General features: G+C 34.8%; 80 protein-coding genes (2 of these 80 cut by a window edge). 42 read left to right on the top strand and 38 right to left on the bottom strand.

What is annotated here, in order from left to right; translation table 11 throughout:
* Together K8B81_RS02330 and gcvT are read right to left on the bottom strand one after the other, a co-directional pair.
* Positions 1 to 176 carry the start of a carboxy terminal-processing peptidase gene (locus K8B81_RS02330; RefSeq protein WP_223678606.1) on the bottom strand. 1855 nt of this gene lie to the left of the window's left edge, so 176 of the gene's 2031 nt are visible here — the first part of the coding sequence; it begins with the start codon at positions 174 to 176; the stop codon falls past the left edge of the window.
* A gap of 147 nt (positions 177 to 323) precedes the next feature.
* Positions 324 to 1406 carry a glycine cleavage system aminomethyltransferase GcvT gene (gcvT, locus tag K8B81_RS02325; protein WP_223678605.1) on the bottom strand — a complete coding sequence of 361 codons (1083 nt, stop codon included), beginning with the start codon at positions 1404 to 1406 and terminating at the stop codon, positions 324 to 326.
* Positions 1407 to 1639: 233 nt separating this feature from the next.
* Between gcvT and K8B81_RS02320 the strand changes: the two genes are divergently transcribed.
* On the top strand, positions 1640 to 2488 hold the full coding sequence (locus tag K8B81_RS02320; protein WP_223678604.1) for an NAD(P)H-hydrate dehydratase: 849 nt from the start codon (positions 1640 to 1642) through the stop codon (positions 2486 to 2488).
* Here the strand turns inward: K8B81_RS02320 and K8B81_RS02315 are convergent.
* Positions 2485 to 3504, bottom strand: coding sequence for a Fic family protein (locus tag K8B81_RS02315; RefSeq protein ID WP_223678603.1), 1020 nt, complete (start codon positions 3502 to 3504; stop codon positions 2485 to 2487). The two genes, K8B81_RS02320 and K8B81_RS02315, sit on opposite strands and share 4 nt — an antisense overlap.
* 119 nt (positions 3505 to 3623) lie before the next feature.
* Positions 3624 to 4079, bottom strand: coding sequence for an SsrA-binding protein SmpB (gene smpB, locus K8B81_RS02310; RefSeq protein WP_025571512.1), 456 nt, complete (start codon positions 4077 to 4079; stop codon positions 3624 to 3626).
* 135 nt (positions 4080 to 4214) lie between these two features.
* Between smpB and K8B81_RS02305 the strand changes: the two genes are divergently transcribed.
* The gene (locus K8B81_RS02305) at positions 4215 to 4853 is read left to right on the top strand and encodes an outer membrane beta-barrel protein (protein WP_025571511.1); all 639 of its coding nucleotides are present in this window, start codon (positions 4215 to 4217) and stop codon (positions 4851 to 4853) included.
* Between the two features lie 97 nt (positions 4854 to 4950).
* The gene (locus K8B81_RS02300) at positions 4951 to 5181 is read left to right on the top strand and encodes a VF530 family protein (protein ID WP_223678602.1); all 231 of its coding nucleotides are present in this window, start codon (positions 4951 to 4953) and stop codon (positions 5179 to 5181) included.
* On the opposite strand, the gene K8B81_RS02295 is transcribed toward K8B81_RS02300, so the two are convergent.
* The 4 genes from K8B81_RS02295 to K8B81_RS02280 form a co-directional block, all read right to left on the bottom strand.
* Complete coding sequence (locus K8B81_RS02295) at positions 5178 to 5732, bottom strand: DUF3575 domain-containing protein (protein ID WP_223678601.1); 555 nt, start codon at positions 5730 to 5732, stop codon at positions 5178 to 5180. The two genes, K8B81_RS02300 and K8B81_RS02295, sit on opposite strands and share 4 nt — an antisense overlap.
* A 78-nt stretch (positions 5733 to 5810) precedes the next feature.
* On the bottom strand, positions 5811 to 6359 hold the full coding sequence (locus K8B81_RS02290) for a GNAT family N-acetyltransferase (RefSeq protein WP_223678600.1): 549 nt from the start codon (positions 6357 to 6359) through the stop codon (positions 5811 to 5813).
* Between the two features lie 30 nt (positions 6360 to 6389).
* Entirely contained in the window at positions 6390 to 8120 is a 1731-nt protein-coding gene (locus K8B81_RS02285) for a sodium:solute symporter (protein WP_025571505.1), read from the bottom strand.
* Positions 8121 to 8236: 116 nt separating this feature from the next.
* On the bottom strand, positions 8237 to 10765 hold the full coding sequence (locus tag K8B81_RS02280) for a PIG-L family deacetylase (protein ID WP_223678599.1): 2529 nt from the start codon (positions 10763 to 10765) through the stop codon (positions 8237 to 8239).
* Between the two features lie 362 nt (positions 10766 to 11127).
* On the opposite strand from K8B81_RS02280, the gene K8B81_RS02275 reads away from it, so the two are divergent.
* From K8B81_RS02275 to K8B81_RS02255, 5 genes are all read left to right on the top strand, one after another.
* Positions 11128 to 11697, top strand: a complete 570-nt coding sequence (locus K8B81_RS02275; protein ID WP_223678598.1) for a hypothetical protein — start codon at positions 11128 to 11130, stop codon at positions 11695 to 11697.
* 164 nt (positions 11698 to 11861) lie between these two features.
* Positions 11862 to 13097 carry a hypothetical protein gene (locus tag K8B81_RS02270; RefSeq protein WP_223678597.1) on the top strand — a complete coding sequence of 412 codons (1236 nt, stop codon included), beginning with the start codon at positions 11862 to 11864 and terminating at the stop codon, positions 13095 to 13097.
* Between the two features lie 173 nt (positions 13098 to 13270).
* The gene (locus tag K8B81_RS02265; RefSeq protein WP_223678596.1) at positions 13271 to 13639 is read left to right on the top strand and encodes a hypothetical protein; all 369 of its coding nucleotides are present in this window, start codon (positions 13271 to 13273) and stop codon (positions 13637 to 13639) included.
* Positions 13640 to 13846: 207 nt separating this feature from the next.
* Positions 13847 to 14197 (top strand): hypothetical protein, encoded by a 351-nt coding sequence (locus K8B81_RS02260; RefSeq protein WP_223678595.1) that lies wholly within the window; start codon positions 13847 to 13849, stop codon positions 14195 to 14197.
* Complete coding sequence (locus K8B81_RS02255; RefSeq protein WP_223678594.1) at positions 14184 to 14534, top strand: immunity 51 family protein; 351 nt, start codon at positions 14184 to 14186, stop codon at positions 14532 to 14534. The genes K8B81_RS02260 and K8B81_RS02255 overlap by 14 nt, the downstream gene beginning before the upstream one ends.
* A gap of 27 nt (positions 14535 to 14561) precedes the next feature.
* Here K8B81_RS02255 and arsB read toward each other — a convergent pair whose 3' ends face one another.
* The 7 genes from arsB to K8B81_RS02220 all read right to left on the bottom strand — a co-directional run bounded on the left by arsB (position 14562) and on the right by K8B81_RS02220 (position 19313).
* The gene (gene arsB / locus K8B81_RS02250; protein WP_223678593.1) at positions 14562 to 15623 is read right to left on the bottom strand and encodes an ACR3 family arsenite efflux transporter; all 1062 of its coding nucleotides are present in this window, start codon (positions 15621 to 15623) and stop codon (positions 14562 to 14564) included.
* Between the two features lies 1 nt (position 15624).
* On the bottom strand, positions 15625 to 16254 hold the full coding sequence (locus K8B81_RS02245) for an arsenate-mycothiol transferase ArsC (RefSeq protein WP_223678592.1): 630 nt from the start codon (positions 16252 to 16254) through the stop codon (positions 15625 to 15627).
* A 19-nt stretch (positions 16255 to 16273) separates the two neighbouring features.
* Positions 16274 to 16750: a DUF6428 family protein gene (locus tag K8B81_RS02240; protein WP_223678591.1), complete on the bottom strand. Its 477-nt coding sequence runs from the start codon at positions 16748 to 16750 to the stop codon at positions 16274 to 16276.
* A 57-nt stretch (positions 16751 to 16807) separates the two neighbouring features.
* The gene (locus K8B81_RS02235) at positions 16808 to 17374 is read right to left on the bottom strand and encodes a hypothetical protein (RefSeq protein WP_223678590.1); all 567 of its coding nucleotides are present in this window, start codon (positions 17372 to 17374) and stop codon (positions 16808 to 16810) included.
* Between the two features lies 1 nt (position 17375).
* Positions 17376 to 17702, bottom strand: coding sequence for an ArsR/SmtB family transcription factor (locus tag K8B81_RS02230; RefSeq protein WP_223678589.1), 327 nt, complete (start codon positions 17700 to 17702; stop codon positions 17376 to 17378).
* 89 nt (positions 17703 to 17791) lie between these two features.
* On the bottom strand, positions 17792 to 18442 hold the full coding sequence (locus K8B81_RS02225) for an endonuclease III domain-containing protein (RefSeq protein ID WP_223678588.1): 651 nt from the start codon (positions 18440 to 18442) through the stop codon (positions 17792 to 17794).
* Between the two features lie 7 nt (positions 18443 to 18449).
* On the bottom strand, positions 18450 to 19313 hold the full coding sequence (locus K8B81_RS02220) for an alpha/beta fold hydrolase (RefSeq protein WP_223678587.1): 864 nt from the start codon (positions 19311 to 19313) through the stop codon (positions 18450 to 18452).
* 133 nt (positions 19314 to 19446) lie between these two features.
* Between K8B81_RS02220 and K8B81_RS02215 the strand changes: the two genes are divergently transcribed.
* The 4 genes from K8B81_RS02215 to K8B81_RS02200 all read left to right on the top strand — a co-directional run bounded on the left by K8B81_RS02215 (position 19447) and on the right by K8B81_RS02200 (position 26772).
* Complete coding sequence (locus tag K8B81_RS02215) at positions 19447 to 20874, top strand: glycogen synthase (RefSeq protein WP_223678586.1); 1428 nt, start codon at positions 19447 to 19449, stop codon at positions 20872 to 20874.
* Entirely contained in the window at positions 20864 to 22144 is a 1281-nt protein-coding gene (locus K8B81_RS02210; RefSeq protein ID WP_223678585.1) for a glucose-1-phosphate adenylyltransferase, read from the top strand. Before K8B81_RS02215 ends, K8B81_RS02210 begins: the two co-directional genes overlap by 11 nt.
* A 123-nt stretch (positions 22145 to 22267) precedes the next feature.
* Positions 22268 to 24172 (top strand): 1,4-alpha-glucan branching protein GlgB, encoded by a 1905-nt coding sequence (gene glgB / locus K8B81_RS02205; protein ID WP_223678584.1) that lies wholly within the window; start codon positions 22268 to 22270, stop codon positions 24170 to 24172.
* 200 nt (positions 24173 to 24372) lie between these two features.
* On the top strand, positions 24373 to 26772 hold the full coding sequence (locus K8B81_RS02200; protein ID WP_223678583.1) for a glycoside hydrolase family 31 protein: 2400 nt from the start codon (positions 24373 to 24375) through the stop codon (positions 26770 to 26772).
* 72 nt (positions 26773 to 26844) lie between these two features.
* Here K8B81_RS02200 and K8B81_RS02195 read toward each other — a convergent pair whose 3' ends face one another.
* From K8B81_RS02195 to K8B81_RS02140, 12 genes are all read right to left on the bottom strand, one after another.
* A complete protein-coding gene (locus K8B81_RS02195) occupies positions 26845 to 27414 on the bottom strand; it encodes a Crp/Fnr family transcriptional regulator (RefSeq protein WP_223678582.1) in 570 nt (189 codons plus the stop codon).
* Between the two features lie 48 nt (positions 27415 to 27462).
* Positions 27463 to 27708, bottom strand: a complete 246-nt coding sequence (locus K8B81_RS02190; protein ID WP_223678581.1) for a DUF2798 domain-containing protein — start codon at positions 27706 to 27708, stop codon at positions 27463 to 27465.
* A 264-nt stretch (positions 27709 to 27972) separates the two neighbouring features.
* Entirely contained in the window at positions 27973 to 28785 is an 813-nt protein-coding gene (locus K8B81_RS02185; protein WP_223678580.1) for a DUF7738 domain-containing protein, read from the bottom strand.
* Positions 28786 to 28971: 186 nt separating this feature from the next.
* Complete coding sequence (locus K8B81_RS02180) at positions 28972 to 29436, bottom strand: HET-C-related protein (RefSeq protein WP_223678579.1); 465 nt, start codon at positions 29434 to 29436, stop codon at positions 28972 to 28974.
* Positions 29437 to 29543: 107 nt separating this feature from the next.
* The gene (locus K8B81_RS02175; protein WP_223678578.1) at positions 29544 to 30254 is read right to left on the bottom strand and encodes a hypothetical protein; all 711 of its coding nucleotides are present in this window, start codon (positions 30252 to 30254) and stop codon (positions 29544 to 29546) included.
* Entirely contained in the window at positions 30244 to 31023 is a 780-nt protein-coding gene (locus tag K8B81_RS02170; RefSeq protein ID WP_223678577.1) for a hypothetical protein, read from the bottom strand. The genes K8B81_RS02175 and K8B81_RS02170 overlap by 11 nt, the downstream gene beginning before the upstream one ends.
* Positions 31024 to 31054: 31 nt before the next feature.
* The gene (locus K8B81_RS02165) at positions 31055 to 32446 is read right to left on the bottom strand and encodes a hypothetical protein (RefSeq protein ID WP_223678576.1); all 1392 of its coding nucleotides are present in this window, start codon (positions 32444 to 32446) and stop codon (positions 31055 to 31057) included.
* Positions 32447 to 32448: 2 nt separating this feature from the next.
* Positions 32449 to 34257 (bottom strand): type VI secretion system Vgr family protein, encoded by a 1809-nt coding sequence (locus K8B81_RS02160; RefSeq protein ID WP_223678575.1) that lies wholly within the window; start codon positions 34255 to 34257, stop codon positions 32449 to 32451.
* Positions 34258 to 34468: 211 nt separating this feature from the next.
* Positions 34469 to 36277, bottom strand: coding sequence for a prolyl oligopeptidase family serine peptidase (locus K8B81_RS02155; protein ID WP_223678574.1), 1809 nt, complete (start codon positions 36275 to 36277; stop codon positions 34469 to 34471).
* On the bottom strand, positions 36261 to 39227 hold the full coding sequence (locus tag K8B81_RS02150; protein WP_223678573.1) for a glycoside hydrolase family 2 protein: 2967 nt from the start codon (positions 39225 to 39227) through the stop codon (positions 36261 to 36263). The genes K8B81_RS02155 and K8B81_RS02150 overlap by 17 nt, the downstream gene beginning before the upstream one ends.
* Positions 39228 to 39338: 111 nt before the next feature.
* Positions 39339 to 40463 (bottom strand): glycoside hydrolase family 88/105 protein, encoded by a 1125-nt coding sequence (locus tag K8B81_RS02145; protein ID WP_223678572.1) that lies wholly within the window; start codon positions 40461 to 40463, stop codon positions 39339 to 39341.
* A 19-nt stretch (positions 40464 to 40482) separates the two neighbouring features.
* On the bottom strand, positions 40483 to 43284 hold the full coding sequence (locus K8B81_RS02140; RefSeq protein WP_223678571.1) for a glycosyl hydrolase: 2802 nt from the start codon (positions 43282 to 43284) through the stop codon (positions 40483 to 40485).
* 421 nt (positions 43285 to 43705) lie between these two features.
* Between K8B81_RS02140 and K8B81_RS02135 the strand changes: the two genes are divergently transcribed.
* The 12 genes from K8B81_RS02135 to K8B81_RS02080 all read left to right on the top strand — a co-directional run bounded on the left by K8B81_RS02135 (position 43706) and on the right by K8B81_RS02080 (position 67193).
* Positions 43706 to 46858, top strand: a complete 3153-nt coding sequence (locus K8B81_RS02135; RefSeq protein WP_223678570.1) for a SusC/RagA family TonB-linked outer membrane protein — start codon at positions 43706 to 43708, stop codon at positions 46856 to 46858.
* 28 nt (positions 46859 to 46886) lie between these two features.
* Positions 46887 to 48770: a RagB/SusD family nutrient uptake outer membrane protein gene (locus tag K8B81_RS02130; protein WP_223678569.1), complete on the top strand. Its 1884-nt coding sequence runs from the start codon at positions 46887 to 46889 to the stop codon at positions 48768 to 48770.
* Positions 48771 to 49191: 421 nt separating this feature from the next.
* Positions 49192 to 52314, top strand: a complete 3123-nt coding sequence (locus K8B81_RS02125) for a SusC/RagA family TonB-linked outer membrane protein (protein ID WP_223678568.1) — start codon at positions 49192 to 49194, stop codon at positions 52312 to 52314.
* Positions 52315 to 52339: 25 nt separating this feature from the next.
* Entirely contained in the window at positions 52340 to 54280 is a 1941-nt protein-coding gene (locus K8B81_RS02120) for a RagB/SusD family nutrient uptake outer membrane protein (RefSeq protein ID WP_223678567.1), read from the top strand.
* 301 nt (positions 54281 to 54581) lie between these two features.
* Complete coding sequence (locus K8B81_RS02115; RefSeq protein ID WP_223678566.1) at positions 54582 to 56084, top strand: sialate O-acetylesterase; 1503 nt, start codon at positions 54582 to 54584, stop codon at positions 56082 to 56084.
* 312 nt (positions 56085 to 56396) lie between these two features.
* A complete protein-coding gene (locus K8B81_RS02110; RefSeq protein ID WP_223678565.1) occupies positions 56397 to 60029 on the top strand; it encodes a rhamnogalacturonan lyase family protein in 3633 nt (1210 codons plus the stop codon).
* Positions 60030 to 60164: 135 nt separating this feature from the next.
* Positions 60165 to 61184, top strand: a complete 1020-nt coding sequence (locus K8B81_RS02105) for a family 43 glycosylhydrolase (RefSeq protein WP_223678564.1) — start codon at positions 60165 to 60167, stop codon at positions 61182 to 61184.
* A 137-nt stretch (positions 61185 to 61321) separates the two neighbouring features.
* Positions 61322 to 61636 (top strand): L-rhamnose mutarotase, encoded by a 315-nt coding sequence (rhaM, locus tag K8B81_RS02100; RefSeq protein WP_223678563.1) that lies wholly within the window; start codon positions 61322 to 61324, stop codon positions 61634 to 61636.
* 138 nt (positions 61637 to 61774) lie between these two features.
* The gene (locus K8B81_RS02095) at positions 61775 to 62857 is read left to right on the top strand and encodes a PKD domain-containing protein (RefSeq protein ID WP_223678562.1); all 1083 of its coding nucleotides are present in this window, start codon (positions 61775 to 61777) and stop codon (positions 62855 to 62857) included.
* A 22-nt stretch (positions 62858 to 62879) separates the two neighbouring features.
* Positions 62880 to 64163 carry a DUF4861 domain-containing protein gene (locus K8B81_RS02090; RefSeq protein WP_223678561.1) on the top strand — a complete coding sequence of 428 codons (1284 nt, stop codon included), beginning with the start codon at positions 62880 to 62882 and terminating at the stop codon, positions 64161 to 64163.
* 32 nt (positions 64164 to 64195) lie between these two features.
* A complete protein-coding gene (locus tag K8B81_RS02085) occupies positions 64196 to 65548 on the top strand; it encodes a glycoside hydrolase family 88/105 protein (protein ID WP_223678560.1) in 1353 nt (450 codons plus the stop codon).
* A gap of 298 nt (positions 65549 to 65846) precedes the next feature.
* Complete coding sequence (locus K8B81_RS02080) at positions 65847 to 67193, top strand: hypothetical protein (RefSeq protein WP_223678559.1); 1347 nt, start codon at positions 65847 to 65849, stop codon at positions 67191 to 67193.
* 136 nt (positions 67194 to 67329) lie between these two features.
* Here K8B81_RS02080 and K8B81_RS02075 read toward each other — a convergent pair whose 3' ends face one another.
* Positions 67330 to 70230 carry an exo-beta-1,4-galactosidase gene (locus tag K8B81_RS02075; RefSeq protein ID WP_223678558.1) on the bottom strand — a complete coding sequence of 967 codons (2901 nt, stop codon included), beginning with the start codon at positions 70228 to 70230 and terminating at the stop codon, positions 67330 to 67332.
* Positions 70231 to 70496: 266 nt separating this feature from the next.
* Here K8B81_RS02075 and K8B81_RS02070 point away from each other — a divergent pair, with 266 nt between their 5' ends.
* The 4 genes from K8B81_RS02070 (at position 70497) to K8B81_RS02055 (ending at position 76250) form a co-directional block, all read left to right on the top strand.
* Positions 70497 to 71825: a rhamnogalacturonidase gene (locus K8B81_RS02070; protein WP_223678557.1), complete on the top strand. Its 1329-nt coding sequence runs from the start codon at positions 70497 to 70499 to the stop codon at positions 71823 to 71825.
* A gap of 97 nt (positions 71826 to 71922) precedes the next feature.
* The gene (locus K8B81_RS02065) at positions 71923 to 74346 is read left to right on the top strand and encodes a glycosyl hydrolase 115 family protein (protein ID WP_223678556.1); all 2424 of its coding nucleotides are present in this window, start codon (positions 71923 to 71925) and stop codon (positions 74344 to 74346) included.
* Between the two features lie 149 nt (positions 74347 to 74495).
* The gene (locus tag K8B81_RS02060; RefSeq protein WP_223678555.1) at positions 74496 to 75875 is read left to right on the top strand and encodes an arylsulfatase B; all 1380 of its coding nucleotides are present in this window, start codon (positions 74496 to 74498) and stop codon (positions 75873 to 75875) included.
* 198 nt (positions 75876 to 76073) lie between these two features.
* Positions 76074 to 76250 carry a histone H1 gene (locus tag K8B81_RS02055; RefSeq protein ID WP_031453507.1) on the top strand — a complete coding sequence of 59 codons (177 nt, stop codon included), beginning with the start codon at positions 76074 to 76076 and terminating at the stop codon, positions 76248 to 76250.
* 156 nt (positions 76251 to 76406) lie between these two features.
* Here the strand turns inward: K8B81_RS02055 and K8B81_RS02050 are convergent, their stop codons facing one another.
* The 3 genes from K8B81_RS02050 to K8B81_RS02040 form a co-directional block, all read right to left on the bottom strand.
* Positions 76407 to 77915, bottom strand: coding sequence for a rhamnogalacturonan acetylesterase (locus tag K8B81_RS02050; RefSeq protein WP_223678554.1), 1509 nt, complete (start codon positions 77913 to 77915; stop codon positions 76407 to 76409).
* Positions 77916 to 78132: 217 nt separating this feature from the next.
* The gene (locus K8B81_RS02045) at positions 78133 to 80988 is read right to left on the bottom strand and encodes a glycoside hydrolase family 2 protein (RefSeq protein ID WP_223678553.1); all 2856 of its coding nucleotides are present in this window, start codon (positions 80986 to 80988) and stop codon (positions 78133 to 78135) included.
* Positions 80989 to 81010: 22 nt separating this feature from the next.
* The gene (locus tag K8B81_RS02040; protein WP_223678552.1) at positions 81011 to 82354 is read right to left on the bottom strand and encodes a rhamnogalacturonan acetylesterase; all 1344 of its coding nucleotides are present in this window, start codon (positions 82352 to 82354) and stop codon (positions 81011 to 81013) included.
* A 224-nt stretch (positions 82355 to 82578) separates the two neighbouring features.
* Between K8B81_RS02040 and K8B81_RS02035 the strand changes: the two genes are divergently transcribed.
* From K8B81_RS02035 to K8B81_RS02025, 3 genes are all read left to right on the top strand, one after another.
* Positions 82579 to 86202, top strand: a complete 3624-nt coding sequence (locus K8B81_RS02035) for a DUF4450 domain-containing protein (RefSeq protein ID WP_223678551.1) — start codon at positions 82579 to 82581, stop codon at positions 86200 to 86202.
* Positions 86203 to 86300: 98 nt separating this feature from the next.
* Entirely contained in the window at positions 86301 to 88496 is a 2196-nt protein-coding gene (locus K8B81_RS02030; RefSeq protein WP_223678550.1) for a hypothetical protein, read from the top strand.
* A gap of 316 nt (positions 88497 to 88812) precedes the next feature.
* Entirely contained in the window at positions 88813 to 90663 is a 1851-nt protein-coding gene (locus K8B81_RS02025) for a rhamnogalacturonan lyase (protein WP_262902661.1), read from the top strand.
* Between the two features lie 104 nt (positions 90664 to 90767).
* Here K8B81_RS02025 and K8B81_RS02020 read toward each other — a convergent pair whose 3' ends face one another.
* From K8B81_RS02020 to K8B81_RS01990, 7 genes are all read right to left on the bottom strand, one after another.
* The gene (locus K8B81_RS02020) at positions 90768 to 91916 is read right to left on the bottom strand and encodes a cytochrome-c peroxidase (protein ID WP_223678549.1); all 1149 of its coding nucleotides are present in this window, start codon (positions 91914 to 91916) and stop codon (positions 90768 to 90770) included.
* Positions 91917 to 91919: 3 nt separating this feature from the next.
* Positions 91920 to 93386 carry a hypothetical protein gene (locus K8B81_RS02015; RefSeq protein ID WP_223678548.1) on the bottom strand — a complete coding sequence of 489 codons (1467 nt, stop codon included), beginning with the start codon at positions 93384 to 93386 and terminating at the stop codon, positions 91920 to 91922.
* On the bottom strand, positions 93373 to 94833 hold the full coding sequence (locus K8B81_RS02010) for a RagB/SusD family nutrient uptake outer membrane protein (protein ID WP_223678547.1): 1461 nt from the start codon (positions 94831 to 94833) through the stop codon (positions 93373 to 93375). Before K8B81_RS02010 ends, K8B81_RS02015 begins: the two co-directional genes overlap by 14 nt.
* A 3-nt stretch (positions 94834 to 94836) precedes the next feature.
* Positions 94837 to 98190 carry a SusC/RagA family TonB-linked outer membrane protein gene (locus K8B81_RS02005; protein ID WP_223678546.1) on the bottom strand — a complete coding sequence of 1118 codons (3354 nt, stop codon included), beginning with the start codon at positions 98188 to 98190 and terminating at the stop codon, positions 94837 to 94839.
* 12 nt (positions 98191 to 98202) lie between these two features.
* The gene (locus tag K8B81_RS02000) at positions 98203 to 99306 is read right to left on the bottom strand and encodes a FecR family protein (RefSeq protein WP_223678537.1); all 1104 of its coding nucleotides are present in this window, start codon (positions 99304 to 99306) and stop codon (positions 98203 to 98205) included.
* Between the two features lie 66 nt (positions 99307 to 99372).
* The gene (locus tag K8B81_RS01995; RefSeq protein ID WP_223678527.1) at positions 99373 to 99972 is read right to left on the bottom strand and encodes an RNA polymerase sigma-70 factor; all 600 of its coding nucleotides are present in this window, start codon (positions 99970 to 99972) and stop codon (positions 99373 to 99375) included.
* A gap of 141 nt (positions 99973 to 100113) precedes the next feature.
* Positions 100114 to 101154: a GntR family transcriptional regulator gene (locus tag K8B81_RS01990; RefSeq protein WP_223678525.1), complete on the bottom strand. Its 1041-nt coding sequence runs from the start codon at positions 101152 to 101154 to the stop codon at positions 100114 to 100116.
* A 281-nt stretch (positions 101155 to 101435) separates the two neighbouring features.
* Here K8B81_RS01990 and rhaT point away from each other — a divergent pair, with 281 nt between their 5' ends.
* The 11 genes from rhaT to K8B81_RS01935 all read left to right on the top strand — a co-directional run.
* On the top strand, positions 101436 to 102506 hold the full coding sequence (gene rhaT, locus K8B81_RS01985) for an L-rhamnose/proton symporter RhaT (RefSeq protein ID WP_223678523.1): 1071 nt from the start codon (positions 101436 to 101438) through the stop codon (positions 102504 to 102506).
* A 20-nt stretch (positions 102507 to 102526) separates the two neighbouring features.
* Positions 102527 to 104668, top strand: a complete 2142-nt coding sequence (locus tag K8B81_RS01980) for a bifunctional aldolase/short-chain dehydrogenase (RefSeq protein ID WP_223678521.1) — start codon at positions 102527 to 102529, stop codon at positions 104666 to 104668.
* A gap of 218 nt (positions 104669 to 104886) precedes the next feature.
* Positions 104887 to 106161: a TIM barrel protein gene (locus tag K8B81_RS01975; protein ID WP_223678519.1), complete on the top strand. Its 1275-nt coding sequence runs from the start codon at positions 104887 to 104889 to the stop codon at positions 106159 to 106161.
* A 124-nt stretch (positions 106162 to 106285) separates the two neighbouring features.
* Positions 106286 to 107647, top strand: coding sequence for an FGGY-family carbohydrate kinase (locus K8B81_RS01970; protein WP_223678517.1), 1362 nt, complete (start codon positions 106286 to 106288; stop codon positions 107645 to 107647).
* 93 nt (positions 107648 to 107740) lie between these two features.
* Positions 107741 to 108487 (top strand): (Fe-S)-binding protein, encoded by a 747-nt coding sequence (locus K8B81_RS01965; RefSeq protein ID WP_223678515.1) that lies wholly within the window; start codon positions 107741 to 107743, stop codon positions 108485 to 108487.
* A 38-nt stretch (positions 108488 to 108525) separates the two neighbouring features.
* Positions 108526 to 109896, top strand: a complete 1371-nt coding sequence (locus K8B81_RS01960) for a glycoside hydrolase family 28 protein (protein ID WP_223678513.1) — start codon at positions 108526 to 108528, stop codon at positions 109894 to 109896.
* Between the two features lie 41 nt (positions 109897 to 109937).
* Entirely contained in the window at positions 109938 to 111341 is a 1404-nt protein-coding gene (locus K8B81_RS01955) for a lactate utilization protein B (RefSeq protein WP_223678511.1), read from the top strand.
* Positions 111331 to 111918: a LutC/YkgG family protein gene (locus K8B81_RS01950; protein ID WP_223678509.1), complete on the top strand. Its 588-nt coding sequence runs from the start codon at positions 111331 to 111333 to the stop codon at positions 111916 to 111918. The genes K8B81_RS01955 and K8B81_RS01950 overlap by 11 nt, the downstream gene beginning before the upstream one ends.
* A 19-nt stretch (positions 111919 to 111937) precedes the next feature.
* Positions 111938 to 112756: an SDR family oxidoreductase gene (locus tag K8B81_RS01945; protein ID WP_223678507.1), complete on the top strand. Its 819-nt coding sequence runs from the start codon at positions 111938 to 111940 to the stop codon at positions 112754 to 112756.
* A gap of 27 nt (positions 112757 to 112783) precedes the next feature.
* Positions 112784 to 113938: a mannonate dehydratase gene (gene uxuA / locus K8B81_RS01940; RefSeq protein WP_223678644.1), complete on the top strand. Its 1155-nt coding sequence runs from the start codon at positions 112784 to 112786 to the stop codon at positions 113936 to 113938.
* A gap of 213 nt (positions 113939 to 114151) precedes the next feature.
* On the top strand, positions 114152 to 115343 hold the 5' portion of the coding sequence (locus K8B81_RS01935; protein WP_223678505.1) for a type VI secretion system Vgr family protein. Its footprint extends 617 nt past the window's final position; the window shows 1192 of its 1809 coding nt (coding positions 1-1192); it begins with the start codon at positions 114152 to 114154; its stop codon lies off the right edge, out of view.

Below are 115343 nucleotides of genomic sequence, written 5' to 3'. Positions count from 1 at the left end.
TCATCCATTACATTATCAAAAACATAAATTGATAAATTATCATCCAATGGTTTTGGTCTAATGTGTTCGTTTTGAATCAGGTGATTTATTTTGGTAAGTATTTCGCATGTCTTGTCACTATTTTGAGAAAATAGAATGTTTGTAATAAGTAGAAATACTAATATTATTTTTTTCATATTTTGAAGGATTCCAGAATTAAATTTACGTTTAATTTTTTATTAATTGTTATATTTTTCCGGAATATTCTTATATCAAAATAGTGATTCAATAAAAAATGCATCACAATTAAGCAATGCATTTTTTAACTATTTTTTTTAAAATTTTTATTTTTTGTAAAAAGGTAATTTTACCACTTTAGCCGGAACGTCATTTTTTCTGATTCTAATAAAAATATTAGTATCGACTGCACTATTTGCAACTGTAACATAACCCAGACCAATCCCTTTGCCCATAGAAGGCGACATGGTTCCGGAAGTCACAATTCCGATAACATTTCCGTCAGCGTCTACAATTTCATAATCGTGTCTTGGCACTGCACGTTCCTGCATTTCAAAAGCAACCAATTTTCTAGTAACACCTGTTTCTTTTTGCTTTTTCAAGCTTTCAGAATTAGTAAAATCTTTAGTAAATTTCGTTATCCATCCTAAACCAGCTTCAAGCGGAGAAGTAGTGTCGTTAATATCGTTTCCGTAAAGACAGAATCCCATTTCAAGACGTAAAGTATCACGTGCAGCAAGACCAATCGGCTTAATTCCGAAAGATGCCCCGGCTTCAAAAACTCTATTCCAGATTTGTTCTACTTCACTGTTTTTACAGTAAATTTCAAACCCGCCAGAACCAGTATATCCTGTAGCAGAAATAATTACATGTTCGATTCCAGCAAAATCGCCTACTTCAAAATGGTAATAGGTAATCGCAGCTAAATCAACAGAAGTCAGGGACTGCATTGCTTCAACTGCTTTTGGTCCCTGAATGGCTAATAATGAATAATCGTCTGAAAGATTTCTCATTTCAACCCCTAAATCATTGTGAGATGAAATCCAGTTCCAGTCTTTTTCAATATTTGAAGCATTTACGACTAACAAATATTGTTCTTCCTTCATTTTATACACAATCAAATCATCTACGATTCCGCCTTCATTGTTTGGAAGACAAGAATATTGGGCTCTTCCAATTGTCAGAGTTGATGCATCATTTGAAGTCACTTTCTGAATCAAAGCTAAGGCGTTAGGCCCTGTCAACAAAAATTCTCCCATATGCGAAACGTCAAAAACACCCACACTGTTACGAACTGTTTCGTGTTCAGCGTTTACACCTTCGTAAGTAATTGGCATATTATAACCTGCAAAAGGAAGCATTTTTGCTCCTAAACCTTCATGTATGTGCGTAAGCGCAGTATTTTTCATTGTATTGATGTATAAAATTGTTTTGCAAATCTATTCAAAAAATGTCGAATATAAATGGCTTAAATTGTAAATTTCGCAATGATTTGGAGCTCTTTCCTGTTATTCGCTATATCTTTTTATTTTTAAAGGAAAAATAAAAAGGATGTCGCTGCTACCAGGGCTAGGGCAAATCGTTACAAGGAATATCAGTGATTCGTTTTTTTAATGTAATTTTAGAGTATAATAGCATAGCGATGAAGTCTCCATATTTAATCACAAAAGAAGAAATTTTAGAATTCTACAAGCCTTTAAATCCATTTACACACAAAGGACTTCAGGGACATGCGGTAATAATTGCAGGAAGTTATGGCAAAGTAGGAGCCGCTGTTCTGGCTTCAAAATCCTGTATTAAAACGGGTTGTGGTCTTGTAACGACTTTTGCTCCAAAATGCGGTTATCAGATTCTTCAGATTTCAATTCCTGAGGTCATGGTTGTCACTGACGAAAATACAAACTTTATAACCCATATTCAGCTTCCGTTGATTCCACAAGCAATTGGAATAGGTCCGGGAATAGGGAAGGAGTTAGGAACACAAAAAGCTCTATTTGAATTTTTAAGAACGAATAGAACTTCTTTAGTACTGGATGCAGACGCTTTAAATATTCTTTCAGAAAATCAGTCATGGCTCGAATTAATCCCTGAAAATACAATTTTGACTCCACATCCAAAAGAACTCGAACGTTTAATTGGCAAATGGGATTCTGAATCTGAGAAGTTTCAAAAAGCAATCGCTTTTTCAGAACATTATAAAGTAATTATTGTAATGAAAGGAGCCCCAACTTACATTATCAATCAGACAAAAGTTTACCAAAACACAACCGGAAATGCAGCGTTGGCAACTGCCGGAAGCGGTGATGTGCTTACAGGAATCATTACCAGTTTACTTGCACAGGATTATGTACCTGTCCAGGCAGCACAATTAGCAGTGTTTATTCACGGATTAACAGCTGATATTGCTTTACCAGAAAACGGTTATCAGTCTTTTATAGCATCTGATATCATTAAAAACCTTGGAAAAGCATTTTTGAGCCTTCAAAATTAATCTCCTTTATTCATTTTGATACACCTTTCTAATGCTTCTTTTAGTGTTTGTGCAATAAAAAATACAAATTCTTCAGAATCATTATTTTCGTTCAGTCTGGAATAGTTTTTTTTATTTTCTTCATCTCCCTTTATGTTCAAAATTGGATATCCCTTTTGTAATAAAACTAAATTCATGATCAGTCTGGATATTTTTCCGTTTCCTTCATCAAAAGGATCAATTTTTAAAAAGCGGAAATGCATTTCTGCAGCTAAAATAATAGTATGCAATTTGTTTTTATTGACTTCGAACCAAGTGAAATATTCTTCTATTTCTTTGGAAATCAAAAATGGTTTAGACTCCTTCTCACTTGTTCTGGTTTTTTTATAATTCCCACTTTCAGAATGTATTCCTCTTTGGATTAAATTGTGAATTGATAAAAGATTAGGTTCGGTAAAAGAATTGTTTTTTTCTAAATTTTTTATAAAACGTATAGCTTCCTGGTGATTTACAGCTTCCAGATGTTCCTTCATACTTTTACCCGAAATAGTCAAACCTTCGTTAATTACCATTTCTGTTTCTTTCAGGGTCATGGTATTTCCATCTATTCGATTACTTTCAAAAGTATATTCTAATTCGGATTTTTGAGAAATTTCATAAAAATTGTTTTGAACAGACGAATCTAGTTTTGCTTTCAGAAATTCAATTTCCTGCAGCATCTTTTCTAAAGTACCTGATGCTTTTATTTTTGACACCGATTTTTGATATTGAAGTTCTTGTTCGGCCGCAGCAAGCGCTTTTAAAGCAAATTCTTCATCTCCAATTTCGTATAAAATTTTTTCTTTTAACCATGCAATCATCAAAGTTTCATAATCAATTTCTAAAAGTGTGGCTAATTTTATAATCTGGTCTTTTTTTGGTTTTCGCAGGCCGCTTTCAAATTTACTGATTAAGGCCTGATCAATGCTTAATATTTGTGCTACTTCCCTGGTTTTTAGTCCCTTTTGTTCACGAGCATTTTTAAGAAGTGATTTCATTTTAAAAGAAGTTTGTCCTGACGTAATTTGTCATTAGATTTGAAATAAAAAAAGCAATACATCAATATTGCTTTTTAAAATGTCTTGTTTAAAAAAAAACACAATTCCAACAAAGGATATCAATTAAACGCTTTTTTTATACGATCTAAGTCACGTTTTGTATCCTGTTCTTTTAAGGATTCACGTTTGTCGTAATTTTTCTTTCCTTTACAAAGTCCGATTTGAAGTTTTGCGAGTCCTTTTTCATTCGTGAACAGTTTAAGAGGAACAATAGTTAATCCTTTTGCCTGAACACTTTTCTGAAGGTTTTTTAATTCTTTCCGATTTAGAAGCAATTTTCTTTCGCTTCTTGACTTGTGATTAAACTGATTTCCAAATGAATATTCTTCAATGTATGTATTAATAGCAAAAAGCTCATTATTACTAAACTCACAGAAGCTTTCCGTAATATTGGCCTTTCCTAATCGGATTGATTTAATTTCAGTTCCTGCCAAAACAATTCCGGCGGTGTAGGTATCGATTATTTCATAATCAAACCTGGCTCTTTTATTAAGTATATTGACTGATTTTAACATGATGCAAAAATAAGTAAAATTGTAAACTTTGACGTGCTTAAATATAATTAAAGTTTTTTTTAATCTATGATTTTAATCATTCCTGTCCCAAAAGGTTCCCCATAAGTTTGTCATGTAATTAATAAACATAATAACATGAAAAAAATTGTAACATTAGTGAGCATAATTTTAATTGGTTTAACCGTTAAAGCTCAGGAGGGCAGTCAGGGATTAAAAGGAACATGGTTTGCAACTTCACAATTTGGCTATCAGCAGACCAAAATGGCTGATGAAAAAAACACAAGTTTATCTGTATTGCCAATTGTTGGAACATTTGTATCTCCATCTATGGCTGTGGGAGCAGGAGTTGGATACATCAATATTAAATCCGAATCAGACGCAGGTACAGCTGCAAAAACTGATCTTATTGTTGTTCAGCCTTTGGTAAGAAAATATTGGAATGTAGCCGGTTCACTATATTTCTTTGGACAAGCTGCTTTGCCGGTAATTACGGGAAAAGAAAAGGAAAGCGAATTAAAAGTAAATCAGTTTGGACTATCTGTATCAGGAGGTTTTGATTATTTTATAACTAAAAACTTCTCAGTTGAATTTTCTTATGACTTAGCCAATTTTACAACTACAACTCTTGAGCCTAAAAATGGAGAGAAAACGACAGTTACTAATTTTGGGCTAGCACATGTTGCAAATGTTGATCCGTTTTACAATACGGCTTTGGCAGGAAGTAATCCAAACCTCACATCACCGCTTTCTTTTGGATTTAAGTTCTTATTCTAAAATTTAATGAATTGTTTTGGGTCAATTCGTTAATTTTGCACACAAGACCGTACTTTTTTTTAAGCACGGTCTTTGTTATTCATTTAAAAATATAAACATGCAAAGCAAATCTAAAGACCCGCTTCACGGAATAACGCTTCAAAAAATTGTTGAAACCCTTATTGATTATTATGGTTTTGATACTTTAGGAGAGTTAATTCCGATCAAATGTTTTACTGAAAATCCTAGTGTAAAATCTAGTCTGACATTTTTAAGAAAAACAGATTGGGCCAGAAAAAAAGTGGAAAATCTGTATATTAAATCAATTCCTAAGTTTCCTGAAAATTAATTTAGTTTATAAGAAATCATAATTCCACCTCCATAAGGCAGGTATTCACTGCTTTTATTCCAATTCTTTACATTTTCATATCTTCCAGGTGTTCCATCGTTATAATATCCTTTATAGAATCCTTGATGCCAGCCACCTCTTATAAAAATGTCTAATAAAAATTTATCATTAAGTTTTTTGTTGTATCCAATTGTTGCCCCTATTCTATATCCAATCCCCTTTTCATATGTATTAGTATCCCAATATCCCCATTTTTGGAGTTCATAATTATCAAAACCTACATGTGCGCCTGTATAAAAGCCATTATATTTTTCTTTAAAATTATATCGTATTTCAGGAGTATAAGTAACAAATTTCATAGGTTTTTTACCATCAAATGACTCCCAAAAGGAAGCCATTACATCAAAACTAAAAGTTGTTTTTTTTCCAATACTTGTTTCTACTCCAAGGTTAGGTACAAGAGCTAAAACTGAAAAAGCATTGAATTTTATATAGGTTTGGCTATGTGCGTTTATTGAGATAATAAAAAGTAATATAAGTGTTTTTTTCATGTTCTTAGGTTTAAAACAAGGAATTTTTTTGTTTTGTGCGCAAATATAGCGGAATAAAAAGAATAACTATAATAAAAATTAACGGTTTATTAAGGAGTAAATAACTTTGTCCAAAAACTTTCCATCATAAAATTCAGCTTCTTTTAAATGGGCTTCTTTTACAAAATTGCATTTTTGTAAAACTTTTTCAGAGGCAAAATTTTCAGGATCAATCACAGCTTCAATGGAGTGAAGTTTTAAGTCATCAAAGCCATAAGAAATTAATCGTTTTACTGCCTCAGTAATAATTCCTTTTCCATGAAACTGAGGAAGTAACATATAGCCAATTTCTGCACGATAATTTTCAGGCTGCAATCTGTAGAAACCTATAATACCTAAAATTTCAGGGCTGCCTTTTAATGTAATTCCCCAATTGATTCCTTCGTTTTTTACGATTTTTTCTTCAATCATTCCAATATGTTCAAGAGCATCTTCTGTAGTTTTAACTAAAGGTCTTGGAATATATTTCATTGTTTCCGGATTTGATCGCAATTCAAAAACTTCATTTAGATCATCATCTGTAATTCGTCTTAAAATTAAACGCTCAGTTTCTATAACAGGAAAAGGGGTGAAGTTAAAATTTAGCATAAAAAATTGATATAATGTTTTGATTGAAAATTATAACCCATTTAATTCCGGATTATTTCTTTTGTAGAAAGTAATTTGTATAAACAGAGATAATAAGATAGTGAGGATTGCACCAATAAAATTCAGCCATAAATAACCTAATTTTTCCTGCCCACTTGGGTAAATATAAATCATAAAATAATAAATGATAAAAATGGTCAGCTGGCTAATAATTGCACTGTAGAACATTGGTTTTGCCTGAACACGTCTCAGATAAAAACCAACTAGAAAAATACCTAAAACAGTTCCGTAAAATATTGATCCAATGATATTTACCAACTGAATTAAATTTTCAAACAATGTTCCTACACACGCAAAAAGTATGGCAACAATTCCCCAAAAAAGGGTGAAGAATTTGGTAGCATTGAGGTAATGTTTTTCAGATTTCTCTTCTTTTAGATTTCGTTTATAGATATCAATAGCAGTTGTTGATGCTAAGGCATTTAATCCGGAAGCGGTTGATGACATAGCAGCCGAAATGATTACTGCCAGTAATAATCCAATAAGTCCTTTTGGCAAATAATGTAAAATGAAATGGAAAAACACATAATCTTTATCATTGGTTTCACTATTGCTGTCGGCTTTAGAAATGATTTCTTTTGCACGGTCACGCAAATCTTTTTCTTTATTAGACAATGTTACTAATTCTTTTCGAAGAATTGGATTGTCATAATCCTGATTCAACTGTTCGATATACAAAAGATTGATTACTTTTTTATCTTCAGAAAGTTTGTTTAACTTAACTTCCAAAGCATGATATTCCTCTTTAAAAGCAGATTTTTCAATAATAATTTTATTATTTGGATTAAAATTCAAAGGAACAGGATTGAATTGAAAAAATACAAAAACCATAACCCCTGTAAGCAATATAAAAAACTGCATTGGAACTTTTAATAGTCCGTTCATAATTAATCCCATCTGGCTTTCCTTGACAGATTTTCCCGATAGATAACGGCCTACTTGTGACTGGTCTGTTCCGAAATAGGCAAGCATAAGGAAAAAACCACCTGTGATTCCGCTCCAGAAAGTATATCTTTCTTCGGGATCAAATGAAAAATCCACAATATTCATCTTGTCATTGGCACCGGCTATATGCATGGCACTTGAAAAAGTCATATCCTGTGGCAAATAATGCAGAATCAAAAAGAATGTGATAAACATCCCGGACATAATCACGAACATTTGCTGTTTCTGAGTTACATTTACTGCTTTTGTCCCTCCGGAGAATGTATAGAATATAACCAGAACACCAATAAAGATGTTCATCAAAGTTAAATTCCAGCCTAAGAGAGTCGATAATATAATTGCCGGAGCATAAATAGTCAAACCAGTTCCTAATCCTCTTTGCACCAGAAATAAAATGGCTGCCAGCGAACGTGTTTTTACATCAAATCGCTTTTCCAGAAATTCATAAGCTGTAAATACTTTGTTTTTATGGTATAAAGGGATGAAGGTCAGGCAAATGACTATCATGGCAATTGGCAGTCCAAAATAAAACTGTACAAACCCCATTCCGTCATGATAGGCCTGCCCAGGCGTAGATAAAAAAGTAATCGCACTGGCCTGCGTTGCCATTACAGAAAGCCCAACGGTATACCAGGGAGTTTCATTATTGCCTAAAATAAAATCTTCGACATTTTTGCTTCCCTTGGTTTTCCATGATCCGTAAACTACAATAAATAAAAGTGTAACAATAAGTACAATCCAGTCAAATAGCTGCATAAGTTATGAGTATAATTGCATGATTAAGAAAAAAATAATAATGTAAACGGCATTAGCTACTAACACATAAGTGTAGCTTTTTTTCCATCTTTTTTCTTTTTTCGCTTCCATTTTAATTAGTTTTTTAATTCCTGCTTTGGAGCTTCGATAGGCTGTTTTAGCGAAATAATATTCGAAAGTAACCTGTAAGCACCGGAAACACCTTCCGGCAGTTCTCTAAAAAAGCTCAGGCCGGTGTAAATATAATAGCCTTTTCCATATGGAGCCACCAACAAAGCTCCTTTTTTGTCTGATTCGCCTTTGTCATGGGATGAAATAATAGGAGTAAAAGCATCATCAAATTGATTCGGGTAATATAATCCCTGTTCCTGTGTCCATCCTTCAAAATCTTTTGTTGATATTTTGTTTGGCGTGTTTATGACAGGATGATCCGGAGCAAGAAAAGTAACTTTTGCATTTTCCTCAGTCACACGGTCATTAGAAAGTTTAAGCGGGTAAGGTGCAATTTTATCCGTAACTAATTTGCCATTTGTATTGTATTGTACAATCATCGTTTTGCCACTTTTAACGAAATCAAAAAGGATTGGCTGTTTGTTTGCCAAAGCGTTTACGGTATTGTAAGCACGTATTCCTGTAATAATCACATTAAAAGATTCCAATCTCTCAGGTGTAATTTCTTCTGGTTTTAAAATAGTTACTTTATACCCCATCTGAGTCAGGCTTTCCGGAACTTCATCACCTGCGCCCATAATATAACCAATTGCGTCATTCGTGGTTTTTAAATCAATTCGAATACATTTTGATTCGGCTGATTTTAAAACCAATTGCTTTGTGATATGAGTGAAATCAAGAATAGTCTGGTCTTTGTCAAATTTTTTGTTTTCCATCATAACTACGCTCTTTGCAATAGCTTCTTCAGGGTTGGAAGGAGGGATAACCTCAAAATAAAATGTTTGTTCCATTCCTTTTTTCTCCAGTGTAAACGGAATTTTGGTAGGAGTAACCACCCAGCTTTTAGGAAGTTCTAGTTGCAAATCTCCCTTAATTCCATCTTTTCCCGCACGGACTTTTACGGGAATCATTTTACTTTTCGTGTCTTTAAAAATTAAGACTTTTTCCAGAATCGAAGTCGTAACTTCCGGAACGATATCCAGAAAATTGTACATTTCGCCTTTTACGCCGTCATTATATTTATAGACAACAGTTCGTTCAAACGGAATATCAACACCGTTAATTCTTATATTAAAAAGCACTTTTACATCTCTTATGATGTCCGGAGTTCCGATGTTTTCCTGATTTGCAACTGTGTACATTCCAACACTTGCTTTTTCTTTCAGCCAATACGGTTGTGTGTATTCCATAGTTTCAGGAAGCTGAATATTAAGTTTAAATTTCTGGTCGTTATTGTTTTTTAAGAAAAACTTGAATTTAACAGTGGTTTTGTTATCCGGTAATGTTGTTAAGCCTGTCAATTGCATTTCTACTGAAGATCTGTTGATAGCTTCAATGTTTAGTTTTACACTACTTCCCGGTGTAGCTTCCTGCTCATCAGCAACAGCTTCCAGATATAATCCGGCACTCGATGCGATAATGTTTTTTATTGCGTCTGATTTTAAATCTTTCCAATGGGTATCTTCCAGTTCCTGAATCATCGCATACGCCTTTACCAAATCAGGAATACTTGCCGACGGATTGCTAAAATTATAATTTTTAATTATCTGCGAAATTAACTCACCAATAGGTTTACCATTTTTTACACGGTTCCATGATGTATCAATTCCGTCAAATAAATCATTGAGATTTTTGGCTTTTTCGCCTTTTATAAGTTCCAGATATTCAGTTTCTTCACCTCTTGCTCCGGTACTTCCAAATCCCTGCGACTGATGACGGCTGCGGCTTAAAGCAGCAATTTCCTGATTCGATTTGCCAATTCCAGCATAAAAAACGCCTGTTTCCAAAGAAGTATATTTGGATTTATCAGCAGCATCAAATTTTTCCTGGCTTCCAAAAAACCACCATGACGGATTAAAAAATAAACGTTTAACCTGCCAGGTGTCCACATATTTTAATTGTTCAGGATATTTTTTGGCATCGTTCGTCAAATTAAAACTTTCCACACTCAGCATTGCAGACGAGGTGTGGTGACCGTGCGTCGTTCCAGGTGAGCGATGATCAAAACGGTTGATAATCACATCGGGCTGAAATTTTCGGATTGTCCAGACTACATCGGCAAGCACTTGATCTTTATCCCAGATTTTTAAAGTTTCATCAGGGTTTTTCGAAAATCCGAAATCATTTGCACGCGAAAAAAACTGTTCCCCTCCATCTATTTTTCGGGCTTCGATCAGTTCCTGGGTTCTGATTACGCCTAATAATTCACGCAGCTGCGGACCAATTAAATTCTGACCTCCGTCGCCACGAGTCAATGATAAATAACCGGTTCTGGCATTTACTTCATTCGATAAATACGATATAAGGCGCGTGTTTTCATCATCCGGATGTGCTGCAATGTATAAAACAGAGCCCAGAAAGTTTAATTTTTGAATTTGATTATAAATTTCAACAGCATTATGTTTTTGAGGCTGCTGGGCAAAAGAAATTTGTATACTGATAAAAAAAAGTAAAAATAACTGTGTTTTTCGCATAGCGTGATTCCTATTTTTGAAAGAGTCCCAAAAATAGTAATTAAATCTTTGAACCCTAATTAAATGAAATGTTAATGTTGATTTTTTTGATCAGAAGCTATTTCCAGCTGTACGCTATATCTTTTGTGCCGAACCCCGTCACAAAAGGATGCCGCTTCCATCTGGGCTAGGGGCAGTGGTTTTTCATAAGAGGATTTTTGGGATTTATAAAATTGTATATCTCATAAAGTTGTAAGAAAAAATAAATATATTTGGAAAAAATAATACGAAACAAAACTTCGTATATACATTTAAATTTGGGTAGATATGCGAATGTTTGTTTCGCATATTAACAAGTTGCCAGTAATTATAAAAAACAGATTATGGGTTTAGACATTTCAGTAAATTTTGACAATCAAGAAAATATTTACTTGCTTGATGAGTTTGAAAAAATTCAAGAAGTAGCAAATTTAAGTAGGACATTTTGTAATTTCATGTGCAGAAAAGACGTAGTTGAAGATTGTAGACCCGAACTTGACCAAATAGGTGAATTAACTGGTGTAGACATTACTTTTCTTTACAATATGCAAGAATATACTGAAGAATGGGAAATTGAAGAAATGCTTGAATTTGAAGACGATGAAGATGAAAAAGAGAACCTAAGACAATCAAGGCTGAAGAAAAATATTGAAGTTGAAAATAACATTTCAGAAGTAAAAAATAACCTAACATTATTAATCGAAAAACTTGGAGAGACTGAAAATTTAGAACAAAAACTTGATAAAACAAGTTATGATACTATAGGAATTGAAAAATATTTCTCAAACTTTCATACTAATCCTGGTGATGGATATATTGGTAACAATTTAGGTCAAGATCTTAGAAATCTCCTTAGCCTTCTTAATTTTGGATTGAGCAATGGTTCAAAAACTATTTATTTCAATTACGGTTAAAAATAACTACTGGTAATACACGCTAAAAGCAAGCTCGGCAATTGGCTTAATTTGAAGATGGTTTTGTGTTTGAAAAAATAGTGAATAACCGAAACATAAATCTTAATTTAGTCTTCAACCTTGCCAAGCTTCAGAACGTTGACAGTGCCTAAAAAAAACTACTAATGAATCCACACCTAGAAACCTTAAAAGAAAAAAATCCATCTTTAGATTACAAGCTTGAAGACAGTTATTATGAAATCACTAAAGCTTGGAATGACGACACATTCTATTTTAAATTTAAAGATGACTCCGATTTTTCATTGATTGAAAACATAATTTTCCCACCTGAATTTTCAGCAATTTTCCATTCAGAGTTAGACGAACTTGAGGCAATTTATACTATACTCCCAGAAGAAAATAAATTAATTAACAGAGAATTTACTTTCTTTTACAAAGGTTTTGAATTCAAAGCAAATTTTCGTGAGCCTACGCCCCAATTTAAAATGTTAGCAGAAAATTTTATCGTTTCAGATACAAGTTCTGATACAGACTATCGAAACCTACGTGACTTTAGTGAATTTTATAATATAGAAAATCTTCCTGATTTTATACAAGAATATTATGCAGACAAAAGGCCTATTAATTTTTTCATAGAAGGTGACTTTGCAAGTATTGATCATTCATTCGTTTCACTTGCCAAACATTTAAATTTTTACATGTCATACTATCATCGTGATTCTCCAAATTTGGTGATTTTTGAAGAATCAGTTGAAGAAGATAACTATATTGTTCCTTGTTACTCGGTAAATGAAAAATTTCCACAAGTTTTAAATCTAAACAAAATTGACCCTGTTTTACTTGATCTTTTTCTCGTGGCCAGAAAAACTTCTAACAATCGACTAAGATTCATTTTCTATTTTCAAGTTTTAGAATATTGTGCTTACTATCATCTTAATGATGAACTAAAAAAGAGATTGATTAGAATAATAAAACGCCCAGACTTATTAAATAGCTCAGAAAAATATAGTAAACTATTGATTGAAGAATTTAAAGATAACTTTAAACAAAATGATGACAGTATTAAATTAGAAAAATTATTGGCAGACTTTTGTACATGGGAAGATATTAAAATGGAAATAGAAGCAAATAAAGATTTTTTTGCGGAAGACTTGGAATTTGATGGAGGTTTTAAAATAACTGCTTTAATAAATAAAGGTGACAAATTGGATATTGAACCTAAAGGAATAATAAAAAGTGTGAAATCAAATATCGAAAAAATTAGAAATGTATTGGTACATTTGAGAGAAAGTAGAGAAAATAAAGTAATCTTACCAACTCCTCGTAATAACAAATTAATATTACCATATTTATTTCTTATCCGAAGAATTTCAGAAAAAATTGCCGTACATCATGAGTAATGGCACTGTCACCAGTCATTATAATCGATTTGCGGATTTAGTGGTATTATCTTTTTTTTAAATACTATTTTCGTTTAGCCGAAAATACTCAGTTTCATAACCCGCAAACTGCTTGTAGAGGCAGAACGTTATAAGCGAATTTTAAGTGAAGAAAGACGACTAAAAATAAAATAATGTGGAGCGATAGATATAATTACTTTAATATTCAATTTGACGAGAACTTTAGTAAGAGGCTCGACAAATCAGTTGTGGTTAAGTGTTTATTAGAAACAGAATTCTTTAAGCAGACAAATCATCAATCGTTTACAAATACTGACAAATTCCCTTGGGTTGAAATCATATTAGTAGAAACTTATGACGGAAATTATTCATCTTCTAAGAATGTAAATCACTTTGTGACCCTGGTTGCAATTGTTTGCTCAAAAGGGCAAAATACTGATCAACAAATTTACATTAACGCTTTTAAGCAAATTGCTAATAAATTAAATTGGAAATTATATTTGGAAGAAGATGATGATGGAAATGAAAATATTGAACTATAAAAAACGGAGAATTTAGGTAATTTGTTTAATGGAAAGATGGTTTTGTATTTGGATAATTTGCTTCGCCTGTTCCTCCCGATAATTATCGGGACTCGGGTTACAAACCCGAAGAAAGGGCTTAATTTAGTCTCAAACCCGCTGTAGTACTTGAGTGGTAATTTTGACAAAAATCTACAAAATACTAAAGACAATAACACAAAATTAAGGATGAAAATATTTAGTACAGCTCCAGATGGAAATCAAATGGCTGATTTAGAACCGGCCCGTTATTTTAATCTGGCAATAGAACAAATTAAACAATCAGACGAATGGCTAAGAACATCTAATGAGATATGTCAGCCTTTACTTGTACATATAGATGCGTTTGTTCATTTCGCAAAGCACTATCCTGAAATGGCAAAAAGAAGAATTACTAAACTAAATATCATTCAAATAAAACAAAATTTCTATGATTGGTATGAACGGGTAAAGGATAAAATACCTGCAAAATTTAGAGAAGGTATAAAACAAAACGCGGACGAACTTTTTAAAGAATTAGAACAATATGAACATTCATAATTTTAAGGAATTAATTAAGCCATTCTTTTGGGTTGAATATGAAAAAAGTGTTTCGGTATGTTTGAATGTAGGGGAATACAAGACTGAAATTTTCCAAGAGAGGGAAGAAGAAGGATTTGAGGGAAACGGCTACGATTGGGCTTCTTTAGCAAAAGTATTTTTAGAGGAACGAAAGTCTGAACTAATGCAGAACGTTAAGTTTGACCCCGAAGCAGGTATGTTTTGTGCTTATTCATCAAATACGGATGCTTTAAAAATTTTTATTATTGCATTTAAAGAAGCCTGCGAAAATAAAATTTTAATACAAGATTTATTTTCAAGAGCAGAATTAGATTAATGCAATAATAAAAACCCGCAAGTAACCCTAAGAATAATATTTCTTCCTGAACCAAAAAGCAACATTCACAAGGGCAATCAAAGCTGGAACTTCGACCAAAGGGCCAATGACACCTGCAAAAGCTTGTCCGCTGTTGATTCCGAAAACACCTATTGCAACCGCAATCGCCAGTTCAAAGTTGTTTCCTGTGGCTGTAAAAGCAATTGCCGTACTTTTCGAATAATCAGCACCAAAATACTTTCCGGTAAAAAAGCTAATGACAAACATAACAGCAAAATAAAGCACCAGAGGAATCGCAATTCGAATTACATCCATGGGAATCTGAACAATCAATTTTCCTTTTAAGCTAAACATGATCACAATTGTGAATAACAAAGAAATCAAAGTAACTGGAGAGATAAACGGAACATATTTATTCTGAAACCATTCTTCTCCCTTAAGTTTTATCAGGCTATAACGACTTATAACGCCAAGAGCAAAAGGAATTCCTAAATAAACAGCCACACTTTCAGCGATTTGTCCAATACTAATATCAATATCAAATCCTGTATAACCAAAATAAGGAGGCAAAATAGTGATAAAAATATACGCATAGACACTATAAAGCAAAACCTGAAAAATACTGTTTAAGGCGATTAATCCAGCAGCATATTCGCGGTTTCCATCAGCCAGGTCATTCCAAACGACAACCATAGCAATGCAGCGTGCTAAACCAATAAGTATTAAACCAATCATATATTCCGGATAGCCTTTTAAAAACAGAAGCGCAAGTGCAAACATTAAAATTGGTCCCGCAATCCAATTCAGGAATAATGAAGCACCAAGGATTCGGGTGTTTTTAAAAACTTCTCCCATATTTTCGTATTTTACTTTTGCCAAAGGCGGATACATCATTAAAATAAGCCCAATTGCCAGCGGAATATTCGTGGTTCCGCTGGAAAAGGAGTTTATGAAATTTCCGCTTGACGGAATAAAATAGCCAATAGAAACGCCAATTATCATAGCAATAAATATCCATAATGTGAGAAATTGATCTAAAAAAGACAGCTTTTTTCTTTCTGCAATTGGCGAACAATGATTTATAGTCATTTTATTTTTTTATTTGGGAGAAAACATAAAATAGTTCAGTAGCAATTTGAAGACTACGTTCCTGATATTTAAAGTCCTGCAAAGGAGTGTTATCAAAAGCTTTTGGATCTTCATACGTAACCGCAATCCGTTTTTCAGCTCCTGCGATAAACGGACAGCCCTCGTCGGCCTGTGAACAGGTCATAATGGCTGCATAACTACTTTCAGGATTAAATTGATCATCATACTTTTTTGAAAAGCAGATATTTGGGGCATGGTTTTTAGCAAATTTAATGGCATGAACCGGATTGTTTCCTTCGGATAGTTTTTGAACTTTAAATCCGGTATTTGCTAAAGTTTGTGCCACTTTGGGAAACATTGCTGTTGCTTCTGTTCCTCCCGAATAGCAATATACATTTTTTATACCATAATAATATGAAGCAGTTTGCGCCCATATTTGCGACAAATGACTTCTTCTGGAATTGTGTGTGCAAATGAAATTCAGCCGGATATCTTCCTTATGGTTAATTTTCGATTGAATGAAATCAATAAGAGGCTGTAAAATGTCTTTCCGTTCAGTAGTAATTTTTTTAAAATTAAATTCTGATACAACTTTCTCTATAGCAGTGAATAATGTTTCTTTATTTGACATATTAATTTAACGGAATAATTTAGCAGCATCCTCCGCCTGGAGTACATGAATTAGTATTATTAGCGGTAAGCTGTATAAGGTTTGTTTTTTGTTTTTCGGCAGGAATTCCACATTGATCCTGTGCCAGACAAGCCGTTTTCTTATTGAGAAGTTGGAAATCCTTGCCATTGAAACCCAAATCATATTTTCCAATTGTAGTAGTGTCCTGATATTCGACTTCAATTTCAAAATCTTCAATTCCTAAAACTTTTTCAGAAAGTTCGATAATATGAATCAGTTTTTGTGGTTTTAAACGATGTTCAAAATCGTTGGCATTCCAAAGCTGAAAGTTTACTACAGTTTCTTTACGTACAGTTCCTCCGCAATCAATGAAGTTTTTAGTTATTAAGCCTACTTCTGTAACATGGAAATGCTCCGGTACGAAGTTTCCGTTTGGTAATTGAAAATTTACTGTTTCTACAGTTTTGAGTATTGTTTTAATTTCGGATAGTTTCATAGTTTTATTATTTAGTTGTTTATTGCAATATTGCGATTTATTGTAACAAAAAAATGGTTAACAACATTTGAGTTGGATTTTTTTTAAGTAAAAATTGAATTTAGGTATGTATACCAGAAAGTGTAGTAAAGCTATTAGAATTGAACCGGGTAAAATATTTAAAGCAATTATTTTGAAAAGGTTATAATTTTCAAATTCAAGGAAATTATTTTTTAAAGTTATACCTTCATTTGTAAGATTAATTTTGAGGACTAAAAATATAGCAATACCTGCAAAATGAAAGCCATTTATCAAAAGATGTATGATATACTCCCAGCGAGGCAGACCACCCATAAATTTTCTACTGTCTTTTTCTGTATAGGCATCAATAATCATTATGAAAATGTCGAGGAAAATAAATGCAATACCTGTGAAAAACAGATTGTTATTTTCGATCTCAATAAACAAAGTATAAAGAATTACTAAAAATAAAAGGGCTCTAATAGTATGTGTGAGGTGTTCAAATTTACTCTCCTTTTGCTCATGCAAACGATATTTGTAAAGGTGTAAATACACACCGTCAAACAATGCAAGTGATGAATATAAGACTAATAATATTGTAGTGATAATAAAAGCAGTTTCCATATTAACAACATTTTTGATTTGTAACCGTTAGGATAATTTTAGAAAAATATTCTTTTAAAATATCAAATGTTTTTTCATCAATACAGTAACAAATAGCATTTCCCTCAATATTGCCTTTAATAAGTCCTGCATTTTTTAACTCTTTCAAATGCTGGGAAACAGTAGGTTGTGCAAGAGGAAGTTCATTTACAATATCACCGCAGATACAAGTGTCAACTTTTAATAAATACTCAATGATGGCAATTCTGGCAGGATGCCCCAATGCTTTTGCAATTATAGCAATCTGATTTTGCTCATCGGTAAAATGATCTGTTTTAGTAGCTCCCATTATTTTATTTTTATATTGCAATATTACGATAAATGTTTTCTAAAAAAAAACTAATGCTGATATTTTTTATATTTAAAGAGATAGATTAATTAAATTCCATTTTTAAGATGTAGAAAATAATAACAAATATCCTTCAAAATACATTCTTCACATTTAGGTTTTGGCCTGCAGGTTTCCCTTCCGTGAAATGAGATTGCCATACCAATTTCTGACCAGATTTTTTTGGATAAAACTTCCATCAGTTGTTTCTCGACCTTATTACCATCCTTGCTTTCATTTACAATACCAAGTCTTGGAGCAACACGAATCACATGTAAATCGGTAATAATACCTTCTGGCGGCTGATCGGTTTCCCTTAAAATCACATTGGCAGATTTTCTTCCCAAACCTTTCAAAGCTGTTAATCCATTTAGGGTAAGTGGAATATCTTTATCATTTTGAATCGTTTTGGCGATTTCAAGAAGCCAGTTGGTTTTGGTAGCGTGATTCCGAACTTTGCTGACGTATGGCGTAAAACTTTCTAAATCTGCTTTTGAAAGACTTTTTAAGGTAGGGAATTCAGCAAACAGAGCAGGAGCGATGTTGTTGATATTTGCATCAGAATCCTGTGCTGATAATACAACCATGACCAGTAACTGATATGTGTTTTCATAGTCCAAAGGATGTTTTTTGCCTTTGTATTTTTTTAAAATAGGCTTTAAATCTTTTTCCCAATTTCTAGTTTCTCCAAATAAATCCATGACAGTTTTAGTTAATTGTGAATTCAATAATTTTTTTAATTACGTCATGATTTCCCAATATCTTTCGGTGACCAAGGCCTTCTGTCAAAAATAAACTCCCTTTTTGAAGGTTTTCATGAATATGAATTCCTGCTTTTACAGGAACTTCCGGATCATTTTTATCATGAATCACCAAAATAGGAATTGCTATTTTTTTAGCAGCCTGATACGCTGAGAAGTCATCCATTTTTACCTGATATTTATTTTCAAAATAATCACGCAGGCGATTACTAATTTCGGGTTTTAATCTCAATTTCGAAACAAATTCATCTAAAATATCCTGTACAATATCGCCACTGCCAATAATAACAGCCTTTTTTACATTCAAGCCGTTTTTAATTGCATTCAAAACAGACATGCCGCCTAATGAATGACCTATTGCAATTTCAAATGTCCCGTATTGTTTTTCTATTTCTAAAATCGATGTTATAAATTCAGACATTATAGTTGTGCTGCCTTTCGATTTTCCGTGAGCCGGAGCGTCAAAACTTACAATTGAATACCCGTGTTCTAAAAGTGAATCTGCAATTTTGAATAATTGTGTTCCGCGTCCTGACCAGCCATGAACAAGCAATGCTTTCTTTTCACTTTTACCATATTCATAAACCGTAATGTTTTTATCAATTGCCGGAACAGGAATTGTATTTTGGATGCTTTCAGAATCCATTTTTAATTCTCTTTTCGGAATTTTATGTTTTACAGGTGTTGTAAAAAGTTTTGCTGCATAAGCTGTTACCAGTTTAAGGGAAACAAACGCACATAATTTCGCAGAAATAATAATAAATATTGGGATTTTTAAGGATTTTACAGGATTCGGTGTTTTTTTTGGCATAATGATAATTTTTATTTTGGAGCTAAATTCTACTAAGTTTTTTCCTAAATTTAAAAAAACATAAAATTACAGAATAATAGCAATTTACGTATTAATTTGATTGAGTACCAATTTTATAAAACAGCCGTCTTAAATGAAAATATTTCATCTTAGTGCAGAATGTTACCCAATGGCAAAAGTTGGCGGATTAGCCGATGTTGTCGGGGCATTGCCGAAGTATCAGCAAAGTGCCGGGCATCAGGTAAAAGTAGTGGTTCCTGCATATGATACAAAGTTTAAACACGAAAATAATTTTGAAACCGTACATTCAGGCAATGTTATTTTAGGCCATTTTATATTTCCTTATAATGTTCTAAAAGAAACAACTGATAAACTCGGGTATGAATTATATCTGATTGAAATTAAGGAGTTATTTGACCGTTCAAATGTTTATGGATATGAAGATGATATCGAACGTTTTTTATCTTTTCAGATTGCTACTTTAGACTGGATTCTGGCTGAGAATATAATTCCCGTCGTCATAAACTGCCACGATCACCATACGGGACTGATTCCGTTTATGCTGCAGTTTAGTTATAAATATGAAGTTTTAAGTAAGGTCCGAACTGTTATCACAATTCATAACGGATTGTATCAGGGATGGTTTGGTCACGATAAAATGCATTATATCCCTGAATTTGATGTGCGTCATGCAGGTTTTCTGGAATGGGATAATTCTTTGAATTCACTGGCTGTAGCGGTTAAATGTGCCGATGCTGTGACTACAGTTTCTCCGAGTTATCTGGATGAAATTAATGTTTCGGCAAACGGACTGGAATCATTATTTAATAAAGTGCGGAGCAAATCAAAAGGAATTTTAAACGGAATAGACATTGAAGTATGGAATCCTTTGACAGATAAAATGCTGGAATCCCATTATTCAATTGATAATTTTGAATTTGGAAAACAAAAAAATAAGGAGAAGCTATGTGAACGATTTGAGTTAGATCCCTCAAAACCTTTGTTTAGTTTTATTGGAAGATTATTTGATGAAAAGGGCGGCGATCTTTTGCCTCAGGCTGCAGCAATCGGGCTGTCTGAAAATTTTAAAAAAATTAATATCCTGATTTTAGGATCCGGAAATCCTGATATTGAAATGCAATTATTGCAGTTACGGGACAATTACAAAGGGAATTACAATGTTTTCATTGGTTATAATGAAGAACTGGCCCATTTAATTTATGCAGGTTCTGATTTTATATTAATGCCTTCAAGAGTAGAACCCTGCGGATTAAACCAAATGTATGCACTGCGTTACGGAACGGTTCCGATTGTGAGAAGAACAGGAGGTTTGAAAGATACCGTAATTGATTTTGGTGATGATGGAAACGGAATTTGCCACGATCAGGCGTCGGTTGAGGATGTCTGTGATTCCATTAATCGTGCTGTAAATCTGTATGATGATAAAAGCTGGTTTGATAAAATAATACAAAAAGGAATGGCCACAGATCATTCCTGGGAAAGAGTTTGCCAAGAATACATCGAAACATATAACCAAATAATTCAGAAAAATGAAAGTTAACAAAAAAGGAGTAGTTGCAATTATTTTAGGGGGTGGTCAGGGATCGCGTTTGTATCCGTTAACAGAAACAAGGTCTAAACCTGCCGTTCCTATTGGTGGAAAATACAGATTAGTTGATATTCCAATATCAAACTGTATCAATTCTGATATTTTTAAAATATTTGTATTGACACAATTCAACTCGGCTTCTCTAAATGCGCACATTAAAAACACATTTAATTTCAGTATTTTTAGTGAATCTTTTGTAGATATTTTGGCTGCTGAACAAACCCCTGATAATCCAACCTGGTTTCAGGGTACTGCTGATGCTGTTCGTCAGTGTATGTCACATTTCGTAAAACATGATTTTGAATATGCTCTTATTTTATCCGGTGATCAGTTATATCAGATGGATTTCAACGAGATGCTGGATGCCCATATCGCATCTGGTGCACCTATTTCTATCGCTACTTTGCCGGTTAATGCAAAAGATGCACCGGATTTTGGAATTCTTAAAGCAAATAATGAAAGTTGTATTGAAGCTTTTATCGAAAAACCACATGCTTCACTTTTGCCGGAATGGGAATCTGAAGTGAGCGAACAAATGCAGGAAAAAGGTAAAAAGTACCTGGCTTCTATGGGAATATATATATTTAACCGTAAGTTACTGGAAGAATTGATGGCGGATCCGGATACCAAGGATTTTGGAAAAGAAATCATTCCGCAGGCAGTAGGCAAGCATAAGATACTTAGCTACCAATATGAAGGCTACTGGACAGATATAGGAAACATTGATTCTTTTTTCGAAGCAAATATTGGTCTTACAGACGATATTCCTGAATTTAACCTGTTTGACAACTACAGCAAAATTTTTACACGTCCGAGATTACTTCCTCCTTCAAAATACAGAAACTCGAATATAAATCAGTCTTTAATTTCTGAGGGGTGCATAATCAATGCAAACGAAATATCAAAATCTGTAATTGGAATTCGTTCCAGAATTGGAGACGGAACAGTAATCCAGCATTCCTATGTTATGGGTAACGATTTTTATCAGGATATTGATGAGATGAATCAGGATTCCCTGAACAATAAAATCCAAATCGGAATAGGAGAGAACTGTTTTATTAAAAATGCTTTAGTTGATAAAAATGTACGTATTGGTAACAATGTCCACATCAACGGAGGTACTCATCTGGAAAATTTCACAAATGAATTGTACACAATTAAAGATGGAATTGTTGTCATTAAAAAAGGAGCCATTCTTCCGGATAATTTCAGGATAGATTAATGTTTAGTCCTTAGTAATTATTAGTAAAGACTATACTTTGTAATAATCACAAAAGACTAAGAACTATTATCAAAACAAAAAAACTAAATTACTAAGTACTAGTCACTAATTACTAATTAATATATGTCCAACGTTATTACGCATTCTCTATTTACTGATTTTGATATCGACTTATTCAAAGCCGGAAAACACTTTAAGTTACATGAAAAACTCGGTGCACACTTAATCGAAGTAGATGGCGTAAAAGGTGTTTATTTTGCTGTCTGGGCACCAACTGCACAATCTGTATCTGTTGTAGGTGATTTTAATTACTGGACTCAGGGTGAACACATGCTTCAGGTACGTTGGGATTCTTCCGGTATTTGGGAAGGTTTTATTCCCAACTTATATAAAGGAGCTATTTATAAGTATAAAATCCAATCTCATATTGACGGAACTACAACTGAAAAAGCAGATCCTTTTTCTTTATATTGTGAAAAACCACCTCATACAGCTTCTGTTGTCTGGGATTTGGATTATAACTGGAAAGACGAAAAGTGGATGCAGTCACGTCACGAACATAATGCTTTAGATAAACCTTATTCGGTTTACGAAGTACATTTAGGATCCTGGAAACGGGGTAATGACAACAAGTTCTTAACCTATCGGGAACTCGCTGACGATTTGGTTGCTTATGTTAAAGAAACAGGTTTTACGCACGTAGAATTTATGCCCGTTATGGAGTATCCATATGATCCTTCATGGGGGTATCAGCTGGTAGGATATTTTGCCCCAACTTCCCGTTTTGGCAAGCCTCAGGATTTTATGGTTTTGGTTGATAAACTGCATGAGGCGGGTATTGGAGTGATTCTCGACTGGGTTCCGTCACATTTTCCTGATGATGCACATGGTTTAGGTTTTTTTGACGGCTCGCATTTATACGAACATCCGGATCGCAGAAAGGGGTATCATCCCGACTGGAAGAGCCTTGTTTTTAATTACGGGCGTAATGAAGTCAGGGCTTTTCTGATCAGTAATGCTGTTTTTTGGCTTCAAAATTATCATGTTGATGGTTTGCGTGTTGATGCTGTAGCTTCAATGCTTTATTTGGATTATTCCAGAAACGAAGGTGAATGGGAGCCTAATATTTATGGAGGAAATGAAAATTTAGAAACCATTAGTTTTCTGAAGGAATTTAATGAAGTAATTTACGCTAATTTTGAAGGAGTTCAAACGATTGCAGAAGAAAGCACTTCTTTTCCGATGGTTTCAAGACCAACATTTACCGGAGGTTTAGGTTTTGGAATGAAATGGATGATGGGATGGATGCACGATACTTTAAAATATTTTCAAAAAGAAACGGTTTACAGGAAATACCATCAAAATGATCTGACTTTTTCGATGACCTATGCTTTTACAGAAAATTTCATGCTGCCTTTTTCACATGACGAAGTGGTTTACGGAAAGCAATCTATTGTCTATAAAATGCCAGGTGACGAATGGCAGAAATTTGCCAATTTAAGACTGCTTTATGGCTATATGTTTACGCATCCCGGAACCAAATTGTTGTTTATGGGATCTGAATTTGGGCAGACTGCTGAGTGGAATTTTGAAAACAGTCTTGACTGGCATTTATTGCAATACGATTATCACTCAGGAATAAAAAAGATTATTACCGATTTGAATCAGTTGTATAAATCACAACCTGCTTTATATGAAAAACAATTTAGCGGGGAAGGTTTTGAATGGATCAACTATTCAGATCATCAAAATGCGGTTATATCGTATATCCGAAAAGGAAATAATCCTCAGGAAAATTTGATTATTGTTTGTAATCTTACTCAGGTTGTTCGTGAGAATTATAGAATTGGAATTCCTCAGAAAGGAAAATTAAAAGAAATTTTCAATACTGATTCTCCTGTTTATAGCGGAAGTGGAGTAAGTAATCCCGGAACTTTGACAATAGAATCTTATCCTTATGATGGAAGAGATTTTTCAGTGGAATTAACTTTACCTCCTTTAAGTGTTACGGTTTATTCTTTTGTATAAAAATTATAGCTGCCAGCGTGCTGTCATTTTTTTATTTTTAAGGTTCTAAATTACTGAATTGATGTTTTTTTAATATCTAAATTATCACTCAGTCAGAAAAAACGTTTTCGTTAATAAACCTTTTATTCATAGGGTATTACTAAGTTTTTTTGTAAGTTTGAAACTAAAGGCAGCAGCATTAAATTTAATCCATTAGTCATATGATTACAAATACCGCACTAGAATACAAGGGTAATTTATTTCCGTCAAAAGTAGTTTCGTATGAACATGAAGGCGATTCCATTTCTTTTAATACAGATAATAACGTAATTTTAAAAGTCACTATTCTCAGGGACAGTTTAATTCGTTTTCGTTTTACTACAAAAGGCTATTTTAGTAATGATTTTTCGTATGCTATTGATAAAAGCCAGCTGCATGGTTATAATTTTTTGACAGTTACAGAAGAAGAGAATCATTTTGAAATCAGGACCAGCAAAGTAAAATGCAAAATTAAAAAGGCAGATCTTCGTTTGTCGATTTATGACTTAAATGACTTTTTAATTCTCGAAGACGAACTTGGTTTTCATTGGGAGGAAAGCTATGAGTATGGCGGAAATATTGTAAAAATGAGTAAATCATCAAAAGATGGTGAATGTTTTTACGGCCTTGGCGATAAAGCTACTCAAATGAATTTAAAAGGAAAAAGAGTAGAAAATTTTGCTACCGACCAATATGCATATCATAAAGATCAGGAGCCTTTATATAAAGTAGTTCCTTTTTACATAGGTCTTCACAATAAACAATCTTATGGGATTTTCTTTGATAATACATTCCGTACTTTTTTTGATTTTTGTCAGGAAAGAAGAAACGTAACTAGTTTCTGGAGTGAAGGAGGGGAGATGAACTATTATTTTGTTTACGGTCCGCAAATGCAGGATGTAGTTACCACTTATACCGATTTGACCGGTAAGCCTGAATTGCCGCCGCTTTGGGTTTTAGGATATCATCAATGTAAATGGAGTTATTATCCGGAAAGCAAAGTAAAAGAAATCACTTCAAAATTCAGGGAACTTAAAATCCCTTGTGATGCCATTTATCTGGATATTGATTATATGGACGGTTTTCGATGTTTTACGTGGAATAAGGATTATTTTCCCGATCCAAAGAAAATGGTTGCTGAATTAGCCGAAGATGGCTTTAAAACGATAGTAATCATTGACCCGGGAATCAAAATAGATAAAAATTACTGGGTTTATCAGGAAGGTCTTGAAAAAGACTATTTCTGTAAAAGAGCAGACGGACCTTATATGAAAGGAAAAGTATGGCCGGGTGAATGTAATTTTCCGGATTATACCAATCCTGTAGTAAGAGAATGGTGGGCAGGATTATTTAAGGAATTGATTTCAGACATTGGGGTAAAAGGAGTGTGGAATGATATGAACGAACCTGCTGTTATGGAAGTTCCAAATAAAACTTTCCCAATGGATGTACGTCACGTTTATGACGGAAACCCTTGCAGTCACAGAAAAGCACATAATATTTACGGTACTCAAATGGCGAGAGCTACTTATCATGGTGTGAAACGATTTGTGTATCCAAAGCGTCCTTTTGTAATTACCAGATCAGCTTATTCGGGTGCTCAGCGTTACACGTCTTCATGGACTGGTGATAATGTAGCAACCTGGGAACATTTATGGATTGCTAATATTCAGGTACAACGTATGAGTATTTCCGGAATGGGTTTTACAGGTTCAGATATTGGCGGGTTTGCAGAACAGCCAACAGGCGAATTATATGCACGCTGGATTCAGTTAGGCGTTTTTCATCCTTTCTGCAGAACACACTCATCAGGAGATCACGGAAATCAGGAGCCATGGGCTTTTGATGAAGAAGTAATCAATATTACCCGAAAATTTGTGAGCCTTCGTTATCAGTTATTACCTTATTTATACACGATGTTCTGGCAGTATATCGAAGAAGGGATTCCTATGTTAAAACCTTTGGTATATTACGATCAGGATGATACGCAGACCCATTACCGAAATGATGAATTCATCTTCGGAAATCATATTTTAGTTTGCCCGATTTTAGAGCCTAATGCGGTAGGAAGACGTATGTATATTCCAAGAGGGGAGTGGTATAACTATTGGACAAATGAATTTGCAACAGGAGGCCGTGAAGTTTGGGTTGATTCTAAGTTTGATGAAATTCCGGTTTTCGTAAAGGCTGGGTCTATTATTCCGAAATATCCGGTTCAGCAATATGTTGGGGAATTAGAATTTGATGAATTGGTTCTCGATTATTATTTCAAAATAGGCAAGGAAAAATCAGAAGTTTATGAAGATGCCCAGGATGGGTATGATTACAAAAAAGGCCGCTTTAGCTTTTTATCTTTTAGAACTGTAGGAAAAGAAAAAGAAGTAATTATTCAGTTGTACAAAGAAGGGAAATATGAAACGCCTTATACTAAGTACAAGATTAATTTTATAGGATTGCCTTTTAAAGTGACCGAAATTGAAATTGACAATGAAAAAATTGATTTTAATGCCGCTGATTTTGAAGCTAACCATTTCTTAATCGTTGAAAAAGAATTTAATGAGCTTCATCTTATTGGTGAGTAATAATGTTCTTTAATAAAATCAAAAAAGCGAAACTATTCTAAAGTTTCGCTTTTTTGATTTTAGTCAGAGCCATTATTTTTTTGATTTTAATCTGCTTAATGTTTCCTGTGATATATTCAGGTAGGAAGCTACCACTTTGTTAGGAAGTCTTTTTACAATTATTGGTTTTTCTTTTAACAGATTTTTATATCGGGTTTGTGCATCCATAGTGATGAATGACATTAGACGATTCGTATTGGTAACGTATGCAAATTCTAAATAATTCCGATAGAATTTTTCCCAAACAGGATATTTTTCTAAAAGGCTGAAAAAATCACTTTGGTCAATGTAAAGCAAATGTGACTCTTCGAGAGCCTGAACATATTCTACTGAAGTTTCTTTAGTAATAAAAGATACTAATGCCGAAGCAAAATGATTTTCAAAAGCAAGAAAACGTGTAGATTCCTGTCCTTCTTCATTTATAAAAAAAATACGGATACATCCTTTTTTTACAAAATAAAGTTGTTGACCAAACTCGCCGTTACTTATCAAGAGTTCATTTTTCTTAGCAGAAATTGTCTTGAAAAAAGGCAATATAGCATCTAAATCTTCATCTGAAATGCTAATTTTTTCCCTTATAAACTGAGTCAGCTGTTCATACATAACTGCTATTTTTTACAAATTTGAATAAAATGACACACCTCTGTAAATTTAAAGCCGAATGGATTGCGTTTTATCTTTAGAAGTAGTTTTTTCTGCCAATTTTCTGGCTCTTGGAATAATTAAAAATGCAGAGAGATAAGCAACAGGAAGCATAATGCTCCAGGCATTTAAAAATTTAAAAAACCAATCTTCTCCAAAACCATAATTGCGAATCAATCCCACGAAGGCCATTATTAATGTCATTGGTAAAACTACAAATAATGTATTGATGTACTTGAAATGTTTTTTATTCATCTTTATTGTTTTTTTTATGTTCATTGCAAAGATGAAATTTGTAAAGACCTGAAAAATTGATGTAAGTCAAAAAAATATACTAATGGAGAATATTTAATATTTAGATAAGACTGTAAAAAATAATCTTTTTTCAGATCATCAGAAACATGAAAAAAGATTATTTATGAGTCGAGGAAGTTGGGGAAAATTATTCTTTTTTTTTTGGAGTGATATTGCTATAAAGAAACTATATAACAGCATTATTGAAAAAAAATCATTTACAAATTAATATTTATAATATTCCTGTCCTTTATCATGTACAATTCGGATGTATTCTATTTCGCCTTCGGTCTGCCGATACATGATATTATAAAAAACGGCTTTGGCTTGTTCTTCGGGAGTAAGGAAGCCATTAAAAGTAGTGAAATAACCATTTGATAAAGTAGTAGTTGAGCCGTCTTCATGTTTCGAATTCAGATCAGCATCATAATATTTGATGACAGGCAAATCAGCTTCTTCTCTTTTTTTATTAATGTCTGATACTTTCATTCCCGCTTTTACTTCTGCACCTTCTATATTTAAAGATTTAGAATAAATTTTAAATGGATAAATGAAATTTTTTGGTGCTTCGGATCCTGTAGTATTCCTTTTTTCCATGTCAGCGTAATCTGCATCTGAAGTAAACCATCCTGTTTTTTTATCTTTATCTTTTATATATGCTACAGATACTCTTCCTTTAGCTTCTTCTAATTTTCCCATTTGTCCCAAAGGACTATCAAGATTCATAAAGAAGATATAGAAATCTGGTACAATTTTCTTTTCTTCATCTTCACCATGTTCTTCAATAGCGATTCCTAAGCCATCCCAAATATAATTCCTGCGAATTATTCCTTTTTTATCTAAATGCGGATTAGCCCTATCATATTTGCCGAAAATTTTTACCCATTCGGCTACGGATTTGCCAAAAGGTAGTTCTTGTTTTTTATAAGTAATACTATGTTCGCTGATATAAAAATCGGTTTCTGGCATAAGTTCTTTTTTGGGGGGTTGACATTGCATGAATACAGTACTCAATAGTAAGATTGCTAATTGTTTCATTTAAAATTGTTTAAAATTTCCTGCACTTTTTGTTGCTGATCGCTCTTTGTGTTACCTTTTCAGCATGCTCATAAGGAGTAGCACTTTGAAGCCTTGGTATAATATCTTTATTTTCATTACTCCATTTATTAACTGTTTGATTCGCCCAGTCAGCAGCTTGGTAAACAGGGTGTATTGTATATTTGTTTATTTATTTGTTTTCCAGATCTCCAGAATTTTTTCGGCAACATCCTGAACTGCTATTTTCGCTAGCTCAGAAGCCAAAGGGTTAAGAGGATGGTTAAGGGCATCTTTGGCAATTTGGGTATGTGTCGGGTCGGTACCATAGTTTTTGTTACTGTGTTCGGTCTGTTCTATTTTAAGATCATCATCTGCAGAACCCAGAAATAAATTATATGCAATATTATTAAATATTGTTAAACAATCTCCCATATAGCTTAATACTCTGTCTATTACTCTTGCCGGCCAGCCAATAAATTCTACTGCCGCTGCTTTCGCATCAATTAATTTTAAATAATTTTGATACATAGTCAATAATTCAGAAGCCTTCATTCCCATATACACCGGATCTTTTTCCAGACCATCAGACTGCTGTACTTTTGATAAATCTTCTAAAAGGTGAGTATAAAAGCATCCTGAAAAGTCCGCCATCTGTATTATCACTCAATTTACTACTGTTGCGATCTGTTCTAAAACATAAGATTTTTTTACACTATATCTTATTTGAAAAATTATTATCTCTTAATTTCTCTTTTCTATTAGTTTAAAAATCGGTTTTTATATAGAGGAGAAAAATATTCTTTAATTTCATTCCCATTAAAATGAACAATGAATTCTTCATATCCACCATTTCTATGATTTTCTGTATCAAATATTGAAAAATCTATACCTTTAACATGTTTACTTTTATCAATAAGTATTTTAAAGTTTAATAAATCATTTCTTTTTACATATATCTTTGCTCCTTGATTTTTTAATTTATTCCTAATTTCTTTTACAAGTTTATCTTGTTTTAAAAATAAATCTAATCCAATTCTTTTTCCAGTGTTTAAATCAAAACAATAATATTTAATTCCTTCCCATGGTGATCCATATGACTGTATTCCAATTGATATATTAATAATATTATTTTTATCATAGTAGATTTTATAATCTTCAAATCCTACATTTGACTCACGGAGAATATTTTCTAATATATATTTTGATATCATATCTTTTTTTTCCTTAATTCTTTGTTCTGGTATAAGAACAGAAGGTTTATCGAAAATAGGATAAGTATTTTGAATGATTTTATAAATTTTATTAGTGGTTTCCTTATTCTTTGAAATAATTTTTAATTCTTGCAATGTAAAGTAAGTGTTATCTATAAAAACAGAATCTTTTAAGGTTTTTAAGCTTTGACTATTTCCATTGATCGAAATGGGTATAATGATTAACAGAATTATTTTTTTAATGCAATTAGCGTACATTTATTTTCTCCTTAAATTCATCTTTCAAAATCATTTTTAAATCATTGTACGAAAAAAAAATGTTGTTTTCAATTGCAAACATACCATTAGGAAAGCCATAATTAAAAATATATTCAATTCCTTTTTTACTAATAGAAAATGTATCCAAATTTTCTTTTCTAAATAAAATTTTTGAATGAGTTAATGATTCATATACATCCGAATTATTTAATTCGTTTTTATTTTCTTTATATGCTCTATTTAATCTATCTCTCAATATGGAGTTTATTTTTTTTAACAACTCTTGTATTTTACTTTCCTTAATAATATCATTGAATTGTAATATTTTATTATTTGGAATATCAAAATTATAATAATAAGAATCGATATTTATACTTCCTGCTATTGATTCATAGTTCATATTAATACTTAATATTTTAAAATTATTAAAAGTGACTTTATAATTTGAACCTATGAATCCACTGTAATTATTGCTATCATTACATTCTTTTTTACGCATTAGAATGGCCATATTTATAAGATCATTTGGTTTTATACTTTTTTTTTCTATGTCTAAATAATTTAAATAATCAGCACTTATAGAATTGTTGAAAAAATTAACTTCATTTTTATTTAATATATCCGGAAATTCAAAATAATATTTTTCATTATTGCATTTAACAGAATCAATCATAGAATGAATTTCTATCACTGAATTTTTACCTGCTTGACTTAAACAAGAGTTTACATTAAACAATATGAATATTAGTACATAAATTGTAAATTTCATTTTTACTTATTTTATTAACATTTAGTTTTTCTTATTTCTTGATTTCTTGATTTTTCCCTTTCTCTACATCTAACTCATCTAATAACGTTTGTGCATTACTGTCTCTAAGATTGACTATTTTTTTTGTAGCAGGATCTTTTTGATTTCGTGTTTCTAACAAAAATTTTAATCTAGTAATTATTGTTTCTTTTACTTCCTTTGTTCCATTTTCATGTTCAAGTTTGTAGTGCTTGAATACTTTTAGTCCATCATCTTGTCTAGCATTTTTAATATACTCATCTCTTTTTTCAAGACCATTATATCCTCCATTAACTGCTGCAGTAGTTTTTTTTACATCATCTAAGTCTCCATTTTTAAATACACTGCCATTTCCTTCTATCCAATACCAAATAGCTGATTGAACACCGAAGATTGTTTCATCTGCTAATTTATCAAAATTACCTTTTAAATTAACAACATCAGTTGTGATGGTAAAATCAATATCTCCATTAGTATCATCAGGAAAAGGATTGTTTTTTCTAAATTTTGCAAAATTCAAATAGTTAGTTTTAAAAGTTACTTGTTTAATTCCCTTACCTCTAAACTTCCACCCATCTCTACTTAATTCATCTCCATTTCCACCTCCATTTGCATATGCCCTTGATAAAATCGGAATACCAAATGCTGAATGAATTTTCAAATAAATTTTGTAATCTATTTTACTATCAGATTTTAAAACTTCTTTTATTAATTTATCAACTCTTAATTTTTTGTTTTTAGAGTCTTTTTCTCCAATATATTTTCCATATAATTCTTTTTCATCTATAATTACTTTTTGAGTTTTTAATAATATCTTTAATTCATCATTTGTTTTTGCAATTATTTTGTCATTTTCATCAACTAACTTAAATATAGAACTCAAATTATTTTTTAATGATTCTAAAACCGTTTCATCTATTACTTGATTATCTCTGAATCTGATAGTTTTGTCTGAATTAAAAATCGTAAGACCAGTAGATTGGTAAACACTTCCTTCATAAGTACTTTTAAATCTAGATTCAGCTCCTACTTGAGCAATGAAATGAGCCTTTCTTAAACAAGTATCTAGTTTATAATCTGCCCTATATTTATTTAAAAATTCTAATACCTTTTTTATATTAGCTTCATCTTTAATTTTTCCATCGGTTTTCCCGGTCATTACATATTTTATTTGTGCTAAGGTTATCTCTTCTTCACAATGAACACATTTATAAGTCTCTACTTTTTCTGTATCCTTTTTTATTTCAGGAGCATCTTTTGGCTCTCCAAAAAAAATCCCATTTTCTTCTCCTATTTCAGTTATTGTTTTCCCTGAATTAAAAACAATGTTTTCTTCAGAATACATATTATGTGCTCCGGCTGTAGTTTTTGTTATTGTACCGCCAACAGTTCGAATTCTACTCATATTTAATACAATTTAGATTTTTCGGCACTATTATTTTGTATTTCTTTTTTTGCATGTTTGTTTATGGTATCTTCACTATTAATTTGGATCCCTTTCACACTTGATTCTTGTCTTTCCTTTTGTGTATGAGATTCCAGATTTCCTTCAATATGTTCGATCAAATTACCTGTAACATTTAACATATGATCACCTCCAACGATGATAGTATGTAACATTCCTATAGAAGTCGATTTGTCACCCCCTGCGCTTTCTGTAATACTCATTCCTGCAGTGGTGCTAATATTTTCAGTAGCATTTATAATAATATTAGTAGCATTCATTGTTATGTTTTTTGGTGCAGTGATATTAATATTGCCATCAATCGTATCGAACTGAATTTCATTACCAATTTTATCTGTGATAATGATACTTTCGTCTTCAGTAAATTTTAGGATATGTCCACTTCTAGTATGAATTGCTTTAATAGTATTCTTACTATCTGCATAACCACTGGTAGCACTTCCATTGTATTGTGTTCCCAAAACATACGGATTCTGTGCATTGTCACCTTCAAAACCTACTAAAACTTCTTCACCAATTTCGGGAATAAAGTAAAATCCTTTTCCGGAACCTGAATGTGGCTGTATCATTCGTAGCCACTCGCTTGAATTGTTTCCGCCTGCCCAGTTGAACTGTACTTTTACACGCCCTAATCCTTCCGGATCATTGTTGTCTTTTACTTTGGCAGGCTGTGTTTCTGCTTTTGCAAATACATTTACCTCTGTATAATGAGGGGCTGCAACGTCTGCCGGAATGGCTTTGAAATTACAGGAATAATTTCCATGGACCTGAGAAATATGTGTTACTTCTGTCACAATCAGTTCATGCTCTACAGTCTGGTTTATGATGCTGAAAACCTGTCCAAGTCCTAACGGAAAATAAGAGGTTCCGCTGTAGTATACACTATTGGCGTCGCTGCCTGCTGTTTGCAGTCTGACCATTTCTTCGATTTCTTCACTGCTTTGGGCATTGGTGGTATAAGCTCCATTATTCAAATCGTTTTGGGTAACGGTTCCCTGATTGTGTCCTACAACGGCAGAGAAACTGTCTTTACTTCCTGAGGATGTTCTTGCTGCCGAATTACGAATATTGGATGCTCCATTGTAATCATACCCTCCCAAAGAAATTTTATGGGAAGCCATGTTGGTCTGGATTTTAAAACCATGCAACGAAGACCCGTTGATGAGTTTTATTTTACTGGTTTTGGTCTGTCCGAACTGCATTCGCATTCCGTCAAAATAAAACCATTGTCCGTAACGTCTGGCCAATCGTTTTAAGAAATCAAAATTGGTTTCATTATACTGGGCCATGTATTTGAACTCCTGAAGATAGGTAGATTTTATAGCATCTCTTTCATAAAACTCTCCAGGACCTTCGGCTAAAATATCCAGCACGATATCATTCATACTTCTTTGCTGGTAGGTTCTCGATTTTTTCATGTCATCCAGAACAATAGTATGGCTGATACCTTTTACATGCAATCCTTCGGCGCTGCCATGAAGATCTATAGAAGAAAGTTCTGTAATGATTCCTTTGCTCATCAACCGGATTCCGGTAAGGCTTTTAAAGGTAAAGATAACTTCATCTCCAAGATACGTTCGCAATGCCTTTGCCTGATCTGCCGGATTGATGATCGCCTTGCCTGTGTATTGCCATACAAAAGAAAAATGATGGTGATCGGCCATCTTTTGTGACAGTTCTAAATTATGATAAACTACATTTTGGGTAAAACTCCCTATGGTGATATGTACCTGTTCTGAAAAATGTGCCATAACTATTTTTACATTAATTATTAAGTAAGAATTTTTTTGTAAAAATAGAATTTAAAATTACTTTAACAAATATAATGAGTAATAATTTTGTACTCATTTTACTACTTAATAAAGTAATAATATGTTACGTTGTGGATAAAGTATAAAAATGTTTTTTAACAAATTATAATAGTAGATTTTACAACCCAGTTATGTTATTGGTATATTAAATTTATAGTTTTTTCAATTCAGTAATTACCTCAGAAGAAACTTTAATCACAGTTCCATGACGTGTGCCTTTAGGAAAACTAACCTGGTCAGAAATGTCTTCCCAGCCTTTGGAAGTTTGTTTTACGGCTCCATATTTCTTTTGCGTATATTTATCAAAATACACAATCCATTCATTATTTATTTGAATAGCAGTAGGGCCTTCAGCCCAGTAATTTCCTGTAATAGGTTCACTTGCCTTTGTGTATGGACCCTTCAGTTTTTTACTGGTGGCTACTTTTAAATTTTTCTGAACTGGTACTTTGGTTTCATCTTTTAAATACATGGTGTAACCTTTGTCTGTTTTTACAATAGAAGCATCGATGACATTAAACCCAGGTTCGTAAAGTAATTTGGTTTTGGAGAACTTTTTGAAATCTTTGGTTTTTGTGTAATAAATTCTGTGATTGTACCCTTTCTCTTCTTCCGATTTGGTTTCTAAAAATTTCCCGTCAATTGTTGAGGCCCAGTAAATCATATAAGTTTTAGATTTTTCATCATACGTAATTTCCGGAGCCCAGGTATTTCTTGCTTTGTCTTCATGTGCCATAACCGGAATAAATTCTTGTTTTGACCAATGAATCAAATCTTTTGAAGAAGCATAACCTATGCCTTTGTCTGTCCAGCTTACGGTCCAAACCATGTGATATAAGCCGTCACCGCCTTTTATTACACAAGGATCACGCATAAGTTTATCTTTGCCAACTTCAGGAGTTAAAAAAGAGGTGTCATTTTTTAAAGTATTCCATTTATAGCCGTCTTCGCTGTACGCCATATGCAGACCGTCTTCGCCATTACCCTTAAAATAAGTGAATACATAACCATCAGATTTTAAAATATAGTCGTTAACAGCCAGCCATTTTTTGCAGGTTTCAGGCCAGTAAGCATTAGTGCCTTTTACACCCAGACCAAAACCATGACCACCGTTTTCATATAAATGCATTTCTGCCAGAACTTTTTCTTTTTTTAAAGCTAAATAATAATTAATACTGTTTTCTACAGGAACAGCTTTGTCATCTGTAGCATGTACTAAAAAAGTTTTGGGAGTTGAAGCGGTTACCTGCTTTTCATTTGAATATTTATCAACTATTTCGCCCTGAACATTTTTGCCCAACAGATTATCTTTTGAACCTTGATGCGTAACACCTTCCTGCATGGATATTACAGGATAAATTAGAATTGAAAAATTAGGTTTTGCACTCGTTGTATCAGAAGGAGTATAGATCTTATCGTCATAATGTGTAGCTAAAGTAGAGGCCAAATGACCTCCGGCAGAAAATCCCATAAAACCAATTTTGTTAGGATCTAGTTTCCACTTTGCCGCATTTCTTCTAACCAGACGAACGGCTTCCTGAGCATCCTGCAGAGGTGCAACAGTTTTATTCTTCATAATGAAATCGCTTGGCAATCTGTATTTTAAAACAAAAGCATTTATGCCAAGACTATTAAACCATTCGGCAACTTTATAACCTTCTTTGTCAATGGCCAGCATTCCGTAAGCACCACCGGGGCACATTATAACGGAAGTTCCGTTTGATTTTTCCTGATCAGCAAAATAAGCTGTTAGAGTAGGTACTGTTACTTTGCGTACATCTACAGCAATGCCATCTTTATTAGTGACTATTTTTTCTGTATATTCTTTGTTTTCAATAGCATCAGGTATTTTGTCCCATAACGGAATTTCCTTTTTTTGTGAGAATACAGAAAGACTCATCCCTAAAGAAATACAAAATAAGGCTACCTTAAATCGGTTTAAATTATTTGATTTTTTCATAAAATTCTATTTCGACAATACGTAATTGTCCTTTTGCATTTACTGCTGTTGGGTCTTTAAATAAATCCAAATCTTTGTTTGCTTCCACTTCAACAATTTTAGAGAATCCATCTTTTTCTGTGTTTGATCCGATGAGTTTAATTGTGATTTTTTCAGCTAGAACTGGTTCCAAAGGAATTGTAATATATCCCAGACTCTGAGTTGTATTGCCCTTGAAAACTTCTTTATCACCTGCTAAAATACGAATTGGATAGATTTTAGACCTCCATCCTGTCAATTTAATTACACATTCATTCACCATTGAAGGTTTTGACAATGTATACGTTATGGAACCACTTTTTATATTCCCATCATTTTTCCATTCCGTCAATTCGTTATCATCATAACTTTTAAATGTCTCATTACTATTAGAAGGCGATGAAGCGCTTACTATAGCAGCAGGATTTCTTTTTATTGTATAAGATGGTGTTTTTGGAGTAGGGCCTCTTTCTAAATTCGACGCTAAATTAACACTCGGAATCGCTGTAGAAAGTCCATTTTGAGTTTTTACAGCTTTACTTTCAAAAGTTACTTCTGCTGATTTTAATCCTTTAGCTGTGGCCGAAATTTTTATTTTTCCGCCATTTATCATGGATTGTACCATAACTCTGTTAACGCCATTTTCAACCGGAATCGTTTTAGAAAGAATATAATTTTTTGGACCCTGTGCTATTCCACCTAACCAGGTCACCGGACCTTCTACAGAAAAAGTAATCATGTCATTGCTGATGGAACAGCGGTTTCCGTTTTTGTCAATCACTTCAACATCCACTAGTGCTACATCTGCACCATCTGCCAAAAGTCCCTGTTTTTGGGTAATTAATTTTAGTCTGATTGCTTCTGGATTTCCAACAGTTATTTTGGAGTCTTCACTCAAAATAGTTCCTTTTTCATCGTATCCAATCGCTTTTATAGTGCCTTCTTTAAATGCAATATTTTCAAAAGTAAAGAGGAACTGATTGCTTTGTTTTCCAAAACCCTGTGAGATTCCGTTGATAAAAAGTTCCACTTTTGAAGCTGTTGAGACTACATAAATGTTTTTGACCACTTTATTAGCATAGTTCCAGTGCCCCATAATGTACGTACGGTATTTTTCGATATCCACCCAGCCGTCCCACATCACCTGATGCGCCCAAAATCCGTCTTTTGGAATACGCATAGCATCTACCTCGCCACTGGTCCTGTAATTGGATTCGCCTCTGTGATGCGTATTCGAATCAGAAAAAATAATATTAACACCACCCGAATTTACTCTTTTTCCGGTTCCGGGTCTTTCCCTGTAATAATCATACCACCTTGTAATATTTTCGATGGCATGACGGTCCTGATTGTGATTGTAATCTTCGGCAGGTTTATCGCGGTATAGAGGACCAGCACCTTCTTTATGAAAAGGAGGAGAGAATTCGTCCCAATATTTACGCAGGCCTTCATCTCTTGAATATTCGGTTGCCCATAAAGGGATTCCTGCACTTTTATTAATGTAAAGCATTTCCCCGCCATATTCTGCTTCTTTACTGTCGAGCATTTCACGGGAGCCGATAGCGCGTCCGCCGTTGGGATCGTATAGATTTCGAATTGCTTTCATTTCTTTCATATGCTCTTCGCTGATAGATTCATTGCCGCTCTCATAAAAAATAATACTTGGGTTGTTTCGGTTGTAAATGATAGCATCGCGCATTAAGTTGACACGCTGAATCCATTGTTCGCCTTTGGCATCCTTTTCAGCATCTCCGGCGGGCATTGCCTGTAATAAGCCAACTCTGTCGCAAGATTCTACATCTTGTCTCCAGGGCGTAACGTGCATCCATCTTACTAAGTTTCCGTTACCTTCAACTATCAATTTATTGCTAAAGTCACTCAGCCATGGCGGTACCGACATTCCGATAGCGGGCCACTCGTTGCTGGTTCTTTGCGCATATCCTTTTACCTGAAGAACACGGTCATTTAGCCAGATTTCGCCATTTTTGAATGCTGTTTTGCGAAAGCCGGTTTTGGTTGAAACTTCGTCAATGATTTTTCCATCGACTTTTAAAATGGTTTTTACGGTGTATAAATAGCCGTAACCCCAGCTCCAAAAATGTAAATTATTAATGAGTTTGCGGGCTTTTAAAATTTTAGTTTCATTAGGAAGAAGGTTTGCTTTTTCACCGGTAAATGAAGCAATTGTTTTACCCTTGATATCTTCAATAACGACATTGTATTCTACCTTTTTTTCTGTATCAAATTCATTACGAATTTCAGATTCAGCATGAATAATGGCACTTTGTTCCTGAATATTTATATTAGAAGGATAGATATAAACTCCCGTAGTTTTTAGGTTAGAATAGAGGGGAAGTGTCTGGTATAATTTATTTGTAATATGAAGGAAAACGTTTTTCGGTATTCCGCCATAATTGGCATTGAAATTCATATTATTCCACTGATAGGTAGAATTCGTGGCTGTTTCCCTGTATTTCCAGTCATTGTCAATTCTTAGAGCAATGGTGTTTTCTTCTGGAAAAGGTTTGATCATTTTAGAAATATCAAACCCAAAGCCCATCACACCATTTTCATGAATGCCTGCTTTTTCTCCGTTTACATAAATAAAACCTCCCTGTCGAATCCCTTCAAGTTCGATAAAAATCTTTTTGTCTTTGACACCTTTTGGAAGTTTGAATTTCTTTCTGTACCATACAATTCCTGTCGTATGATGATCAATATCCTTTTCAAAAGCCTCTTCCTGATTGTAGGCATGTGGCAATGTAACTTTTCTCCATGAGGTATCATCAAAAACAGGAGATTCCGCATTTTGGGAATCTCCTGTTTTTATTTTCCAATCGGGATTGAAATTGTATTTTTCTCTTTTAAATTCTTGTGAAAAAAGACCTGAATTGAGGAATATCAAAAGAAGACAAAAGAATGTTTTTTTCATGGTGGTTGTTGGTTAGTTGCGTGAGGGATGGAAGTGGAGCTCTCCCGATTTTTCATCGGGAAGCGGGAGCGTACAGCCCGACCCGACCTTTTCGGGAGGGGCACGCCCACATTATTTCATCTTATAAATTTCTGATCCGGCCAGTAAAAAACAACCTAATCCGTAATCTTCAAAATCAGGTATTTTATCGTAAGATAACGGCTGCCCGTCTTTTGGCTCTTTTCCTGTAGATTGCAGGTAGCCTAAAAACCCGGTATCATGCAAAGCATCTTTGGTTATGGCGTTCCATGCTTTTTCGATTACAGGCAAATACGTTTCTTTTTTTAAAATTCCGCTGTTTATTCCGTAAGCCATTCCGTAAACAAATAAAGCAGTTCCTGAAGTTTCTTTTTCGCCAAAATTGGTAGGATCATGTAAACTCACGTTCCAGAATCCGTCAGGTCTTTGAATTGGAACTAAAGCTGCTGCCATTGCTTTTAAATCTTTTACATACTGATCTCTGTGAGGCGCATTTTTTGGAATTATAGTCAATACTTTTGCCAAAGCACCAATTACCCAGCCATTTCCGCGGCTCCAGTAACAATCTTCACCATTTGGTTCTTTGTAAGGAGGATCAAAATCGGCATCACGCCACCACAAACCGTCTTTTGGGTTAAAAAGACCGTTATCACCGTGTTTGTTTCTTGAATACATGTACATCTGATACATTTTTTCGAAGTATCGGTTGTCTTTCTCTAAAACACCCAATTTTGCAAAAACCGGCATTCCCATTTGAATAGCATCAATCCATGACCAGTCGTCCAGTTGAGGCGTGTTCAATAGCATGTTTATATTTGCTTTGGTGTTTTTTAGTTTTTTAGCATCCGGTTCTAAATTGTATAAATCAATATATGTTTGGGCTGCACAGTAATTGTCTGCATTACGGGTTACGTTTCCGCCATTAAAACCCCATTTGTGAAATTCTGACCAGTCGTATGCATATTTGTAATAGGCTTCTTTAGGGAAAATTTCATGTAACGCCATTAATCCTTCATAATAAACGCCACGTGTCCAGATATTACTTGGACGTTCTTTATTGGTAATGATTGTTTTACCAGTTTCCGGCCATTTTTGCATGAAATAATCATTCGCCAGAATCATTTGCTTTAATACTAATTTTTTATCAAATGGCTGCTGCGCGTTTGTAGTGTTCGTATATGAAAGACATAGTACAAACAATAAAAGTAATTTTCTCATTTTTCTATCTTTATAGGAATTAATTTTGTTTCTTTAAAGCTGTGATCGTAACGGGACCTAATAATCCGGAAGGCATTGGGTTCCATTTTGTGGCATCGAATTTTTTATAGTCTTTGTCTACCATATTGATTTCATAGAAAATTTTCCATTCTTCGCCTTTTAATTCTTTGTCCCGAATTCGGTTTGCAGAAAGATTTGTGACCTGAATTTTCAGAGTGTTTTTTCCGGGTTTTAATTTTCCGATATTTAATTTATAAGGGACTGACCAGGCCGTTCCAATAAATTCATCATTTAACCAGATTTTGGCGCTTTCGCGGACATCGCCTAAATTTAAACTCCATGTTTCTGTTTTAGTATTTGGATTTTCAAATTCAAGTGAGTAGGTTGCCGATCCAGAAAATGCTTCGGCTTCCGAACCAAGTTTTGTCCATGATTCCAAATTCGAAATCGTAGCACTTGGAGGTAATATTGGTCCGCCTTTATCAAAATTAATTTTCCAGTTTCCTTTTAATGCAATTGGATCAGCGGTTGGCTCGTAATAGTTCCATTTTTTTTGCGAAGCAGTATTTTCAGTTTTCAGGAAGTATGATTGTCCCGGCTCTATTTTGATTTTTACCAAAGTGTTTTTTGCTGTTTTCTGAACGACTGCATTTCCGAAGTTTCTGTTTAACGGATCCAAAATGAATACTTCTTTATTGCCAATTTCTAGTGGAATAAAACCATCGATCGTTTTTGGAGTATGATTGACCAGATAATATATTTTTTCGCCGTCAATATTTCTCCTAATGAATTTTAGACCTGTATTTACAAGTGCTTCAGGATATATCTCAGCCTTTTCTAACGTTTCAAAAATATTCGAAACAGGTTTTACAGCTTCTTTGTTTTCAGCCAGAACAGACTGAAGTTTTGTCTCCTGATTTTTATAATCATTAAAACCGGGAAGAGATTCAGGTAAGCCCTGAAAAATTACTTTACCACCGGCTTTTTGTAATTCAATCAGCTTTTGCAGAGTGGCCAGAGGCATTTTTTTGCAGGACGGAACAATTAATGATTTAAAAGTACCACCTGGAAGAACGATATTACCATTTACGACTTTAGCTTCGGCAATAAAATTATCTGAAATAAAATCGACTCCGTAGCCTTTTTGCATTAACTCCTTTGTTGTGTTGTAAAAAGCAGTTCCGTGCAGCCATTCATCTAAAGAATGTATTTTGAACTGAAAGAATAAAGTCCCTTTATGATATTGGTCCCAGATGTCAAAAATAGGCCAGTAAAGTAAAATTTCATTGTCTGATTTTCCTTGCTGCAGCATGGACTGGCAGTTTGAAATATAGGAAAACAGGGAAGGAGCGTCCTCCCAAATGTTATTATTTGAATTAAAATTTACAGAAGCATAAAATTTCCATCCTGGCCACGCAGCTCTTTCTGGCGAATAAGTAGAGCCATGAAGAAAAATATGATTGACACCATTTAGCATTAAATCTTCAGCTTCTGGTTTGCATTGTGATAAGGCGGTTTTAAAATGTTCTCTTAACCACGTGAAAGTTTCAGATGAAACCAGATTTTTCCCTGAAATATGTGCTGCTGATGAAGAGAATTTAAGCATTACCGGATCAGCATCACCTTCACGAATATCTTCTTTTTCGCGTCTGAAACCCGGAATATCAAAGGGCATTGATCCAAAAGTTTCACATTCAGGAATATCCGCAGAAGCATATAAATCAATTAAATTCCCAGGAGATCCGTGTGCCTGAAGTTTGGTCCTGAAGTTTTTTGAATTCGCCCATTGCGTCCACGGCTTATCAAAATTATTCAGTAATAAGTCGGCTATGGTTTGACGGTAATCACTTCTTATTCGGTTTGCTATTTCGTTATCAGTTTCACTCAATATTAGAGGCAATTGTTTTTTAAGATCATATCCTCTTCGTTTTTGGAATTCTTCGAAAAAATTTGGGGTAAAATCAGTTCCGTAAACTTCATAGCTGTCATTAAAAATAGCCCTGATTTTTCCCTCGCGTCCTTTCAAAGCATTGTTAAAAGGCACTACATAAGCGTTTAAAGCTTCTTTAGAATAATGATCCAGAGTATAGCCACTTCCTCCCGGAGCTGCTCTTTTTACCTTTTGGCCGGTTTTGCCGCTAAAAACAGAATAAATAGTGTAATCTGTTTTTTTGGCTTTCCATTTTAATTTGTTTGGGTCCGAATTGTTAGCTAAGGTTACAGAAGTTCCATCAATACCTTTATCATTTAGTTTTGAATTTTTATTTTTCAACTGATCTGTTAGATTAACATAACTTCCATCGCTGCCGTATGCAGCTACATATAAAAGTTCAGCCGGAGTTTTTTCCTTAGTATCTTCAAGTTTAATAGAGCGATCTATTGTTTCATTCTTTTTTAGCTGATATTTTTCGACAATCAGTTTTGTGGCTGCGTGAGGCAGGGTAACGTGAGAACCTCCGTAAGGCCATCCGGTTCCTAAAACCATATCAACCTGCATATGAAGACTGTCTGAAACATGAATAGTATAATCAAGCATTTCCATCCATTTTGGAGACAGGTAATCGATGAAATTGTTTTCTTCTCCTTTTACGCCATATATAGGGGTAATTTCGACACCGCCAATTCCGGCTTTATGAAAATCGACCAGGCTCTTTTTTAAGTTAGGTTTGTCTACGGCACTTCCCATCCACCACCAACGTGTCCAAGGCTGATTTATGCTACTAGTTTCTGGCCAGGGAGATTTATATGACTTTTGGGAAAATGAATTAAGAGCAAAACAAAAAACAGATAAAAAGGCAAGCAGGGTTTTCGTATGTTTCATTATGTATATGTAGCGTTTAAAAAAAAATATTTATGTTAAGTATATACAGACAATTGTGAAATACCAAATGAGTAAAAATAAAGAGTTATTATCAAATTGCTATCCTGTTGCATCCTGTTGTTAATTATTGATAATAAATTAAGGATAAATTAATAAAGTATATTTTTTTTGATTTATTATTTTTTTAAGTAAAAATGTATAAATACATAAAAAATAAATAGCTTAAATTTTAAATTGACTATTTGCAGGAACATACTGCGCTTTTACGTTGTTAATCAGTGGATTATCGTTTTTTTTGTTAAATAAAAATTAAATATAAAACATAATTTACTGATAACTAACAGGATACTACAGGATGCTGTCGGAAGTACTTCTGGATACATTTGGTTAAACTAATTTAAATTAACCAAAAATAATTTTTATGAAAAACAAATTTAGTCTTTTGCTGCTTTTAGCCGTGTTTGCATTACTGCATACATCTGGTTATGCGCAGAACAAAGTGGTTAAAGGAACAATCACTGATGCTTCAGGATTGCCAATACCAGGTGCGAATGTAATCATTAAAGGCACTAAGACGGGTAACAGTACTGACTTTGATGGTAAGTACTCTATAAGTGCCGCTCCGGGGCAAGTGTTGGTTTTTTCTTCTACTGGCTCAAAAACGGTAGAGGTAACAGTTGCTCAGAATTCTGAGATCAATGTAAAATTGGTAGAAGAAGCAGCCCAGCTTAATGAGATAGTTGTGGTTGGTTATGGAACCCAAAAGAAATCAGATGTTACAGGAGCAATTGGAAGTATAAATGCTGCGAAATTGAATTCAAGTCCAGTACAAAACATTTTACAGGGCGCACAAGGAAAAATTGCTGGAGTAGATATTACGTCTAATTCAAGGCCAGGCGAAGTTGGCTCAATCAGAATTAGAGGAAATAGATCCATTAGTGGACAAAATGGTCCTTTGTATGTTGTGGACGGTGTTCCATTACAATCTGGAGGTATCGAAATGTTTAATTCAAGCGATATTGAATCTATGGAAGTATTGAAAGATGCTTCTTCAACAGCTATTTATGGTTCTAGGGGATCCAATGGAGTTGTTTTGATAACAACTAAAAAAGGAAAAGCTGGAAAGGCTCAAATTAGCTTTGAATCAACTTTGACTATGGAGAAGTTAACTGATTTGGCTGATTATTATGATGCTGGTGAATACGCAGAATATAGAAGAGATGCATTGCGCTATGCAGGCTTGTATAAAGACGGTAGTGGTGTTACAATGAATTACGCTGATCCGGCGAAAGATTTTCAATATTTTGGAACAGATAAAACTGCTTGGGAAAACATTGCAGCGGGATATACCTGGGTCGATAAGGCTAATCGTGTGCCAGTTATTGAAAATGGTATTCCTGTTTATGATGGCAGTAAAATTCCAACAACAGATTGGACATCTTCTATTTTACAAACAGGAATCGTTCGTAATAATAACCTTAGTCTTAGCATGGGTACTGACAAGGTAAAAACTTATGCATCTCTTGGAATTTTGGATCAAACGGGTTCAATTGCAGGTCAGGATTTTAGACGCTACACAGCTTTATTAGGAGTGGAACTTAAAGCTTCCCAATGGTTAACTTTTGGAGCTACTGTTAATACAAACTACAGTATTCAAAATTACGGATATGCCGGTAGTGGTTCAAGAGGTTCTGCACAATTATACGGAGCTGCCCGATCTCAATATCCTTTTGCTGAGCCTTATGATGCTGATGGTAATTATATTTTTAATCCAGGAGGAAGTGTAAATGTTGTTAATCCTATTAGAGATAAAGATTTAGTAATAAATGAGCGAACTACAGCAAGAATGTTTGGAAGCTTTTTTGCAGATATTAGACTTGCTAAAGGTTTGCGATTCAAATCTATTTTTGGTCCTGATATTAGAAATTACACAGTTGGACAATATCAATATGCGACATCTAGTTTAAGAGGAGGAACTGCTACGTCTACCAATTATGCGAAATTGGATAATAGGGAAGATGTTTCTTGGACTTTTGAAAATTTATTATATTATGATAAAACATTTAATGGTAAACATACATTGGGTGTTACCTTATTGCAAAGTTCTTCCATGAACAAAACAGAAACTTCTACAATGACGGCTACCGATTTGCCTTATGATAGTCAATTGTGGCATAATTTAGGATCCACAAACAGAGGAGCTTTAGATGGTTGGGGGTCTGGCTATGTAAAGAAAACACTTGCATCCTATATGGCGAGATTTAATTATTCTTATGCAAATAAATATTTATTAACTGTTACAGGAAGATCGGATGGCGCCTCGGTTTTGAGTGATGGAAATAAGTGGGATTTCTTTCCATCTGCTTCATTAGGTTGGAAAATTAGTGAAGAAGAATTTCTTAAAGATATTAGTTGGATACAGCAGTTTAAATTTCGTGCAGGTATAGGAACAGTAGGTAATCAAACTGTTGATGCTTATGGTACAGCAGGTGCATTGGTTTCAGTGCCTTATATTTTTGGTAATGTACCTTCAAAAGGATATGTAACTGGAGATCCTAAAAATTCAGAAGATAGCAGAGGATCGATACCTAATCCGGCATTGGGATGGGAAAAAACAAAAACAATCAATTTTGGTTTGGATTTTGGATTTTTTAACAATCGTGTAACTGGATCTATTGATTATTATGTGGCAAACACTTCTGATATTTTATTAGATAAAGCTCCTAACTCTGTAACGGGATATGGTAAAATTACTATAAATGCAGGGGAAACTCAAAATAAGGGTATTGAAGTTCAACTGTCAACTGTGAATATTGAAGCAAAAGATTTTAAATGGACTTCAGATTTTACATTTAGCCAAAATAGAACAGAAATAGTTTCATTAGTAGGTAAGGCTGATGATATTGTTAATAATTGGTTTATTGGACAGCCAATATCTGTATATTATGATTATAAAAAAATCGGTATCTGGCAAAATGAGGATGCAGCAGAAATGGCAGTATTTAATAGTAATGGAGGTACATATAAGGCAGGGGATATTCGTGTTGAAGATGTAAATAATGATGGAAGAATTGATGCTAACAATGATAGACAAATCATTGGACATACAGATCCGGATTGGACTGCAGGATTTATAAATACTTTTAATTACAAAAATTTTGAATTGTCTGCTTTTATTTATTCAAGATGGGGACAAACTGTAGCGGGTGGTGCTGTAGATATGCAAGGGCAATTTGTACATAGAAAAGTAGATTATTGGACACCAAATAATCCTACTAACGAATATCCTGCAGCAAATTATAACAACGGAGGACAACCTATACATTATAGTGCTATGAACTATCAAGACGGATCATTTGTTAAACTTAGATATGTTTCATTGGGTTATAATTTGCCAAAAGATGTTATTGGAAAAATTGGGATGACCAATTTGAAATTATATACACAGCTTGTAAATCCATTTTTGTATTCTAAAACAAGTTTCTTAGATGCTGACTCTAGTTATGCTTCTGGAGGCGGTGCATCCTCTGTAACAACGAGAAGTTTTGTATTAGGTCTTAATGCTGCTTTTTAAAAAATAAATAATATTTAAATTTACTCAAATGAAAAAATCATTAATAATATTATTGTCAGTTTCTGCAGGTTTTTTATTTTCCTGTAATGACAATTTTCTTGAAGAAGACATGGTAGCTACTCTAACGCAACAGCGTTACGACTCACCGGCAGGTATCGAAGAGTTAGTGAATGGAGGTTATGAAGGATTGCGATTCCATCATAATTATGAGTGGTCATACGCAATGACGGATTACGGAACAGATTCTTTTACTAATGGAGGAGGAACTGATTTTGTGCAATGGAATACTTATAGTTCGATTTTAGCATCAACAGAAACGGCTAACTTAAAGGCTTTTTGGGACAATATGTATGCTCAAATTAATTTGGCTAATATTGGTATCACTAAAATACCGACAGTATTGCCAGATTCTAACAAAGCGTTAAAAGATACCAGATTAGGAGAGGTTTACTTTTTGCGTGCATTCAATTATTTTAAATTAGTGGAGCAATTTGGTGCTGTTCCGATTAGTTTAGTTCCTATCAGAAGTGATGTTTCAGAATTTCCAAGAGCTACTACTGCAGAAGTTTTTAAACAAATTGAATCAGATTTCTTAAAATCAGAGAGTTTATTGCCAGTTACTGCTACACAGGTCGGTCGTATTACTAAGGTTGCTGCTCAGCACTTTTTAGCAAAAATGTATCTTACAAGAGCTAGTGAGTTAAATGCTGGTATTACTGAAGCTACTGATTTAACAAATGCAGCAAAATATGCTGATTTGGTTATTGCATCCAGAACTTTGGCCCCAGATTACAAAGATATTTTTAATTATACTGCTGTTAATGGTCCTAATGAAAGATTATCAGAAATTTTGCTTTCTTCTCAATTTGATAATACTGTTGCATTACAAGGAAGATATGGTAATCAGACTCATATGTATTTTTTATCAATATATAGAAATTTTCCTGGTATGACCAGAAACTTAGAAAATGGTAGAGAATTTCAACGTTTGAGACCAACAGATTACGCTTTGGATATTTATGACAGAAAATCAGATTCAAGATTTTACAAAAGTTTCCAGACTACTTATATTGCTGCTGTAAATAGTACTAATATCCCTAAATGGACAGCAGCAAATGCACCTTCTCCCGGGTTAGTTGGGCAACCTAAATTTAAAATTGGAGAACCGGCTGTTAATATGATTGTTAACAGTAAAACAGATACTCGTTTTACTGCTGCTTACAAGAATACTTTTGCTCCTTTGATGTTAACAAGATACGGTGTTGATAATTCAGGAAATCAATCAACTGATTATAATCTTAGTACATATCCGTCTTTGTCTAAGTATAATGACCCTTTTAGAGCCAATCTTGGCGAAGCAAAGGGAACTCGCGACGGAATATTAGCACGACTTGGAGAAACCTATCTTATTGCGGCAGAAGCCTATGGAAGATTGGATAATTATCCAAAAGCATTAACTTACTTGAATGTATTAAGAAGCAGAGCAGCTTATAAAGCAGGGCAAGATAGAGGTTCAGTTTATTATATAGCAGAAAATGTTCCTACAAATGTTAATTCAAGTACTGTATCTGAAATGGTAGTAACCGAAGCTTCATTTACACCAGGAACAACAGAAGCATCTAAAGAGATGTATCCGTCTTCAGCATCAACTAAACCTTTAATGTTTATTCATTTCATTCTTAATGAAAAGGCAAGAGAATTAATGGGTGAATTTCACAGATGGGCAGACTTGTCCAGAACAAAAACTTTGGTAGAAAGAACTAAACTTTATAATCCAGAGGCGGCTCCAAATATAAAAGATTACCACAGTTTACGCCCTATCCCTCAGGCCTTTTTAGATTCGTCTACTAAGAATGGAGTGCCACTTACTCCCGACGAAAAACAAGCAATGCAAAATCCCGGTTATAATTAATTGCTTTATACTATAATTTTTTTAACCACCTCAGCTGAGGCGGTTTTTTTTGTTCTTATTTATAAGATATTATAAAAAAATCACGAAACAGAATTGTTATCGATTACATTTTTTAGTAAAAAATTTAAATTTTAGCTGCATTATGTAATGAATGACGCAATAAAATAACCTTATTTTTTATCTTTTGATTATAATTTCATAATATTTTAACTCTTTTTTTTTGGTATTAAAAAAAATAATACATTTGTGTAATCGATTGCATAATTGATTGTTTTTTCTTAGTAATTTTATTTAATAGTTTATTTATGATTAATAATTATTTGTAAGAATTTAAAAATAAACCTACATAAATAATAAGGTAAATTTCAAGAATGCAAAAAAATTAAATAACTAACTAATTAATTAACCAAATTTAACTTTTATGAAAAACAAATTTAGCCTTCTGTTGGCTATAACAGTATTTACATTACTACATGTATCCGGTTATGCGCAGAATACAACGGTAAAAGGGGTTATTAAAGACGCTACGGGGCTTCCGATACCTGGTGTGAATGTACTAATTAAGGGAACTCAAAAAGGAACGAGTTCTGACTTGGATGGTAGCTATACAATTAATGTTTCTTCAGGAACAACCCTTGTGTTTAGCTTCATAGGTTTTAAGACAGAAGAGAAGGTTATTACTCAGGCCGGAGTGTACAATATTGAAATGAAGGAGTTAGATAATTCCCTAGAAGAAGTTGTTGTAGTAGGTTATGGTGTAAAGAAGAAAAAAGATTTGACAGGATCAATTGTGAGCGTAAGTTCTGAGGTAATAAATTCCAGGCCGGTTCAAAATGCTGTTCAGGCAATGCAGGGAAAAGCTGCAGGGGTTGATATTACATCAAATGAACGTCCTGGTACAGTAGGTAAGGTAACTATACGTGGGGCACGTTCAATTTCCGCTTCAAACTCTCCTCTATACGTAGTTGACGGAGTACCAATCAATAATTCTAAACCATTGGCGGGTGCATTAGGTAAATCAGTAAATGATGTCAGTGATTCCAATGCAGGAGGAATTGACTTTTTAAATCCTACTGATATTGAGTCTATTGATGTGTTAAAAGACGCATCTGCAACAGCAATTTATGGTTCACGTGGAGCAAACGGGGTAATTATTGTAACTACTAAAAAAGGAAAAAATGGCAGATTTTCATTAAACTACAACACTGCAGTTACTACAGAAGAAATTCATGAAAATGCTCCGATGATGTCAGCAGGTGAATATATTGATTTCCGTAGATGGGCAAGATATTATTCAAATCCATCAGCTTTCCCAAAAGGTGATGCACCAACAATTGCTAATGATGAATTGATTTTCTTAAAGTCAGCAGATCCTTCTGCCTGGGCAAACATTGCGAAAGGATGGGAAGGCGGTACATGGGATGGTTCCAAAGTGGCAACAACAGACTGGGCAAAGTTTGTCACCCGCACAGGGGTTACGCAACAGCATACCTTAGCTGTTAGCGGAGGAACTGAAAAAATGAAAGCGTATGGCTCATTTGGTTATACAGGAAGTACAGGAGTGCTAAAAGGACAGGGGTATAAACGTTACAATGGGGTTGCAAATGTAGATATTACGGCAACAGATTGGTTTTCAATGGGGGCTAATCTAAATACGAGTTATAGCATAAATGAATATGGGCAATCAAACATCGGAAGATCAGCTGTAAGTTCTACTACAGGAATATATAATTCAGCACGTCTTAATCTTCCGTATGCAGTTCCTTACGACAGTAATGGTAACAGAATTGATAATCCAGGAGGAGATAATACTATTAGAACCGTTATTGATGAGGATAAATACTCTCAGGATCAACGCGTAACATTACGAGCTTTTGGTAGTTTGTATGCTCAAGTAGATTTAGGGAAACTTATTCCTGTTTTGGGAGGTTTAAAATATAGATTAAATTTTGGTCCAGATATAACCTCATATCGTAATGGGGTATTTTTAGATGCGAGATCTGCCGCACGTTCAGGAACAAGTTATGCATCGTTAATAAAGGCACAGACAATATCGTATACATTGGATAATCTTCTTTATTACAATAAGACAATTGGTAAACACGATTTGGGGCTTACTTTTTTACAAAGTAAAACAGGATATGAATATGAAGATAGTATGATGGCTGCAAACGATGTTAAAAATCCTCAAAATAAATGGAATGCTTTGAATCCCGCGAACGTAACCCTTAGTAACTATTCGAGTAACTTAATTGAATCTGGTTTGTTATCTTATATGGGAAGGATAACTTATGGTTATGACAATAAATATTTGCTAACGGCATCGGGGCGTTATGATGGTGCATCACAATTAGCAAATGGAAACAAATGGGATTTCTTTCCAAGTGCTTCATTAGCCTGGAACATGAATCAGGAGAGCTTTTTAAGTGACGTTTCATGGATAGATCAGTTAAAGCTCAGGGTAGGTTTTGGAGTTACCGGTAACGCTGCTGTTGATCCTTACTCTACACAACCACCATTAGCTGGTATTGTTTATCCTAATGGTTCTGGTATAGTAAACAATGCCACTTTAGGAAATCCAGCTTTAGGATGGGAAAAAACAAAACAGATTAACTATGGTATTGACTTTTCTTTTGTAAATAGTAGAATATCAGGGACTCTGGAATACTACACTAGTGATACTACAGATTTATTATTGAAAAGAAGTGTTCCTACACCTACAGGTTATAGAGATACATTTGAAAATGTTGGAGAGACAGAAGGTGAAGGTGTAGAGCTTACATTAAATACTATAAATGTGAAAGCAAAGGATTTTGAGTGGAGTTCAAATTTGAGTGCTTCTTATCAGCAAAGCAGAATTGTAACATTAGCGAATGGTAAATTCGATGACATCAACAATAATTTATTTATAGGTCAGCCACAAAATGTAATTTACGGATATGCTTCTAACGGAATATGGAAACCCGAAGATGCAGCAGAAATGGCTAAATTCAATGCTAATGGAGCTGCATTTTCATTTGGTAACGCACGACCGGTAGATCAAAACGGAGATTATAAAATTGATGCTAATAACGACCGTGTCATAATCGGTAGTGCAGATCCTAAATATATTGCCGGTTTAACGAATACATTTAGATATAAAAATGTCGAATTATCATTCTTTGTTTATGGCCGTATGGGATATCTTTATAATACAGGTGGTGAAAATGAAGGAGCGAAAGGCAGTCAGAGATCTATTGATTATTACACTGATAACAATATTAACGCTGAATATCAAAAACCAATTTATTCTGCAGGTACAGGAGATTCTTTCTTTCCGATTTTAGGTTATCGTGATGGTGCGTTCTTAAAAGTGCGTAATATATCCCTAGGATATAATTTTACAAACGAGATGGCTGAAAAAGCCGGAGTTTCAAAATTGAGACTTTATATTCAGGTTATGAACCCGGGAATGATCTATAATAAAGTAAAATGGATGGATTTGGATACACAGTCAACAGCTTCTAATAGAGGGTTTACTTTAGGTTTAAATGTTGAACTATAAAATTTAAAATTTAATAATGATGATTATGAAAAAATATAAAAGACTATATATTAATTTATTATTAGTAACTACATTGGGTCTTAGTAGTTCCTGCAGTGATGATTTTCTGGATGAAAAGCTGGAGACAGGCTATACTAAAGATTACTACAAAACCGAAGCAGGTATTCAGGCTTTAGCAGTCGGAACTTATTATCAGTCATTTGCATTAGAGTTTGCATTAGAGGTTCCACTAACAGCTACTCAGTCTGGTACTGATGAGTTTCATGCAGGAGGAGATCCTTCTAATCACATTTGGAATTCATATGCATCAGGATTAAACTCTTTTGTAACAGTTTCTAATGCAAATACTGTAGCAGCCAATACCAATTGGGATAATCTGTATGTTGCAATAGGAAATGCGAATCAATTAATTGAATCCGCTACAGATATTGTTTCAACCAATGCGGCTATCAAAAAAAGAGCTTTAGGTGAGGGTTATTTTTTAAGAGCTTTCAATTATTTGAAATTAGTTAGTCAGTATGGAGGTGTACCAATAAAATTAAATTTAAGTACTACTGTGGAAGTTGAGTTTACCAGAGCTACAGCTGAAGAGGTATTTACCCAAATTATTGATGATTTTACTAAAGCTTACGATTTGCTTGATAATGCAGGTGGATCAGCTAAAATTACAAAAGATGCAGTTGCACATTATTTAGCAAAGGCTTACTTGTCACGTGCCAGTGAAATAAATGATTCCTGGAATTCAGCAACAAAAACAGCTGATTTACAAAAAGTAGTTACGCTGGCAGATGAAGTTATTGCTCATCACCCTTTAGCACCCAACTATGTCGATTTATGGAATTTTACCGCACCTGATGGACCAAATGAAAAATTATCAGAAATAATCTTAGCAGGGCAGTTCAATTCAAGTCAGTTAAATACCGGATCAAACTGGCAGCATTTATATTTTCTTTCAACGTACGATCAATTACCTCAGATGAGACGTAATTTGGCAGGAGGAAGACCATTTAGCCGTCTGGCACCAACATATTACACTTATGATGTATATGATAAAGTTAATGATTCCCGTTTTTGGAAAAGCTTTCAGACAAAAAGTATTGTTAATAATCAGTCTGGAACTACTTATGTAAATGGTGATTTAGGTATTGTCTATATAATGAATGCTCCAACGGATAATCGTTTTACTAAGACTAAAAATACAGATTTTCTAATCCCAGGAGCTGTAAAAAAAGTTCCTAGCGTTTATGTGCAATATGCAGCAGATAATGTAGGTCTTATGGCCGATGTGAGATTTCCGTCTTTAAGCAAATATATGGATGGATCAAGAATCGATTTAACAAGTCAAAGAGGGTCTAGAGATATTATTTTAGCACGTTCTGCAGATACATACTTACTAGCTGCTGAAGCAAAAGTACGTTTAGCAAAACAAGGTGCTGCTTCATTTGCTGATGCTTTGCCATACATAAATGCAGTCAGAAACCGTGGTGCATATAAGGCTGGTGAAGACCGTTCAGCATATGCAGATGGATCAGCAGCATGGACAACTGCTGGTCAGGCTGGTATCCCAATTTCATATATTCCTAAAAATTCATATTATGAGTCTAATAATATTGCAGTTACAACGGCTTCAACCAGTCTCAATATTACCAGTACCAGTGCATTGCCTGCAGAAGATATGGCTGTAATTACAAAATTAGGATATGCAAGTGATTATGATAGAATGTTATGTCTAATTTTAAATGAACGCACAAGAGAACTTTGTGGGGAATTTCATCGCTGGCAGGATTTGAGCAGAACTAAAACTTTGGTGGCAAGAGCAAAAGCTTATAATATTGAAGCTAATCCAAACGTTAAAGATTATCACATCTTACGTCCTATTCCTCAAACTTTTCTTGATGGAATATATGCGAATGGAAGACCTTTAACTGCAGCAGAAAAAGATGCAATGCAGAATCCTGGTTATTAATATATCTGTTATATTTTTTCTAAACCGTCTCAATTTTGAGACGGTTTTTTATCCTTGAAAGCAGGTTACAACAGTATTTATCATTGATTGAATAAATAAATTTGAAATTTAAATCTTTCAATATAGTTTGGGAATTTAATAGTAATTAAAAATTAAGTGGTTTTAATTTTAAAGGGCATAACATTGTTGTGCTCTTTTTTTATTTGTAATCTCTAATAGACAGGAAAGTACAGGATAGCGATACTGTCTGAGTTATTTATATTTAAAAGATAAAGTTTACAATCTAGTACCTATTATTTACATGAGAAATCTGTTTTTATCTTTTATTTTTTTAACTCTGACATTTTCTATAAAAGCTCAGGTTAAACTGCCTGCTTTGGTAAGTGATAATATGGTTTTACAGCAAAATGCAAAAGTTAATTTATGGGGATGGGCATCTCCAAACGAAAAAATAAACATTCAGTTAGGATGGCAAAATGCTTCAACAGAAGTTATTGCAGATCCAGAAGGTAACTGGAAAGTTGCAGTTGATACTCCGCAAGCAAGTGAAAAAGCATATTCCATAACAATTAATGCCTCAAATAAAATTGTACTTAATAATATCCTTATTGGTGAGGTTTGGATTTGTTCCGGACAATCAAATATGTATTTTCCTGTCGGAAAAGAAGAAGGTACATGGAAAACCGGGGTTAAAAATTATGAAGAAGAAATTGTAAATGCCAATTTTCCCAATATCAGATTGTTTACAGTTTTAACGAATGCTTCTCCAAAACCGCTTGACGATGTTACAGGAAGATGGGCAGCATGTTCACCTGAAACAATAAAAACGTTTTCGGCAGTTGCTTATTTTTACGGAAGAGAGTTATATCAAAAATTAAATGTTCCAATCGGTTTAATTTCCACTTCTTGGGGCGGTACAAAAGCAGAAGCCTGGACTTCTCAAAATGTTCTGGAAGAAAATCCTGATTTTTTAACCATTTTAGAAGAAGATGCTAAAAACGAAAAAACATATCAGGAAAAACTAGAAACCTATTATCTGAATTTAAGAAATGAAAAACAGGCTAACAGCAATGTTTTAAAAACAGAACTTAAAAAACCTAAAAAAGAAGCCAATAAAACTTCGTATGTGCTTTATAATGCGATGCTGCATCCATTAATAAATTACAGAATGAAAGGTGTAATCTGGTATCAGGGAGAAAGCAATTCAGGTAAGGCAAAACTATACCAGACTTTATTTCCTGCAATGGTAAAAAACTGGAGAGAAGACTGGAAACAAGGCGATTTCCCTTTTTATTATGTACAGATCACACCTCATAAAGGACAGACACCTGAGATTAGGGAAGCACAATTATTATCACTGAAAAAAATACCAAACAGCGGAATGGCAGTTACGACTGATGTGGGGGATACCAACAATATTCACCCAATAGACAAACAAACTGTTGGACACAGATTGGCATTAATAGCTTTGGCAAAAACATATAACGAAGATAAATTGGTATATTCAGGACCTATATATAATCATATGAAAATCAAAAAAGATAAAATTCAGTTGTTTTTCAATTATGCTGATTCTGGCTTCAAAAAAACAAATGAAAATTTAAAAGAATTTGAAATTGCAGGAGATGATAAAACCTATTATCCGGCTGTTGCCAAAATAGATGGTAAAACAATTGTCGTTTCTTCTGATAAGGTAAAAAATCCTAAATCAGTTCGTTTTGCATGGAAAGCAGTTCCCGAACCTAATTTATTTAATGCTGAAAACTTACCAGCATCTCCTTTTCGTACAGACCTAAGTAATTAAAATTAGAGTAAGTATTATATTTGAAATCATTCGATTCCCGGTTTATTCTTTAGTTGAGAACAAACCGGGAATTTTTATAAAAACTCTAATTCAATTGGTAATAAATTGAGAATTAAATAATTCATTAATTGGTTTTATAACAAAATAAATGCTTAAAAATTATTTTATTGATTTTCAGGTGATTGATTCTGTTTTACTGGAGGTTATATAGGCTAAAAATCTAATTTACAGAAAATTAGCAGGGTAGTGCAGGATGGTGTTAAAGAATTAACCGGATAATTTTAGGAGTACTAACCTTTTAACCAACCAATTATGAAAAAACTAATACTTTTTGAATCTGCTCGGATTCATTTTCGGAATAATTTTTATAAAATTATTCTTTTTACAATTTATAATCTTTTAATAACTCAGAATTCCTTTTCTCAAAATTGGAATATTTTAGGTAATGAATCTCAGGTATCTGCTGCTGCATGTAGTTATACTTCTATTGCTGTTTTGAATGACGTTCCTTATGTAGTTCTAAGGGAAGGAACAGGGCCTGTTGTTAAGGTAAAAAAAAGAAATACTGTAACAGGAAACTGGGAACAAGTCGGTAATGATATTGGAGGTAATCTGAACTTTTCCAGAATTTTGCTGGATAAAACCAACCGATTTTTCGTGTCTTACGTGGATGCCGCAAATGGAAATAAATTAGCCGTAAAAATATATAATGACGCTACTGATTCCTGGGAGCCATTAAATAGTCAAGCTAATAATCTTTACGTTTCAACTGGTTCAGTTACCAATTCTGTTTCACAGTATGGTTCAACACCAGGATGTTCACTCGCTTTTGATTCGGATAACAATCCTTATATTGCTTTTGGAGAAGGAACTTCTTTAACTCCAACGGTTAAAAAATTTGACGGAACTTCATGGGTTACGGTAGGTACAATTCCCTTAAATACTACAACAAATGCAGCACAAATAGCGGTAGGAGTTAGCCTTGCAATAGATGAGGCAGATGTGCCCTGGCTTGTGTTTTGCAGTTTGACAACAGCTGCAACTTCTACGGGAACAATGGCTTTTTATAAATTTAGCGGAGGAACATGGAATTATATTACTCCAACAGTTACTGCCAGTATCAGACATACGAGTATGGCAATCAATTCGGCAGGTAACCCTGTTATAGCCTATTTTAATACAGCTGATTCAAACAGGGCAACAGCTATTGAGTACAATAAAACTACTGCAGTATGGAACTCTGCAACAAGAATAGCTTCGAGAGATTCGCCAAGTTTAAGTTTAATTAAAGACGTTTCAGGGAATCTTTATTGTTCTTTTATAGATAATGTAAGCAGTACGCCTACATATTCTGCCCGTGTATTCAAACAGACCGCTGGTACAACAGCATGGACAGAAATGAAAGATCCAACAGTAATAAGAGGAATTGATGAACCGGTTGGAAACTTAACAATTGCTGCAGGAAGTTTATATCCCTACGTTGTTTACACAAAAACAAATACAGGAGGTATTGTAACTCCTATTGTGAGAGCTTATGTTCCCGCTCCGCCACCCGCAGTTTTAACTACAAATACAGTCACAAATCTTACTTCTACAACGGCAGAATCAGGGGGGAATATTATTTCTGATGGGGGTACAGCAATTACAGAGAGAGGAATTGTTTACAGTACGAGTATCAATCCAACGGTAGCCAACACCAAAATTATCGCCGGTACATCCGGTACAGGCAATTTTTCGGTAAATATTACGGGTCTTACACCTGCTACGTTATATTATGCAAGAGCTTATGCGATTAATGGTGGTACTACTTATGGAGAAAATGTCAGATTGAATACATTGGCATTGCCTGATGCAGTTGTGAATACTCCTAAACAGGTAGAGTTTTTAAACAGAGGAGTTGTTGCGTTGCGTAAATCTGCCAATGAGGTTTTTATTAGCTGGCGATTGTTAGGAAATGATCCTTCAGGCATTGCTTTTAATGTTTACCGTGATAATGTAAAAATTAATCAAACTCCTATCACAGCTTCAACAAATTATATTGATAACATTTCGACTAATGGTAGTTATACGATAAAGCCAATTGTCAACGGTATGGAAGGAAGTGCCACAGTTCCTGTTTCAGTATGGGCGAATAACCAGTTATCGATTCCATTGCAAATTCCGCCGGGAGGTGCAATTCCGGATGGTACAGCTTATACATACACGGCAAACGATGCAAGCGTTGGAGATGTTGATGGAGACGGTGAATATGAAATTTTCTTAAAATGGGATCCTACTTTATTGAATCATAATGGAGGAGGTTTTTCGGGAGAACAAATTTTCGACTGTTATAAAATGAATGGGACTTTGCTTTGGCGTATTAATTTAGGTAAAAATGTAAATGCCGGTCCGCACTTTAATCCCTTTATGGTCTATGATTTTGATGGAGACGGAAAAGCAGAAATAATTCTAAAAACAGCAGACGGAACCATTGATGGAACTGGAGTTGTGATTGGTAATGAAACTGTAGATCATCGAAATTCAGGGGGATGGGTACAACAGGGACCTGAGTTTTTAACTGTTTTTAATGGTCTGACAGGAGCAGCTATGGCAACGGTTGCATATCAGCCGGCAAGAGCCAATACGGCAGATTGGGGTGATACTTATGGAAACCGCCAGGATCGTTTTGTGTCTGCAGTGGCTTATTTGGATGGTGCACGCCCAAGCCTGATTGTGGGTCGTGGATATTATGATAAATTAATGCGTGCCGCTTATGACTGGCGGGATGGACAGTTAACACTTCGCTGGATTTTCGATAGTAAAGACGCAAGCGATCCTGCTAATAATGCACTTTCAAGTCAGGGGAATCATCAAATGACTATTGGTGATGTAGATGGTGACGGAAAAGATGAAATCATCAACGGATCCAGTGCTATAAATGATGATGGAAAACGTTTATGGACGTACGGTCAGGGTCATGGAGATGCGCTTCATATGTCGGATATGGATCCTGATCGTCCCGGTCAGGAAATCTGGCAATGTCTGGAATCTGAAAGTCAGTATAGTCCTTACGGAATCAGGCTTAACGATGCGAAAACAGGTAAAATGATTTTTGGAGATGTTACGACAGGAGATGTAGGTCGCGCTCTGGCAGCAGATATCGATCAAAACCACAGAGGGTACGAAATGTGGAGTTCTTCAGGTAGCTTATATAATGTTCAGGATGGTCAGATTGGGACCAGTAAACCAACTAACGGGAGTCAGGCTGTAAATGCTGCTGTTTGGTGGGATGGAGATTTAGGCCGAGAATTGCTCGACGGTACTATTATGGACAAATGGAATCCTACTACACAATCATTAAACCGTTTGTTTACTATTTATCAGGCAGCTCCGGTTTCTTCCAATAATGATTCTAAAAAAAATCCGGCTCTTACGGGTGATATTTTAGGTGACTGGAGAGAAGAGATTATTCTTCGACGCACAGATAATACCGCTTTGATTCTTTTTACAACTAATATTGCTACAGATTACCGAATTCCTACTTTGATGCATGATCCTCAATATCGTACGGCAATTGCATGGCAAAACTCAGCTTACAATCAGCCTCCGCATCCAGTTTTTTTTCTGGGTTATGATATGGCTCCGGTTCCTACACCTAATATTATCATAAAAGATATTTCTAATTTAGGAGTTAAAAAATCAAAAGTTTCGGAAGCAGAAGTCTTGGTTTATCCAAATCCTTCTTCGGGACAATTTAATGTTCGATTCAATGATTTTAAATCTTCTAAAGCTACAGTTGTAATTTCTAGTATTACCGGACAGGTTGTAATGAAAAAAGAAGTTGAACTTACACGTAATGATCAAAATGTTGCTATTAGTATTCCGAATCAAAATCAGGGTGTATATCTTCTAAAAGTAATTACCGATGAAGTTACTAAAACACTTAAAATTATGATTGAAAAATAATATCGTAATGATCTCTTAAAAAGAAGGTTTACAGTTTTGTAAATCTTCTTTTTATGCCGTAAAAGTACAGTATAGCACAGGATACTATTCGAAGAATAAATAAATAAATTTGAAGCAACCACCATATTTTATTCCATGAAATTTTACCTCATTCACTTCAAAAGAATAGTTTTTTTACAACTCTTATTTTGCCTTCCCATTTTTGCCCAGAATGCTTCTCAAAAAGTAAATAATGAAATTGCAGATAAACCATTATATCGAGATCCCATATTTGATGGCGCTGCAGATCCAACTATTATCTGGAGCAAAAAAGATAAAAAATGGCTGATGTTTTATACGAACCGAAGGGCTAACATTGGCGGAAACGGAGTAAGCTGGGTACATGGAACTCCCATTGGTATTGCCGAATCATCAGACGGAGCACATTGGAAATATAAAACCAATTGCAATATTGGTTATACAATTAAGGATGTTACGTATTGGGCTCCGGAAGTCATTAAACATAAGAACAGCTACCACATGTACTTAACAATTGTTCCAGGTATTTTTGAAGATTGGAAACATCCGAGATATATTGTGCACTTGACAAGTAAAAATCTAATTGACTGGAAATTCGAATCACAACTAAAACTGGCTTCAGAACGCTGTATTGATGCTTCTGTTTTTCAATTGCCTGACGGAAACTGGCGTATGTACTACAATAATGAAAATGACGGAAAATCGATTTATTATGCCGACAGTAAAGATTTGTATCATTGGACAGACAGCGGAAAAAAAGTAGTAAAAGACAGAGGAGAGGGGCCGAAAATATTTAGCTGGAAAGGAAAAAACTGGATGATTACAGATCCGTGGAAAGGCTTAGCTGTTTTCTCTTCGGATGATTTTATAAACTGGAAAAGACAGGCGCAAAACATTCTTCAAATTCCGGGAACGGGTGAAGACGATAAAGTAATCGGCGGACATGCAGATGTTATTGTAAATGGTAATAAGGCTTATATCTTCTATTTTACACATCCGGGAAGGATCCCTGAAAATAAAGGAATCGACAATTTCGAAACCAGAAGAAGTTCGATACAGGTAGCTGAATTGGAATATAATAATGGTGAGATATTCTGTGACAGAGACAAACCGGTAAAGATTAGCCTAAAACATTAATTATTTACTATTTCAAAACGGAAAAGCAACGTATTTATTTACTGCTTCAAAAGGCGGGAAATTTGAAATGGCTTCTTCGTTTATCTTCAAAATAATGTAAATAGCGTAGAAAAATACTCTTTAAAAAATTAAAAATTATGGTAAGAAATGCTTTTAAAATGAAATTAAAACCGGGCTTTGAAGCGGAGTATAAAAAGCGACATGACGAAATCTGGTCTGAATTAGCAAGCCTCCTTTCAGAAACCGGTATACAGGATTACAGTATTTTTCTGGATGAAGAAACACTGATACTTTTTGCCGTTCAAAAAATAAGTGCTGATTTTGATTTTGATTTGTTGCCAAACCATCCCATTGTAAAAAAATGGTGGGCTTATATGGGGGATATTATGGAAACGAATCCGGATAACTCTCCTGTAGCTATTAGTTTGAAAGAAGTCTTTCATTTAGATTAATCCATTGTATCTAACTATTATTGTCAGTTTGAGTGTTTTTTTTGTGTAGAAAAACGGAATAAAAAAATGTATCGAGAACCGTTTTTGATGATTAATTTTACCCCATAGGTATGACAGGCAAAATTTAAAAATAAACTTATGAAACTTCATACAAAAAACACATTTTTAGGAGCGATACTATTTTGCATAATGTTTCAATGCTGGTCACAAGACACCAGAACTTTTAAGGTTTTTCAGTTTCCGGCTAATAAAATCCCAACTATTGATGGAAAGACTGATGACTGGAAAATGGTTCCTGAAAACTATACAGTTGGTATGGATCAGTTATGGGAAGACAGCGGAAAACATGCAAAAGCGAATCCTAAAAACTTAGATGTAAGTGTAAAAGTGGCCTGGGTAAAAGGACTGAACCAGCTATATTTTTTATATGAAGCGTATGATGACTATTGGGATTTTTCACTTCCGGGACTGCATAATGACACTTTTGAAGTTATTATTGATGCCGACCAGTCGGGAGGGCCATTTATAGACCGATTCCATCCTAATAAGGCATTAACAAATACTATGGATGCCTATTTTTCGTATCACGGCGTTCATGCGCAAAACTACCACATTTTTACTCCTGCAGAAGGCAAAGACTGGACGTTGGTCTGGGGAAGCCAGCCGTGGATCAAGGAACTGCCGTATGCAAATGCTGCTTCAAATTATAATTTTAAAGCTGGTGAATCGGGAAAACTGACATTAGAATTCTGGATTACTCCTTTTGATTATGCAGGGAATGATCCTTCCAGAGCTATTGAATCCATTTTGGAGGAAAATAAAAACATTGGACTTTGCTGGGCAATCATTGATTATGATGATGTGAATAACGAAAAAAACAACGGTTTCTGGAATTTATCGAAAGAACATACCATGTATGGAAATGCTTCTTACAGTCTTCCGTTTAAATTAATGCCTTTGGAAAAACAATTCCAAAAAGATATAAATGCAAAATGGACATTTAACGTAATTGATAAAAATAAAAGAACAGTAGCTTTTATTAATCAGTCTGAGGGTGAAATTGAATCCTACAAATGGGATTTTGGGGACGGAAGTTTTTCGTCTGAAAAAAATCCGGTGCATGAATATAAAGAGGCTGGAAAATATGTCGTAGTTTTAGACATTTCAGGACCAAAAGGAAAATCGAGATTGTCAAAAATCTGGGATGTTGCCGTAAAATAAGTAGTAAAATAAAATCACAATAATGAAAACTAAACTCTGTCTTTCAATCGCTTTATCGACTATGATTTTTATAAGTTGTAAAGCGCAAAAATCGCAATCGACTAAAATTGTTTTAACTAATAATTCTGATTTAGAATTGCCTCAAAAAGCAGTTTCAATAAAAAGAAGTACACTAAAGGTAAAGGAGAGCGAAAAATCTTTTCCAATAGTATTGCAAAATTCAGATACAATTCCGGCACAGGTAAACGATTTAGATGGTGACGGAAAATGGGATGAACTGTTTTTTGTGGCTGATTTTTCTGCAAAAGAAAAAAAAACAGTGGAACTGAAATGGTCCAATACGGATCCTAAATTTACCGTAAAAACCAGTGCGCGATTCGGAAAAAGAGAAGCAGAAAATTTGCCGGTACAGCCAGCAACGGAAGAAGTTTTACTGGCAAATCAGGTGTATAAAAAATTAGGTTTTCAAAAATACCAAACCGATGGCCCAACCTGGGAAAATGATAAAGTAGGGTTCAGGCATTATCTGGACGGAAGAAACTGTAAAGATGTTTTTGGTAAAAGAACTCCCGGAATTACACCAGAAAATGTAGGTATCAACAGCAAAGGTGCCGTAGAAGATAATTATCATCAGATGCACGACTGGGGAAGGGATATTTTTCCTGTAGGAACTTCAGCCGGATTAGGTGGTTATGGGTTAATTGTTGGAAATGAAATCAACAGACTTGGAATTCTGATTAATGATACGATCAATAATGTTGAAAAAACGACTTTTAAAATCGTAAGCGAAGGCCCGGTAAATTCCGTTTTAAGTTATAAATATCAAAACTGGCAGGCTTCGGGAAGTAACTATCAGGTACAGGAAACAGCTTCAATCTGGCCGGGAATGTACGGATACAAAAACACTGTTTCTTTAAATGGACTTAAAGGAAATGAAACTTTAGCTATTGCATTTTCGAATATCAATAACCAAAATCCATTGCAGGTAATTGATGCCGGTGATTACGTTTGTTTTATACTTCATGATAAATTAACCTATGAGCGTCAATGGATTCTGGGAACGGCTATAATTATTCCAAAGAATGTTTACAAAGGTTATATTGAAGCTCCAAAAACAGGTAAACTGACCAATTCCTATCTTATAAAAGTGAGTACAAAAAACAATCAGCCAATTAGCTATTATCCAATTGCAGGCTGGGAACTGAGCGCCGATCCAAACTTCAAAGATTCAGCTTATTTCAGCAATTATGTAACGACTCTTGCGAAACAGCTTTCGGCCAAAATAAAAGTTGAAGTAAGCAAATAATAATAAATTTTACTAACCAAAAATATCTAACCATGAACTATAAATCAACCAAATTCATTGCTTTATTTGTTTTTGGTGTCTGCAGTTTTGTAAACGCCCAAACCAATGATGCCACAACGCCTTTGCATCTAATGCAGCCTGATTATCCAACACCTTATGTTATTCCGCAAAAAGAAAACATAAAAGCGGTTTTGGACAGGGTTTACAATTTTCTGGATAAAAATTCGGCTTCTAAAATTGTAAATGCTGCTACAAAAGCAGAAATTAAAGACTACAAAAAAAACAAAGAAGATGTTATTTTCGAACGAGGAGCTTTCAGGCTGACCAGTTATGAATGGGGTGTTACCTATGCCGGAATGCTGTTAGCATCTAAGGCTACAGGAGAGAAATATTTTGCCGATTATTCCAATAAAAGAATAGAGTTAATCGCTGATGTTGCAGAAAATATTCAGGAAAAAAATATCAAAGACAAAGACATGCTCAAAACGCTTCATCCCGAAGCACTGGATTTTGCAGGCGCGCTTTGTGCAGCTTTTATTAAGGCAAAAAAAGACGGATTAAAAGCCAATATTGATCCTTTGGTTAACAATTACATCCACTTTATCAGCAATGAACAGTTTAGGTTAAAAGACGGAACTTTAGCCCGAAACAGACCTCAGGATAATACACTTTGGTTAGACGATATGTTTATGAGCGTACCAGCTTTAGCGCAAATGGGAGCTTACACAGGAGACACAAAATATTTTGATGATGCCGTAAAACAGGTTAATCAGTTTTCTAAAAGAATGTTTAACGAGCAAAAAGGAATCTACATGCACGGCTGGGTAGAGTCGATGGAAGTACATCCCCAATTTCATTGGGCAAGAGCTAATGGCTGGGCAATAATGACTATGGTTGAGTTGCTTGAAGTTTTGCCTAAAACCCACCCGGGATATCCACAGGTTTTGGCACAATTGCAAAAACATATCGCCGGTCTGGTACAGTATCAACACGGGACTGGTTTTTGGCATCAGTTATTAGATAAAAATGATTCGTATTTAGAAACTTCTGCGACAGCTATTTACACGTATTCTATTGCCCGAGCAATTAATCGTGGATATGTAGATAAGATGACTTATGGCCCTGCAGTTTTATTGGGTTGGAATGCAGTTGCCTCAAAAGTAAATGATAAAGGTCAGGTAGAAGGAACCTGCGTAGGTACAGGTATGGGATTTGATCCTGCGTTTTATTATTACCGTCCTATAAATGTTTTTGCCGCTCATGGTTATGGTCCGGTTTTGTTGGCTGGAGCCGAAGTAATTTTGTTGTTAAAAGACAATCAGTTTCAGATAAATGATAGTGCTATACAGCTAAAAGTTGAAGGGAAAAATAATCTGCATAAATAAATTAAAAGTAAAATGTTATTTGTGAGAAGTTAGAAGTTTTGAATTTTAGTCATATTAATGATTGAAGTAAATTATCTAAAATCCAAAAAATTATAGTCAACTATTTTAAAAGCCATAAGATTGAATAGCCTCCACCTTTAGCTGGAGGTTAAAATTGTCATACATTATAGGCTTAGCCAAATTCTATTACTTCGAAATAAATAAAAGTTAGCGTCTCTGTGCCTTTGCGAGATTAATCCAGACCATAAATAAAAGACTTTTTTATTCTCAGCCGTCGATTCCTAAAAATGAATATAAGATGAAATTAAAATCCACAATAAATATATTTTTTCTGCTCTTTTCCCTAATGACTTTCAGTCAGATTGGTACCCGTTTTCCATCAGAAAAAAAGATAATCAAAGATTCTGTTACAGGCCAGGAACTGATTTTTTTAACCACGAAATCAGCTGGAGATTCCAAAACCTATCCAACACATCCACAATGGACAGCTGATGGAAAATGGCTGATATTCAGAACCAAAAGAGCAAATGGCGAAGCTGTGGCGGTGAATGAAAAATCAGGTGTAATGGTTCAGGTTACCGAAGGCGGTTACAGCGGAACTTTATGCATGGCTCAAAAAAGCATGAAATTGTATTTTATGCGTAAAGGAGAAGGCGATAAAATGCAGATTATAGAGGTAAATCTGGAAGCTGTTTTTAAAGACAGCCAGGACGGAAAAATGAAACCCATTGCTGCTTACGAACGAATTTGCGGTGTAACCATTCCGGAAATGGGAGCTTCAGGTGATATGGCTCTGGATGCGGATGAAGAACGAATTTATTTCAGAATCGGAAAAGAAGAAGCAGGAAGACACTTAGATCCGAATGTAAAAATAGAGAAAAGCATTGGTCCAAGGAATATGGGAGCAGGGCCAGGCGGAATCAGCAGCATGAATTTAAAAACAGGTGAATTTAAACATGTTGTTTCTGTACCATTTCAGGTAGGGCATATCCAGTCAAATATCTTGAATCCGGGTGAATTGGTTTTTTGTTGGGAAACAGGAGGAAAGTCGCCTCAAAGAACGTGGACGGTTATGGCAGATGGAACAGGTTTACGACCATTATATCCCGAATCTGATTTTGAATGGGTAACTCATGAAGCCGTGATTTCTAAAGATGAAGTGGCAATAGCCATCATGGGACATCGAAAAATAGATATTCAGAAAGAAGCACCTGTAGAAATTGCTGAAAATGGCGGAATCAGAAATCCGGTTAATCCCGGACAGGAAAGCAATTGGGGCAATACCGGAACCCGTGAAAAACCTACTGGCTTAGGAATTGTAAATCTCAGAACCAGAGAAATGATTATTGCAGGGCAAACCAAAAGCGGCAGCGGATTGTGGCATGTACACGGTTCTGCTGATGGACGTTGGGCAGTTGGAGACGACTTTTCAAGAAGTCTATATTTAATTGACCGAAATACAAACGAAATGATGATGCTTACCACAGGACATAAAACAACTGCGGCTGATCATGTTCACCCTACTTTTAACAGGGACGGAACGAAAATTCAAATCCAGTCGGCAATGCTTTCCGAAGATAATCGAACGATGAATATCTGTATTGTGAATGTTCCTAAAGAATGGCTGAAAAGAAAAGTCAAATAATTAGAATTACTAAACAAAAGAGTACAATTCTAAGGATGATAGATACTAAAAAGCGATTGTAAAAAATATTTTATAATCGCTTTTTATTTCTTTATTAAGTTTTTAATGGTATTTATATAAAGTATAACTTAAGTACTTATTTCACTTTATTCTGATTAGAATTCGGTTTCAATTCGTCCGGGCTATCTTTGGTAAAAGTTTTAAATTGCTCTTTTGACGGACTCACGAAAATGTCTTTTAATACTTCAAAATCTAAATTTCCTTTTGGATTAAAGGCATCCGAATTCATATACTGCTGTAACGAAATGAACAATTGTTTTGCAGCAGGTTTATTCTCAATATCGGGTCCTAAATCAGCGCTGCTCACGATAATTTTTCCTTTGCCAACTTTAGCTTCAAATATCAATGCTAACCTACGGTTCATAAACCAGGTGTCAATCGGCTGAACCAATGGACGGAAATCTGCCGGAAAATCTTCAAGGTTCATCACCTGTGAACGGTTTTGAATTTCCCACCATTGTAAATCACTATGAAAACTGGTTGGGAAACTGGCAAATGCCTTACTTTTATCCTGTATCAGCATTCCGGTAACATGAGGCGGACGCATTTTAAACCAGGAAGTATTCCAGAAAACCGGAAGAAAATGCATTTCTACTTCTTTTCCTTTTACCACTTTTCCTGATGCATTCAAAAATACTTTTCCGCCATTTTGTAAAACTTCTTTTGCTTTATCATCCAAAACAGTTGTGTAATATATCGAGGAAGCAATTTCTGCATTACGGTCAGAATAAACCCAAAAGTTCCAATCGTTGATAAAAAGGGTATTATTTACTTTTACTTCAAGATTTAATTTAGATGCTTCTTTGATAGTATTCAATGGAAAGTTAAGGTTCCCAACGAAGATTCCGTTTCCATTTTCGAAAGTTTTAGCATCGAAATTTCCTTCAGAAAGAATATTTCCTTTGTCATTTTTGATAGCCCAGCTAATTACTGCATTTTGTAAAGGATTTTTACCAGAGTGAAAAAGTGCTATTTCGGCCTTAAAAGTTTCGGTATTGGTATAAACAAATTTCGGGACTTTCAGCAATGGAACTGTTTCATTACAAAATCGTTTATATTCTTGAGAACTTACATATCCTTTTTCCTGAAAAAAAGCGTCCAAAATGCCTACCAAAGCAGTTCCCTGACCAGGGAAGTCCTGTAATCCTAAAGCCTGAAATCCTGCATATCCCGGAGTTCTCAGCATTTTTTCAATTTCGCTTTTATAACATAAAACCTGTAATTTTCCGGAGGCATTCAAAAAGTCTTTTGCCTGATCAGCCATGTTGTGATCTGTGAGATCCTGACGAAACATTTCGAAATTTTTAGCCCTGTAAACGCCTTTGTATTTCGGAATTTCTTCAAAATTTGGAAAAACACAATATTGGCCAATTTCGTGTGCTACAAATGGCACTTTAAAAGGAGCAATTCCGGTACTGAAATCGGATTCTGTTTCCGGTAATTTATTCCAGTTCAGTCCTCGTACACCGCCACGTGACTGGTATTCTGCATTTGGGATCACAGGCCAGCTTCCGCCAACGGACATTCCGGTATAAACCCTTCTGCTGTCTTTGGCTTTCCAAAAATCCACAAAGGCATTCAGATACTCAACTTGTTTTCCTGCTGGCTCATTTCCTGCTGATAACATCGTAAACGAAGCATAATTGCCATACTCTTTTGCCATTCGCATGGTTTCATCATATAAGAACTTATCGATCGGCTGACCTAATCCTATTTTTGGACCGTGATTAGGCCAGCTTGGACCTTCGGGCTGCAAATACATTCCGGCCTTGTCAGCTGCAATAAAAGCTGCTTCGGGAGGACACCAGGAATGAAAACGTATATGATTCAAACCATAAGATTTAATCGTCTTAAATATTTTGTCCCAGGCTTCAACTGTCATTGCAGGATAACCTGTTAATGGAAATTCACAATTATGCACCGTTCCGCGAAGGAAAACCGGAACATCATTGATTAAAAACGTATTCTCTTTTATTTTAAATTCACGCATCCCAAACTGAATTTTTTTCTCAGATTGTATTCCTTTAGCATTAAGTTTTACGGACAGATGATAAAATGCAGGATCAAATTCGTCCCAGGTTTGCATTCCTTTTCCAAATGGAAGTTCTATTTCGATGAATTTGCTGGCAGTGCCCGAAATAGTTACCTGACTGTTAATTTCTTTTGTTTTGTCTGATTTTGGACTGTTGAAGCTTTTTGCTGATAAAGATAACTTTCCATCAAACGCATTTGGAGTGCTATTCTGAATCGTAATTTTTACACGTGCTTTTCTGTTTTTTACATCCGGATAAATCTGAACATCATCAATATACACTGGTGAAAATGACTCTAAAGCTATTTTGCCGATAATTCCATTCCAGTTTCCCTGTGTATGATCGGTAACGCTATGCGAATCAGGGCCAACATTTATTTTGGTAATCCGATTATCAATTCGGATTGAAATGCGTTGTTTGCCCGGAACGAGAAAGGCACTTAAATCGTAAATATGTGGTGCTACTAACGAATTTTGCAGTCCTACTTCCTTGTCGTTTATCCAGACTCTGGTTTCTATATGGGCTCTTTCTAAATGAAACAAAATGCGTCTGCCTTTCCAGTTTGCAGGAACATTGACTTCCTTTTGATACCATGCAGCTCCAACATAGTGTTTGGCAGGTGTCAGCCAAAACGGAATATGAATATTTCCCGGCTGACGGTATTTTTCTAATCTCGGAATAAAATAAAAAGAACTGTCATAAATAGAGCCTGTCCATTTTGTTTTGAGCGTGATATCATCTCCTTTCAGAAATTCAGCCATAGAACCGGGAAGTTTTATGACATCTGCGAGATTTCGGTTGTACCACTTTTGAGTAATTCCTTCATCGTTTCGGTCAATTTCAAAATGCCAGTTGCCTTCGAGGTTAATTTCATCATTTTTAAAACTGCTTAACGTAAATAAAACAATCATTAACAGGAAGATGTAGCGGGATTTTTGTATCATAAAAAAGATTTATAAAAGTAAAAATAACGTTATCAAGCAGCATTGTTATCCTGCAGCATCCTGTCTTTTTATTTAACAGTTATAACCGATAGTACAGGATACAAAAAGAATAAGAATAGAATAAATTTGATTAATTAAGAATTAGAATCGTAAAAATGGGCGGAAATAATTATTTTATTTTTAAATATTTAAGAAAAGAGAATTCTTAATGACTCATGAAGACTAAAAATTATACCTCATAAAATTTAAAAACCAAAAAAGATACAATGAAAAGATTATTGACACTTGCAATCTGCATTTTGGGAATTTCCCAGTCTGCATTTTCTCAAAACTATAAAAACGACGCATTTCCGGACGGAAGTGAAATAACACCATGGTTTAAGGATTATACTAAAATTCAGCTGAAGGATTTAGGGAAACAATACACGATAACCGATTTTGGGGTTGTAAAAGACAGTACCAAAATCCAGACCGTTGCAATCCAAAAAGTAATTGATAAGGCAGCTAAAAGCGGAGGAGGAGTAATTGTGATTCCAAAAGGCGTTTTCCTGAGCGGTGCTTTATTCTTTAAACCTAAAACAAGTTTATATGTTTCAGAAGGTGGAACTTTAAAAGGTTCTGATGATATTTCGAATTATCCGATTATGCCATCCAGAATGGAGGGCCAGAACCTGGATTATTTCCCGGCTTTGGTAAATGCTTATGGCGTGGATAATTTTTCGATTTCAGGTAAAGGAACCATCAACGGAAACGGTTATAAGTACTATGAAGCTTTCTGGGCAAGACGAAAAATAAATCCAAAATGTACTAATCTTGAAGTGTCAAGACCAAGATTAGTTTTTGTATGGAACTCCAACAATGTACAATTTCAGGATGTAAAACTGATCAATTCAGGTTTTTGGACGAATCATTTTTATAAATGTAATAATGTCAAATTGCTAGATGTGTATATTTTCTCTCCGCATTTAGAAATTAAGGCTCCAAGTACCGATGCTATTGATGTCGATATCTGCACCAATGTTTTGATAAAAGGCTGTTATATGTCGGTTAATGATGATGCAGTTGCTTTAAAAGGTGGAAAAGGCCCTTATGCAGATCAGGATAAAAACAACGGAGGAAATGCTAATATCATCATCGAAGATTGTACGTATGGATTTTGTCATTCTGCTTTAACTAACGGAAGCGAGTCTATCCACAACCGAAATGTCATCATGCGTAATTCTACAATTGAAGGTGCAACCAGAATGCTTTGGTTAAAAATGAGACCAGATACTCCTCAAAGATATGAGTATATCAGGGTTGAAGACATTAAAGGAACAGCAAAAAACTGTCTGGTTGTTTTGGCATGGAAACAATTTTTCGACTTAAAAGGGCGTCCTGATATTCCATTGTCTTATGGTGATCATGTAACGTTGAAAAACATCAATATGAAATCGGATACGTTTTTTAATGTAGAAAAAGACCCGAACGTTCGTTTGTCTAATTTTACATTTGAAAACCTGAATATAGAAGCGACAAAAGCAACTATCGATAAAAGCATTGTTGACGGAATTACTTTAAAAAATGTGCGTATCAATAATCAGTTAGTTGAGTAATTTTCTCTAATTAATATAAAGAAGCAAAAGTTCAAAGTTGTGACATAATGGGTTGTAAACTTTGAACTTTTGTTTTTATAGCAAAATAAATTTTAAGATGAATAAAAATATATTTATTGGATTTGTGTTGCTGTTTATTCTTTTGTGTAGCAATTCTTACTGTCAGGATAAAAATTCTGTTGATTTTTTAATTGCAGATGCCAATTATTCAGTTTCAATTTATATTGATAAAGATACGGATGCACTTATTCTTTGGGCTGTAAACGAACTGGCTGACGATGTAAAAGAGATCACAGGAAAAAGGCCAGAAATTATTCCGGTTCAGACAATTTCAAAAAAGGGAATTTATATTGGACAGGCTTCATCAAATCTTTTTAAATCAAAATCCAAAGATTTGTCTGGTCAATGGGAGAAATTTTCGATCAAAAAAGAGAAAGAAAATCTTTTGGTCACCGGAAGCGATGTAAGAGGAACGGTCTATGCCATTTTTGAAATTACAGAGCGTCTTGGAATTTCGCCATGGAAATGGTGGGCAGATGTCAATTCGATAAAAAAAGAAAAACTTGCATTGCATCTTCCTCAAAAGGGAATTATTTCATCACCATCAGTTCAATACAGAGGAATTTTTTTAAATGATGAAGACTGGGGATTGGAACCCTGGGCAGAAAAAACATTCGAACCGGAGGTCGGGAACATCGGACCCAAAACCTACGAAAAGATTTTCCAGTTGTTATTGCGTTTAAAAGCCAATACGATTTGGCCGGCGATGCATCCTTCTACAAAAGGTTTTTTTACCCTTCCGGGGAATAAGGAAATGGCTCAAAAATACCATATGGTTATTGGTTCTTCACATGCTGAACCCATGCTTCGGAATAATGTTGATGAATGGAAACCTAAAATTCATGGTGATTATAATTATTTTACGAATAAAACCAAGGTTGATAAATATTGGCAGGATCGTTTAGACGAATTAAAATTGGCTAATAACGAAACCATTATGACGTTAGGCATGCGTGGTGTTCACGACAGCAAAATGGAAGGCGCAAAAGATTTAAAAGAATCCATCGATATGGTGGAAAAAATCATTTTGAATCAGCGTGAAATGCTTTCAAACACTTTTAAAAAGCCGTTAAAAGAGATTCCTCAGGCATTTGTACCGTACAAAGAAGTGTTGGAATTATACGATAACGGACTTAAAGTTCCGGATGATATAACTTTGGTTTGGCCCGATGATAATTACGGATATATTCGCCGTCTGAGCAATGAAGAAGAACAAAAAAGAGCAGGAGGAAGCGGTGTTTATTATCATATTAGTTATTGGGGAAGACCACACGATTATCTTTGGCTGAGCACAACACAACCGGGTTTGATTTGGTACGAAATGACTAAAGCCTATGAAAATGGAGCTAAAAAAATGTGGATTGTAAACGTAGGGGATATCAAACCCGCGGAATACGATACTGAACTTTTCCTTGATTTGGCCTGGGATATTAATTCCGCGAAATCGGATGGACTAAATGATTATCTAAAGAAATGGGTATCAAGAGAATTTACAGCTAAAATTGCTTCAGAATTGAGTTTTGTCATGAAAGAACATTACCGTCTGTCATTCCTAAGAAAACCGGAATATATGGGCTGGAGCCAAACTGAACCGACAACACCAGTAAAACTTTCTGATTTTTCTGTAGAAGAATCTCAAAAAAGAATAAATGACTATGATAATCTAATGCAGAAACTTGATAATTTGTCCAGTTTTATTCCGTCAGAAAGAAAAGATGCATGGTTTCAATTAGTGGTTTATCCGGTAAAAGGAGCTGTTTATATGAATCATAAATTTTTATATTGGAAGTTAGCGGCATCTGCATCTGATTCAAATCTGAAGAAAAAATATGAGTTATTATCTTCAGAAGCCTATCAGAAAATACAAGAACTGACCGATTTTTATAACACTAAAATGAGCAACGGCAAATGGAATAACATGATGTCCATGAAACCAAGAAATCTGCCTGTTTTTGATTCAATTAAAAAGACTGAATTTTCAAAAGAAGCAGTAGTTAAGGAAACTTCGAATGTGATAAAATTCATAAATGCAAATCAGTTTATTTCTAAAAAAGAGACAAAAGAGTATCAATGGAAAACAATTAATGGTTTAGGTTACAGCGACAATTCGGTTACTTTATTTCCGTTGAAACAGCAGTATTTTAAAACTGAAAAACCTTCAGTTTCCTATGAATTTGAAGTTGAAAAAGAAGGTGATTACGAAATAGAAATTCATTTGCTTCCAACTCATACAAACAATTTCGATCATCAAATTGAAGTACAATTAGATGGAGATAAAAAGCAATTATTTTCAATTAATACAAAAGATCGTGACAAAACATGGAAAGAAAATGTACTTCGTAATAGCGCTATTGTAAAACGGCCTGTTTCAAATGCAAATAAAGGAAAACATACGATTGCAATTAACGTGAATCAAACCGGAATTGTATTGGATTATATAACTGTAAATTCTAAAATCTAAAAAGATGAACCTAAATTCAAAACGTCAGTTCAAGTGTTTTTTAGTAGAGAAACGAAACAAAAAATGCATCGAGAACCTTTTTTAATGCAAATCATCATCAAAAACTAATTGCACCAACGGGTTTAAATCGAATTAGAATCAAATTTTAAATGATAAAAAATATGAATACCAATAAGCAATTTTTAATACTATTATCGTTTTGTTTTTCAATTTCATATAGTCAAAAGAATCAAAAGAGTGCAACAGAAAAACCAAATATCATTTTAATTATGGCAGACGACGCCGGATGGAATGATGTTGGTTATCACGGTTCAGTAATCAAGACTCCCAATATCGACTTTTTAGCCAGAAATGGGGTAGAACTGGATCGGTTTTATGCCAATCCTACCTGTTCACCATCAAGGGCAAGCCTGTTTACAGGGCGACCTGCCAGCCGTATGGGAATTGTAGCTCCAATTAGTGATAAAAGTCAGTTTAAGCTTCCGGATTCCATTCCGACACTGCCAAAATTATTGCATAAAAACAATTATCAAACCGCACTTATTGGCAAATGGCATCTGGGTTTGCAGCAAAGCAGCGGACCAACAGCGTATGGATTTGACTATTCGTACGGTTTTTTGCACGGACAAATCGATCAGTATACCCATCTCTATAAAAACGGCGACAAAAGCTGGTATCGAAATGGTGAGTTTATCGAAGAACAAGGCCATGCGACTGATTTAATTACGAATGAAGCAATAAAATGGCTTTCAGAAAAAAGAGATTCTAAGAAAAGCTTCTTTTTGGAAGTGGCTTATAGCGCACCGCATTTTCCTTTACAGGAAGAACAAAAATGGAAAGATCCGTATATAAATTCCATAAAAGACAGTTCCAGAAGAGATTTTGCCGCAGCAATGAGCCACATGGACAATAGTATTGGAATATTGTTAGAAAAATTGAAACAGGAAAAACTGGATAAAAACACATTGGTTATTTTTATGAGTGATAATGGTGCTATGGAAAATTGGGACTCTAAAAATGAATATAACGGCATTCACCCATCAAATATCACACTGGGAGATAATACACCGCTCAGGGACTGGAAAACATCAAATTATGAAGGAGCAATTAGAGTTCCTTGCATATTTTACTGGAAAGGTCATTTAAATAAGTATAAAAATGAGAATTATATTTCGGTAATAGATTTATTGCCCGGTATTTTGTCTTTGGCTGGAGATAACAATTTGCCAAAAAGTATTGAAGGTAAAAATGTCTGGCCGGTAATTTCAGAAAATAAAGCAATAGCAGATCAGGAAATTTATGTCAGAGGTCATTTGCACGAATCTTTAATCAGAAAGCCGTGGAAGATAATCAGGACCAGACACGTCAATACTCCTGCAAATTTAGAACTTTATAATATTGAAAAAGATCCTGAAGAGAAGAAAAATTTGATACAGGAACAGAAGTCTGTAGCCGAAAAAATGGAGATCGCTCTGGAAAATCAATTTAAAAAAGATGCCAAAAAGGTGAATTATGATAAAATTAAGTAAGTTTTTAGGGCTGTGTCTGAAATATTATTTAGAAATGTAACTTTTTTATATTTTGTAATCATCTGGTTTTTAGGAGTGAAAAGCATAAAAAAAATAATAGTAACTCAATTGCAAAAAACTGTGATAATTTTAACACTAAACTTACGTTATCTATAGAGCAAACTTTTATTTTTGCCACTTAATTTAACATATATAAGCATGAAAGATCTATTAGTAAAAATCAACGCTGAATTAGAAGTATTCAAAACAGAATCTGAATCATTATCTGAAAAAGGTGTTAAAGCAGCAGGAGCAAGAGCACGTAAATCATCTTTAGAGATTGAAAAACTTTTAAAAGAGTTTAGAAAAGTTTCTATCGAAGAATCAAAAAAATAATACTAAAAACCTCGTTTAATTTGAACGAGGTTTTTTTTTATTAAGAAAGCGAAAAGTGAAAAGGCGAAAGTCAAAAGTGAAAAGTTTACATTCACAAATTTATATTCATCTGAGATAACATCTGACATTTTATATTTTACAGATTGCCTTTATAGCTTAGTTCGGAATTTCAATATATTCCCTAAGCCCGCAATCTTTTATCTTTTTAAGACTTTCGGCTACCGCAAGAGCATTAAAAGCAGCACCTTCAACTCCGGTGTGCGTGTGGTCTTTCGGGAAAAACGCTTTTACTTTTTCTTTGCCTAAAGCTTCATATTTCAAAGCTACAATTTCATTCAAATCAATATAAAAAGCTTTTTCTCTTTCCGCTGCAATTTTGGACCAGTTTCCGTACGTATCAGTTCTGCGTTCTACTTTGTCGTTTGGCCATTCGTTTCTTGGCGTCTGGCTTAAAACAATCGGAATAGCACCTTTTTCTTTGGCTTCCCTGATGAATTTCTGCATATACCACCCAAAAGTATGAACGGTTTCTGTTATACTGTCACGAACCACTACCTGAGTTTCATCACCATTGCCTTTTAATGAACCTCTGAATTTCTCCTTGTCAACAGCTCCTGCATCATTATGACCAAACTGAATCATGATATAATCTCCCGGTTTAAGCTGGTTTCTTACCTCAGTCCATAAACCTTCTTTCTCAAATGTTCTGGTACTTCTGCCGCCACGGGCTTTATTGATCACTTCAATTCGGGTAGTATCACAATATTGAGGAAAGGCAAATCCCCAACCTACAGCATTTTCATTCTTATTGTTCGCCATAGTTGAATCGCCAATTAAAAAGACTTTTTTCTTAACAGGCAATACAATTTTTGGGTTTTTTAAAATATATTTTTTTAAAGAATTTTTGCTTGATTTAAGTTCATTGACTATTAGAGAAGCAGCTAATACAGCTCCTTTTGCAGAAGGATGCGTATGATCTTTTTTGTAGAAATAAGTTCCGGTTACTTTTGCTTCACCTAACTTTTCCATTTCAATCGCCATCTTATCGTTTAATTCGATAAAAGTTACCTTTTCTTTTTCGGCGATTTGTTTCGCCCACAATCCATACGATTTATTGTTGCGTGGAACTTTTCCTTCTTTCCAGTCATTTCTTGGAATTGGTGAACAAATAATCGGAATAGCGCCTTTTGATTTCGCTTCCTGAACCACTTTCTGAATGTACCAGCCATAGGTGTGTACTGTTTCATGCTTTTTAGTAAGCAAGTTGTCGATTTCCTGTGTTTCGTTTCCGATCCCTTTAATTGTTCCTCGAGCACGAAGGGTATCGTTTAAAGGACCATCATCATTATGGCCAAACTGAATCAGTACATAATCGCCTTTCTTAAGTTTGTTTAAAACCGCTGTCCACAAACCTTTATCCTGAAAAGTCCTGCTGCTGGTACCGCCCAAAGCATGATTTTCGATTCGGATTTTCGTAGTATCCAAAAACTGCCCGATATAATCTCCCCAGCCCCAAAGTCCGCCGGATCCGTCACCACGACCATTTTTTACAGTGGAATCGCCTACGGTGTAAACGGTAGGTTTGTTGTTGTCTTTTTGTTTTGGAGTAAAATTGAAAAATAATAATCCTAAAAGTAGTATTGTAATTATTTTAATCGATTTCATATTGTGGGTTGTAAAATGTGAAATGTATTTTGTGAAATGTAAGATGCAAATGTAATTTTTTGTCATTTCGACCTTTTGGGAGAAATCACACTAGAAACTCTACAACAGTAAGCTGTTTTCTCTCAGCGATTTCTCCTTCGTCAAAATGACATTTACTTTGTGATAAGTATTTGTTTAATCTGAAACCTAAAACAAACCCAAACCTGAAACAAAATTTTTACTTCCTAAAATCAAACCATAAATTCATTTTGATTCCGTCATCACCGCTTTTGATACGAATATTGGTGGCCTGACTTTCTGGTCCCTGATGCTCCAAAGGTTTGAAATCTCTCATAGCCGGAATTTCATACATGAACGAAATATCTCCTTCCGGAAATGCTGGCTGCGGATAACTACCTGCGAAACCATTTTTAGGCAAATCAGGTGTGAATAATCTCAAAAACAAATTATCAGATTCACTGAAAACTTTAAAAGATGAAGCTCCTGCTTTTAAGTTTGCTCCCAATAAATTAGCGTGATATCCTTTGAATTCGGGATAGATCAGATTTTCAAAACTTTCTCCGGTTATAGTGGTGTTATAATCTTTTTCCCAGATACCGAAAGTAGTTCCTTTTAGTCTGTTTTTCCAGACATGGTAGGGGCCTTTTCCAAACCATTTGATGCCGGTTACGTCTTTTTCAGGAAAACTAAAAGTAACACCCCAGGAGTTTATTTTATCTTCAAAAAACGCACCGTCAAAACCTTCTCCGCCCGAAGCATTTTTAAGGGCAATCAATTCCATTTTAAATCTCCCGTCCGGTTCCATAATCCATTTGATTGATGATAAACCTCCAGTGTATGATATTGTACAAATCGCTTTATCGCCTTCCTGAGAAACCTGAATGTCTTTTAATTTGGCTTTCATTCCGATTGGTCTTGGACCATTTGTCAACGGAATGGTAGCTGTGCCATTTTTAACTGAAGTAATTTCTCCAGTTGTGGCATCTAAAACAACTGTAACATCATTTCCTTTTAAGGTAATTTCATTACCTGCTTTTGTTCCCGAAGCTTTTGCTTTTGTATTCTGAATTGCTAAAAATTTAGCTGCATAATATTTTGCTTTATGAATAGGCCATGTCCAGGTATAAATTTCATTGTTAAACTGATCATGAGCTGTAATGGATAAAATATCACCTTCAGCAAAATTAGAAGGAACAGCGAATTTAATTTTGCGTGTTTCGCCCGGATCAATACCCGGAATTTCAATTTTACCTGAACTGATTTCCTTTGAAGTTCCGTTAGTATATAAAACATCATTATCACATTTCAGTACTTTAAACTCCATTTTACAGGAATTCAGATTGCTGAAAAGATAGTCGTTTGTAATTAAGAAAGAGCCATCAAAATCTGGATTTACTTGTTTAGGCTGAAACTGAATCGGGGCCCAGACTTCTTTTACGGTATAATAACTGCCTTCTCTTTCACGGTGCGGTCCTAAAATTCCGTCTGCTGCCAAAGAACCTTTGGAATCAAATTTGGTATCACCTTTCCAGTCTGAACGGAAAACTGCTTCGTCTAACATTGCCCACATAAATCCTCCTGCAAAAAGCGGACTTTGTTTGTATCTGGTCCAGAAATCTTCCAGAGCTGCTCCGTGTCCGTTATCATAGGTTCCGTGCATGAATTCTGTTGGAAAAAATACATTTTCTCCGGCATTAAAACGATGCATTCCAGTTAAATAAGTAGGGTAGTGGTGCGTATCCCAGCCGTTAAAATCAGCCCAAGGGTGGATGACGATTCTTTTTTGAGGGTCATTATCTTCAAAAACTTTATCAACATTATAATTCCATCCGCCTTCGTTACCATTGTCCCAGATAATTACTGATGGATGATTAACATCGCGGACAACCATTTCTGTAACCAGCTTAGTTCCAGTTTCAGTATCGTAAGAGTTTTGCCAGCCGGCAAGTTCGTTCAAGACAAAAAGACCTAAAGAGTCACAAACTTCTAAAAAGTGAGTGTCCGGCGGATAATGTCCTCTCACGGCATTCATGTTCATGTCCTTCAGTAATTTACCGTCCATTTCGCTGATGCGTTTACTGGTGCTTCTTCCGCCTTCAGGCCAGAAAGAATGACGGTTGATGCCTTTCATCACAATTTTGGTACCATTTACATAAATTCCGTCTTGTTTTTTGAATTCTAAAGTTCTGAAACCAATTCGTTTGTCGTATTTATGAACGATGTTTCCGTTATGTTTTAAAACCAGTTCCAGATCATATAAATTCGGACTTTCCGGATTCCATGGTTTGATGTTTTTCCATTGCGCTGCTATTGATTCCTTTGTGGTTTTTGCTTTTATCGGAAAAGTAAAAGTTTGGAAATTTTCTCCGTTTAAACCTTTCAAAGTAGCTTCTAAAACAGCATTTTTGAAAACGTTTTTAAGGCTCAGATCGACTGTAATCGAACCGTCCATTTTTGGATTTACAGCAATATGCTCAATATGCGTTTTAGGGGAAACTTCTAACCAAACCGGACGATAAATTCCGCCAAAGAGCCACCAATCCGCTCTTCTTTCGGCTGCATTTACTGATTTATTGGCAGAATGTTTCCAGACATGAACTTCTAACGTATTTTTAGAACCGAATTTCAATAAAGACGAAATATCATATTTAAATTCGTAAAAACCTCCTTGATGAATAGCTCCTGCCAGCTTTCCGTTGACTTTTACTTCGGTATCCGTCATCGCTCCACCAAACACAATCTGAACCACTTTGTCTTTATAATCTGCAGGAACTTCAAATTCAAATTTATACAAACCTTCTTCCTTACTCGGTTCTTTTTGGTTCAGTTCTTTGTACCATCTTCCATAAGTATATTCACCAAAACCTTCTAATTCCCATTGGGAAGGAACGTTTATTTTAGACCATTTTTGACTGTTATTGCCTCCGGTACAAAAGAAATCCCATTGTACAGGATGTTCAAAATCTTTTCCGGAAAGGTAAACTTTATCAGTTTGCTGTGCTGTGCTGTTTTGATAAAAAAATAAAGCAAAGGCAGCAATTGTGAAGTTTTGAATAGTGTTTTTAAGTAACATAAATAGGTGTTTCTATAATGGTTTAGTTGCCATCTGGTTTAGTAACTTCATAGCGGTCACTCATCGGAAGTGTCCAGTTTGAAATGTAATTTGGTTTCTTCGGATTGTAATCTGGAACTTCTTTTTGAATTTGCTTTTTTAACGGAATATCAAGTTCGCGAATTCCTTTCAAAACACAAAGCGCTATTTCGTTTGCTCCAAAGCTATTAAAATGAGTATTATCCTCCAAAGCTTTTACTTGTCCCGGAAAAGTATTCGCAGGATATTGTACAAAAGCCTTTCTTGACGGCTCATCGCCCCAGGTTTCGTATAATTCAGTTGTTATTTTGGTAATGTCAATAAGTGCTACATTACTTTTTTCTGCAACAGTTCGCATGGCAGCAGGAAAATCACCATGTGTTTCTTTTAAAGTTCCGTTTTCATTGAAAGATCGTCTTTGTGTTGGTGTTACCAAAACCGGAATCGCCCCTTTATCTCTGGCACACTGAACAAATTCGGCTAACAAAGTAGAATATGATCCCCAGGCACCGTTTCCTTCTCCTTTAATTTTTTCGTCATTATGCCCAAATTCGACAAACAGATAATCTCCTTTTTTAATTAGTGAGAGAATCTTTTTTAAACGGTTTCCACCTTTAAAAGAACTCAGCGCTGAACCTGAAACTGCATAATTGGCTACCACAACTGTTTCGTCAAAATAATTCGTAATAAATTGCCCCCACGAAGCCCATGGTTCCACATCCTGATCGGTAACGGTTGAATCTCCGGCAAGATAAACAACTGTAAGATTGTCTTTTTTGGTAATTTTTATAGTTTGAATAGTAACATCTCCTAAAAATTCCAGTGTAAGTTTATCATCCCAGTTCAGGATATCTTTTTCCCTGTCTTTTAGTGAAACATTCTGGGTATCATTAATTTTTGGGGTTCTCACATTGACATTGAAAATTTTGGTTACAGGTTTTCCTTTTTTTATTGAAAGCTGATCCAGCATTAATCTTCTTGACTCCGCTTTTATGGTAATATTTGATGCTTTTTCAGAATTTCCCATAACCACTTCAACCTGATAATTTCCTTCTGGAAGTTTTACAGAAAAATAAGTTGGTTTAATGGCAGAAAATGTATTCGGGTTGATTTTTACATTCGATGCCGAATTAAGATCAAAACCATATCCTTTAGCAGCATCATATAGTAAAGGTGTATCTACTGTTATCCCTTTTTTATTTTTTAATGCAGTTCCAAAATTAAACAACTGACTTTCAGTATTGTCATTTGGATTAATTTCAGTTAAAGAATTAGTGTTTAATGCAAATAGATTTACCTGCATCATTAACCAAAACAATAGACAAAAGGAAGTTTTAAATTTTATCAAGTTTTTCTTTTTTAAAATTATTGTAAAATCAAAACTAACGGTTACTTATTTATATAGTATCCTGTACTATGATGTTAAAAAAATAAAAGAATATAAATTATGATATTGAAAAAATCAGGTAGGTACAGGATGCAATACCATAAAAAAACGAAGAAATTGCGTTTAAATTATCAAAACTATCAGGTGTTTGATAATGATTATGTGCCTTTTGATTCTTAAATTTTATGAAAATCCAAAACAATATTATTCACACTTTCTTTGGCTTATTACTACTATGCCCTGCGCTAATTATTGGTCAGGAAAAAGCTCCGCGTAAAATACATTATGCTCCTGAGGGAAATAGTTTTGTTTTGAAAAACGGTACCCGAAAATTCAACCGTGCGTTGTATGGCTCAAATACTGGTTTTAGGGTTGAGACCGGTGATTTACCGGAGTTTGCCATGTACATGCCGGGAATGGGTGGGAATTTGAAATTTGGCTTAATAAATGAAAAAGAGAGTAAATGGATTACAGAAGCAGCAAAAATCAGTACCAAATATGTATTGGGAACAATGCAATATGAAATTCAGGATCTCATTTTAGGTAGCGGAAAACTGTTTGTAAATGTCGTGGCTTTAAAAGAAAAAGAGGGTTTTATTGTAAAAATCAATGGTGAAAATATACCTAAAAAAGTAAACTTGGTCTGGGGGTATGGCGGTGCAACCGGTAAAAAATTTAGTCGTGACGGTGATATTGGTGCTGATCCTGAATCTGTGTTTTATCTGCAGCCTGAATATTGTACAAATAATAAATATACGCTAAAAAAACAGTCTTTCTTACTCGAATACGGTTCTGAAAGCAATAAAGAGAAAACGGGTAACAACAAAAGCCTGATGGGATATTTTCCGGGATCGGATATCAAGTTAGCCAATCCAAAAAAGCAAAAGTCACCATTAGAATTATATAGTTCCAATCCGGAGAATCTGACGCTCATTACAGGAAAAATCCCCGTTTCAAAAAAGGAAATATACTGGCTTTTTTCAAGTGAAGATTTAAAATCGGATATTTCTCAAAAAGGATTATCCGAATTGTATGATAAATCGGTTCAGGAAACACATCTTTTGGCGAATAGAGTAAAAATTACAACGCCCGATCCTTATATTAATACATTAGGTTCGGCTCTTTCTATCGCAGCTGATGGAATTTGGGAAAGTCCGGCTTATCTTCATGGAGCAATAGCCTGGCGTATGTACCTGAATGCGTGGCGTGGTGCTTACACTGCTGACCCTTTAGGCTGGCATGATCGCGCGAAAACACATTTTACAAGTTACAGCAATTCGCAAGTTACGACTCCTGAAAATGGACCAATTGTTTTGGATACCGTTCGAAATTTTGCCCGCCAGAAAGAAGTCTTGGGAACCTCAATGTTCAGCAGTGGTTACATCAGCCGAAATCCGAACAAAAATACGGTGGCGCATCATTATGATATGAATCTGGTATTTTTCGATCAGATGCTGAGACAGTTTAAGTGGACAGGAGATACTTCGTTCATGAAAGAAATGTGGCCAACGATTCAAAGACATTTAAACTGGGAAAAAAGAAACTTTGACCCTGATAATGACGGACTTTATGATGCCTATGCGACCATCTGGGCAAGTGATGCGTTGCAATACAGCGGAGGCGGCGTAATTCATTCTTCTGCTTATAATTTTTATGCGAATAAAACGGTTGCCGAAGTTGCCAAAAGAATTCAGATTGATGAAAATCCTTTTCTTAAAGAAGCAGATAAAATATTAAAAGCTTCGAAAGACCAGCTCTGGATTCCGAAAAAAGGAATTTTTGCAGAATATAAAGATGCATTGGGAAACAGATTATTGCATGATGTTCCAGGTGTCTGGAGTATTTACCATACCATCGATTCAGAATTGTCGAATCCATTTGAGAGTTATCAGATGCTGAGTTATGTTGATAAACAGATTCCGCATATCCCGATTTCGGCAGAAGGGCTTGATAAAACCGATCTTTACACCATAAGCACAACCAATTGGCAGCCGTATACCTGGTCGATCAATAATGTTGCTCTGGCAGAACAATTGCATACTTCCTTGGCTTTCTGGCAGGGCGGGCAATCTGAAAAAGCGTTTAAAATGTGGGAAAGTGCTTTGATCGAAAGTATGTACCTCGGAGCTTCTCCGGGTGGTTTTGAACAGCTTTTGTATCAGGATGCTATGAGAGGCGAATTGTACCGTGATTTTGCGGATCCAATTGGAATGGCGTCAAGGACTTTGGTAGAAGGACTTTTCGGCATCCAGCCTGATGCTCTGGCCGCAGTTTTAACCATTCAGCCTGGATTTCCTTCAAAATGGAATCATGCAGCTTTAGATATTCCGGATATTTCAATTGATTTTAAAAGAGAAAACAAAACTGATTCATATCTCATAAAAAATCAGTTCGCAGCAAAAATGGATTTGAAACTGGTTGTTAACGCACCTTTTGACGGAATTGAAAATATAACGGTTAATGGAAAATCAGTTAGCTGGAAAAATATTCCGGAAAGTATCGGTACTCCAAAAATTGCTGTTGAAATACCATATGAAGCTGATTATGATGTCAAAATTAACTGGAAAGGAGACGCTTTGGAAGACATCCAATCTGTAAAATCTTTAACAGCCGGAGAATCTTTTGGGATAACAACCACTAAAGCGGAAATTGTTTCAGTTTATGATCCGCAGTCTGTTTTGAGCGAGGTTTCAAAAAACAATAAATTGTATCAGGCAATTGCATATGGTAATCAGAATAAAACTTTTTTTATTCAGTTGAAACAAGGTGATTTAGCGTGGTGGCAGCCTGTTGATGTTAATTTGAAGCCTAAAATTGAATCTGAAATTGTTCAGTTAAAAAACAATTCTGTTGAAATCTCCCTGAAAAATAATTCGGAAAGCAAAATTGAAGGAAATGTAGTTTTTGATGCTTCCGCAAAAGATAATCAGCAGAAAATTTCTTTAAGTATAAATCAGAAAGAAACTATTGTTATTCCGTTTGAGAAATTAGTTCCGGGAACCAATAAATTCTCTGTTAAAGCAGATTCGAATACCATAAAAGAAGTAACTTTTACCAACTGGGATATTCCATTTAACCATTCAAAAAAACAGGAAGCGATTTTACTTTCTTCATTTTTTAATTCGAAAGTGACTGATGTTTTTAACGAGAAGTATTTGTCTCCAAGACCGCAAACAGTGACTTTGCAGCTTCCTATTAACGGAATCGGAAATTGGTGTTACCCAAATGTTTCTGTGAAACTGGACGACTCAGGATTGCGTCAAAAAGCAAAATCAACTGGAGAAATTATAACTCCCGAAGGAATTGTTTTCAAAACGCCTTCTGATGCAAATCAAAAAAATATCGTTTTCACATCACAGTGGGATAATTTTCCAAAAAGTGTCAATATTCCATTAAGCGGAAAAGCCTCCCACATTTATTTTATGCTTGCCGGAACAACTAACCCAATGCAAAGCCGTATCGTAAATGGCGAAATTGAAGTAAATTACACAGACGGAACTTCAGAAATTTTACAATTTAAAAACCCTGAAAACTGGTGGCCGATAGAACAGGATTATTTTGTTGACGGACTCGCTTTTACAACTGATGCACCAAAACCGCCAAGAGTCTATTTGAAATCGGGAGAAGTTTCCAGAACTTTCAAAGATTTCACGACTATAAAAGGATTTTCGAATTTTGGAATTGATGGCGGAGCAGGAACGATTCTGGATTTGCCTTTAAATAAAGATAAAACCTTAAAAAGTCTTACTCTCAAAGCTATTGCCAATGATGTGGTGATTGGTTTGATGAGTACAACTCTAATTAGATAATGAGTCAATTTGAAAATTAGATAATTTGTCAATAAGAATTTCAAAAATCAATGGCAATATCAACATCAATTTCAATAATAAAATTTTAAAACTGCAATATGAAAAAATTACTTTGTGTATTATTTTTGGTGTTCTCTTTTTCTGTTTTTTCACAGCAAAAAATAGACAGGAAAGCATTGGTAACAAGGCATAATGTGCAAATTACTGCAATAGATACTTTAGCTTCTTTAACTGTTGGGAATGGGAGCTTTGCGTTTACGGTGGATGCTACAGGATTGCAAAGTTTTCCGGAAAAATACCAAAACGGAATTCCGCTTGGTACGCAGTCTGAATGGGGTTGGGACAGTTATAAAAATACAGAGAATTATAAGTTTTCTGAAACTTTAAAAGACGTAGATCAGTATGGTCGTAAGATTTCGTATTCAACACAAATTAAAGAACCTGCACGCAAAAAGGAAGCAGTCGAATGGTTTCGTCAGAACCCGCATTTATTACAATTGGGAAACATAGGTTTTGAAATCACCAAAAAAGACGGAAGTTTGGTAAAACCGGAAGATATTAAAGCCATTAATCAAAAACTGAATTTATGGACAGGAAAAATTGAGAGCTATTTTGAGGTGGAAGGCACTTCCGTGAAAGTGATAACGGCTTGCGATCAGACAAAAGATGCTTTAGGTTTTAAAATAGAATCGGATTTAATTCAGCAAGGGCGGTTGAAAGTTCGTGTCCGAATCCCTTTTCCAACTGGACTCTGGGGTGATATGGGGACGAAATGGGAAGAAAAACAAGATGTAGCTATTTCAAAAGTTGCTATTGCGGGGACTGAAATGGGGAAAAAATGGGGAGGAAAACAAGATTATAAAAGCAATCTGAAAATCAAAAATAAATCAGAAGCTACCATTACACATGTAATGGACAGTATTTCCTATGACATTAATTTGAAATGGAAAGGCAATGCATCGATTACAGAAAAAGCAAAACATTATTTTGTTGTAGAACCTATAAAAAGCAGTACAATAGAATTGAGTTGTTCGTTCATTCAAACAGATAAAAACAAAGCTGTAATTCCTTCTTTTGAAGCGATTCAAAAAAGCAGTATTGGTGGTTGGGAATCCTTTTGGGAAAGTGGGGCGGCAGTTGATTTTTCAGGGAGTACAGACAAACGGGCACATGAATTAGAACGGCGTGTGATTCTTTCGCAATACCTTACCAAATTACAGTGTACCGGAAAAGTTCCGCCACAGGAAACCGGTTTGACCTATAACAGTTGGTTCGGGAAACCACACTTAGAAATGCATTGGTGGCACGGTGTACATTTTGCCCTTTGGGACAGACCTGAATTGCTGGAAAAAAGTCTTCCGTGGTATCAGAACGTTTTTGAAAAAGCTAAAAATATTGCTAAAAGACAAGGCTTTGAAGGCGCAAGATGGCAAAAAATGACAGATTATGATGGCAATGAAAGTCCGTCATCGGTTGGGGCATTCCTGATTTGGCAACAGCCACATTTCATCACCTATGCAGATTTGATCTATCAGGCAAAACCAACGACAGCAACTTTAAATTTATACAGTGAGCGTGTTTTTGCAACGGCAGATTTCATGGCTTCATTCGCTAATTATGACAGTAAAAACGATCGTTACGTTTTAGGACCTGGCGTGATTCCGGCGCAGGAAAGATTCAAAGCTATCGAAACTTTTAATCCAACGTATGAATTGGCATACTGGAACTGGGCTTTAAAAACGGCTATCAACTGGAAGAAAAAACTAAACCAAAAAGTTCCTGAAAAATGGGAAGACGTTCTGAAAAAATTATCGCCTTTGCCAATTGCAAAAGATGTGTATCTGGCAACAGAAAGCGCAACAGATTCCTATACCAATCCTGAATTTAAAACGGATCATCCGTCTGTTTTAGGAACTTTCGGAATGCTTCCGGAAACCTCTCTTCTGGATAAAAAAATCATGAAAAACACTTTTGATCTGGTTTGGGATACCTGGTCATGGGACAAAACATGGGGTTGGGATTTTCCAATGACAGCGATGTCTGCAGCTCGTTTGCAAATGCCGGAAAAAGCTATTGATGCCCTTTTCATGAATGTAATAACCAATACCTATCTTAAAAATGGTCACAATTATCAATCGCCAAGGTTAACACTTTATCTTCCTGGTAATGGAGGTTTGCTAACAGCTGTTGCGATGATGTGTGCAGGCTGGGAAGGAAATGCAATTGAAAACCCGGGGTTTCCTAAAGATGGAACATGGAAAGTGAGAAGCGAAGGATTTAAGAAGATGTTTTAAGTTTTTGGAGGTACTAAGTGCTAAGATTCTGAGATACTAAGGCTTAGTTGTAAATTTTTTATTTTCGTAATATTTGTCATTCCGAGGAACGAGGAATCTCCACAAGTGGCTCGACAAAGATTGGTCATTTCTTTGCGTAATTTCTAATGTGATTTCTCCCTCCGGTTAAAATGACAAGAAAAATAAAAGATCTGCTTAAATCTTTCTAAATCTGCGTGAAACTTAATAATGTTCCTACATATTTAATAGTCTTACAAAACAAACCCTAACCCCTAAAATCAGTCTAAACATCAAACTTTACCAACCAAAACCAATTATGAAAAATAAAATTTTATTACTATTATTTTTTTTGTCGGGTTCAATTTTATTTGCGCAAAGACAAATGGAAAGTTTAGACCGTGGCGTCATTGCCATAAAAGACAAAGGACAATTTTTTATCAGCTGGCGTGTTTTAGGAACAGATGCTGATGATCTGGCGTTTAATTTATATCGAAAAAGCGGTTCTCAAAAAGCCGTAAAATTAAATGAAAAACCGATTACCGGAGCTACAAATTTTATTGATGTCAAAGCCAATGAGAAAGAAGAAAATACATGGTTTGTAAAAACGATTTTAAAAGGAAAAGAGAAGGATGCAAAAGGAAGTTTTACAATTCCGGCTTCAAGTCCGGACAAGGATTATTTGTCAATTGCGATAAAACCCGTTGAAGGTTATATTCCGAATGATCTTTCGACAGCGGATTTAGACGGAGACGGAAAATATGATTTAGTGGTTCACATGACCGGAAAAGGACATGATAATTCGCATACAGGAATTACGGATCCCCCAATATTTCAGGCTTACACTTTAGACGGAAAGTTTCTATGGCAGATTAGTTTAGGAAAAAACATTCGCGAAGGAGCCCATTATACACAGTTTATGGTCTATGATCTCGATGGTGACGGAATTGCAGAACTGGTTTGCAAAACAGCTGACGGAACCACGGACAGTCAGGGAAATGTGGTTGGAGATGCTTCAAAAGACTGGGTTGACAGAGAACCTAATTCGGGAACTTATGGTAAGATTTTAAAAGGTCCCGAATACCTTTCTGTTTTTGACGGAAGAACAGGTAAACTGGTTACAACCACAGATTATATTCCGGAGCGAGGAGATTTGGCTGGATGGGGCGGACATGGAGGAAGCGGAGGAAACGACACCAAAGGAAACAGGATTGATCGTTTTACAGCCTGTATTGCTTATTTGGACGGAATTCATCCAAGCGTGGTAATGTGCCGTGGATATTACGGAAGAACAGTTTTAGCAGCTTTTGATTTTAAAAATAAAAAACTTACTTCAAGATGGGTTTTTGATAGTAAAAATGCTGAAAATCCGTACTCCGGAATGGGGAACCACGGACTTACCGTTGCTGATGTTGATAATGATGGAAAAGATGAAATTGTTTATGGATCGATGTGCGTAGATGATAATGGAAAAGGATTGTATACAACAGGTTTCAGACACGGAGATGCTTTACACGTTTCGGATCTGGATCCAGAAATTCCCGGTTTGGAAGCGTTTGGAATCCATGAAATTGAAAATAAAACAACCGGTCCGGGTGTAGCCGTTTTTTCAGCAGCAGATGGAAAAGTTTTATTTACCGATTCCCTAAATGAAGATGTTGGGCGTGGCGTAGCAGATAATATTGACCCAACCAGAAAAGGTGCACAATGCTGGTGGTCCGGTTCTCCGTTTTTACATGATATGAAAGGAAATAAAATAGGGGATGCGCCAAAATCAATCAACTTTTTGATTTATTGGGATGGCGACACTTCAAGAGAATTACTGAATTCAAATTATATCGACAAATACGGCAAAGGCAGATTGTTTACAGCAACGGGGGCAGTTTCAAATAACGGGACAAAATCTACTCCGGCACTTTCAGCAGATATTTTAGGCGACTGGAGAGAAGAACTGATTTTAAGAAGCGAGGACAATAAAGAATTACGGATTTACTCGACAACTATTCCAACAGATGTCAGACAATATACTTTTATGCACGATCCTCAGTACCGTTTGAGTATAGCCTGGCAAAATGTAGGATATAATCAGCCGCCTCACACCGGTTTTTACTTTGGAAGCGGGATGCAGCCGGCTCCAAAGCCTAATATTGTTTTAGTTTCTAAGAAGTAAATTTTATATTTAAGATAACAATAAAAAAGTCCGTTTCAAATTCATGAAACGGACTTTTTGGATTTGTGATTTATTGTGGCAAAAAACAAACTATTATGACTATTCTACTTTGGAAGTTCAGGTGTCATGATTCTTCTCGTTGGCGTACTTAATGTTTCGATAAATGCTAATAAATCGCTTATTTCTTCTTTGCTTAGATTTAATTTCTTAAGCATCGGATCTACCTTCGGAATTAAAGAATCACGTGGCGTTCCCAGGTATTTTTTCTGTACTGGTGATGGATTTCCTAAATTGTAAAGTTCTACGACATCCAGTAAAGTAGGAAAATGTCCGTGATGCATCCAGGGTCTTGTATTGACTACTTCACGAAGCGTAGGTGTTCTGAATTTGCCTATATCTTTTACATCTTTTGTGACATTGTAACGCCCGAAATCTTCATTTTTTGTTCCGAATAAAACCTGTCCATCGTTATGAAACTGGTTGTCACTGAAATAAGGCGTATTATGACAGTTGATGCATTGTGCTTTGGTTCTAAACAAATGCAGCCCTTTTACCTGCTGATCGGTGTAAGCATCAGATTTTCCACTAACGAAATGATCAAATTTACTTTTTGGACTGTTGATGGATCTTTCGAACGTTGCGATTGCATACTGAATGCGCTCAAGAGTCACTTTTTTATCTCCAAAAGCAGCTTCAAAAAGCGGATTGTACCCTTTTATTTTTCCAATTTTGCCAACAGCAATTGTCAGTTTTTCATTCATTTCTAAAGGATCGCTTACCGGAAACTGCGCCTGATCTTCTAAACTCTTCGCACGACCGTCCCAAAATAGGGAACTAGCATAAGCCGAATTTAAAATGGTCATTGAATTTCGTTTTCCGTTCTGGCGGTCGTGGCCAAAAGAACGCGTCAGATTATCAGTCCATCCCAATTCAGGATTATGGCAGGAAGCACAGGCAATTTGTCCGCTTACAGATAATCTCGGATCAAAAAACAATATTTTGCCCAGACTTTCTTTTTCTTTAGAATAGGGATTGTAAGCAGGATACGGAACTGCCGGAAGTACACCAATATCCTGAAATTTAGATTTGTCGATACTTTCGTGTAATTCTGCTGCAGGCCATTTTGAATGATCTCCGCTGGAATATGCCTTTCGTAATTCCTGAATATCGGTGTATTCAGGTTCTTCAATTGTTTTATAAGCGGTTAAACTTAATAACAATAAAACTGGTATTATTAATTTTTTTAATTTCATAAATTATAGTGTGACTTCTTTTGGACAATCAATATTTAAGGCAGCCGGCTTTGGATAAACTCTGTTATTGTATATTCTGTATTGTGTGGAAACGGTTCCTCCAAAAATTTTATCATTTGTTAGTTTCAATTCAAAAGAAATTTCAAATAAACCATTACTGATTTCCTTGTAAGTTCCTTCTCCGGAAATAATGATTGCATAAGTATGATCTTTATCTACTCCAATAGTTAAAGTTTGGCGATTCACTAATACACTTCCCTGAGTTTTGCTGTTTCCATTTTCAGGAAAAAATTCCAAAGCAGATTTAATGTTAAATCCCGGAGAAACAGAAGCAGAATTATTTTCATTAGAAAACCATCTTTTTAATCCAAAAGAATTAATTGTATTGGTTCCGCTGGCGACATTAAAACCTATTTTAAAAGCATCATGGTAAACATCATCATTTGGGTCTGTTGTTCCTTTATCACTATAAAGTACTGCATTCGGATTGTTCTTAGTAACAACCACAGGAAAAGTTAGCGCATTAAATGTCTGCCATGCACAGGTTCCGCTTTTGTCAAACCAGTGTTCGCCGTAAGTCAAATAAAAAGCATTAGACAGATCATAGAATTTTGAAGCAGGATTTGCCTGAATATCTCTTGGTGTTTTTATAGGTTTTTCAATTGTTAAACTCGTGTTTCCCGTAGCTCTGTAATTTGTTGTGTTTACTAAATCAATTGTACTTATAAAAGAAATATCATCGTTTTGTAAGTCTTCTAAAAGGGTGAAATGATAGGTTACGGAATTTTTGTCTGTTTCAAAAGCATCGTGAGTCAGGGAATATTCGAAACCATTTTCAAATTTGAATATTTCAAGGTTTTCTAATTCTGATGGAAAATAGCCATTTGGAAAATTTACTTTAAAATCAAACTTTTCTCCAACTTCCCCTTTAAGGATGTATTGATTTACAGGGAATGTGTAATTGGTGCTAACTTCAGCCAGATTAATTGTGAAAGTATCATTTGTAGATTCAGTATTTAGATTTCCAATGTGAACCAGAGGATTCGAAGCATTTTCAAGTTTCAGTGTTATAGTCTGTTTGTCCTGCCATCTTTTATCAAAAGAAACAAAAATGGTATCAGTAAGCTTTGTTCCCTGAAATACCAGTTCATTAACAGGGCTGATTTTAAAACCGTCAGTATTTGCTGTTGATGATACAGCGCTAAAATTTACAGTAACAGCTTCTTTTAAAGAACTTGCTGTCAGGGCGACCGGCACTTTTAAAGTTTTGATTGCATTGTTTACATAACTGGATTGTGGTACTAAACTGCCGTTTATAGCAGGATAAACCAATGGAGTATTGTCGCTTCTTACCAGAAAATGAAATCTTACATATGGATCTATTTCAGAACCCATTTTATAATCATCTTTTGAACAGGAAGCAGTAAGTGAAGCTATCATCAGGACAGCAAATGTCTTAATAAGATTCATTTTGTTTCAGATTTGGATTAAGATTAGTATTAAAGGTTGGTATTGGTAATACAAATTTTAAAGACGGGTAGTTGATATTGCAATTGGTAGAAATACAACCGTCATTCCTGGAAATATTTTTGTGGTTTCGCATCAGATCAAAAAACAAATGACCTTCAAAACAAAGTTCTTTTCTTCTTTCTAAAAGAATATCTTCTTTAAGATTTGCTGCATCCGTAACTAACGTTGCATTAGCTCTGGCACGAATTGTATTGATATCCGCCATTGCAAGATCAGATCTGTTTGTTTCTAAAGCAGCTTCGGCACGGATTAAATACATTTCACTCAATCTGAAAGCAACGTAACCCGGATTATCCTGAAACTTTTTTGTAAAGTTGTAATTTACCTCAATCAGTTTTTCGTTAACTAAGGTCAAAAGTGGTTTTTCCAGAAATAATTGTTTTCTTAAATCATTGGGTTCATATAAATTAATCAAGTCATTCGAAGCGACATATTTTTCAAAACTAGTAGCAGATGTATATCCAAAATTTTTCGACATTGATCCTCCAACAATTCCTTCTGAATCTTTTTTTACTGAGAATTCCAATAAAATTTCAGACACAGGAAGATCTGTTTTTTCCCATTCTGTAATTAGATTTTCTTTAGCTGTTAATATTATCCCTGAATTGGTAATTACATCATTTGCAGTTTCATAAGCATTAATCCAGTCTTTTTTGTGAAGATATACTCTTGCCAGTAATGCTTTTGCACTATTACGACTAAAAAAAGAATACGAAGGACCTGCCAGAAGTGATTGTTCTGAATAATTCGAAATTGCAGTTTTTAAATCGTTAACGATTAAATTGTAAGTATATGCTGCAGTTTCTCTGGCAGGATACTGAAGACCATTTTTTATAGATTTTGTAACATAGACAATTCCTAAATGCGATGCGTCTGTAGTGTAACCATAATCCTGGCTGTAAACTAAAGATAAAAGAAAATGCATATATGCACGTATGGTAAGTGCCTCGGCCATAATCTGATTTTTTTCTGTTTCTGTAGCATCTTTTAGTGCAGGAGTAAATTCTAAAATTAGATTTGCCTGATTGATAATATCATAACTACCATCATAAAAAGACCTATAATCACTGGCCAATGCATCGTCTTCAAATGAATATACATTTTTTGTATTTGTAGCAGGGTCAATTTGTCCGCGATTAGAGCCTGTTGCTAGTGGAGTGAATTTTAAATTACCACCTTGTAGATCGGCATAAACAGCAAAACGTTCTCCTCTCACATTAGCTTCAAGTTCTGTATACAAACCAGTCAATGCAGTTAAAACTCCTTTTTTATTTTGTAAAAGTTCATCTATAGAAGTTTGTGTTCCCGGTTCCTGTTCTAAAAAGTCACTACAGCTTTGTAATGAAAAAATCAGGATAAAAAACGTGATGTATATTGAATATTTCATTTCTTAAAATTTAGCGTTAACTCCCATTGAGATAGTTCTGGCTTGCGGATAGATGTAACTATATTCCTTTATTCCGTTCATTCCTTTTGGGCTTTTTTCTTTGTACCAGTAAAATACATTTGATGCATCGGTAAATACAGAAAGTGAACTTAACAAATTGCTTTTTAGAGGTACATTATAACTCAAATTCACATTGCTGATCCTGATATAGGTAGCATCATAAAGATATTTGGTTAAGTTGGGTAAAAGAGGAGAACTGGTTACTGCTGGCTGTGAAGCTTTGTCTCCAGGGGCTCTCCAGTAATCGTATGCATTTACAGATAGATTTCTGTTCGATGTATTGTTGTATTGATCAATAAGAAGGTTCGAGGCTAAAAATTCTCCACCAATTTGAAAATCAGCTCTAATAGATAAAGTCAGATTATTGTTGAAAGTAAAATTATTGAAAAAGCCTCCATAAGCATCTGCCTGCTTATCGCCAATGGGTTCCCAGTCTGCTATGGTGTATAATTCGTTATAAGTTTTAGTATCGTATATTTTAGCATTTTTTTCAACTAAATTTCGTCCAGTTGCGGGATCAACCCCAACCCACTTTACACCCCAGATTGTAGTAGTGCTGTAGCCTATTTTTTGAGCAAGAGCCAGATTTGCCTGAGAATAGTCGCTTCCTAAACCTTTTAAATCTGTTACTTTGCTTTGTATAGTAGAAATATTAAAAGCTGTTGTCCACTTAAAGGCATTGTTTTTTATCCATTTTATTCTTGTAGTAAGTTCAAAACCCTTATTGTACATACTTGAAGCATTCAATTGGAGAGAATTGTAACCTGTTTCTGTTGGAATATCTCTCGTCGTAATTAGATCACTTTTGTTATCATAATAATATTCTATTGTCAATTCTATTCGGTTGAAAACATTAAAATCAAATCCGGCATTAAATTTTGTGTTTTTTTCCCAGCTCAATTCACCGTTTGGTGCTTCTCCGGTTGTGGCTCCAATAGCACCATTATAACCGTTTTGACTAATATTATACAAACCTTTGGAACGGTAAGAACCAATCCTTGAGTTTCCGGTAGTACCATAGCTGGCTTTAAATTTCAGGAAGTCAATCCACGTATTTGTATTTAGGAACTCTTCGTTGCTGGTAATCCAGCTGATACCAGCTCCACCATTGTAAGCAACATCAGTATCATCACCAAATACAGAACTTTGATCGCGACGAAAATTTCCTAAAACGTAGTAGCGTTTTTTATAGTTATAGTTTATTTGAGATAGTAATGAAACTCTGGAACTGTAGCTAATCTCGCTTCTATATGTCTGACCATTGGTTGATTCATTCACTAATGGAGTTGCAGGATTATCATCTCTAATGGCATCAGTCACATTATTAATCTGATTTGGATTTACAAATCCTACTCCTGATTTATAATTAAAATTTCCTTTGTCCTCAGAAAGCTCAAAACCAGCAACACCATCAACATTATGATTTTTGCCTAATTGTTTATTAAACAAAAGCTGCCCCTGCCAGTTCCATTTAGTCGAATTTCTCAGATTTAAAAGGCGTCTTCCCCATGCAGGATAAGCAATATCATTTAAAGTAAAAGATCCGTTAAACTGTCCGCTTTCATTTTCTCCGGAAAAATAACGATCTTGTTCCTTATCGGTATAATCCATACCAAAGAGAGAAGCTAATTTTACCGATTTATTAAGCTCATATGATAAATTTAAACTTCCTAAAATTCCATAAGTGTTTGTTATATTTTTATTTTGAGCAATAGCTGCTAAAGGATTTCCTCTTGTCTGACCGCTAACGCCTAACCCGGCAAAAGAACCATCTTCATTGTATGGTGCATTGGTTGGCAAATAAGCAAAACCATAAAATATATTTGGGGCATCTTTTTGTACATAACTTGGATTAAGCATCAGATTTACATTCCATTTGCCTGAATTAAAGCCTAAATTAATTCCGGCGTTTAATTGCTCAGTGCTGTTGCCCATTTGGGGTTCGTCAATTTTTAAATAACTTATATTGGTGCGATATGAAAATTTTGAAGTCGATCCGGAGACATTAAAGTTATATTTATTATAAACTCCTGTTCGGTTTAGTAATTCAAACCAATCCGTATTTATTCCGTTGTATATTATCGGAACATAGTTTGAAGTTGTGTTTTTCTGAAACTCATTTCTAAGCTCGGTATATTGCTCTCCACTTAAATATTTAATTCGGTTTATAGCTGAAGAAATTCCAAGTTGGTTTGAAAATCCAAATTGTGTTTTTCCCTTTTTCCCTTTTTTTGTTGTGATCAAAATAACCCCGTTTGCTCCATCGGCGCCATAAATACCCACGGCGGCAGCATCCTTTAAAACAGAAATAGTTTCAATATTTTCAGGAGCAATTTTCATTAAAGGATTCGCTAAATTTTCTGCAGAATCTCCTGATCCGTCAAAAAAACTGCTGTCAATAGCATATTCTTCGCTCATAACAACACCGTCAACAATTATTAAAGGTTGTGATGAAGTTCCGGTAATAGCACCCGTCAAAGAAGATAAAGTACCTTGTCCGCGAATGTTTATTTTTACAGGTCCGCCAACTCCGGTTGTGTTTTCAACTAAAACACCGGCTATTTGCCCAGTAATCATTTTGTCGATAGTTTCGGTAGCTTGTTCAACCGCAATATCTTTTGCCTGTAAAGTCGAAATGCTTCCCACAACTTCTTCCTTTAATTTCTGTGTTCCGTACGAAGATGTGATAATAACCGGATTCAGCTCATCTATAGCTTCTTCCATAAAAAAAGTAAAATCGGTTTTGTTGCCAACTTTTAGAGTCTGGGACTGCATCCCAAGAAGCGAAACCTGTAGTATAACATCTTTGATGTTTTTTTCTTTCAGTTGATAAATAAATTTCCCATCAGCATCAGCAATTGCACCTCTGCCGGTCCCTTGCACTAATATTGTAGCTCCGGGAAGGGGCGTTTTATCTTTGGCATTTAGTACAACTCCCTTAATTGTTCTTTCAGTTTCTTCTGTATTATTTAGTAAATAAGGAGCAGAGCTGGTTAACAAAACCTGTTTTTTCTGAATGTAAAATGAAATATTTTTGCCCTTGAATAACTTCGTTAAGACAGTTTCTAAGGAAGCATTCTTTACATTTATACTGGCTTTTTGATCAGTATCAATTTTTTTTGCATTGTAAATAATCCTAAAATCTGTTTGTTCTTCAATTGATTTGATAATCAAATTGATAGGTTCATTGTTGATTTGCAGTGTAATTGATTTATTTTGTGAAAAGCCGTGAAAACCGAATAAAAGAAGGGCTAAGAAAAACATGGTTTTTCTTGAAAAAAATGTCGTAAATATCATGTTTTTAGTGGTTTATGGGATATTGGTAATGGTAATTTTATTTTCTTCGATGACATAGTCAAACGGGGTGTCACGTTTTAAGAGTTCTAAAATATTTTCGACACTAGATTCACTGATTTTGATAGTTCCTGTAAAATTCTGTTTGGCTAAATCTGAATTTTTATTAATAATCTCAACATCATAAGTCCGCTGAATTATTTTAGTGATGGTCGAAAATGGAGTATCTTTAAATGTAAGTTCACCCTTCGTCCAGGCTGAGTAAAAAGAAGGATCAACAGATTTTGTGGTAATTTTTCTCGAATTGTTTTGCCACGTAGCCATCTGGTTTGGTTTCAGTAAAACAGCATTTGATGGATTTTCAGTTGCATACATCTGAATACTTCCTTCCACTAAAACACTATTTACTGACGGATTCTCAGGATAAGCACTTACATTAAATTTTGTTCCCAGAACTTCAATAGCTGCCTGATTCGCATTGACTATAAAAGGATGTTCTTTGTCTTTGGCAACTTCAAAAAAAGCTTCACCAGTTAAATAAACCATTCTTTTTCCATTAACTCCAAACTGTTCCGGGTAGCGTAAAGTCGTTCCAGAGTTTAAGTTTACAACAGTTCCATCTGAAAGTGTAAGTTTAAATGTTTTACCATAAGGAACTTTAAGTGAGTTATATATTATCTCATTATTTTTGGTTTTTCCGAAGTATACAATTTGTCCCGAAAGTTTTCTGGCAATCAGTTCGCCTTTATCGTTTACTAAATTGATCTGATTATCTTTTGTGATGTATTCTGTCTTGCCGTTTCCTAATTCAAGAACAATTTCCTTTGAAGATTTTGTTTTTTGGCTAAAATTAAAAGCAATTCTACCTAAACCAAGCAGTACTAAAAATGCTGCAGCATATTGTAAGTACTTAGCAGCTTTATTTTTTGGTTTAATTTTAATTGTCGGAGCAGTATCATTTAAAATATTTTCAGAAAGGGCTGTAAGAGCCCAAGTCTTCTTTATTGTGATAAACTGCTTTTTATTTTCTTCAGAAGCATCAATCCATTCAAAAAGAGTTTGAATTTCCTCTTCTGTAGCTTCATTAGCTAAATACTTATAAATTATTTCTGATGTCATAATTGGATTTTAAACTTCTCGTTATGATAAGTACACTTCAGAAATAAAAAACCCTATGTTTAATTTTTAATTATTACAAATAAGAATAAAAATCAGGAATAAATAATCAGATAATTTGGTCTTCAAAATTTTCAAAGCCTTTGTCATATGGGCTTCTACAGCTTTTATAGTCACATTCATTTCTTCTGCGATTTCTGCATTTTTTTTATTCTCGAAACGTTTTTTTATAAAAACTTCACGGGTTTTGGGAGGTAAATCTTTTATTGATTCATTAATTATCCGTTCTAATTCGGTTAATTCTAAAGTATCGAACTGAATCGAATTTAAGACTTCAATATCCAGTTCTCTTTCTTTATGATTTAATAAATCGTTTTTGAATTTGTCTTTAACTTTATTATGACGAATAAAGTTCAGGCATTTCGATTTGGCATAGGTGTATAAAAAAGACTGAATTCCGTTTATGGATTCAATATTTTCCCTGTTTTGCCATAAATTAATGAAAGCTTCCTGAGCAAGGTTTTCGGCCTCATCTTGATCGTAAATAAACTGAACACTAAAAGAGGTAATTCTACGGAAATATTTATCATAGAAATATTTAAACGCAGCTTCTTCTCCCTTTTTAAAAGATTTAAATTCATCGGATTCGAAACGGGTATTAATATTCATCTATAATGTAGCTCCTTTACGGATTATTTTATTATCCAGGTGGTATTGAGTCAAGGCGGAGCAAAGATAAAATATTATTTATATTTATTCTAAATAAAAAACAAGATTTAAAAAATTAACATTTACAGCCTAATTTTAGAGTCATATAGAATGTCTGTCAATAAAATTAAATGGCACTTTAATTTCTCCTTTTTCTTTGTTTAAAATCATTCTGGCAGCAATTTCCCCCATTTTATTAAAATCAGTAGACATGACAGTGATTCCTAGTAAATCTTTTAAAGGAGTGTCATTGTAGGATATAACTCCTATATCGCTTCCTAATACATACTCTTCATCCCTGATTTGCTTTACTAAATTAACAAGGTCAGATTCTTCTATAGTAATAAATAAATCTCCTTTTTTAAGGATCATATCATCGTAGACTTCACTTAGAATTTCAAAATTGATTTCATGTTCAACACAAAATTTTCTAAAACCATGTAAAATTCTTCTTGGATAAGGATATACAGCTTTCTCAGGATAGACCAAAATTACTCTTTTATATTTCGTTATTTTGGTAAGTCCTTCTTTTAAAGCATTGTAAATATCGTTTTCAAAATCCTGATAGATTTTGATAACCTCACTTCCTAATCCAATTTTGATGTTATCCATAATAACAAGCTTGTCCTGTGGTATTCTCTGGATTGCTTTTGCAACTTCATCAGTAAAACTCAAATGTTTTAGTTCATCTGTTTTAAAGTGTGTTGTAATAACATAATAATCGTACGCCCCTTCAAATTTATCGAGCAGGTTTAAAAATAAAGTTTCATCGCAATGGTAGATATGCAAATCGACATGCGCATTAGCTCCTAATGTATTAATAAAAGAGCTATAGGTTTTCATTTTATAAGCACTCAGTTTATTAAATAAAAACAAAATATTGACTTTAGATTCCAGTTTTGTTCTGGTAATGTAGTATCCTTTTCCTCGTATTGAAGAAATAATTTTCCGTTCTTTTAAAATATTATAAGCTTTCTCAACGGTATCCCTGGACATATAAAACTCTTCACTGAAGTTATTTATGGACGGAATTTTTTGATTTATTTTCAGGTTACCATTAGCAATATTTTGCAGTATAGAATCTACAATTTGCTTATACTTAGGTACTCTTGAATCTTCATCTATTTTAATTAGCTTAATCATGGTTGGTGTAGTAAAGTTTCTCTTTTATGTCAGAGTCCGGATTATAAATTGCATAATACGTAATAATTTTCTTTAAAAAGCACTAAAAGATATTAAATATTCATGCGTTCGCTAAAATATGAATTTTAAATTTAAAAAATGCAATAAAGCCAATCTTATCGCAATAATTTATGATTTAATATAAATATAAATTAGAGAAAGGACAGTACAGGATAGTTTTCTTTTTTACATTCTCTTATTTTACCAAACCAATAACTATCAACTAAACCACTAAGAATTAAATGGAATCATTACTCGGAATTATTTTTCACTCCATTGGGGGATTTTCTTCAGGCAGTTTTTATATGCCTTTTAAAAAAGTTAAAGACTGGGCCTGGGAAAGTTACTGGTTAATAGGAGGTTTTTTCTCCTGGTTGATTGTACCGCCAATAGCTGCTTATTTGACTATTCCGAATTTTACTGAAATCATTGCTACAGCAACCCCATCAGTTAAAGCGTTGGCGTACACAATGGGATTGATTTGGGGAATTGGAGGATTGACTTACGGATTGGGTGTTCGCTATTTAGGGATGTCATTAGGAAATTCAATCACTTTAGGATTTTGTTCTGCTTTTGGCGCTTTGATTCCGCCAATCTATTATAATTTCAATGCAGTAGAAGGCAAAGAGTCAATTAGTGATATGTTTGCTAACCCAGGTGGACAAATGGTTTTAGCTGGTGTACTAATATGTATTATAGGTATAGCTATTTTAGGAAAAGCAGGAATGCTAAAAGAGAAAGATTTTGCAACAGGTCACGAAGATAAAGACAAAGATTTTAGTTTAGTAAAAGGTTTAATCATTGCTATTGTATCCGGTATTTTAAGCTCTTTCTTTAATTTCGGAATTGAAGCAGCAAAACCAATGGCTGATGTGGCTAATGAAGCATGGAAAGTAATGCATCCAAATCAGGGGGAATTCCTGTTTCAGAATAATGTTAGTTACATCGTTATACTTTGGGGCGGATTAACAACAAACTTTATATGGTGTATCTATCTTAATTTTAAAAATAAGACTTTTAGTAATTACACTGATACTAAAACACCTATTTCAAAAAATATACTTTTTTCTGCTATTGCAGGTACCATGTGGTTTCTTCAGTTTTTCTTCTATGGAATGGGAGAAAGTAAATTAGGAAATGGAGCCAGCTCATGGATTTTACATATGTCAACTATCATACTTACCGCTAACTTCTGGGGATTTTATCTGAAAGAATGGACCGGTGTAACTAAAAAAACGTTCAACACCTTTATGTTGGGCATCGGACTCATCATGTTATCTATTGTTGTAGTCGGAATTGGGAATTCTTTATAATAATCAATTAATATATTAAAATGTCAAATATAAACACAAACAATATGACTTTTCAGCATGTAAGCTATCTTTGGGATGATGCTAAAGCTGCAGCACTAGCAGGAGATGAAGTAGCTCTTTTTATCTATCGCTCTAATTTATTAGGGGCAGATTTAAGACTTACTAATTATGGAGGAGGAAACACTTCAGTTAAAATTACAGATAAAGACCCATTGACAGGCGCAAGCTCAGAGGTAATGTGGATTAAAGGTTCTGGTGGAGATATCGGAACATTAACAAAATCAGGTTGTGCTGCTTTATATTTAGACAGATTACGCAATCTTGAAAATGTGTACAGAGGAATTGAATTTGAAGATGAAATGGTAGAGTTATTCAATCACTGTATTTTTGATTTAGCTTCAAAAGCACCTTCTATTGATACACCTTTACATGGTTTCTTACCATTTAAACATATTGATCACTTGCATCCTGATGCTGCTATTGCTATTGCTGCAGCAAAAGACGGAGCAAAAATCACAGAAGAATTATTCGACGGAGAAATCGGTTGGGTAGGTTGGCAGCGTCCAGGCTTCGACTTAGGGCTTCAATTGAGAAGCTGTCTGGAAGAAGCGGAGAAAAAAGGAAAAAAATTACGAGGTATCATGTTAGGTTCTCATGGTTTGTTTACATGGGGAGATACTGCTTACGAAAGTTATATCAACACACTTGAAGTTATTGAAAAATGTGCTGAGTACTTAGAAAGTAACTACGGAAAAAAACGTCCTGTTTTTGGAGGTAAAAAAATCGACAGCCTTCCGGAAGCGGATCGTAAATTAAAAGCAGCAAAAGTAGCTCCGATCTTAAGAGGTTTCTGTTCTTCAGAGCGTCAGATGATTGGTCATTATACAGACGATGCAAGAGTTTTGGAATTCATTAATTCTAATGATTTATCAAAATTAGCTCCGTTAGGAACTTCTTGCCCTGATCACTTTTTACGTACGAAAATCAGTCCTTTGGTTTTAGAATTAGATCCAAACGAAGATTTATCAGATGTAAATGCAATCAAAGCAAAATTAACTCCTGCCTTTGAAGCTTACAGAACAATGTACAAAGACTATTACAATGCCTGTAAAAAGTCTAATTCGCCTGCAATGCGTGATCCAAATCCAGTTGTAATTTTATATCCTGGAGTTGGTATGTTTACGTTTGCCAAAGATAAAACGATGGCTCGTTTAGCATCGGAATATTATATCAATGCTGTAAATGTAATGAAAGGTGCAGAAGCGGTTTCTGAATACACTTCTTTGCCTCACCAGGAAGCTTTTGATATCGAATACTGGTTGTTAGAAGAAGCAAAATTACAGCGTATGCCAAAACCAAAAGCACTTTCAGGAAGAGTAGCTTTAGTTACCGGTTCTGCTGGTGGAATTGGTAAAGCTATCGCTAAAAGATTTGCTGAAGAAGGTGCTTGTGTAGTAATCAACGATATTAATGAAGAGCGTTTAGAAGGTGCAAAAGCAGAGTTCATCAAAACATTTGGAAGAGATGCAGTTTCAAGTACAATATTAAACGTTACTGACGATGTAAGTACAGAGAAAGCATTAGACGCTGCTTGTTTAGCATTTGGTGGTGCTGATATTATCATCAACAATGCAGGTATCAGTATTTCAAAATCTATTGCTGAGCATACTCTTGAAGAGTGGGACAGATTATATGATATTTTGGTGAAAGGACAATTTATTGTTTCTAAAGCCGGAATTGAAGTAATGCGAAAACAAGGTTTTGGTGGAGATATCGTAAACATTGTTTCTAAAAATGCAGTAGTAGCGGGTCCAAACAATCCTGGATACGGTTCTGCAAAAGCGGCTCAGGCACATTTAACACGCTTGATGGCTGCTGAATTAGGTGCTGATAAAATTCGTGTAAATACAGTTAATCCTGATGCAGTTATTTCAGATTCTAATATCTGGTCTGGCGGATGGGCTGAAGGCCGTGCAAAAGCTTACGGAATTACCGTTGAAGAATTGCCTGCTTACTACGCGAAACGTACCTTATTAAATGAAATTATATTGCCTGATGATATTGCAAACGCATGTTTCGCATTCGTAGGAGGACTGTTGAATAAATCGACAGGAAACGCCCTGAATGTAGACGGCGGAGTAACAATGGGCTTTTACCGATAAGTTGTTTAGTTTTTTTTAAGTTTATTTAACAAAGTGGTTTTTGTTTTCTAACGTTCGATTCTGTCGGACGTTAGATTTTTTATGACAATTGTATTTTATAAATAAATTTCCTAAACACTGTAAGAACAACAAAAAAAACACAAAAAAGTAACGTATAACAAGGGTTTGGTTTATAGAAATAGCCTTATATTGTAAACCCTATTTAAAAATAAATAAGTATGTTAATTCAATCAAACACTATCGCATCTCATAATGATGGTTTATTAAAAAAACATCAGAATAAATTAATTTTTACAGCTTCTGAAATTGCAGAAAGTGAAGCTATTATTCAAAAATTAATCGATTTTCAAATTGCAATCCCATCATGGGCTTTAGGAACAGGAGGAACAAGATTTGGACGTTTTGCAGGTGGTGGGGAACCTCGTTCATTAGAAGAAAAAATCGAAGATGTAGGTTTGCTTCATAAATTAAATAATGCTTCAGGTGCCATTTCTTTGCATATTCCATGGGACATTCCAACAGACTATAATGCAATTAAAACGCTTGCCGGACAACACGGATTAAAATTTGATGCCATGAACTCAAATACTTTCCAGGATCAGGCAAATGCGGAACATACATATAAATACGGTTCTTTACAAAACGTAAATAAAGCAGTTCGTAAACAGGCGATTGCTCACAATATCGAAGTTATTAAACATGGAATCGAATTAGGATCTGACTCATTGACTGTTTGGTTAGCGGATGGTTCTAACTTCCCGGGACAGTTAAACTTCCGTCGCGCCTACCAAAATACATTAGAAAGTTTAGAAGAAATCTACGATGCATTGCCTTCAGACTGGAAATTATTTTTAGAATACAAATGTGCTGAACCAAACTTTTATTCTACAACAGTTGCTGATTGGGGACAGTCTTATTCATACGTTCAGAAATTAGGTGATAAAGCAAAAACACTTGTAGACTTAGGACACCATTTACCAAACGCTAATATTGAGCAGATTGTTTCTATTTTGCTGATGGATGATAAATTAGGTGGTTTCCATTTTAATGATTCAAAATATGGTGATGACGATTTAACTGCAGGAGCTTTAAAACCGTACCAGTTATTCTTGATTTTCAACGAATTGGTTGAAGGAATGGATGCCCGCGGAATGAACCACGCCAAAGATTTAGGATGGATGATTGATGCCTCACACAACGTAAAAGATCCTTTGGAGGATTTATTGCAGTCTGTTGAAGCAATTATGATTGCTTATGCTCAGGCGCTTTCTGTAGACAGAAAAGCATTAGAAATTGCTCAGGAAGAAAATGATGTAGTAAAAGCACAGGAAATTCTTCAAAATACTTTCCGTACAGATGTTCGTGCATTAGTTGCTGAGGCTCGTTTACGTTCAGGCGCAGCGTTAAACCCGGTTGAATTATACCGAAGCCTTGACGTTAGAGGAAATCTAATTGGCGAAAGAGGTTTAAAAACCGTGGCTACAGGATTATAATTAAAAGTCATAAGTTATAAGTTGAGTTATCGTTGTTTATATTGATTTTTAGGTATATGGACGAATAACTTTGGAATCTTAGGAAAACTCATAACTCATAACCCATAACTCAGAACTAAAACAAATGAATGTAGTTGCAATTTTTGATATTGGTAAAACCAACAAAAAAGTATTTTTATTTGATGAAAATTATAAAATCGTTTGGGAAAAATCAGTAAATCTGGACGAAACGGTTGATGAAGACGGCTTTCCCTGCGAAGATATTGATGTACTGAAAAAGTGGATTCTCGAGCGATTATCAGAAATAAAAGAACTAAACAATTATGTTCTGAAAGCAATTAATTTCAGCACTTACGGAGCTAGTTTTGTTTATATTGATGAAGATGGCAACTCTTTGACGCCTTTATACAATTATTTGAAAGATTATCCGGAAGAACTGAAAAATGGTTTTTATAAAAAATACAAAGGAGAAGAAGTTTTTGCAGTAAAAACAGCTTCTCCTGTTTTAGGAAGCCTGAATTCCGGAATGCAGATTTACAGATTAAAAGAAGAAAATCCGGAATTATTTGACAAAGTAAAATATTGCCTGCATTTACCGCAATATTTAAGTTTTCTTTTAACGGGTGAAGCTTATACTGATATTACCAGCATTGGATGCCATACAAATCTTTGGAATTTTAAAAAGATGAAGTATCACAAATGGCTGAAAAATGAAGGTATAAAAGAGAAACTTCCACCAATCCATCCAGGAAAAGATGTGATAAAAAAAGAAAATGATCTGGCTGTAGGGATTGGTTTGCACGATAGTTCATCGGCAATTATTCCTTATACGATCAATTTTACAGAACCTTTCGTTTTATTGTCAACCGGAACATGGAGCATTTCCCTGAATCCTTTTAACAATAAGCCATTAACGTTTGAAGAACTTGAAAATGATTGTTTGTGTTATATGCAATATACCGAAAAACCAGTAAAAGCAGCACGTTTGTTTTCTGGTAACGAACATGAAGTTCAGGCAAAAAGACTGGCTGAACATTTCAAAGTACCTTTTGATACTTTTAAAAATGTCTATTTTGATAAAAAAATTGTATCGAATTTAAGAGCGGTAAATTTTCAAATCGTTTATCCTAAAAAATATGATTTTGATATTCTGAAAGAATGCCCATTTCAAAAGAGAGATCTTTCTGTTTTCAAAACATACGAAATTGCATATCATCAATTAATGCTGGATCTTGTTGAACAACAAGTTTTTTCAACTAATTTAGTAATTCATAACAGCCCGGTAAAGAAAATTTTCGTGGATGGAGGTTTTAGTAAAAATTCAATTTTCATGAATTTACTGGCTGAAGCTTTCCCGGATATAGAAGTTTATGCCGCATCAATGGCTCAGGCAAGTGCTTTGGGCGCTGCATTAGCGATTCATCAAAACTGGAATCCTAAGCCTATCCAGAATGATTTGATTGATTTGAAATTTTATAAGCACTAAACAAAAATTTTAAGCTGGTAAAATAAATAAACGGCATAGAAATATAGATTTAATGGCTAAAAACTATGTTGTTAAAATAAAATAAATATTAAAATGAAAATTGGACTTTTTATACCATGCTACGTCGACCAATTTTATCCCAAAGTAGGTATAGCAACCTATGAGTTATTATTAAAATTAGGTTGCGATGTTCATTTTCCAATGAAACAAACCTGCTGTGGACAGCCTATGGCAAACAGCGGATATGAATATTTAACCAAAGGCTGTGATGCAAACTTTATAGCCAATTTTTCAGAATTTGATTATATCGTTTGCCCATCAGGAAGTTGTGTCCTGCATGTAAAAGATCATTTGCATGATGAAAAACAGGAAGAACTTGCTTCTGCAATGCGAAAAAAAGTTTTTGAATTAACAGAGTTCATTACTGATGTTTTAAAGGTTGACTCTATTGAAGGGGACTTTCCATTCAGGGTAGGAATGCACCAAAGCTGCCACGGACAGCGCGGACTTAAGCTTTCGCAGATGACCGAATTAAACACACCTTTTTTCTCTAAACCGGGACAATTATTAAGCAAAATAAACGGTCTGGATTTGGTTTCCTTAAGCAGAAAAGACGAATGCTGTGGTTTTGGAGGTACTTTTTGTGTGACGGAGGAAGCTGTTTCCGTAAAAATGGGGCAGGACCGAATCAAAGATCATGAAAAACATGATGTTGATTATATTACAGGTGGTGATATGTCTTGTCTAATGCATTTGGAAGGTATTTTGAACAGACAAAAAAGCCCTATTAAAACCATTCATATTGCTGAGATATTAAATTCATCAACTATTAAAATTTAAATAAGTACTAAATTTTAAGTTGTAAAAGACCACTTTAAATGAAAAAATTAACGTTCGGTTTTGTATTAGTACTTTCGCTTATTTTTTTGTCGTTCAAAAAAGATTCGTCTTTGGTAACGTTAAAAGAAGTAGTGGTAAAAGCGCCTTTTGAAATGCCGGCTATAAAAATTCCGGATTTTGGTAAGTGTAAAGAGTTTTCAATTGTTGATTTTGGAGCGGTTCACGGAAATAAAAACAAAACTTCTGAAGCAATAAATAAGGCTATTATCAAAGCAAACAAAGCAGGTGGAGGAATTGTCGTTATACCGGAAGGCGAATGGCTGACAAAGAAATTCCACTTTAAAAGCAATGTTAATCTTCATTTAAAAAAAGGTGCTGTTTTACTTTTTTCAGAAGATCCGAATGATTATCTCCCAGCAGTAAACTCAACCTGGGAAGGGTATGAATGCTTCAATTATTCGCCATTAATTTATGCTTATAAATGTAAAAATATTGCCATTACAGGTGAAGGCGAACTGAAAGCTAAAATGGACATCTGGAAACAATGGTTCACGCGTCCTAAATCACATATGGAAAGCCTGAAAAAATTGTACAATCTGGCTTCGTACAACAAACCGATGAAAGAGCGTCAAATGGCAAATGATACTGCCCGCTTTCGTCCGCAGTTCATTCAGTTTAACCGTTGCGAAAATATTTTGATAGATGGTATTTCGATTACAAACAGTCCTTTTTGGACCATTCATCCTTTTTTATCTAAAGATGTTGTGCTTAGAAATCTAAAAGTATATGCACATGGTCACAATAATGACGGAGTTGACCCTGAAATGAGCCAAAACGTATTAATTGAAAATTGTGTTTTTGACCAGGGTGACGATGCCATTGCCATAAAATCAGGTTGTGGGAAAAATGCTTGGCTATTAAATACACCTTCAAAAAATATTGTTATTCGTAATTGTACCGTAAAAAATGGTCATCAGTTAGTAGCTATTGGAAGTGAATTATCCGGCGGAATTGAAAATGTTTTTATCGACAATTGCACGGTTGTGGATGGCGCAAAACTGAACCATCTTCTTTTCATCAAAACAAATGAACGCAGGGGAGGATTTGTAAAAAACATCTATATGAGCAATATTGTTTCAGGTAAAATTGACGCAGGAATCCTGGGCATCGATACAGACGTTTTGTATCAATGGAGAACTTTGGTTCCAACAATTGAACGCAGACTGACGCCAATAAAAAATGTATATCTTGAAAATGTAAAAGCAACAAATGTGAAGTTTATTTCGAAAATTTCAGGACAGAAAGAACTTCCGGTAGAAAATATATTTTTAACTAATGTTGCTGCTGATGTTGTGAAAGAAAATCAAAACATACATGAAAATGTTTTGAATTTTGTAAATAAAAATTGATTATAAATTGATCTTAACGGATTTATTTTAAACTATAAAAAATGTCTTCAGAAAAAACAATACCACATAGCGAAGCCGCCACACGTTTTAACAAAGATGTTGAACGGGTAAACTGGCATGATGAAACACTTTGGTTTGTTCGTGAAAAACGTGACAGGGCTGCACACCAGATTCCGGATTGGGAATTGTTAAGGGAAACGGCTTCACAAATTAAGCATAATGTACTCTCAAATATTCATGATTATTTGATTGAATTTGAAGAAAATGCTCAAAAAAACGGAATAACTGTTCACTGGGCAGCCGATGCAAAAGAGCATAATGAAATCGTACATTCAATAATGGCAAAACATGATGTAAAGCAAATGGTAAAATCCAAATCAATGCTTACTGAAGAATGCCATTTAAACGATTATCTGGCAGAAAAAGGAATTGAAGTTATCGATTCTGATTTAGGGGAATACATTGTTCAGCTTCGTAAAGAACCGCCAAGCCATATCGTTTTACCTGCTATTCACCTTAAAAAAGAAGATGTAAGTGAAACTTTCCATGAGCATTTAGGCACCGAAAAAGGAAATTTTAATCCGCAATATTTAACTGAATCTGCTCGACAAAGTTTAAGAAATACTTTTTTAACGAGGAAAGTAGCCTTAACCGGGGTTAATTTTGCTGTTGCAGAAACCGGAGAATTCGTAGTATGTACAAATGAAGGAAATGCAGATATGGGAGTACATTTGGCAGACGTGCATATTGCCTGTATGGGATTCGAAAAACTGGTTCCGCAGCGTAAACATTTGGGTGTTTTCTTAAGATTATTGGCAAGAAGTGCAACAGGACAGCCTATTACTACTTTTTCAAGCCATTTTAAAAAACCAAGAGAAGGTCAGCAAATGCATATTGTGATTGTGGATAACGGAAGAAGCAAACAATTAGGAAGAGAAGAATTTAGAAACTCCTTAAAATGTATTCGCTGTGGTGCCTGTATGAATACCTGTCCCGTTTACAGACGAAGCGGAGGACACAGTTATCACAATGCGGTTGCCGGACCAATTGGTTCTATTTTGGCACCAAATTTAGATATGAGTAAAAATGCCGATTTGCCTTTTGCGAGTACGCTTTGTGGCTCTTGCACGAATGTCTGTCCTGTTAAAATTGATATTCATGATCAATTGTACAAATGGCGTCAGGTATTGGTTAAAGAAGGCCATACGCCAACATCAAAAACAATAGCGATGAAAACGATGGCAACTGTTCTGGCAAATCCAACGATTTTCAATATTGCAGGTAAATCAGGAAGATTCATGATGAAAAATATTCCTGCTGCAGTAAATAATAAGATGAACAAATGGTATGACCAGCGTGAAATGCCAGCTGTTCCCGAAGAATCTTTTAGGGAATGGTACAAGAAAAATTCACGTGAATCTAAAGCTAAGAATAATGAGCAGTAAAGCAGAAATATTAAAGAAAATAAAACAAAATCAGCCAGAAATCATTACCGAATTACCGGATCTGGATCTTTTAAGGTCAAATAACCCAAATGTTCTGGAAACGTACAAAACGGTTCTTAAAAATATTGGAGGAGAGAGCGTTGAAGTGGCTAATTATATTGAGATTTTAGATTTTATCAGAAAGAATTATTCACTCGACAGGAGAATTATCACCACAATTCCTGAACTTTCTGAAGTGGCATCATTAGATTGGAAAAATGATGATCCACACACACTTCAGGATGTGGAATTAGTAGTTGTAAAAGGTCATTTTGGTGTAGCAGAAAATAGTGCAATATGGGTTACTGATGATATTTTAGGACAGCGTGTAGCTCCTTTTATTGCCCAATATTTAGCAATCATAATAAATAAAAATGACATATTAGCAACGATGCACCAGGCTTACAAAAGAATTGGTAATATGGAGTACGGTTTCGGGACTTTTATTGCGGGACCTTCAAAAACAGCAGATATTGAACAATCTTTAGTGTTGGGCGCACACGGCGCAAGAGGATTAATTGTATTTTTGCTGAATTGAAACTAAAAAACTAAAAAAATTGAAAACAGATTTTACATTAGAAGGAAAAGTAATCATTGTTACTGGTGCAACCGGAGTTCTAGGTGAAGCCTTTGTTAACGGTATAGCTGCAGCAGGTGGTATTGTTGGTGTTTTGGGAAGAAACGAAAAAGTAGCCAATGAAAGAGCAGAATTAATTGTTAAAAACGGTGGACAAGCCATCGCTTTAATTGCAGATGTAACGATTGAAAGTGATTTGATAAAAGCACGTGACCTTGTTCTTTCAAAATACGGAAAAATTGATGGTTTGGTAAATGCTGCCGGCGGAAATATGCCGGATGCTGTAATTCAGTCAGATCAGGATATTTTTAAACTTAATATGGATGCTTTGCAAAAAGTAATGAACCTGAATTTATTCGGAACACTTTTGCCAACTCAGGTTTTTGGAGAAGTGATCAAAAACAATGAAAGTGTCGGAAGCATCGTAAATATCTCTTCTGTAGCAACAGAACAGGCGATAACAAAAGTTTTAGGATACAGTCTGGCTAAATCAGCTATTGACTCTTACACCAAATGGTTTTCTGTTGAAATGGCAAAACGATACGGGGATAAAATAAGAATGAATTCTATCGTTCCAGGTTTTTTCTTAACAGAGCAAAACCGTACGTTATTGACTAATCCTGACGGAAGTTTAACAGAAAGAGGCAATTTAATCATAGCAAACACACCTTACAAACGTTTTGGAAATCCCGACGAATTAATTGGAGCTTTAATTTGGTTGCTAAGTGATGCTTCAAAGTTTGCTACCGGTTCAAAAGTGACTATCGATGGTGGTTTTACAATTTTTAGTGGTGTATAATTTTAAGAAAAGAAAAGTATGAACAGAATGATACAAACCTGGAGATGGTTCGGGCCAAATGATCCAGTAAGTTTACAACATATAAAACAAACCGGTGCTACCGGAATTGTAACAGCCCTACACCACGTTCCTCACGGAGATGTATGGACGGTTGAAGAAATCAATAAAAGAAAAGCTGAAGTTGAAGCATACGGTCTGACATGGGATGTAGTGGAAAGTATCACGGTTCACGAAGACATCAAAACAAAAACCGGAGATTATCAGCTTTATATCGAAAAATACAAAGAGAGCATTCGTAATGTTGCTGCTTGTGGGATTAAAATTATTACGTATAATTTCATGCCCGTTAACGACTGGACAAGAACGCAACTGGACTATGTAATGCCTGACGGTTCTGAAGCTTTGTATTTTAACTGGGTGGATCTGGCGATTTTTGATATTTATATTTTAAAAAGAGAAAATGCAGAAAGCAGTTTTCCTGAAAGTATTGCAGCTAAAGCAAAAGAACGCTTTAGTACCTTAAACGAAGAGCAATTACAAGCATTATCTGATGTGGTGATGTTTGGGATTCCGGGAGAGAAAAAGATGACCGTTGCCGATATGCAGGCAAAATTAAAGCCATATAAAAACATTGACAGAGCAGCTTTAAGAGAAAATCTAAGTTATTTTTTAAATGAAATTTGTCCGGTTGCTGATGAAGTTGGAGTAAAATTAGCCATTCATCCGGATGATCCTCCTTTTGATATTTTAGGATTGCCCCGTATTGTAAATTCAATGGAAGATTATGATTTTATTCTTTCTAAGGCGCCTTATAAGTCAAATGGAATTTGTTTCTGTACCGGTTCTCTTGGTGCATCAGAAAAGAACAATTTGCCGGAAATAGCAAAAGCTTTAGGTGTTAAAATACATTTTATACACTTGCGAAATGTACGCAGGGACGAAGAAGGTAATTTTTTTGAAGCAGATCATTTAGACGGAAATGTCGATATGTATGCAGTAGTAAAAGAATTATTACTAATACAAAAAAACAATAATCTTTCAATTCCGTTTAGACCTGATCACGGACATCAAATGTTAGATGATTTAGGGAAAGTAAACAATCCGGGGTATTCTGCTATTGGAAGACTAAGAGGTTTAGCAGAATTAAGAGGACTTGAAGAAGGTATTATTCGATCATTGTAATAATATATAGTATTAGGAAATTTTTAAGGTTGTCAGAGTTTTTTTTACTCTGACAACCTTTTTTTTTGCATCCATATCAAAGATTATTTAATAATTCGAAATGTATTTACTGCAAAAAAATATAAGTAAATTATTGTTATAATTTATTTGTATAATTAATTTTAAAGTCTATTTTTGAGAAAAAATTCTTACTTAATATATCAGCAATAACTTATGGGACATTTTTCAGAACAGGTACATATCAGCATAGGGAGCTTTACCCAAAACGTCGTTTATCATAATTTAGAATTGTCGCAAAAGATGGCCGATCACCATCATTTTTCTTTTGTATGGCAATACACAGGCAAGGCGATCATAAACCCGGCAGATCAGGCAAAGGCATTGCGAAAGTATCTTGGCGATGAAGTTATCTTTACCTTTAAAAGTCTTACCGGAATCAGGTTGATGAGCAAAGGAATCATAACAGAACTCTCCTCTGTAGATCTTCATGGCAGCCCCGAAGGATTGCATGTCAAAGGGATCAGCCACACTATTGTTCTGGACGATATGAAAAAGTCAAGGACCTACCAGCAAAGGGGCATGAATGATATCGTGCTGGATATTTTAGCAGAAGGTCCGGGAGAATTTTACGAAAGAGATGCTATAAAATCCACGTATCTTCAGGAATTCAAATACCTGGCCCAGTACAATGAAACCAATTTTGATTTCTTGAAACGATTGGCCAGACGACACGGCCAATGGTTCTATTTTGACGGAATGCGGATGCAGTTCGGACAGACCAAAACCAGCAAAATAAAACTCATCAACGGGTCTTCGCTGCATGGATTTAAAATCCAGACCAACATGGCTTCCCATAAAATTTCTTTGGGAGGCTATGATTACAATGGGGCATCTAATATTCGTAATGCCTCCGCAAGAACTTCATCAGGAAGCAAAGACAGTTTTTCTTCCGTTGTAGGACATAACCAGGGAACTGTTGCCCAAAACGATTTGAACAATGGAGCTTACACCACCAATGCCCAAAGCAGCGAAGAAATACAGGAAATGGTCAGACTGCAGACCGCAGGCAGCGACGCCAATAGTGTATACTACAGTGGAATATCTTATTTCCCGTTAGGACTTGGACAGGTTTTCAGCATCATAAACCAGACTGTAGAGCATGAACTGATTGTGACAGAAGTAACACATATTTCTCAGGTCCACGGAAATTATTCCTGTAATTTCAAAGCCATTCCAGCAGACGTTGCAGCCCCTCATTATACAGAGGTAAATGTATTTGCAAAAGCAGAAACACAGCCTGCGAAGGTAAAGGACAACAACGATCCGGAAGGATTAGGACGTGTAAAAGTACAATTCAATTGGGCAGGTGGAAACAATTCAAGCGAATGGCTTCGAATGATTCAGC

Source organism: Flavobacterium hibisci (assembly GCF_020026925.1).
Classification (GTDB): domain Bacteria; phylum Bacteroidota; class Bacteroidia; order Flavobacteriales; family Flavobacteriaceae; genus Flavobacterium; species Flavobacterium hibisci.
This window is presented reverse-complemented; position numbering and strand designations above follow the sequence as displayed.

Excerpts from the sequence above, each read along its gene's own strand:
- K8B81_RS02135 (WP_223678570.1), top strand. The coding sequence starts at position 43,706 with ATGAAAAACAAATTTAGTCTTTTGCTGCTTTTAGCCGTGTTTGCATTA.
- uxuA (WP_223678644.1), top strand. The coding sequence starts at position 112,784 with ATGATACAAACCTGGAGATGGTTCGGGCCAAATGATCCAGTAAGTTTA.
- K8B81_RS02060 (WP_223678555.1), top strand. The coding sequence starts at position 74,496 with ATGATAAAAAATATGAATACCAATAAGCAATTTTTAATACTATTATCG.
- K8B81_RS02000 (WP_223678537.1), bottom strand. The coding sequence starts at position 99,306 with ATGACATCAGAAATAATTTATAAGTATTTAGCTAATGAAGCTACAGAA.
- K8B81_RS02295 (WP_223678601.1), bottom strand. The coding sequence starts at position 5,732 with ATGAAAAAAACACTTATATTACTTTTTATTATCTCAATAAACGCACAT.
- K8B81_RS02065 (WP_223678556.1), top strand. The coding sequence starts at position 71,923 with ATGAATAAAAATATATTTATTGGATTTGTGTTGCTGTTTATTCTTTTG.
- K8B81_RS02170 (WP_223678577.1), bottom strand. The coding sequence starts at position 31,023 with ATGAAATTTACAATTTATGTACTAATATTCATATTGTTTAATGTAAAC.
- K8B81_RS02270 (WP_223678597.1), top strand. The coding sequence starts at position 11,862 with ATGAATCCACACCTAGAAACCTTAAAAGAAAAAAATCCATCTTTAGAT.
- K8B81_RS01975 (WP_223678519.1), top strand. The coding sequence starts at position 104,887 with ATGTTAATTCAATCAAACACTATCGCATCTCATAATGATGGTTTATTA.
- arsB (WP_223678593.1), bottom strand. The coding sequence starts at position 15,623 with ATGACTATAAATCATTGTTCGCCAATTGCAGAAAGAAAAAAGCTGTCT.
- K8B81_RS02315 (WP_223678603.1), bottom strand. The coding sequence starts at position 3,504 with ATGAAATCACTTCTTAAAAATGCTCGTGAACAAAAGGGACTAAAAACC.
- K8B81_RS02275 (WP_223678598.1), top strand. The coding sequence starts at position 11,128 with ATGGGTTTAGACATTTCAGTAAATTTTGACAATCAAGAAAATATTTAC.
- rhaT (WP_223678523.1), top strand. The coding sequence starts at position 101,436 with ATGGAATCATTACTCGGAATTATTTTTCACTCCATTGGGGGATTTTCT.
- K8B81_RS01995 (WP_223678527.1), bottom strand. The coding sequence starts at position 99,972 with ATGAATATTAATACCCGTTTCGAATCCGATGAATTTAAATCTTTTAAA.
- K8B81_RS02220 (WP_223678587.1), bottom strand. The coding sequence starts at position 19,313 with ATGCCAAAAAAAACACCGAATCCTGTAAAATCCTTAAAAATCCCAATA.
- K8B81_RS02285 (WP_025571505.1), bottom strand. The coding sequence starts at position 8,120 with ATGCAGCTATTTGACTGGATTGTACTTATTGTTACACTTTTATTTATT.
- K8B81_RS02210 (WP_223678585.1), top strand. The coding sequence starts at position 20,864 with ATGAAAGTTAACAAAAAAGGAGTAGTTGCAATTATTTTAGGGGGTGGT.
- K8B81_RS02130 (WP_223678569.1), top strand. The coding sequence starts at position 46,887 with ATGAAAAAATCATTAATAATATTATTGTCAGTTTCTGCAGGTTTTTTA.
- K8B81_RS02245 (WP_223678592.1), bottom strand. The coding sequence starts at position 16,254 with ATGTCAAATAAAGAAACATTATTCACTGCTATAGAGAAAGTTGTATCA.
- K8B81_RS02025 (WP_262902661.1), top strand. The coding sequence starts at position 88,813 with ATGAAAAATAAAATTTTATTACTATTATTTTTTTTGTCGGGTTCAATT.
- K8B81_RS02125 (WP_223678568.1), top strand. The coding sequence starts at position 49,192 with ATGAAAAACAAATTTAGCCTTCTGTTGGCTATAACAGTATTTACATTA.
- rhaM (WP_223678563.1), top strand. The coding sequence starts at position 61,322 with ATGGTAAGAAATGCTTTTAAAATGAAATTAAAACCGGGCTTTGAAGCG.
- K8B81_RS01955 (WP_223678511.1), top strand. The coding sequence starts at position 109,938 with ATGTCTTCAGAAAAAACAATACCACATAGCGAAGCCGCCACACGTTTT.
- K8B81_RS01980 (WP_223678521.1), top strand. The coding sequence starts at position 102,527 with ATGTCAAATATAAACACAAACAATATGACTTTTCAGCATGTAAGCTAT.
- K8B81_RS02070 (WP_223678557.1), top strand. The coding sequence starts at position 70,497 with ATGAAAAGATTATTGACACTTGCAATCTGCATTTTGGGAATTTCCCAG.
- K8B81_RS02005 (WP_223678546.1), bottom strand. The coding sequence starts at position 98,190 with ATGATATTTACGACATTTTTTTCAAGAAAAACCATGTTTTTCTTAGCC.
- K8B81_RS02240 (WP_223678591.1), bottom strand. The coding sequence starts at position 16,750 with ATGAAACTATCCGAAATTAAAACAATACTCAAAACTGTAGAAACAGTA.
- K8B81_RS02300 (WP_223678602.1), top strand. The coding sequence starts at position 4,951 with ATGCAAAGCAAATCTAAAGACCCGCTTCACGGAATAACGCTTCAAAAA.
- K8B81_RS02120 (WP_223678567.1), top strand. The coding sequence starts at position 52,340 with ATGAAAAAATATAAAAGACTATATATTAATTTATTATTAGTAACTACA.
- gcvT (WP_223678605.1), bottom strand. The coding sequence starts at position 1,406 with ATGAAAAATACTGCGCTTACGCACATACATGAAGGTTTAGGAGCAAAA.
- K8B81_RS02180 (WP_223678579.1), bottom strand. The coding sequence starts at position 29,436 with ATGGCGGACTTTTCAGGATGCTTTTATACTCACCTTTTAGAAGATTTA.
- K8B81_RS02185 (WP_223678580.1), bottom strand. The coding sequence starts at position 28,785 with ATGAAACAATTAGCAATCTTACTATTGAGTACTGTATTCATGCAATGT.
- K8B81_RS02150 (WP_223678573.1), bottom strand. The coding sequence starts at position 39,227 with ATGAAAAAAACATTCTTTTGTCTTCTTTTGATATTCCTCAATTCAGGT.
- K8B81_RS02265 (WP_223678596.1), top strand. The coding sequence starts at position 13,271 with ATGTGGAGCGATAGATATAATTACTTTAATATTCAATTTGACGAGAAC.
- K8B81_RS01965 (WP_223678515.1), top strand. The coding sequence starts at position 107,741 with ATGAAAATTGGACTTTTTATACCATGCTACGTCGACCAATTTTATCCC.
- K8B81_RS02090 (WP_223678561.1), top strand. The coding sequence starts at position 62,880 with ATGAAAACTAAACTCTGTCTTTCAATCGCTTTATCGACTATGATTTTT.
- K8B81_RS02035 (WP_223678551.1), top strand. The coding sequence starts at position 82,579 with ATGAAAATCCAAAACAATATTATTCACACTTTCTTTGGCTTATTACTA.
- K8B81_RS02110 (WP_223678565.1), top strand. The coding sequence starts at position 56,397 with ATGAAAAAACTAATACTTTTTGAATCTGCTCGGATTCATTTTCGGAAT.
- K8B81_RS02260 (WP_223678595.1), top strand. The coding sequence starts at position 13,847 with ATGAAAATATTTAGTACAGCTCCAGATGGAAATCAAATGGCTGATTTA.
- K8B81_RS02215 (WP_223678586.1), top strand. The coding sequence starts at position 19,447 with ATGAAAATATTTCATCTTAGTGCAGAATGTTACCCAATGGCAAAAGTT.
- K8B81_RS02230 (WP_223678589.1), bottom strand. The coding sequence starts at position 17,702 with ATGGGAGCTACTAAAACAGATCATTTTACCGATGAGCAAAATCAGATT.
- K8B81_RS02010 (WP_223678547.1), bottom strand. The coding sequence starts at position 94,833 with ATGAAATATTCAATATACATCACGTTTTTTATCCTGATTTTTTCATTA.
- K8B81_RS01960 (WP_223678513.1), top strand. The coding sequence starts at position 108,526 with ATGAAAAAATTAACGTTCGGTTTTGTATTAGTACTTTCGCTTATTTTT.
- K8B81_RS02055 (WP_031453507.1), top strand. The coding sequence starts at position 76,074 with ATGAAAGATCTATTAGTAAAAATCAACGCTGAATTAGAAGTATTCAAA.
- K8B81_RS02290 (WP_223678600.1), bottom strand. The coding sequence starts at position 6,359 with ATGCTAAATTTTAACTTCACCCCTTTTCCTGTTATAGAAACTGAGCGT.
- K8B81_RS02235 (WP_223678590.1), bottom strand. The coding sequence starts at position 17,374 with ATGGAAACTGCTTTTATTATCACTACAATATTATTAGTCTTATATTCA.
- K8B81_RS02190 (WP_223678581.1), bottom strand. The coding sequence starts at position 27,708 with ATGAATAAAAAACATTTCAAGTACATCAATACATTATTTGTAGTTTTA.
- smpB (WP_025571512.1), bottom strand. The coding sequence starts at position 4,079 with ATGTTAAAATCAGTCAATATACTTAATAAAAGAGCCAGGTTTGATTAT.
- K8B81_RS02280 (WP_223678599.1), bottom strand. The coding sequence starts at position 10,765 with ATGCGAAAAACACAGTTATTTTTACTTTTTTTTATCAGTATACAAATT.
- K8B81_RS02105 (WP_223678564.1), top strand. The coding sequence starts at position 60,165 with ATGAAATTTTACCTCATTCACTTCAAAAGAATAGTTTTTTTACAACTC.
- K8B81_RS01990 (WP_223678525.1), bottom strand. The coding sequence starts at position 101,154 with ATGATTAAGCTAATTAAAATAGATGAAGATTCAAGAGTACCTAAGTAT.
- K8B81_RS02175 (WP_223678578.1), bottom strand. The coding sequence starts at position 30,254 with ATGTACGCTAATTGCATTAAAAAAATAATTCTGTTAATCATTATACCC.
- K8B81_RS02165 (WP_223678576.1), bottom strand. The coding sequence starts at position 32,446 with ATGAGTAGAATTCGAACTGTTGGCGGTACAATAACAAAAACTACAGCC.
- K8B81_RS02030 (WP_223678550.1), top strand. The coding sequence starts at position 86,301 with ATGAAAAAATTACTTTGTGTATTATTTTTGGTGTTCTCTTTTTCTGTT.
- K8B81_RS02045 (WP_223678553.1), bottom strand. The coding sequence starts at position 80,988 with ATGTTACTTAAAAACACTATTCAAAACTTCACAATTGCTGCCTTTGCT.
- K8B81_RS02095 (WP_223678562.1), top strand. The coding sequence starts at position 61,775 with ATGAAACTTCATACAAAAAACACATTTTTAGGAGCGATACTATTTTGC.
- K8B81_RS02255 (WP_223678594.1), top strand. The coding sequence starts at position 14,184 with ATGAACATTCATAATTTTAAGGAATTAATTAAGCCATTCTTTTGGGTT.
- K8B81_RS02140 (WP_223678571.1), bottom strand. The coding sequence starts at position 43,284 with ATGAAACATACGAAAACCCTGCTTGCCTTTTTATCTGTTTTTTGTTTT.
- glgB (WP_223678584.1), top strand. The coding sequence starts at position 22,268 with ATGTCCAACGTTATTACGCATTCTCTATTTACTGATTTTGATATCGAC.
- K8B81_RS02195 (WP_223678582.1), bottom strand. The coding sequence starts at position 27,414 with ATGTATGAACAGCTGACTCAGTTTATAAGGGAAAAAATTAGCATTTCA.
- K8B81_RS02085 (WP_223678560.1), top strand. The coding sequence starts at position 64,196 with ATGAACTATAAATCAACCAAATTCATTGCTTTATTTGTTTTTGGTGTC.
- K8B81_RS02020 (WP_223678549.1), bottom strand. The coding sequence starts at position 91,916 with ATGAAATTAAAAAAATTAATAATACCAGTTTTATTGTTATTAAGTTTA.
- K8B81_RS02080 (WP_223678559.1), top strand. The coding sequence starts at position 65,847 with ATGAAATTAAAATCCACAATAAATATATTTTTTCTGCTCTTTTCCCTA.
- K8B81_RS02115 (WP_223678566.1), top strand. The coding sequence starts at position 54,582 with ATGAGAAATCTGTTTTTATCTTTTATTTTTTTAACTCTGACATTTTCT.
- K8B81_RS02225 (WP_223678588.1), bottom strand. The coding sequence starts at position 18,442 with ATGGATTTATTTGGAGAAACTAGAAATTGGGAAAAAGATTTAAAGCCT.
- K8B81_RS01950 (WP_223678509.1), top strand. The coding sequence starts at position 111,331 with ATGAGCAGTAAAGCAGAAATATTAAAGAAAATAAAACAAAATCAGCCA.
- K8B81_RS02015 (WP_223678548.1), bottom strand. The coding sequence starts at position 93,386 with ATGAATCTTATTAAGACATTTGCTGTCCTGATGATAGCTTCACTTACT.
- K8B81_RS02145 (WP_223678572.1), bottom strand. The coding sequence starts at position 40,463 with ATGAGAAAATTACTTTTATTGTTTGTACTATGTCTTTCATATACGAAC.
- K8B81_RS02200 (WP_223678583.1), top strand. The coding sequence starts at position 24,373 with ATGATTACAAATACCGCACTAGAATACAAGGGTAATTTATTTCCGTCA.
- K8B81_RS02075 (WP_223678558.1), bottom strand. The coding sequence starts at position 70,230 with ATGATACAAAAATCCCGCTACATCTTCCTGTTAATGATTGTTTTATTT.
- K8B81_RS01970 (WP_223678517.1), top strand. The coding sequence starts at position 106,286 with ATGAATGTAGTTGCAATTTTTGATATTGGTAAAACCAACAAAAAAGTA.
- K8B81_RS02155 (WP_223678574.1), bottom strand. The coding sequence starts at position 36,277 with ATGAAAAAATCAAATAATTTAAACCGATTTAAGGTAGCCTTATTTTGT.
- K8B81_RS02305 (WP_025571511.1), top strand. The coding sequence starts at position 4,215 with ATGAAAAAAATTGTAACATTAGTGAGCATAATTTTAATTGGTTTAACC.
- K8B81_RS02050 (WP_223678554.1), bottom strand. The coding sequence starts at position 77,915 with ATGAAATCGATTAAAATAATTACAATACTACTTTTAGGATTATTATTT.
- K8B81_RS02160 (WP_223678575.1), bottom strand. The coding sequence starts at position 34,257 with ATGGCACATTTTTCAGAACAGGTACATATCACCATAGGGAGTTTTACC.
- K8B81_RS02320 (WP_223678604.1), top strand. The coding sequence starts at position 1,640 with ATGAAGTCTCCATATTTAATCACAAAAGAAGAAATTTTAGAATTCTAC.